Source organism: Litoribrevibacter euphylliae, from assembly GCF_042646085.1.
GTDB classification, from domain to species: Bacteria; Pseudomonadota; Gammaproteobacteria; order Pseudomonadales; family Litoribrevibacteraceae; genus Litoribrevibacter; species Litoribrevibacter euphylliae.
Genome location: NZ_JBHRSZ010000006.1, coordinates 1 through 115,343, shown reverse-complemented (window position 1 = coordinate 115,343; position 115,343 = coordinate 1). Strand labels below are relative to the sequence as shown.

Below are 115,343 nucleotides of genomic sequence, written 5' to 3'. Positions count from 1 at the left end.
AGCCGCTGTTGCCGCAGGATTGATCGCAGCACCCGCAGCCACCGATAATGGTACCAACTGCAGTACCTTGACGGATAATTTTTCCGGCGTCTTCACCAAGTTCATTTGGGACGATACCGAGGAAGCCTGGATTGGTGGCACCTGGAACCACAGCTACTTCTTAGAAGATACCAATAACGATGGTATTGGGGACACAGTTATAGGTGAGGATCTCAATGGTGACGGAGAAATCACGCAATTCGAGACCGGCGTCTATGAAAATATGATCTGTGACTGGGACGAGATCAATCAAATGGAAGTGTGTGAAGATCTAGATAACGTGGCCAATGACACCACAGATAAATATGAAACAGTTCCTGCTGGCTTCGAAGAAACCGGTACCGGTGAATACTGCTTACATACATTCACTATGACCGCAGGCCAGCTCAGTTTCTCTTTCTCTGACTTATTGTCATCCACCGATGTCACGGTTCAAAACTAACCTTTGACGGCATTTCAGAGGCACCCTCTTCGGGTGCCTCTGAACAACGCTCGATAGCAACATCCTCAGAACAGCTTGTTCAAGTTAGTGAAACACTCAGCTCACACCAAAACAAAGCCAGTGAACTATGGTTAAAGATACCCCCTACAAGTTCAGATAACGGATGGTATGCAATTGAAGAATACGGACTTTCTATTCATGATCCTCGGTTTCTCCAAGCATCTTGGCATATTCAGGCAAGCAAATTTACACAACCAAGTCCCCAGTCGTGATTGCAACGTCTTACTGATGCTGACCATGATGTTATTGTTCACCTCGATGAACACAAACGCATCATCCGAACCTTCAATCGTTGCGCTTTTCAACGAAGATCCAACTCAAGTGGTGATCATTGTTGAAGATCACAGAATCTCTCCTATTCAAATATTGAAGGTCAAAGATCACACCCACAACACAACTAACTCTACCGTCTCAGATCAATCAGCGGTATGGCAAGGAACACTAGTTGCACCTAAAGGTGTCTCTGTCGAAAAATTACTGCTTGCGGCACGGCAGCACCCCACCATTATGAGTGCGGAGCGAAACTACCCAGCTAAACTCAACTTAACGCCTAATGATGCCGTCTTTACTGATTCTTCTGCGAACACATCACATCATCAACAGATTAACAGCGAAGAAGCCTGGGACATTCGCACCGATTGCCGCTCTGTGGTGGTAGCGATTGTGGATACCGGTGCCGATCAAGACCACCCGGATCTGGCCAATAATCTCTGGGTCAACCCCAATGAAATTGCCGGTAACGGCATTGATGATGATAACAACGGTTATATTGACGATATCAATGGGGCGTGTGTTCGCACCGATTGTGCAGCTGGGGAAATTGAAGATAACTTTGGTCATGGCAGTCATGTGGCCGGTTTATTAGCGGCCGAAGGCAACAATCAGATTGGCGTTACCGGCGTGTGTTGGGACGCCAAACTCATGATAATTAAAAGTCTAGGCGATACCGGGTCGGGCTCCACCAGCGATGTCGCTGCTGGCATTAATTACGCTGTCAACAATGGTGCAGACATCATCAATACGTCATTGACCATCAGCAATTACAGCAGCGCTTTGGAATCAGCGACAGAACAAGCTGAACAGAACGGCATTCTGATGATAGCCGCGGCTGGTAACTTTGAATCGGATAACGATCAAACACCCGTCTATCCGGCTAACTTCCGTACCTCTCACGACAACCTGATGTCTATCGCAAATGTGGATTTGACCGATTCGCTGTATCGAAAAAGTAACTACGGTCTAAGTACCGTCGATGTGGGCGCGCCCGGTGTTAATCTCTTTAGCACCTGGAAAGATGCACAATATGCCAGCTCAACCGGCACCTCGATGGCAGCCCCGATTGTTTCTGGCATTGCGGCGCTATTAATGTCCGAAGGCACTAATCAGAATGACCTCGAAACCAAAGCGCGGCTGCTCAGTTCAGCCCGGTTAGCAGAAGCCCTAGAGTGGCAAGTAATCACCCCAGGGGTGGTGAATGCGTATGATGCGTTATCGGCGATCAACAGTACGCCACTGACTTTGTTCCGGGCACAACCCAACTCGGGGAGTTATCAGCTGCATGGCTATGATTTATCGAACGTCGATTTGGTTCGTTATACCGAAGTGCTGACAGGCGGTCAGGCTTCGACCGACATTACCTCCTTTGAAGCGCAAGACGCCAGCCACATTCAACTGTCGCTGCCTGCCACCAGTAAGTCAGGATTATTTACACTCTTTCGTGGCTCGGAACAATCCAATCAGATCTTTATTAAACGCACCATTGCTGCACCGACCGATGTTTCTTTCGAGCGTTCCGGTGAGTCCATTACCCTATCCTGGAACACGCCACAAAATGCCGATGTCATCAGCATTGAACGCGGTGTTCCCGGTCAGGTGTTCCAAGAAATCGCCACCGTCGCAGCACCGAACAGCGTCTATCAAGACAGCATAGGAACAGAGCAACGTTATTATTATCGCTTGCGGGGGAGCTATGACTACATAGATCCATCGACGAATGCAGAGGCCACTGAATACTCAACTTACAGCAGTACCTTGATTACCTCACCTGACGATGACAGTAGTTTCTGGTTAACCGAAGGGCTGCCCAATATTGGCGTCAACAGTGTAGTGTCGTTGCAACTGACCGCCACCTCCAGCGGCGTGTATTCCTTGGCCGATGGAAGCCTACCCACTGGCTTGTCTCTTTCCTCATCTGGCTTGCTCAGCGGCACCGCATCCGCTCAAGGAAATTATGACTTTGTAATAAACTTCCAGCCCTCTGGCAGCAATCAAATAGACAGCCGAACCTTCTCCATGACTGTCACCAGTGCATCTGCGGGAAGCATGCAGTTAACCGACCAGCAGAGTCTAACACTGACCGTCAGCTCGTCCTCCGGCACGTTAAGCGCAATTCAAGCGTTGGATAAAAGTAACTTCGAAACGCTCGATAACGTGTCAGTCCAGTTAGTGCAACAGATATTGATTTCCAACCTGCCAATCACCGCAGCAGAAACCAGTGAAATCACCATTTCATTAGCCAACGGGTCAGACGGTCAACTGGACGACATCTATATCGCCGACACGAATAATCAATGGCAAAACTCAGCGCAAACCAGTAATACACAAGTGTCTTCCAGCACAGCCAGTGTGTTGATTGAAGATGGCAGTGAGTTTGATCTGGATAATCAAGTAAACGGTGAAATCGTTGCTCGTATCGCTTCTACCTCAACCAATAACTCAACTGAATCAAGCAGCAGTAGTGACAGTCGCTGTTTCATCGCCTCGGCTGTCTACAGCTCAGAACATCAGGATTTACAGACCCTACGCTACTTCCGAGATCATGTATTAACCGTGCTGCCGGGCGGCGACCATTTAATCTCAGCTTATTATCACTACTCTCCTCAGTTAGTGGCTTGGATGAAACACCACCCTCGCACTCTAGAGACAACACGTTCCTTACTGGAACTTACCGCCATGGCCATCCGTAACCCGCTCACCTTATTGAGTGTGCTGTTTGCGGCGCTTTTAGGGGTTATTCTTGCCCTAAAGGTCAGGAAATTGAAATTCTCGCTCTAGCGTATCGCTTAAATCTGTTAAAGTGCGTTCAAACCTCTGAACCGTTCTTGTCGTAAGGTACGCACTTTTGTTTGAACTCTTGTCTGATTTGGCAGCGTCTCTGCCCCCTTGGTATTTCTGCCTGCTTTTGTTGATTGCTGCGTTCAGCGCCGGCTTTGTCGATGCCATTGCTGGCGGTGGCGGCCTGATCACTATTCCTGCGCTGCTGATGTCCGGGCTGCCCCCTCACTTGGCCTTGGGAACCAACAAACTCAGTGCCACCTTTGGTTCATTTACCGCCACTGTGGTGTTTATCCGCAAAGGCATATTCAACCCCAAAGATTGGTGGCTATTAACCTTAGCCACGCTCATAGGCGCTATCATCGGCACCTTCTGTGCAACCTTGATCAGCATGGACATTCTCAACCAAGTATTGCCTGCGCTGATCATCTGTGTGGCTTTGTACATGCTGTTTCAGAATTACAGCAATTTAGACCAGGACAGAAGCCCCCACCCGAGACCACCCTGGGCACAGTTCACCCAAGGCAGTAGCATTGGCTTTTATGACGGCATCGCCGGACCAGGCACAGGATCATTTTGGGTAGTATCTAACTTGATGATGTACAAGCAATCACTGGTACAATCGTCAGGCATTGCCAGGGCAATGAACTTTGTCAGTAACATTACGTCCCTGATTACCTTTGCCATCTTAGGTCAGGTAAATTGGCTGATCGGATTGTTAATGGGCCTGTTGTTACTTGTCGGCGCATGGCTTGGTGCCCATCTTGCGATTTCGAAAGGCGCGCAGTTTATTAAGCCCATTTTTATGACAGTTGTGATCGCGATTTCTGTTAAATTATTGACGATGTAGAAGTCAATTTTATTCACTCTCTGGAAGTATAAGGGCTAGCGCCTGTTTTCCACATATTCTGTGGATAACTTTGTGGATTATGTTATCAAAATGCCCTCAAAGCGTCATAAATCATACGAACACCCCAGATTGGTTATTTTTTAACCAATGAAATAAAGTGTATATCTTTCATATAGTTATGAAAGTCAATAGGATATTTTAGACATTTTCCATTCTTTTTTGGACTTAACCGCTGTTAGAAACAATCACTTCGGTTATTTGTGCATATTTTACACATCGAAGAGTATCACAGCCCCACATTTGTGCATTGAAACACAGAGTTTATTTCGCACCCTCACACCAAAATTTCTCTGCTATACGTTGGTGCATTCCCTGTTCGGAGGTTCCTCAAATACTAACCAGAGTGTTAAACTTTATTCATACACATCCGTTCTAAGGAACCTATCCATAACACCCTCTTAAAAGAGCGTGTTATTTTTCGAATTTCGTTATTAAGTCTCAAGGCTATTACTATGAGTTTCTCCGCCTTCGGCAAAAAGTTTACAAGCGAGTCCGGCATCCTGAATCTAATGGAAGATTTAGGTAATGCCCTTGCGAACCCTGATGCAAAAGACATCATCATGATGGGCGGTGGCAACCCGGCCCACATTCCTGAAATTGAAGACATCGTTCGCCAACGCTTGGTGGATATTTCAAACGATACTCATGAACTTCAGCAATTGATTGGTGTATATGACACCCCACAAGGCGAGAAAGCATTTCGCCAGGCCTTGGCTGAACTATTAAGCAAAGAATTTGGCTGGCCACTGAGTGAAAACAACATTGCCCTTACCAATGGCAGCCAATCCGCCTTCTTCATGCTGTTTAACTTGTTGGCCGGTGAATACGACAACGGCGAACACAAGCACGTGCTCTTCCCGATGGCACCAGAGTACATAGGCTATGCCGACGCAGGCTTAAGCAAAGGCTATTTCAAAGCCTGCAAACCGGAGATCGAATTGATCGGCGAACGACAGTTTAAATATCGCGTCGACTTTGATGCGCTGTCAGTGACCGACAACACCGCAGCCATTTGTGTCTCGCGCCCCACTAACCCAACAGGCAATGTGGTGACGGATGAAGAAGTAGAGCGCCTAGATGCACTGGCGAAAGCACACAACATTCCTCTGATCATTGATGGCGCCTATGGAACACCGTTCCCAGACATCATTTTCAGCGACGCGACCCCGTTCTGGAATGACAATGTGATTCTTTGTCTGAGCCTGTCCAAGTTTGGACTACCCGCAGCCCGTACCGGAATCGTGATTGCCAAGCCGGAAATCATTGACGCCATCAGCAACGTTAATGCGATTTTAAGCCTTGCCACCAACAGTATTGGCGCTCGCTTAGCCTTGCCTTTGATCAGCTCTGGCGACATTTTGAAATTGAGCCGAGAGGTGGTTAAGCCCTTTTATCAGGAACGCTGTAATTTAGCGATTCAACAGTTAGAGCAAGGTCTCTCAGGGCTGCCTGTAAGAGTACATAAGCCTGAAGGCGCTATGTTCTTGTGGCTGTGGTGTAAAGACTTACCGATCAGTTCACAAACCTTGTATGAGCGTTTAAAAGAAAAAGGCTTAATCGTAGTGCCAGGACATTACTTCTTCCCAGGCATGGAAGATGAAGACTGGGCTCACAAAGACGAATGCTTACGAATTAACTATTCACAATCCCCAGAGCACGTTAAAGAAGGCTTGCGTTTAATCTGTGATGAGCTTAATTCGATCTATAACTGATCACTCATCCTATCAACCTCCCAATGAGCTATGATGCTTTTCGGGAGGTCTTCTTATACTTCAACATCCCCTCAATCGTTACTACGATCAGCGCCAACCAAATCAGCCCGAAAGTATAATAACGCTGATCTGGCACCTCTTCCCCGAACCACACAATCGCCAACACAAACACCATCGATGGCGCGATGTATTGCGCAAACCCGGCGGCAGTTAAACTCACGCCCGGCAAACCAGACACATAAAGCAGCAATGGAATAACCGTCACAATGCCCGCCAACATCAATGGAAGCATGAACTCAGAGGCATGACTAAAGAACACAAAGTCCATTTGAGTGCTGCCATAGACCATCACCACCAACGCAACCGGCAACATCCAGGTGGTTTCGGCTGCCAAAGCGGCCGTAGGATCGATTGACAATTTCTTACGAGCCAGACCGTAGAGAGCAAAACTGATGGCCAAAGAACAGGCAATCCAGGAAAGTTCACCCACCGTCCACAACTCAGCAAGAACGCCCGCCATCGCCATAGTCACTGCCGCCCATTGCACTTTCGACAGTTTTTCCCCTAAAAACAAACCGCCCAAAGCAATGCTCACTAACGGGTTAATGTAATAGCCGAGACTGGCCTCCACCGTTTGATTGGTCAGCACCGCATACACAAAGATCAACCAATTTCCCGTGATCAAGACACTGGTAACAAATAAACGTCGACGAACTGCTCCGTCTTTCCATAAACTGATGAAGGTTGACCATAACCCTGAAAACCACAGCAAACACCAAAGCACGATAGACGACCAGATAACCCGATGCACCACCACTTCAATCGCAGGTACTTCACCCAACCACTTAAAGTACAAGGGCGTTATCCCCCAGGTTAAGAAAGCCATAAGAACCAAGGACAGATGAAAAAGACTGGATTTAGAGGTTGGCATATCGAGGCACTCTTTGCGTCTACAGAGTTGGATGAATACGATAATAGTTTTTTTAAACAACAAAAAAGGCCTTCCCGAAACCAGGAAGGCCTTCTTCAATTCTAGTTGTTGGCGAATTAATTCAAAAGTAACTTTTTGAAAGTTAAATTAATCAAAAACCAACATCTGACAAACCAAAATGTACGGATTATACGAAACGCGCGCGCAACTGGTTAAGCTTAGATACAAGAGGCTTAGCCGCTGGCACATATTTACCCGCAAGATTTTCTGCTTTCTTGCCCGCTTGATCCACTTGGTCAGTGACAAGAGAAGTTAGGTTTTGAATCCCTTCAGGCTTCGTCAGATTCAATTGCTTGATTGTCTCTACACCGCTTTCAACACGTACACGCGCGGTGTTAATACGCACTTGAAGGCTTTCTTTCTCACCGTTATAACGCTGCATAGAATCAAAAACGCCCGCCATTAGGTTATGACGATTAACTTTGTCAGTTACGCCATATACGGACAAATAAAAACCAATGTTATCAACCTGGTTCAAAGCAGTATCTGCAAGTACCTTAGTATTCATTTTCATAACTTCTTCTCGCTTTATGATTCGCTATTGATGGGCACGTTATGGAAAATTTCTAGAACACACAACCTAATTATTACTCCACCGATCAGTAACACCCTATGACTATCTCAGGAACGCCCCCAATAGCAGAAACGTATGTCTAAGCCGCGTTTTCGATACGCCTTAAAACGCGCAATCACTTCGCTTGAAAGACTCAATTCAGCAGACAATGTTGAAGTTAAATTAGCCGCCGTAGAGGTCGAGTCATCAATACGATGTTCGCAGAAGCCATGCTGGCAATAAAAGTCGGTCAGATTAGACCACGGAAAACAATAGAGCCGAGACTCGGTTATTCCGTCTTGTTTCGCCAACACCGACATTTGCTCAGCCAACCCCGTCAACAAGCGATGCCCTAAGCCTTGCTGACGATGAGCCTGGGCCACCAGCATATTTCTTAATAACCAGCTGCCATCTGGCAACTTGGTAAATTTCACCGCCGCTCGTATTTGGTGACGCTCGGTATTTTCAAAAACGGTATCGTCCAAACCCGTTTCTTCCAAACCCTTCCCTTCCAATACATAGCAGAGATCTGACTTATGAATTTTGATCTTCTCACGATTGCTTTTGTAAAATGACACCAATCGTTGCCGATCTAAAAAACTGACAGAGACGACTTGATAGGTATGTTCAATCATGACTCAATGACTCTCCACAGCTCTTTATATGCACTTCTTTTATGCTCTACTAACGAGTTATCAACAACCCTACGAGCCAGACGTTGATTTACCATGTCCAATTATTGCCCTACCTGTCTTAGACCCAAGTCCCGCTGTTTATGCTCGTTCGTCCGAAACGTTCAACATAGAACGCCGGTTTTTATACTGCAACACAGCAAGGAACGATTACACCCAAAAGGAACAGCAAAACTGGCGCAGCTTTGTTTGTCTAACTGCACTCTAATTTCAGGCAAAGCCTTCGACAAGACAGTGCGAGAGATCACCTCAAAATATCGACCGCTACTTTTATGGCCATCCGATCCCAGCCTACAGGCTTCAGAAAATATGGCCTCTGACGAAAATGATGTATCCGAACGTAAACCCATCGCGTTAATCGCCATTGACGGCACCTGGAAAAAAGCGAATAAGATTTACCTATCACACCCTCAATTACAGAGCCTGCCGAAACTTAATATTGAAGGACGGGAAAATCAATATCGGCATCGAAAATCACCTTCCGATCAGCATTTATCAACGCTTGAAGCCATCTATCATGGGTTGAATAAGTTGGAAGGGCATACAGAATCAGACGTTCAACAAGAAGCATTATTTACTGAACTGCTGGACGCTCAACAGACGATGATCGAACACTGGTTCGATGGCTTCGAACCACCAAACCAGCAATAACCTTAAGCTCTACATTCAAAACTTTAAGAACGAAGAACCCTCAGACATAAGAGATTATGAGAAGAGGTCAAACATCCAGTTTGGTTTCTTCGACACTCTTCTGAGCCAACCACTTCTTCATGGTCTTTTCTAAATGATCTTGCGTCACAGGCTTTCGAAGGAAATCATTCATCCCGGCATCAAAACACTTGGCTTTATCTTCGTTCATCACATGAGCCGTCATTGCAATGATTGGAGCCGAGGTGATGCGGCCATTTTTCTCTAATGCCCGAATGCGTCTGGTGGCTTCAAAACCATCCATCACCGGCATCTGACAATCCATAAAGACTAAGTCGTAATGACAAGTGGTCACCATATTCAACGCTTGTTCACCATGGTCGGCAACATCAACCAAGAATCCCATTTTCTGCAGTCTGGCCACCGCCACACGTTGATTTACTTTATTGTCTTCAACCACCAACACCTGCATACCATGACCAAAGGACGGCCCAAGACGGCCATTGTTTAGCAAATCTCTCGGCAACAGCTGACTCAAATCTTGAATCGGTTTGAAATTCTCATCAATCTTGCCCGCTGCAATCCCGGTAACCTGTACCTTCATGGGCTTCTGCATCACCAGATATTGAGCCAATTCTTTTTGCCGTATTGGCTTACCGATAAACTGAGGCGACATTCCTTTTAACCATCCAGGTAAGCCATAACGCGTACTGGCACATCCCATCAATGCCCAGCTTAATTCTGTTCGGCCACCTGCTGTGCGCCACAACCGAAAATCATCATTCGTGGTAATGTCCACATCCACCAGCAGAATGACATCGTTGTGCTCTCGCTCCAGCAAGGCCTCCGCTTCTTGCCATTTAGACACCGCAATGACATCACAACTCAAGGCTTTGGCACGGTGACGCAGGTTGTCTCGGCTGATCACATTCGGATCAACCACTAACAAAATACCATCGAAATTGGGCTTGATTTGGTAGATACGCTCAGGGTTCTTTTCCAGAGGCACTTCGAACCAGAAGGTACTGCCACGCCCATCTTCTGACTCAACACCAATGATGCCATCCATATGACGTAAAATCTGACGACACAAAGCCAACCCCAAACCAGCACCGCTGTAGCTGCGGGTGTTGGACTGATCGACCTGATAGAAAGCGTCGAAAACTTGATTTTGCTTATTACCAGGAATCCCGATGCCGGTGTCTTCAACTTCAAAACGGATACGGTAACTTTCCGGGTCTTCACCGACAATGCGCGAGCGGATAATAATGTGCCCTTTCGGGGTATACTTGATGGCATTTCCGATCAGGTTGGTAAAGACCTGCTTAAGCCGGTTCGGGTCACCTTTTAACGCATAATGAATGCCGTAATCATGCCAGTACACCAGATCAACGTTCTTAGCGAGCGACTCTTCACCGTAGATCTGAAGCACTTCTTCGACCAACTCTTCGATCTCAAAGACATCGACATCCAGGCCTATATTGCTGGTTTCTAACTTGGCGTAATCGAGAATATCATCCAAGAGCAACAATAACGTATTTGCTGAATTATCAGCCGTCACCACATAGTTTTGCTGTTCATCGTCCAGCTCTGTCCCTTTCAGCAAACACAACATCCCCATGACGCCATTCATCGGGGTTCTTAATTCGTGACTCATATTGGCCAAAAACGCCGCTTTGGTTTTCTCTCGAACCTCCGCCGCAATGCGTTCTTGTTCGGATTGCGCTAAAGCAAAGCTGGTTTGTTTGAGATCCTGAATGCTTTGCTCCAGACATTCATTGGACATCTTAAGAGCACTGGCTTGTTCTTGAATCTGATGTCGACTGGTACGCAGGTCACGCATGGATTTACCGGCAACAAAGGCGGTGTAACCGGTATAAAAGGTCACGCCGATAATGCACAACACCATAATCACTAATGAAGACTCGGCCTGGAAGTACATTCCATTCACCAGCACCGTCAGTAGCGCACCGGCAAGAATACTGGGCACCGAGGTCAACACCATACGCACACCTGCACCGGTCAGGGTGTTTACCGTCGTCACCATGCAAAGTGCAAACACTACCCAGGGCTGAAAATGCACCATGGCCATAAAGTGGCCAAAGATGAAGAAATCGAAGATCATCACCCGTTGTTCGGCACGTAAAATGTCTTTCGACTTACGACAAATGAAGTACCACAGCGGGGTATGAATCAGTACCGAATATCCCCAAATCAACCAAGCCCAGAGAGGCTGCTGCAATTCATAGTAAAGGAACGCAACACCCGTGCCGGTACACATCGCCATCCCCAATAAACGGGTCAGGGCATGCCGCTTTAACGATTTAAGGCCCTTTTTTCTGGAGACAGCGAAAGGATTTCTTTCCATAGGGGCGCTGTTCTTAGATGTGCGTTCCATCGAAGAACCTTCTAATGTCGCACGTTCAGATGATTGCATAGCCAATAGCTGCCTGTATGTAATGTGTTACGCCACTAAAAGAATTTACTAACTAACTGCTTAGAATAGCTGACAGCTAGCTCTACTGTTTCAAAAGACATATAACTTCCGGTATAGAAGGTATTTTTCTTACCTTGTAACTGCTCCAACTTGAAGTAGAACTGCCCTTTACCAATGTCTTCCGAACTTACATGAGGAAAATAACGCCATTTCTGCATGTGAATATGCTCACCGACTTTTGCAGGGTAATGACGATATAAGGTTTTGATGGATTGGCTTGCCTGCTTGATGATGTCGTCATCCGACAGATCGTTCTTCTGGACACTGTAAGCGACCGCGCCATTGGCCGACGCCCAAGGCCGCATGATCTCTTTTGGGTCGCCTACTTTCTCTTCGTTAATCGCACCAATGACTTCATTTGGCATACCGGACACTTCAAAGAGATTCACAACATAAGGACTGTATTTAAATTTGTTGATCAGCGTCTTTTCGGTACCGTCAAAATCCATAACCTCAGCCAAACGATCCGGTGGACACGCAATGATTATAGCATCGTAGAGTCTGCTCTCTTGTTTGTTATGCTTTGCTGTCGCGCCATGACATAGCATCTCAACCTTAATCTGCTCACCTCGGGTAATCGATAAAATATCGGTCTTCAAACTGACATTCAGAGAGGTTGCAACGGACTGCCATAAAGATTCAAAACCATGCACAAAGCGCTTAGGCATGCCTTTTCCAATGCCCGCACCGTACAACAGCAAGGTCGTAAAGTTCCAAAAGTTCAGATATTTGAGGACATATAAGGCAGGAATTTCCGAAAAACGACCATAGCCCATATCAGTGACCGTGATACGGAACAAGCCTTGTAAGCCTAACATCTTGTTATCTACCAACCATTTCTGAAATGGTTGTGCCAACTCATCGTAGGCTTTGGAAGGCTTATCCGCCGCTAACCCTGCTTTTGACAGAGCATTTCGATATCGAAACAATTTCCAATAATAACGAAGCACCGAAGTAAACAAGGTCAAAAAGGTGAAATCTTTTAGCATCGCCTCTTTAATCGACATCACTTGCTTTCGACGCATCGAAAAAGCATGTCTCGGCGGCTGACGTTCCAACGCTACCCCAAACGTCTTCGCCAGTTTTAAGACATTGCGATAACCCGGCGTAACCGTAAAAGCGCCCATTTCATAGGGCTTACCTTCGTGTTTAAGCGTTTTACATTTGCCACCAACGCGATCGGATGACTCAATCACATCCACATATTGATAGCCTTTCTGTTTGAGATACCACGCCGCCGACAAGCCTGCAGCGCCCGCCCCAACAACTAATACGCGTCTGAGTTTCGACATAGTGTCATCCTTGAACTTCGGTCTGGGGGTTAAAGTGCTGTTCAACCAGCTGCTTACTGTAATTAAAAATTGGCTCGACTAACTCCAGCGCCATAATGGCACCTACGTAATAGCTGTTTAACTTTCCTTGTTGGAGTTCCAACTGCTGGTAATAACCATCAATAAAGTCTGCCGCTTCCACGTGAGGGAAAAAGGTCGTCCACAATTGCTGATCAACCATGGATTTGAACTCTCCGCCCATACGTTTCACATCCGCGCGAATATTGGCTTCCACCACGCGGGAAGAAATCGCCGGTGTGTCACTGCTTTTCAGTGACTTGTCTTTATCTTCGCCATCACCGACAGTGAAAAAGAGATTAATGTCGGAGTTTTTCCAAAACTTAACGATACCCCATGGATGACCAAGGGCAGGCAACGGCTTGGCCGGAGGCAGTTGAATTTCATCGGTGGTAATGTCCAACATACCTTCCACATCGCACGCTGAAACATAATAGTTGCGGTATTTAATCCGCTGAAGCAGGTCTTTTTCCTGCTGAGAAGCATCAGAAATAATCGGCAGCACTTTATCCAGAGGACACGCAAATACAATGCGGTCGAACTCATGCAAAGTGCCATCGGCCAGCCCTATCACCACATTCGGTGTGCGTTTAATCGATACAATGTGTGTATCCAATCGAACATCCAACTGCTCACTGCGCGTGATGGCTTCTAGAAAGCCTTGATAGCCATCAAGGAAATGTCTGGGCCATTCTTTAGACAAGCCTGCGCCAACGCGCGCTAACAACAAGAAATTTTTGGCGTCCATGTATTTCAAGACATAAGGCGTCGGTACATCGTCTAGAGCACCATAGCCAAAAATTGTCACCGGAATTAGAAACAACTGGCGAAGAATCGACATACCATTGATGTCCAGCCACTTGCCAAAGGGGTGACACAATTCAGGGCAGGCTTCTAACGCGGTAAATCCCGGTTGATCGATTTGCTTACGATATTTGAAGGCAAGGTAAAGATATTTGGCGGAAGCCGCACCAAATTTCAGGAATGACTTGCCCATCAAGGTGGTTCTTAAAGTATTGAGAAAGTTTCCGGTGGTGAGATCGAAGGACTTACGCTGAGGTGCAGGTTGCGTTTTAAGATCCAGCTCTTTGGCGATACGAAGCACTTCATGATAGTAAGGCGTGATGTAATTCGCCCCTAGATCAAACTCATGGTTTCCGTGCTTAACGGTCAGACACTTACCACCAATCCGGTCGCTCTTTTCAAAAAGCGTGATGTGGGAGTAGCCCGCTTGCTTGAGATAGTAAGCTGTCGCAACTCCCGAAGCTCCTGCCCCTATGACCGCAACTTTCAACGTCCTTGGCATATTACGCATCCTTGCTAAATGTACTCTCAGAATCAAATCATCTGATTTAGGGAATCTCTGAACAAGTATTCCAAGAGCAAGAGTTTACAATATCTTCAAAACATTAACCTAGTGGTCGACCAGAAATTTGTTGTGCCATTGTAATCGCATAGCGATCCGTCATGCCCGCGATGAAGTCGATCACTCGCATATAGCACTCGTACAAACTCCAGTCTTTCTGAGGGGCACGATATTCCATCAAGTCAATCACACGTTGATTCTTGTAGTTCAGCCCTTCGCCCTGATGAAATTGATGAACCGCACTGCAGAAAGCGGACAACAACTCTTCCAAAACCGAATAGGCACCGACTTCCAATAAGGTTTTGTTGCGACTGTTAAAGATACGTTCTCGCGCCATGTTCTTTGCGGTGAGCACACACTTGCGGGCACGTTCAGGAAGGTGCTCGACCAAATCCCCTTGCAGGCGACCATTTAAAATGTCGTCTTGCTTCTCCATAAAGGTACGGGCCGTGGCGGTGACCAGATGATCAATGGCTTTACCACGTAACATCGACAGCTTACGACGACCCGTACCAGTATCGTTAATGCGCCAATAGGTCTCAGGAATATCACCTTGAAGCAATTCAAACATAATGGCTTCCACTTCGTCATACGGCAGGATATTCATTTCCAAACCGTCTTCAAGATCCAGCAAGGCGTAACAAATATCATCTGCAGCCTCCATTAGATACACCAATGGATGACGGCACCAGGTCTTATCACTGAGTTGCAATAAACCGAGCTTTTCAGCAATGGTTTCCATGATCGCCAGTTCCGACTGATTGCAACCGTATTTGCCTTTATTGGCAGGGTTTGACGTCAGAGACAGCGACGTCCAGGGATACTTAAGATACGCCCCTAAAGTGGCGTAGGTTAAACGCATGCCTCCATCAAACAGGTGATATTCCAGCTGGGTAAGAATCCGCAACCCTTGAGCGTTGCCTTCGAAATTAAGCAAATCATTCTTTTCTGCCGCAGTGAGCCCTTCCAACATGCCTTTGTCATTGGCTTCATGGAAGAAATGACGAATTGCATCTTCGCCACTGTGGCCAAACGGTGGATTACCAATGTCATGAGCCAAACACGCCGCCTGAACGATTACACCAATGTCTTCGGGGCTAACCCAATCCGGCGTGACATCACTCAGGTACTCTCCCACACGCGTCCCCAGGCTTCGCCCGACACACCCCACTTCTAAGCTGTGAGTAAGTCGCGTGTGAACATGATCGTTTTCATCCACCGGATGTACTTGTGTCTTTTTACCCAAACGACGAAAAGCACCGGAAAACACAACCCGATCATGGTCTTTGTGGAAAGGCGTTCTGGCCAACTCGGCTTCGGTTGGTGCGGCCTTTCCTAAACGTTCCCTGGTTAACAACTTATCCCATGTCATGGGCATGGTGTCACTCCTTACTGCGATATCGCTGACACTGACTCTTTGAGGGCACCTATAATCGCACAATTTATAATCAACGACTATGCCCCGAAGACACGATCCAATACCGACTCAGAAAACCATCGTTTAGGCCCTTTAAAGGGCGTCTTAATAAAAGACGCGACCCGATTTTTGTACACCTCGCTCAACACTTCCGCCGCAGTTAACGTACCCGACATCGCTGCGCCTACCACACCTGAAGTCATGGCATCCTGCCCCGTCAGAAACAAACCGCTAATTGCTGTCTTGGGTTTTAAACCTTTCTGTTGATAACGTTGCGGGGTATGCGCCAAACCATAGATTTCACCCTGAGGGTACTTCATAAAATGCTGAGTCGATAATGGCGTAGACAATTCGTAATAGCTCACTTTATCTTTCAATTGCGGATAACGTTGGTACAAGACCGTGAGTAAGCGCTGACTCCAGATCTCTTTTTTCTCTTCATAGGTCTCAGCACGTTTACCCCAATTTGAGCCAGACCAGGCTTCAAACTCACTGGCAGGCACCACGGCAACCACTTCCATCACCGACCGATCCGGAAAACGAGATGACCATGAGGTATCTCTTGCCGCAGAACTTGAGATATAAACAAAAGGGAACTCGGCATTGGTATCCGCTTCGAATGCAGCCAAATCCTGGTCGTACTCAGTGGAATGATGCACCCAAGTGTTGCCTGTCATAATACCTAGTTCATCAATCGCACATTCAAAGCCAACGTACAGACACACATGACATGCCGACGCTTTAACGCTTTCAGGATTCACGCCTTGGTGTAATACCGGCCGAACTGACTGATTCAATAAAGACTGGGTATTCATCCAACCACAGCCACTGATTACCGAGGCCGATTCGATGTAAGTACCATCCTTCATCAAGACGCCTGTCACTCTTGGTGATTGTGATCGGCGTCTGTTATCACTTTCACAAACAATCTCGGCAACCTCGGCGTAGGTCAACACCGCCCCACCAGCGGCTTCAATGGTGGGCAAGAAAGTTCGCGCGATTTCGGAGGAACCCCCTCTCGGATACCAGCCGCCATAAATATAGTGAGATGCAATCAAACAATGTAACAAAAAGGATGATTGTCCTGGCGGTAAGCCTAAGTCGCCCCACTGCGCTGACCACACAGCTTTTAACGTGGCATTATCCGTTAGCTGATCAAACACTTCAGCAGTGCCTTTAAGATAGTAGGAAGGAACCAATCGACCAGCTAACTTGCCAATCTTGGAAAACCCAGGGACGAATTCCGATCTTGATCCAAAAAACAGCGGTACCCAACGTTCGACACCGAATAAATACTGACAGTACTTATTGATTGCCGATTCTTCGTCAGGAAAACGTTCCTTTAAGAAAGCTTTATAAGCACGTCGACCAATGGGTGGGCAATAACGTTCACCATCGATGATGAACTCATCGTAGACATCACCAAGGCTGTCCCACTCTAAACGGCCTTCTGACAACCAATCAAACAGCATTCCTGGCGGCGTTAACGGATTACCCACTTGCCCAACATAATGAACACCCACATCCCATTCGTAGCCTTCACGTTCATAGCTGTGGGTAAAACCGCCTGCCGTATAGTGTTGCTCCAACACCAATACTCTTCGACCCGCTTTTGCCAACGCCGCAGCACAACTCAAACCACCAATACCTGAACCGATAACGATGTGGTCGAATGGCGTTTTCGCCTGCAATTCCTTAATACGATTAGGGCGATATCTTTGCCCTATTTTTGAGACTTTTAAATCCGAACTGTGGGACTGTGTTTGCTCCATCACTTACCATCCTTAGTACTCATTGTGTTTGGACTTTTGGCTTAATTCTCTTTTCTTAAACCCTATAACCTTGATGAAACCTGTACATCCTTTTCAGGTCATCTTGATTTTATTTCTTATCTATGTGCCCAAGCTCTTTCTCAGGCCAAGCATAGTCACGTACTCTCTGCTTGATCAGTTTAGCATCGGGGAAGCCACCGTCTCGCTTTCTTTCCCAGATCAAATCCTGATCTATCTCTATGCTATAAACACCACCGGTTCCTGGAACCAGCCGAACTTCTGCCAGATCATCAGCAAATGTGGATAACAGTTCTTGAGCCATCCAAGCGGCTCTCAATAACCACTGACATTGGCAACAGTAGGTAATGCTAACAATTGGTTTCATTTCAGCCATTCGATTCTTCCAAATTCAGTTTTATAGTAGAACTAGACAACAAACCCTTAAAATCTTTACATCGTAAAGAACGCGTTTTATGGTTGTCCTACATAAACAGTTCAATTCAACTATCTTATGATAGGATTTCTGCTCTATTTATTTCAGAGTTGTCTGAAGCACAAAAGGGCATTCGATGGGCTGAACAACACATAACTATAACAACTCACGGAAATTACCATGTCAGACGTACAAAACACCATTGCATTCAAACAAATTTTACCCAAAGTTCCAGGTCTTATTGCTAACCTAAACAACCTAGTTAAAGGGCTTGTGCTAGCAAACAATACCAACCCCGATAAAAACCATGGTTTAGCCTGGTGTATTGAACGCGCGGTAAAACGTAATCCAGATGGCATTGCGATCAAAAGTGATCAAGGCAATCTCAGCTACCGCGAACTCAACCAGCGCGCAAATCAGATTGCACACTTTTTGTCATCACAAGGTTACAACATCGGTGACACTATTGCTCTGATGATGGACAACCGCGCCGAGTTATTAATCACCATTGCCGCACTAGCAAAAATTGGTGTTGCAGCCGCCATGGTCAACACCGCACAAACACATAAAGTCCTTACTCATAGCATCAGCATCGTAAAACCTAAAGGCGTTATTGTCGGTTCCGAATTCCATCAATCCATCGACGACGTAAAAGACGCCCTACCTATCGAACAAGATCAATATTTCTTTGTTCCTGACGGTGATGTCAAGGAAGTGTCTGGTTATCGCCACTTAGTTAACGAATCCTCTGATCAACCGAAACATAATCCTGACACATCCAAAAAAGTAAGACGCGACGACCCGCTGTTTTATATCTACACCTCAGGCACCACAGGATTACCGAAAGCAGCGATTTTCAAAAACGGCCGCTGGATGAAAGCCTTCGGTACGTTTGGCTTCATCATCTCCCGTTTGAATAAAGACGACACGCTGTACTCGACACTACCGCTGTATCACGCCACCGGCTTAGTCATTTTATGGGGTTCTGCGCTGGCAGGCAGTTCAGCTTTTGCTATTCGCCGTAAGTTCAGCGCCAGTCAATTCTGGTCTGATTGCCGAAAATACGACGCCACGGCCATCGGTTATGTGGGCGAGCTTTGTCGTTACCTGATTAACGCGCCGACCTCTCCTGACGATAAGCATCATAAAGTCACCAAAATGGTCGGTAACGGTTTGCGTCCTGGGATTTGGAAGGACTTCAAACAACGCTTCAACATCGAACATGTTTATGAGCTTTATGCGTCCAGTGAAGGGAACGTAGGCTTTTCCAACATCTTTAACTTCGACTGCACCGTTGGCTTTTCACCAGTTCCCTACGCCATCGTTAAATACGACAAAGAAGCCGACCAACCGATTCGAGATCAAAACGGCTATCTTCAGTCGGTGAAGAAAGGGGAAGTTGGATTATTAATCGGTGAAATCTGCCCGAAGGCACCGTTTGATGGCTATAACGATCCTGAAAAAACCAAATCCTGTATTCTTGAAAATGTGTTCAAGAAAGGCGATCGCTATTTCAACACCGGTGATCTCATGCGCAACATGGGTTACCGTCATGCACAATTTGTTGATCGTGTTGGAGATACTTTCCGCTGGAAAGGCGAAAACGTCTCCACCACCGAAGTAGAACACATTGTCAACGAACACCCGGATGTGTCAGAAAGTGTTTGCTATGGCGTTGAAATTCAGGACACCAATGGCCGAGCAGGCATGATTGCGGTTACACCTCATAACGACATCAGCTTTGACCCGAACAAACTGATCCCACATCTGAATGAAGAGTTACCAAGTTATGCCGTTCCAATCTTTATTAGAGAGCAACAGCAACTTCAAACCACAGGCACGTTTAAGTATCAAAAGCACACCTTAAAAGACGAAGCCTTTAATCCTGAAAAAGTAAACGACAAGCTTTGGGTGTTATTGCCAGGAGAAAAAGCCTATACGCAAGTTGATCCAACGCTCTATTCGAAAATACAAACCGGAGAATTTAGATTCTAAAATGATGAAACGAGAATTTACTTTTCTAAAAGAAGCCATCAATCGATATCAACAGACAAGCAACCGCATGTTGCAACAGAGCCAGCATCGCCTTCCTGAACATATTGAACAGGTCGCTTCGCTGTTAGAAAAGCAACCCTATACTGGCTGCCAACAAGCAGCCAATGGGGCTCGTAACCTTAAACAAACAACCCAGGAAATCGTGGAAACACTTTTCCTGACCAATGACTTGTTGTGTGATAAAGCACTAGAGTTGGTGAGTAAGGTTGAACGATCAGAAGGTTGACCTTCAATTGATTCGATATTCAATTATTTATTCAACAATCTCTTAATCGATAAAAATAAAAAGGCAGCCAATTAACGGCTGCCTTTTTACTACGAGACAGAAGAATTTACGTTCTTGGTCGGATCACTAAACGCGTCCCAGAGAAATCAATATTTTTCAGAGTGATGTCACCAAAACTTTGAGATTTAGGTGCGCCGGCAACTCGTAGATTTTCATAGCGTACCTCACCGATTGAAGTCGGTACGGCCAGCTCGATAGATCCATCAGCGTGAATTTTAGCGGTTGGAGCACCATCGTATTCCACGCCCTCAATAAAGGTATCAGCTTCCATCATAGCTAGCATCGGCATAGCAATCTTGGCCACTGTTTCCATGGTCTGATAGCCATCAGCATCTTCAGGGTTATCTATCAAGCCTAAAAGATCTTCCCGTAAGCCCTGAGCACTCACGCCATCCATTTCCATTTCGTTCAATGGCTGCAAACCACCCATTCCTGGTTGATTCTGTAGTTCCTGTGCCGGTGGCTCGTCATTTTCGATACGGGCAGCATCCGCTTTTACGACTTGGAAAGGCATCATCATGGCAGTCGCTAGCGTGGCAGCAAAACGGATACTACTCTGACGTCTCAGTGCTTTGGAGATCTGACGATCCGTCAAAACCCCCAGGGAAACTAACGCTTCACCCAGCCTGACACCCGAAACCTTTTGGTGGTCAACCGCTTGAGCAAGTTGTTGTTCTGTGACTAAGCCTTTATTAATTAAGAGGTTACCCAGCCTTGATCTAAACTGAGCTTGAGCAATACGGCTCATAGTAGTTATCTCCGAAATTTTATTATTAAAATTATTAATCCAACCTGTTACTGACTCTCTAGGGAACAGGTATTTTTATAAAGCAGGTTTGTTTAAAGATAGTCAGCGAAAGACAAAAATGCCCGTCAAATAAACACTTTTAAAGAGCCAGCGTTTAAATTGACGGGCATTTCATGCAGCAGTCATCTTTTAACAATCTTTAAATCAACTAGGCACTAACCTACTTTCTAAAAACTGGCCCAAATGTCTGAACCTGCGATATCCACTCGCTCCTGGCTTTCTTTGGCCGTGATAGCAGAAATGAATAACCGCTTTACAGATCCAGTAATTAAGCCTGCTTTGTCCATCAGGAACGGCAGATCTTCTCCTGAACGACGAACTAATGCTTTATCACCATTTGTGATAGAGCGATTCTGTGGCAGCAACACAGAATCCGGCACCCCCACCAACGGCATTCCCGTAATATATACCGCTGGTGAAAGAACAGCTTGAGTATATTGATCACGCAACAGAGTTTTAAACGCTGCTGGCGCAAGCAATTCAACACCCACTTGCAACCCATCCGCAGACGGTCGTGACCAACGAATAACACAGACTTTCCAATCTGCCTTATTGTGCTCACGCACACCTAATACATCACCAATTTTTGGATAACCGGCCACACGAGGATCGACTTCAAGGCAAAAGCCGCCTGCACTGACATCTATTACTTCTACACAAGCAACGTCTGAGGTATCTGATGCGACGTCGGCCATTACCTCTTCGTATGAAGAAAAACGTAACAGGTCACCTTCCGAGCTCACCGACTCTTGCTGGATTTGAGCATCACGAGAGTCCTCTTCATTAGAGCACCATGCATCATCCATTGACGGCAAACAGGAAAATACTTGATCAAAACCGATACAAATTTGGTATTCAGCTTTCATGCGAATGCGAGGAAAGACACGCTCGGTTAATTGCTTAACCTGACCTGTAGTCGGTGCGTTTGTTGGTGTTGCTAGTGACAATTCATCGTAGGCACGCGATGAATTCAGAGCCTGGGGTTGTTCCTTAATGCTAGGCTGGTTCATGACCATCCTCCGACAGGTTTCTACCTGTTCCAATTATTGTTTTTATAGTTATTACAAATGGAACTATAACAACAAAATTTACCCTTTGCTAAATTTTGATCAAAACTAATTGCTCATTTTGTGAGCTGGTTCCGTCAAAAACATGAGTTTCTCATCATATAAATTTATTCATTTTTATGACAAAAAATCGTTGACTCTCTGAAAAGGCATCGCTATTATTTCGCTCCGTTGCCGGCATAGCTCAGTTGGTAGAGCAACTGACTTGTAATCAGTAGGTCCCGAGTTCGACTCTTGGTGCCGGCACCAGAATGCTAAAAAGCCCAGTCATCGACTGGGCTTTTTTATGCCTGTTATTACCGCCTACTGCTTAGGCGGAACCGATGTACTCATCAGTAACCTCGGATCAACTCGCTGATCGAACCAATTCATACGCCAATCCAAATGCGCGCCTGTCGCTCGGCCTGTGGCGCCAACTTCACCTATTTTATCGCCCTGCTTAAGCACCTGCCCAACTTTGACATCCAACTTACTCATGTGTAAAAAGCTTGAGTTAATGCCATGACCATGATCGACAACTGCTGTACCGCCCGAGAAAAATAAATCGTTCTCCGCCAACACTACGACACCAGAAGCCGGAGCTGTCACTGGCGTACCTTTAGGCGCCGCAATGTCCAAGCCGAAATGAGGTCGCCCCGGTTTACCATTGTAATAACGCTGGCTGCCATAGACACCGCTGATTAGCCCCTTCGCTGGCCAAATATACGACTCCATGTAGTGGCTCATATCTCCTGATTGAGCCCTTGCCTTTTTAACCTTGGCCGCTTCGGCACGAATACGCTTTAGATGTTCAGGGTCTGGGGTAACGGTTCTTTGAGGCACGCCTTCCACTTTCTGAATCTTGTATTCCCGTTTCTTCACCTGATAGCTTTGCGAAACCTTAGATCCATCTTTCATATGGAAGATCAGCTCTATTTGTTTATCAAAGTCACGTCCCAACCCCAACCCAAAACTACGTTGATCATTTATAATTAATGTGCGTTTTTTAGTTTCAACTGACACCACCTCAGCAGACGTCAGTGTCCCGATCAATAACGCACCTTGTTGAAAGTCCCCTTTCCATGAAACAAGTATTGGCGATTCCTCTTTAGCGTGTACCCACGAGCTAAAAAATAGCGCACAAACAACTACCACTTTTAATAAGCTAGACATTGATCATCCTGGTTTATAGAGCTGAATTTAGGTGACACTATAATTTTTTTTATTTTTTTCAATCAAGGGGTTTACAACGTTTTTTTTCTTCGTATAATGAGCGCCACTTGTTAAGGCAACAGCCAAAAACAAGCTACCTGAGCGGAAGTGGTGAAATTGGTAGACACGCTGGATTTAGGTTCCAGTGCTTCACGGCGTGAGAGTTCGAGTCTCTCCTTCCGCACCATTACAGGGGTATAGCCAAGCGGTAAGGCAACGGGTTTTGATCCCGTCATGCGTTGGTTCGAATCCAGCTACCCCTGCCATCCTATTTTTCAAGATACATCCTTCAAAAACACCCCTCATCAACATCACGTTTTGTTAGTTGTTACTTACTAAATAAGTTGCGCTTAATACTGCTTATTCAGTCCATTTATTCATTCCAAAAAAAAGCCGAACATTACGTCCGACCTTCTTTTATCACTCTATTACAAAATAATCTGTTAAGCCCCCATCACCTGGCGCTTACGATAATCCACCAAGTCCGCCAAGAACATTTGCTCTTTTTCTGACAGCTCACCACTTCCCATCAACTCAGCGTACAAAGATTTAATCGAATACTTATTCAGAGAGTTCACCGCATTTTCATTTAATACCGCCATTAAACGATCACGCCCCAAATAAAACGCCATCGCCACAATAAAACGACGCTTGGAACCTTTACGGACACCGCCGAATTCGTTCAACAACCACATGTAATAGCGAACACCAAGATCCATATTATCTCTAGGATCTAATAGATAAGAGAACGCTTCGTCTTCTAATAATAAGTCCGGCTGAACCGCCATCACACTGTCCAACGACAACCCAAACACACCGAAGCGCTCACCATCAGCCGCCACCATGTTATTACGAGTTGCCGCAAAAGAAATAGCCTGCATCACCTGCTGATCATTCTTCGAAGATAATCCCGACCCTTTAAACTCATTAACCAACCATGAAGGCAACGATCGGAAGCGCTGCGGTAAAGGGATAATGAAATCAGTAGATAAGCCACCCAGCTGCACAGAAGGCATACTAGAAGCGACGGCAGGATAGCGAACATAGGCTTTAGATAATAAACTGGCCTTAACTTTCGCAATGGCGCGTTCACTAGGACGAGACTTTTCAAACAGCGCCCCCATTAACAAACTATCGCCTTTTGGTGCCTTACCCTCAAACAACTTGGCAAAAGACGGGTCTTCTGAAAAAGCCTGCATCACGGTCTTTCGAAGAATATCATCTAACTGCTCTTCTGCATGTGTACGCAAAGCAGTGTGCAACCCCATACCACTAACATCCAAACCCTCTAACTTTTTATGCTGGATAGAGAGCTCAATACGAGATTTTTTATAATCAAGTTGACGACGAATCAACCAATCCGGGGAGTAGCTCACCCAATGAGTACTGTCAGTAGTTAAAACCTCAGGCCATACCTTGGCAATCTTAGATCGATAAAGGCCTCTCGCTTTATCAAACTTGGTTTTAACCTCGACTTTTTGTTCCTGCAAATCCTCAATAGAAATAGACGCTGTTGCAGACTTAGTTTTACCGCGAGTGGATACCACTTTTTCTTCTGCAACGACGCTTTCAGCGACCACGCCCAAAGAAAACAGTGCTAATACCACAGAAATAAATAATTTTTTCATTAGCTACGTTCTTGAATAAGGTAAATCGACTTCGTCCCGACCCGAACCGTCCTTGATCTTAGTATAAACCGATTCCTCAGCTCTCGCAGGTTGAACACCTTACCTTTAACCAAACAAGACAAGACTGACACAAAGTATCAAGCAGCCACCAGTTTTACAGCTCAACTTCCCAAGTTTCAAGTCAAGACTCCGACAATTTTACCCTGGCATTAACACTTTATTACATCAAAAACCGATAAGCGCACCTCCAAAAGTTGGTAAATCAGAGAGTCGCTGTCTAGATTGAAAACACCTTGTAATAAAAGCCCCTAAACCTGAGTTATCCGAGTCATACACACCCTTATGAAGATAGTAGCGTACCTAAACGATCCCTACTCGGTTGAGAGAGCACTCCATCATCTCACTGAGATGCTGACATGCCATCCCTCAGAATTAAAAACGCACATATCAAAACAAGGTATATTACCGCTCAAATTTGGAGAGCTTGATGGATGCGGAAACTTCATGGAATTAAAACTCCCAAAAGCATTTAAACAGAAGTTCTCCAGAGCAAAATCCCTCACCTCCGAACTGTTATTTTTTGAAATACTGTCACAACAGAATAACTTTGATGAAGCCCTAGAAAAACTTTGTACTGCCATTATTGATTTCAATCGAAGCCACCACCCGCTATGGTCTGATCGCAGTACTTTTTTGGGCATCAATATTCTGATTCCACTCTCATTAAAGAGTGATAAGTACATACCCTCACTTATTCATTTATTAAACAGCATTCATCTAGATCGAGAAATGGCACTCTCAAGCGACCTAGATCGCCTTTTTAATCATCACCCCTGGACACCATACACCATTGAACTACTCACTGCCCGAGCGACCATTCTCAAAGGAAAGCACGGCACCAAGCAAGTGAAACAACAACTCCAAACACGCAGCCTTCAAGACTTCTTAGAAACAGAAACAAACCAAAACTTGTTATTAGAGAAGCTCACTGAATACGCTTTACTTCACTACTCGGAACTGGGTGGCGAGTTCAATCCAGAAGAAGTCATCACCCATGCACTAAAGCCCTTCAAAGGCATTTCCGAAGTCTTTAGCTATAAAAGCAAATTTCTTAGACAGAGCTTCATTGAACACTTCCCCAATTACCTCCCCTGCCACTCACATTTATTTAATGATCACCACCCTAGGTAATTACACTGTCGAGGATTCTTAGGTGGTCTTTTCTAATTTATTTCTGCATGCTTGCGTCATTATCTTTTTCAAATGCCTATCGACATGGACTGAATTGAGAGCGACCGCATGAAATTGTTTGAGCTAATCCCCCAGAAATTGTCCGACCTTCTTCCCCCAAAACTAAATCAAGACATTCCGCCACCGATTGATCAACTAGCAGAGCAGTTAATTGAAACCGGAAAAATCGCTGGCTACGCTGGTGTTGGCCTGGCTATAAAGACACGCGACTATGCGATTAACACCCTGAATGAATTGATTGAGATTGGCGAACAGGCACTTGGCGAACCTTCCTCACAGATTGCCTCTGAAGAAGCTACCGAAACAGCATCAGAAACACCAACCGAACCAGCTCAACCGAGCCTGGAAGAACTTTTCACCAAAGCTTCTGAAGACATTAAGACGCTTAATGGCCGTCCGGACAATTCGACACTCGGTGAACTTTACGCACTTTACAAACAAGCCACAATTGGTGACGTTTCAGGAAAACGCCCTGGCCTGACCAAAGTAGCGGAACGTTATAAGTTTGATGCCTGGACCAAAAAACAAGGCATGGATAGAGACATTGCCAAACAGGCCTATATCGACAAAGTAGAGTCTCTGCTTGCCAGCTAAGAACCTGTGTCATATTTTTAGACGGCAACCAAAAAGGCGCTTAACTGAATTACAGTGAAGCGCCTTTTTTATAACAGCATTTAGCGATTAAGAGTTATCAATTCCCACCGCACCTTTGGCCTTATCAAGCACTTCATCCCAGATGCTTTTGGTCAGTACTACGGACAACTCCGAACGCCCTTCTGTCGGATCGGACTCCACCGAAGTCACGGTTGTTTTCTCTAGAGCCACTTCCAAATCATTCAGCGCTATCCCAATGGCATCCGTCATGATCTGCATGTCCGGCATCACTTCTGGAGTAGAAGTAACAGCAATATCAATGACGCCATTATAACTGAGCGCCACAATAACCAGCCCCAAGCCATCAAAGAGCGGAGCCGAATTACTCTGGGACTCCAGTTTGGCTGCGCCTAAATACAAAGGGCGCTGAGGGCCAGGAACATTAGTAATCGATAAGTTATAGATTGGCGAATGGCGATCGGCCAAATGCAGACCTGAATACAAACGACTCGCCAACGCCAAGGTAGTGGTTGGAATAATTTCGGTCAGACTGTCTGCGCTGATCGCATGGTTATACACCTTCGAACTCGAGACGCTTTTATGAATTGCTAACAAACACTCAACCGGATCTTCAATGTGTGTCCCCAAGCGAACCAAGGTCGCTGACATCTGATTGCCGAATGACGCATGAATCGTCCGAGACCGAACCGATAACGGAGAAAAGGCAATCAAAGACTTGCGTGGTAAGTTGCGTTTAAAGTTCAGATAGTGCCGTAACGCGCCCGAGCATATGGTCAAAATGACATCATTCACGGTTGCACCATCGACTTTATCCCGTACCGCTTTGATTCGAGACATATCCAAAGCCTTGTGACCAAACACCCGACGACATGAAATGGAGCCATTGAAAGACGTATGTGGTGCACTAAACCAACCAGGTTGATCAGCTGCACTTTCAACCAAACGACGCCTTAAAATCGAACTGGTTAGACTGGACAGAAACTCACGCGCAATCTGCCCCAACTGTGACATCTGAGTTGCTTTCTTCTTGTACGCTTTTAATAACAACTCAGTTTCGGTCGGTAACTCTTCAGGTTTCCATTCCCGAGCAATCTCTGAGCGAGTAGCATTTGGTTCGACATCCAACAACGCACTGATCATCTCCTCACCGGAGATACTATCAATTGCACAATGATGTAATTTAAAGATCACTGCAAAACGATGAGGACCAAATTCATCTTCATCAAAACCATCAACAAAGATTGCTTCCCAAAGCGGCTTGTCACGCTCTAGCGGCTTCTCGAATTCAGCCGCCGCCATATTGATTAATTTCTTACGATTCGATGGTTTTCCCAGTGGCACATGCAACAAATGATTATCAACATGAAAATCAGGATCATCCACCCAATACGGATTATCCAGTTTTAATGGCACTTCAACGATGCGTTGCCTAAAAAATCGAGCTATGTGTAATCGAGAAAGAATGTGTTCACGAAACTGAGCAAAGGTATAGTCTTGCCCAGCCTCACCGTTATCAAAAACATACAATCCCCCCACATGCATAGGAGTATGCTCAGTCTCGAGAAAATAAAATGAAGCATCTAGAGATGAAAGCTGCTGCATAGAAACCATCCATGAAAAAAGTAACAGCACGAGTATTGGACAATTCTATCAGAGAATTATTTCAACCACCTTTAAATAAGCGACAAATATTCAGCCCCGGTAAAGTGAAAGAAACCAATTGTGCTCAAAATAACATTTCGAAACATTTGGTTACATTCTCACAAAATTTCACTTGAATATCTATCTTAATGCCAGTAGCTTAGATGCATTAGAGATGGAAATAAGCCCTTCAGGCCTTTGCCAAAGCAGTCGAAGTACACCCCCTCCAAATTACATTGGTGTATTCCTCTCGCTTATTTTCCAGTTGTTCTCAATCACCGCAGTAATGGTATGTCAGGATGATGCGAAAACTCATAAAGAGCCTTGTGGTCTCTAAGGATCTTGAGACACACATCGATAAAATGCCCAAAGAAGTTGGCTCACTCGGCTATGATGCTTGGGGCTTTAACAGCGATATCAACAAAATTGGCGTCGCCCTATTTAAACAGCTATACGATCACTACTTCAGAGTAGAAGCCGACGGCCTTGAAAACATTCCCAAAGACGGTCCTTGCTTAATTATCGCCAATCACAGTGGACAGCTCCCTTTAGATGGCACGTTGATTGGTATTGCGATGGAGATGAACCCTCACTCGCCTCGGGCTCCAAGAGCGATGATTGAACGCTTCTTTCCTACCGTCCCTTTCCTCGGAAATTTATTGAATTCTGTCGGCGCTGTTATTGGTGATCCTTTGAACTGCGCCAAAATGTTGGAACGTGGCGAAGCCGTTATTGTATTCCCAGAAGGCATTCGCGGCTCAGGAAAGCTGTATAACAAGCGTTATCAATTACAGCGTTTCGGCAACGGTTTTATGCATCTGGCAATGAAGTACAACGCCCCCATTATTCCCGTTGGTGTTGTTGGCTGTGAAGAAACCATTCCAGCTATCGCAAATGTCAAACCACTCGCAAAACTGTTGCATGTCCCTTACGTTCCCATTGCTCTTCCTTTTATCTTCCCTGCAAAAGTACATCTCAACTTCGGAAAACCGATGCACTTCAACCACAACCCAGACAGTGGCCGGGAAATTACAGAGCAAGAAGTCACTAAACAGGTGGAACAAGTCAAATCAGCCATTCGAGGCTTAATTAACAAAGGCTTGGCGGAAAGAAAACGGATCTTCTAACCATGACAACCAAAAGCAAAAAAGAATTAGACGTGCCTAAAACCACCGCAACCATTGATCAAACCAAACAGATACTGATCACAGGTGCAGGTGGCGCCTTAGCCCAACATGTGATCTCTATTCTAAAACGCGACTATCGCATCGTTGCGGTGGACTTTCGCAGACGCGTAGAACTGGGCGAAGACATCCCAAGTTATAAAGTAGACTTTAACAAGCGCGGTTTCGAAGACATTTTCAGAACGTACGAGTTTGATGGCGTACTTCATCTAGGCCGAATGGGTCTGCATGAAGCCAACCGCACTCGTCGTTACAACATGAACGTACTAGGTACCCAGAAACTCTTTAACCTCTGCCTCAAATACAACGTTCATCAGGTGTTAGTGCTCTCAACTCATCACGTGTACGGTGCAGATGCATATAACCCTGCGTTGCTCGACGAAACTTTCCCATTGAAAGCCTCAGAACTAACACAAGATTTGGTAGATTCGGTAGAGCTGGAAAACCTTTCAACCATTTACAAATGGAAGCACCCAGATCTTCACATCACCATCCTTCGTCCGTGTAATATTGTCGGCCCCGGCGTTCGTAATACCATCTCGATGTTACTGTCACAAAAATACGCTCCTATCCTGTTTGGCTTCTCACCACTGATGCAATATATTCATGTAGAAGACATGGCCGAAGCCATTGCGACGGCCTTTAGCCAAAATAAACCAGGGATATATAACGTCGCCCCAGACGATTGGGTTTCCTACCAAGATTCTTTGGTGGAGTGTGGATGTAATCGCTTACCCATCCTATCTATACCACCGTCACTACCTAAAGTGGTGGCAAAACTCATGAACACTCGTTCATTCCCTGAGTATTTGGTGAACTATTTCAAATACCCGGTGATTATTGATGGATCATTATTCCGCGAAACCTTTAAATGGAAGCCTGGACGCAGTCTGGAAGAGATCTTCTCTTACTACCGAGAAGTTAAATAACAGAACAAGTAGAACACTATAATGGCCTCAACTTGAGGCCATTTTTATAACTCAAGAAAACACACACAAGACTTAATGTCGAAAATGAATAACGACACCCACCGCCTGATCTAATGTAAGATCCATCTCTTTCATCAGATAATCCACTTCTAATTGTTCAGATCGAGTTAACTCCAAATGCAGCTGAGGATGATAAGGCTCTTTCATTTTCAGTTTTTCCAGTACAGAGGTTCCCTTCTCCCGGCGATCACGTCGGCGTTGACGTTCTTGTTCTTTGATCAGCTGCACAAAGGAAGAAGCAAAAATACCGGCTGGCATCGCGGCAACCCCAACACCACACACGATGACCACTGAACCAAAAATCTTACCACCCAACGTAATCGGCGTGACGTCACCATACCCCACCGTCGTCAGAGTCACTAACGCCCACCACATAGCCGCAGGAATACTGCCGAAGACCTCAGGCTGTGCCTTGTGTTCGAACAAATAGGCTCCGGCGGCAGCAACAAAGGTCAGTGCCATAATAATGAATAACGCCGCCAACAAGATCTGTTTATTTTCTTGATACACCCGAAGCAGAATCGTCAGCGACGTAGAATAGCGAGTCAACTTAAGCAGCCTCGCCATAGCAAACAGCTTAAGGATTCTAAGATCAGAAAATTCAGAACTGGGTAAGACAAAAATCAACGCAAAGGGCAGAAACGAGAATAAATCCACCAGCCCCATCGGAGATAAGATATATTCCCGACGCTTGCGCCAAACAGAGTTACATTTTTTTTCATGAGGCGTGTCAGCCGCAACCCAAACACGTAATAGATACTCGATGGCAAAAAACACCACCAACACCTGACTCGACAACCAATACCATGCTCGCATTCGAAAGCCGTATTCAGGTATCGAGCCTATGATGACTTCAAGAATATTGAGGACAATGATGGTTGCTATGAAGATAGAGATAGCAACCGATGGTTTATTATCTACGCTCGGTGCGTTTAGATAAGTAAACCATCGCTGCCTTGGTGTTTGTGCTTTTGAGATTGAGCTTCCTGCCACCACACTCGTCCTAGCGAACCAGTTCAACTTCCAAGGTTAGCTCATCAACTACCGCAATGACTCGAACCTGAGCACCTTCAGCAGCATCCGGGCCATTAACACGCCAAATGGAATCATCCAATTTAACTCGCCCCTGACCATTTTGAATCGGCTGAGTAACCGTCGCAGTTCGACCCACGAATTGTGAAGATCGCTGATTAAGTAATGGCGCCTCAGTTTTCACCGGTCGTTTCACCCAATGCCGATACCATAGCCCAGTAAACACCACTGAACAGACAGCAAACACGAGTAATTGTGCTTCCCAGCTAATATCGAACAACACCATCAAGGCACTCACAATCAGTGCAGACAGTCCAACCCACAATAAGTAGCCGTTAAAAGCAACGGCCTCGACGATAAGTAGCACCAGCGCTAAACCACACCAGTGCCATAAGGTTAATTGCTCAAATACCTCAACCATAGAGCTTATTTCTTCTCTTCAAACGTGGACTTAACCAATTCCGAAATACCACCCAGAGAACCCACCACATTTGAAGCCTCAATCGGCATCATGATCAACTTACTATTATCGCTGGTTGCCAAGTTTTGCAATGCCTCAACGTATTTCTGAGCCACAAAATAGTTAATCGCCTGAACATCTCCTTTGGCAATAGCCTGAGACACCATGTGTGTTGCTTTTGCTTCCGCTTCTGCTTCACGCTCACGCGCCTCTGCTTCCAAGAATGCAGCCTGACGGTCACCTTCCGCCTTAAGAATTTCCGCCTGTTTCAGACCTTCTGCCTCAAGAATTTCGGCTTGTCGCTTACCTTCCGCTTCCAGTACCAAGGCACGCTTTTCACGCTCAGCTTTCATCTGAGCGGCCATGGCATCCACAAGATCGGTTGGCGGGCTGATGTCTTTAATTTCGATACGAGTTACTTTAATACCCCACGGATTAGTCGCATCGTCCACCGTGTTTAATAGGCGCTCATTAATCTGATCACGCTGAGACAACATCTGATCCAATTCCAACGACCCCAATACAGTACGGATATTGGTCATGGTTAGATTACGAATCGCATGTTCCAACTGATTCACTTCATAAGACGCCTTAGCTGAATTCACCACCTGGAAGAAGCAAATCGCATCAATTCGCACCATAGCGTTATCGGCACTGATTACCTCTTGAGGCGGGATATCCAAGACTCGCTCCATCATAATCACTTTATGACCAATAGAGTCGATGAACGGCACGATGATATTTAAACCAGGCTTTAAAGAATTAGTGTACTTACCAAAACGTTCGACGGTATATTCATGCCCCTGCGGCACAAATTTAACACCGCGTGATATCACCACAATGGCCAATACCACTAAAAGTACGAGGGTAATCAGGGTTGATTCCATGTTGTCCTTCCTTGCTTAACATTTAATGTGACCTTAGAGTTAATAATCTCTAAGAAAATTCCCAAAGAGTGAATTATAGAGCGGCTTTAAGAATAATTACCATGGAGTTTCAATGAAAAAACTGATTTCTGCATTTTGTCTCTTACTTTTATTCCCCGTATCAAGCCTTGCAGAAGAGGCGAATGATCAGAACTCAGACAAGCAATACGGCCTTATTTTAGGTGGTTTTTCCTATCACTGGAGCGAAGAACCTAAAGACAAGGATGGCAACCGCAAGGACTTCAATGAAGTACATAACACCCTAGGTGCCTTGGTTCGCTTTTACGAAGAGGATGACATTGAAATTGATTGGGCCGCGACCATTTTTACGGATTCTTACGACGAATCAGCGTGGGCCGTTCGAAGAACCTGGGGCAAAGCCTACCACTTCGAACACGTTAAAGTTGTACCGAAGTTAGCAGGTATGATCACCAAAAAGAGAACATCATACAAAGATGACGAATCCAAGATCTTTCCAGCCATCGCGCCAATGATGTACGTAGGTAATGAACACGTCGGTGCTGAGTTCTTACTCTTCCCGTGGTTTGACGGCTTTGGTTACGTTGAATTTGAAGTGCTTTTCTAAAGCAAGGCTCTCCTCTAAAGCAACTTTGAATTAGCAATTTCAATTACTAATTCAAAGGCGCTACTCGCATCACTTCTTCGATAGTGGTTATGCCTCGTGCCACCTTCTGCGCACCACTGATACGAAGCGAACGCATCCCCTCTTTATACGCCTGTGAACGGAGCTGTGCGATATCGGTTTGCTCATTTACAAACTCTTTAACGCTTTCCGTCATCGGCATCACTTCATAAATACCTTCACGGCCTAAGTATCCGGTGTTGCGACATTCCAAACAACCTACCGGTCCAAAGGTTTCTGTTGGCACGCCGGCACGCCACGGACGCGTCAGTCTATCCCAGGCACCTTCATCGACGGCATGAGATTCTTTACAGTGCGGACACAAACGACGCACCAAACGCTGCGCCATGACGCCCAACACAGTGGCCTTAATCAAGTATGGAGGAATACCCAATTCCTGCAAACGGGAAATTGCCGTCGGTGCATCGTTGGTATGTAAAGTTGAAAGCACCAAGTGGCCCGTTAACGCCGCTTCAATAGCAATTTCTGCAGTTTCTAGATCTCGAATCTCACCTACCATGATAATGTCCGGATCTTGACGAAGTAACGAGCGCACACCACTAGCAAACGTTAAATCGATATTGTGTTGAACCTGCATTTGGTTAAACGCAGGCTCCACCATTTCAATCGGATCTTCAATGGTACAAACATTCACTTCTGGCGTTGCTAGTGCCTTTAAGGTCGAATACAAGGTCGTGGTTTTACCGGAACCGGTTGGCCCCGTCACAAAAACAATACCGCTGTTCTCTGTGGTCATTTGATTCCAGCGTTTGAAGTCATCCTGAATCAAGCCCAACTCACTAAACGGCTTTAGCAACACATCAGGATCAAAAATCCGCATTACCAGTTTTTCACCAAATGCGGTTGGCATGGTCGACAAACGTAATTCAACCTCATTGCCTTCGGTGCTCTTGGTCTTTAAACGTCCGTCTTGCGGTTTGCGCTTTTCCGCCACATTCATTCGACCAAGAATCTTTATTCGACTAAGCACTGCAGTCGCAACTTGTACCGGAAACTGATACACCGCATGCAATACACCATCAATCCGAAACCTCAATACGCCCTGATCTCTTCGCGGCTCAAGGTGAATATCACTGGCCCGCTGATCAAAAGCATATTGCAGCAACCAATCCACAATGTTCACAATGTGCTTATCATTGGCATCGTGACTGCCTTTGCGCCCAAGCTCCAGCAGCTGCTCCATGTTGGTAACTTTGCTTTCGCCTTGGCTCTTATGATCAGTCGCTGCACCGCTTACGGATCGTGCCAAATTGTAGAACTCAACGGTAAAACGACGAATATCTTCAGGGCTCACCACCGCTCGTCGAATCTCTTTCCTCAGGACATGACGCAAACCCGCTTCCCAGTCATCAATAAAGGGCTCACTCGAACCGATAACAACTTCCGTAGGGCTGACTTCTAACGCAAGGATTTGATGCTGCTGAGCAAACTCGTAAGACATCACCGCTGTAATAGACGTCACATCCACTTTTAAAGGGTCGATATGAAAATAACGTTGGCCAGAGACTTGGGCTAGCACTTCGGAGATAGTCGGAGCGTCCAATGAGCGTTCCGGCATCTTGTGATCCGCCAAACGTAACGAAGCTAATTGCTCAATGGGATTGTTATTTTTCTTTGTATCGACATTAGTAAACACATCTTTGGCATCTTCCTCCGAAAGTCGCCCTTGAGATTGCAGCATTTCTACAAGGTCTCGCAAAAGAAGCTTTCTGCCTAAGAGTTTATTAATGTCCACACCATATCCTTACTTGCTATTTTTGTTATTTCTAACGTGTATTCTTGCTAACGAGTGTTGTTTTATTAGTTGCGATATTTACTCACGACTTACACATGCCTTACCCAATTTTATTGCGCATGCAGCCAAGCATATCGCGCTAAGCGTAACAACCATTGACCTTTCAATAGAGGGTTTAGTGTACTGACATCGCCAAACAATAACCAAGGGTTAACATCCATTTCCTTCAATACACCGGCATTAACCAAACCTTCTAATACCTTTGGCAGTTGATCTGATACCGGCTGTGTTGAAGAAAACATCAGCTGCTGAATCACCCACTCTAATTTCTCTGAGCCGTTGGATTTTTCAGTTAATTGAAGCAACTTCACTTGCCAAACGCCGGGATGATAAAGCTCAAAGCCCCGCTGAGCTTTGGTAACATCAGAGACCAGCAGTGGAATGGACTTACTCAAAGCTTCCGCTAAATCAAACACACAATCAGGCGATCCGTCGAGTAACTCCAATTCTATTTCTGTCAACGGGGTTGTCTGACCATTGGAGACGACCTTCCCACGATCCAGCACAACCTCAATACGTGAGCCTTTGGACGACGTCCACATCCAGACCGAACGCGTAAAGTTTGTCTCAAACACAGGCACTAATCGATTCACATCGAGATCGCATGGCCAAACATCCTGTGGGAAAAGGTCGGGCTGAAGGCTTGGTGAGCTAGAGAGATCGCTAGACGAACATTCACCTATTTTATGCTCCCACTCGCCCCGTTGATGCAAGCCGCCAACCGAGGTGCCTTTGGTTTTTAAGGTTTGTAAATACTCATTCCCAGACTTTCGTATTCGGAGCGCTGTTCTCGCGTTAAGTAGAAGTAGCTCCGGCGTATCAAAGTAAATATTCTCTAAGACTTTATCGGATCGACGCTCACAGGCGGGATGTGAATGAAACCAATCAAGATTAAGAAACTGAGTGACGGTTTCTTCACTCAGCTCTAATTTTAATTCTAACTCGTGTGACATTAACTTCAGGACTTCCTAAATACAGCAGGCTTATTGCAATGAACAGCTCAAAAGCTAACTCAGTAAATTGATTACTTTTGCCTCAGTAATCGGCTTAGCAAGGTATTCTATGGACAACGCTTTAACTTTTTCTTTTACATTTTCTTCACCATGGGCCGTGATTAACACGATACGGCTCTCAGGGTTAATTTTTAATAATTCAGGCACTGTCTCCAAGCCATTTTTTCCAGGCATTTCCTCATCCAACGTAATCAAATCCGGCTTATGCTGTTCGACCATTTTTATGGCCTCCAAGCCATCTTTGGCCTCATATACATCAAGACTACCACTGATAGCCTCTATCATCGTCTTTAACATCACACGAGAGATCTCGCTGTCGTCGACTACCAAAATAGTCTTCCCGTAATAGGGTGACTGAGATTTACTACCGAGGGGGAAACGACTTATGCTCATAGTTGCTTGTGTCCTAAATTAAGCGGGTGGGAAGTTAAACTCCATCATCTCACTCTAGTATAGATAACAGAGAACCCCACAGAAAAACACCTAAATGGCTTAAAGGAACCATTGCTTTAAGAAGCTATTACTTTAAGGAACAGAGGAACAATAATAAAGTTAAACTCATACTTAAAAATGAGACCTGACTCGCGTGGTAACATTTCATTACTTGAATAGAAAATGCCGCCTTTAGAGACTGTGTTCAAGGTCTGAAACTCAATGGTTCCGAGACCATCTCTTTTAGCTATACTTTAGACAGCTTAAACTACACAACAAAATTTCAATCATAAGTTCCTTAAACTAAGGCGAACCACCTAATGCTATTACTTGGTGAACACCCAGACCACATCGAAAAGATGGCCGCTCGATTGAAAGAGCTCAGTAAATACCTGGTTTCTGGATTAATCAACGACTTAACGCCGCGACAACTCAATCACATTGAAGATCTCTATCAAGATTGTGATACCAATACACTCTTTTACCTTCAGTCAGGTACCATTCAAGTTGAAAGTAACGATCGAGTCGTTTTTTATTACGAAGAAGGCGATCTGGTTGGCCTGCAAAACACCTTAGATATTCCGTCTCCCAAGCTATGTAGCCCTGACCCAGCCACCGTAATTGCTATCGATAAGCAAGTATTTGCGGATCACGTTGCCAACAAACCCCATTGGGCACAATATCTATTAATACTCTCAACCTTCTTTAAAGACGCCTACTCACGATTGGCTCAGATTCACTCCATACCACAAACGGGTTTTCTCACATTTAAACAAGGCGATGTGATCATCCATGAAGGAGATGAATCTGCCGAAGTTTATACCATGCTCTCCGGCCATGCCGATGTCATGATCAAAGACAAAAAAGTGGGAGAGATATACAGCGAAGAAATATTCGGCGCTATGGCTGCGTTTACCAACTCACCACGCAGTGCCAGTGTCGTGGCCTCTGAAGAATGCCAAGTATTGGCCGTTCCCAAGGATCAATTTGTAAACCTGATCCAGTATCACCCAAAAACCTGTGTCAGCCTAATAGAAAGCATGGCTCGCAAGATCAAATCTATGAATGAAATGATCTCCTCTTAGTACGAAGAAATAACTAATTTCAAAAAAAACAAATGATAATCATTATTATTTAGTTGACATAGAGATGAGAATGATTATTATTAGAGGCAGAAATCAACGAACAACACACTCATTGGTTTCTATCTCCTCATCAAGCTAATCACGGTTTGCCCCTTCCATTGGAAGGGGCTTTTTTTACTAAGCCCTCACCAATAGAAAAAACCATTAAACCCCACTTTAGCAATCACCTAAGCATATAAAGACTTGATTGATTATACCGTTTCTTTTCTAATGCCCAGCTTCTCAGCCCATATAAAGCTGACCTCCATAATTCATACCAAGATAAATAAGTTACACCCTGTTTCAACAATCCCTTTAGGAAAATATTAATGATCAAGTTAAAGCTCTATTTTTCATTCATCCTACTTATGATGGCGTCATCCCTAACTCTCGGCGCAGCTATTTCTAATGAATCGCTAGATAAAGTCATGAAGATGTCAGGATTAACCCAGCAAATTGCAGAAACGCCAGCAGCCATCATCGGCGGACTAGCTCAAGCGCGCGCGCAAGGGACACCGGTATCAGACGACGTGTTTACTGCTCTTTCAGATACTGTAAACAACACATTTCATCCAACAAAAATTGAAGACGCAGTCAAACAAAGTTTGAAATCAGCGCTAACGGAAGAAGATGCGAAGAAACTCTTCTCCTGGTACGACACAGCTCTTGGTAAGAAAATTACGGATGCGGAAGTAAAAGCAACATCACCAGAAGCAATGCAATCCATGATGCAACAAGCCCAACAGTTAATGAGCAACCAAGAAAGAGTTCAAATTGCGCTGGAAATGCTTAATCAAATGAAAGTTTTGGATAAAACCTTAGCTTCTCAAGAAGCAACTGCCGTTGCCGTATATGCAGCAATGTCGAGCGCTTTAGCTCCAGATCAACCTGTCAACACTGAAGCTTATCGTCAACAATTCTCAAGCCAGCTTTCAGCAATGAAACCACAACTTGAACAGATGATTGTTTTAGGTTTAGTTTATACCTACCAAGACTTCTCTGTAGCTGATATTAAAAAATACATCGAATTCAACAAAACACCTGCTGCATCAAAACTCAACCAAACCTCGATTAACGGTATGAACACCGCAATTTCAAGCGCGGCTAATAGTTTTAATTAATCATTAAAACCGATACCAAGCCACTTTCAGTTGCTGGCTTGGTTCGGTTTTCTCAATTATCAACTTTGACTAACACTCATCCCAAATCCGATCCCGAAGCTTCAACTTTTTGTTCTTGAGTTCCTTCGCATCTTTTAAGCTGTAGCCCTTTTTCAGCTTGGTTCTTAACGAAGCCAACTCGATACGCCAGTCATTGCATTGTTTCGCCTCATCCAAAAACGAAACCTTTGGCTTGTCTTTAGCTTTTGGAGGGGGAGCCTTCCAATCCACTGACGCAGCATCTACGGCAAGCATATAATTCATCACACCCAAAGTTACGACTTTGGCATTGGGATGGACACTGTAGGGCTGATTGGTAAAGTGAGTGATACCTCGTTCATCTTCCCATGTGTAGATTTGAGCAGGTAAAGAGGCAGGTATTAAAAGGCAGAAGCACAGCATCCATTGCTGATAACATTTCATTTCGACAAGTCCTTTTATCTTGAGATTCGTCCTTTGTTATACTTGCGCCCTTCTTTCGACATCCATTCGTAATAAGTATGAAATATCTCTGTAAACTGTCAGAACTTGAAAACAATCAAAGTAAAGGCTTTGAGTTAGACGACGAGACATCGGTTTTTCTGGTGAAAAAGTCGGATCATGTCTATGGCTATAAGAATTACTGTCCACATCTGGGCGTGAACTTAGAATGGCAACCAGACCAATTTCTGGACAGCACAGAGACTTTGATTCAATGCGCCATGCACGGTGCTCTCTTTAGCATCGAAAGCGGGTTATGTATCAGTGGCCCATGCAACGGGCAGAAGCTTCAGGAGATCGCCATCCACATTGAAGAAGATGGCATTTATTTGGATGACTAAGATTTTACAGATGAACAATGATGTTTTATCTGAGCATCAAGACACTTCGAGAGGCAATCCTTTGACAATCTCGGCACTGTCTTCTGTGAATTCCACCTGATAAGCCAACACTTTTACACCGGCTTTTATTGCTTCACGCAATAAACGACCATATTCCGGGTCAATATGATCTGCAGGAGCAGCCCGTTCAATGCCCGTATGTTGGACGCAAAACACCAGCGCCGCATGTACACCCGATTGAACCAATTCGGTCAGCTCTTTGAGGTGTTTTTGTCCTCGCTCGGTGACCGCATCCGGGAAACAGCCTAATCCATCACTTTCCAGTAAGGTCATGCTTTTCACTTCGACATAGCAAAATTCACCGGCGTCATTTTGACCTCGAAGGTCAATACGACTGTTCCCGACCTTCACTTCGGATTTCCAATGAGAGAAATCTGTTAGCTCTGAAATCACCTTATTCTCAACCGCTTCTTTAATGAGCTTATTGGCCAAGTGAGTGTTGATGCCTATTTTATGCCCTGACGCCACTTGTACGATTTCAGAGGTCCCTGGTAATTTGCGTTTTGGATTATCCGATAGCGAATACCAAACGAGATCACCTTCCGCGCCACAGTTTTTCATTGAACCCGTGTTCGGACAATGAATGGTTAGAACACCCTCTTCCGTCTCAACATCCAAAAAGAAGCGTTTATAACGTTTTAACCAGCGACCGGATTGTAACTTACTAGAATATTTCATTGAGCTATACTTACCTATTAGCCTGAAATTGGAGCAACTCAGAGAAGTGACTCCTAAGTGTTTTAAAGACCCTGAAATCAAGCCGTAACCGCTTGATCTGCTTCGAAGCACGAAGAGTATGGCATAAAAGAAATTTATCTGGTAATGTCTCCCAGCTTGGACGGGGAAGCAGTATTCCCAGGCCAGATAACAATATAAGTCAGGATGGGTAGTTAAAGAGGCACCTATATGCCAGAGAACCAAGAGAAGCTGCTATCAACCTTCACTCCTTATGAAATGAAGAAGGATGAAGAGTACATGAATGAAGCTCAGCGTGAGCACTTCACTCAAATCCTTAACAACTGGAAACAGCAGTTGATGGAAGAAGTTGATCGCACTGTGCACCACATGCAGAATGAAGCAGAGAATTACGCAGACCCAAGTGATCGAGCTACTCAGGAAGAAGAGTTCAGCTTAGAGCTTCGCACTCGTGACCGTGAGCGTAAGCTGATCAAGAAAATCGAGAAGACTCTTGAGCTGATCGAGAAAGACGATTACGGCTACTGTGATGCATGCGGTATTGAGATTGGTATTCGCCGTCTTGAAGCTCGTCCTACAGCGACCTTGTGTATCGACTGTAAAACCCTTGCGGAACTAAAAGAAAAGACAACCGGCCTTTAATTCGCCCTGTCATTTTTGCATTAGTTATCCGTACAGAGTGGTCTGAACTCATTCACTGCTTTCGGACCACTTCTAACTCCTATTTTTTTCAGCACCGTCAATTCATGTACTTCTGATCTTATGTACATCGGTCGTTTTGCACCCTCACCCACTGGCCCGCTTCATATGGGTTCCCTGCTTGCCGCAGTCATTAGTTATTTCGATGCAAAAGCGCATGATGGGCAATGGCTCGTTCGGATTGAGGACATTGACCCACCGAGAGAACAACCAGGTGCAGCGCACGCAATTCTCAACACATTAGAAGCCCATCACCTTTATTGGGATGGTGACGTGCTCTATCAAAGTCAGCAACATGAAGCTTACCAAACGGCCATAGATCAACTTCTATCTCAGGGCGATATCTATCCGTGCCAATGCTCTCGAAAACAACTGACGCAATTTAACGAGCAACATCTCCACACATTGCCACACCCCGACCAATGCATTCAGCCCTTAGATCCGAAAGCACCTTATGCATTGAGAGCCAAACCTGCAGACTTTTCGTATCAAGACTTATATCAAGGAATTCAGCAGGGGCAGGATGGCCACTTTGTGGTAAAACGTCGGGATCAACTCTTTGCCTATCAACTGGCTGTAGTCGTTGATGACCATGAGCAACATATTAGTCATGTAATCCGCGGCCATGACTTATTGGATTCCACCCCCAAGCAGTTAATTTTATATCAAGCTTTAGGCTACCAACCGCCCGTATTCGGACACTTCCCGGTCATCGTCGGAGATAATGGCCAAAAACTCAGCAAACAGAACTTTGCTCCTGCCATCGACGACACACATGCGTTGGCGAATCTCAAACAAGTCTTCCATTATCTTGCGATCCCCATTCCAGAGACGAGTGATCTAGATGAATTCCTAAAATTTGGCTGTGAACAATGGAAAGCAAAGCGCCCTGATTGCATCAAAGCTCAAACCATTCAGCAAAACCACTAAGCATCACTCAAAGAAAGAAGCCGATACATCTGCAACAACCTCAAGAAATAGAAGAGAATTTTTCATTGTTTTGAGGATTTATCCCCAAGCCAATGATAGGCTTAGCCTTTGTTGGTATTTAAGAATAAAAACGGTTTTGGATAACCTCGAATGTACGTCTATCGATTGTTGTTTTTGATGGTATTAGGCATTTACGTCTTCTCGCCTATTATCATGAACTGGTGGTTAGAGCCAGACGGGGCATGGTATCGCCCTTATATCATTTGGTTCTTTGTCATCCTGCTCTCTTTCTGGCTAAGCCGACAGCGAGGTGAAGATGACTTTTGACCTCACGTCGATCAGCTTTATTGCTATTGGTTATCTGATTGTTCTTTTTGGTATCGCCTTTATCACCGATAAAGGCTGGTTTCCAAGAAAACTGATTTCTCATCCTCTGACCTATGTTCTCTCGTTAGGGATTTACACCAGCTCCTGGGCCTTTTACGGCAGCGTCGGGCTTGCCTACGAATACGGCTTTGGCTTTCTCGCCTTTTATCTCGGTATTGCCGGAGCCTTCATGTTGGCTCCTGTGCTATTACAGCCCATTTTAAAACTGACTAAATCCTACCAACTGAGTTCTCTGGCCGATTTATTCGCGTTCCGATATCGCAGTTCCTGGGCGGGGATTCTGACCACAGGCTTTATGACCATTGGCGTACTGCCGCTGCTCGTTCTGCAAATTAAAACGGTGGTCGATACCGTTCTTATTATGACCAACAACGAGCAACCGGCTCAGATTGTTGGCATCAGCTTCTGTTTACTAATGATTGTGTTCGCAGTCATTTTCGGCACCCGACACACCTCAACCCGAAATCAACACGAAGGGTTTGTGGTCGCCATTGCCTTCGAATCCATCATTAAAATGATCGCCATCTTAGCCGTTGGTTTCTATGGTATTTTTTATGTCTTTGATGGCCCAAGTGATATGGAAGATTGGTTGGCCTCCAACAAAGACTTACTCAGCACCATGCACACCACACTGAACGAAGGACCGTGGCACGCGTTACTGTTAATGTTCTTCGCCAGCGCCATCGTAATGCCGCACATGTTCTATATGACCTTCACTGAGAACATGAACCGCCGAGCGCTGAACACCGCCAGCTGGGGCATGCCAGTCTTACTGCTCATCATGAGTTTGCCGATTCCGATTATTCTGTGGGCCGGTTTAAAGCTTGGCCTTCGGTATTCCCCGAGCTACTTTACGCTGACGGTGGGACTGCATCAAGGCAATGAATGGTTAACCATCCTGACCTTTATTGGTGGTTTGGCCGCCGCCAGTGGCTTAATTATTGTGGTGACGCTAGCACTCTCCGCCATGTGTTTGAATCACCTCATTCTGCCATCCCTACCGATTCGTGAAGGCATCAACATATACAAGAATGTGCTGTGGATTCGTCGGATATTAATCATTGCCATTGTGACGGCCTCATATTTCTTATATCTGGGGGTAGGAACCGATCAAAACCTCAGCGATCTCGGGTTAGCCGCCTTTGTCGCCACCCTGCAATTCCTGCCCGGCGTGATGGGCTTATTATTCTGGCCAACCGGCAATCGACAAGGCTTCCTCTCTGGCTTAGTCGGTGGCATTGTGGTTTGGATCATAGGTATCTTAGTACCACTGATTTCAGGCCATTCTGTGCTCGACTTCTACGACTTCACGTACAATTTCGCCGGTCAGCAATCGGGCTATTTGATTGCCCTTGGTGCCACCGTTGTGAATGTCACCTTGTTTATTATCGTCAGCGTAGTGACTGAAACCAACGAAGACGAACAAGCCACAGCGCAAGCCTGTGCCGTGGACACACTGACAACGCCACAACGTCGCCAGCTGGATATTTTAAGTGCAGAAGAGTTTCGTGAACGCTTAGCCAAACCCCTTGGCAGCAAGACCGCTACTCGGGAAGTCGACCGAGCCCTACTGGATCTGCAACTGCCACTGCACGAAGATCGCCCTTACGCATTACGTCGATTACGAGATCAGTTAGAAGCCAACTTATCCGGCTTAATGGGGCCTGTATTAGCGAAGAGTATTCTCGACAGAAACATTCCATACAAAGAAACCCCAGTGGGGGGCGCGTTAGATGATATTCACTTCATCGAGAGTCGCATCGAGAACTACAACCAGCAAATGACCGGTTTGGCTGCTGAGCTAGATAGCCTGCGTCGCTACCACAGGATGACACTTCAAAACCTTCCTATGGGAGTCTGCTCCATCGGTGGTGACGGTGAAATCCTAATGTGGAACCGCGCCATTGCTGAACTGACCGAAGTCGACGAACGAGACATTGTTGGTGCACACATCAGTACCGTTCCTGACCCATGGGGCGATGTGCTTCAGACCTTCACCGAAGATGAATCAACTCATCACCACAAGAAAACGGTGGAATTTGGCGGCCGCAACCATTGGTTCAACCTCCATAAAGCGGTGATTTTCCGTGATCGGCAAATCGACTCACCGTACACCGGCAGTATTGTGATTCTGATTGAAGATCTGACCGAAACTCAATTGCTGGAAGAAGAACTTATTCACAGCGAACGACTGGCTTCCATCGGTCGTTTTGCAGCGGGGGTTGCTCATGAAATTGGCAACCCAATTACCGGCATTAACTGTCTCGCTCAAGACATTAAGTACGAGTCAGACAACCCGGAATTGAAAGATATGGCCGAACAAATCATCGAGCAAACCAAACGCGTCTCGAACATCGTTCAAACTCTGGTAAGTTTTGCTCATGCAGGAACGCACAAATCAGATCGCACCTTAACCCCGGTGCATATCAACCAGTGCATTAATGAAGCTATCAACCTGCTGACGTTAAGCCAAAAGAATCAGCGCTATGTCGAATTCATTAACCATTGCGATCCTGAATTGGAAGTAATTGGCGATGCTCAACGACTGGTGCAAGTGTTCGTTAACCTCGTAGGCAACGCACGCGATGCCTCGCCTGACGGAACCAGTGTGGTAGTACGATCAATCGCAGGGGAACAATCCTGTACCATCGAAGTTATCGACGAAGGGCACGGCATTCCAGAAGATAAACTGGATCAGATTTTCGACCCCTTCTTTACCACCAAAGAACCCGGAGATGGCACCGGACTAGGGTTGGCAATGGTCTACAGCATCATCGAAGAACACCATGGCAACATCCAGGTCGATAGCCCTGCAAACCCAGAGACTGGAAAAGGATCACGGTTTGCGATTACTATACCACGCCATAATAATGATAATGACGATGATCCAGAACGACCTGAAGCATCTGAATAGCATGAGTACCACGGTTTTTTCGGCGTTAATAACGCGGCTTTAAGGGACATCCATGAAACGAATTTTGATTGTAGAAGATGAAGGTATTATTCGCTCGGCATTGAAGCGATTACTTGAGCGTAACGGTTACCAAGTGGATGACGCAGGCTCTGTTCAGGAAGCGACAGATTCCTATGACCTATCCGATTACAGCTTAATCATCAGTGACCTTCGTCTTCCTGGTGCTCCTGGTACCGACTTAATCAAACAATCACCTGGCGTGCCCGTACTGATTATGACCAGCTACGCCAGCCTGCGCTCTGCAGTAGATTCGATGAAGATGGGTGCCGTTGATTACATCGCCAAGCCTTTCGATCATGAAGAAATGCTTAAATCGGTTGCCGATATTCTGAATCGTCCACACGTATCTCAAAAAGCCAGCCCGACACCTCAAGCAAACTCAAACAATTCTCCGACTCAAATTATTGGCTCCTGCGCACCGATGCAGACGTTCTTTAAACGTCTGCAAAAAGTATCGCCAACGGACACAACGGTATTAATTCTTGGAGAATCTGGTACCGGTAAAGAGTTGGCCGCTCGTTCCATTCATGAACACAGTAAACGAGCCAACGCTCCGATGATTTCAGTAAACTGCGCGGCCATTCCTGAAACTCTGATTGAATCCGAACTGTTTGGTCACGAAAAAGGCGCGTTTACCGGTGCAACAGCAGCGCGCAACGGTTTGGTTGAAGCCGCGGACGGTGGCACCCTATTCCTTGATGAGATTGGTGAACTGCCGTTAGAAGCGCAAGCTCGCTTGCTTCGGGTTTTACAAGAAGGGGAAATTCGTCGCGTCGGTTCTGTGCAGTCTAAAAAAGTCGATGTTCGACTGATTGCAGCAACTCACAGAGATCTCAAACGCATGGTCAGTGAAGGCCAGTTCCGTGAGGATCTGTATTACCGCTTGAACGTTGTATCCCTGAAACTTCCGCCGCTTCGTGAACGTGAAGGCGATGTTATTGAATTGGCAAAAGAGCTTTTGAAACTGCATTGCGAAAAAGTGGGCTGCGAGGAAGTTCAGTTATCCGCCGATGCCATTGACGCCATAAGCCAATACAACTGGCCAGGTAACGTGCGTGAGCTTCAGAACGCCATTGAACGTTCTGTCATCATGTGTGAAGACGACATCATCACCGCAGAAATCCTGTCTTTAGAGCTGGATGCCCAACCAATAGAAAGCGGCATACAAGCGGCTTCTAGCGCGGCCCCTGTCACTCAAGAGACAAGTGATTCACAAGAAGGTCTGTCTTTAGAAGATTATTTCCAGAAGTTTGTTCTCGAGAATCAAGATCGAATGAGCGAAACCGAGTTGGCTAAAGCTCTAGGCATCAGCCGTAAAAGCCTTTGGGAACGCAGACAACGCTTGGGCATTCCAAGACGCAAAAAGTCCTAAGTCATTTATTACCGTTTATTCTTTCAGTGCCCCTTCTTTGTAAGGGGCATTTTATTTCGCTCTCATCTGTTCCTACACCCATTCCTACATCACCTTAGCCTAGAGCTAGCACCTCAAACCGCTAGATACATGACAGCTTTGGGTACACATAACCATGGGCACACGCAGCCATGGGCACACGCAGCCATGGACACACGCAGCCATGAGCGCATGAAAAACAAATATTACTCACGTTACCGTCGTTTGTTACCCAACCAAAGTGTTACCTTACTTAACACCCAAAAGTAATTTTTCGTAACACACCTCAGAAACTCTCCGTTCCATTTTCCTGCACAAAACAACTAAGACATTGTTTTTAAATGATTTTCACAATCTGGCACTGCACATGCGTTGTTATAAGTACTTTCAAACACCAACAATAAAAATAAAAACAGGTGTGATTTAGCCCCAACAATAAAAATAACAACCGGGGCAGGAAAGCTTCTATAAACGCTCTCAAGCGACCTCTAATGAGGACACGTTATAGAGTTGTGGTGGGCAGGAAGCCCTTTGATTTGTTACAAATCCCACAATAGTTTGGAGATACAGGCACCAAAAAGAATAATAACTGCCTGTCTGCTTTATCATTTTCTTTGTGTTACATTTCTTGCTCATGTACACTCCAATCACATTCCAAAGCTTGCAACTTCACGCAACTACTCCATTAACGCTACTAAAAGAAGTTACCTGTCATTATGGTGTTTAAGGGCATCAAGAAACGCGTCAAACATTTTCTGAATCGTAACACTGACACCGCATTCAATAATGCTGAGCCAGTGATTGTCAGCAGAGATAAACACCCTGTCTCTCGAAAACAGATCAGCAACAATGCTCTTAAAGTTCTTTATCGCCTGGAAAGTGCAGGTTTCGAAGCCTATCTGGTAGGCGGATGCATTCGCGACATTTTACTCAATCATAATCCGAAAGATTTTGATATCGCGACCAATGCGCATCCCGAGCAAGTTCATAAACTGTTTCGCAACTCTCGCTTAATTGGCCGCCGCTTTCGTTTAGTACACGTTCACTTCGGGCGCGAAATTATCGAAGTAGCCACCTTCCGAGCAAATCATCCGGAAGACACCAAACCCGTTGCACAAATCAAAGGTCAGCATAAATCAGCTACCAGCAATACTGGTATGCTATTGCGAGATAACGTCTACGGTACAGTTGAAGAAGATGCGGCACGTCGCGACTTTACTGCCAATGCGCTGTATTACTCGATTTCCGACTTTTCAATTCATGATTATGGGCAAGGCCTAAAAGACATCGAAAATCGTACGCTTCGCATGATTGGCGAACCTAGCGTCCGTTATCAGGAAGATCCTGTGCGCATGTTAAGAGCCGTGCGTTTCGCGGCGAAACTGGACTTCGACATTGAAGAAGCCACACAAGCGCCGATTCCAGAGATGGGCAAGTTACTGCTTAATATTCCATCCGCCCGTTTATTCGACGAAGCATTGAAGCTATTTCAATCAGGCCACGCCGAACAGTCGTTCCGCCTACTAAGAGAACACCAGTTGTTCCGCTTTATCTTTCCTGAAGCAGATGAACTGCTCAATGAAGACGAACCTGGATTTATTGAACGCTTAATTCTTTGTACTTGCCAAAACACCGACAAGCGCATTGCAGAAGATAAGCCAGTTACTCCAATCTTTTTGTTTGCAGCCTTCTTATGGCCGAAAGTCCAGCAACACTGGGAAGAACAGAAAGCCTTCATGCCGCCAGTACCGGCCTTGACGAAAGCCGCTCAATTGGTACTAGATCAGCAAGTCAAAGTCACTGCAATTCCAAAACGCTTCTCGACCGCTATCAAAGAGATCTGGGATTTACAGCTGCGCCTGCAACGACGTAACGGTAAAAAAGCCTTCCAGTTACTGGACCACCCTAGATTCAGAGCCGCCTATGACTTTATCCTGCTAAGAGAACAAGCAGGTGAAAATCTGGACGGTTTAGGTGTTTGGTGGACAGATTTCCAAAACAGCGATGACAATGCCAAGCAGAAAATGGCGAGCAAAGCGGGTCACCCACGCCGAGGAAAGCGTCCATCCGGCAAACCATCCAACAATCGCTATAAAAACCGCTCACGTTCACGTAAGCCAAAAGACTCAGCACCAAAGAGTTCCGACTAAGCACAGAAGTTTAGTCATAAGTATTTGATCTAATTGCAGTAAAGGATTCTGGAATGACTAACATTGCCTATATCGGTATGGGGAGCAATCTAGAATCCCCATTAGAGCAACTGAAATCCGCAAGCCAAGCCCTGCACAATCACCCAGATATTCAAGAGATTCATTTTTCTCACGTTTACAACACCACTCCGGTAGGCCCACAAGACCAACCAGACTATGTAAACGCAGTGGCGAAGCTAACCACTTCTTTATCTGCCATCGAATTACTGGACTTACTGCAAGCAGTGGAACAAGAACACGGGCGTGTTCGCACTATTCGCTGGGGCGCCAGAACGCTGGATTTGGATATATTGCTATTCAATCAGGAAGTTATTAATACTGAACGCCTGATCGTGCCGCACTGCCAGATGAAAGTACGTAACTTTGTCCTTATTCCATTAAGTGACTTATCACCCAATCTAGTACTCCCCGACGGCAGCTCTCTTTCTGAATTACTGGCCGAATGTCCGGACAATGCCATCCACAAAATACCCCACGTATTTCTGCCGTAATCTCTGTACCAGCGAAATCTGACGACGCTTTAACCCAAATCAGAAGAGCAACATAAATACACAAAAAGCCGTTTTTAGCACTTAACTATCTTTTTCTGTGTGATAACATGCGCACTTCTTAAACAGCTGGGTCAAAAACCATGGCAGTAACAGTCAATACTCTTAAAGAGATAAAACAAGCCGGTGACAAATTCACGTGCTTAACCTCTTACGATGCTACCTTTGCTCAATTGGTGAGCAGTGCCGGAGTTGAAGTCATTCTTATTGGCGACTCATTAGGCATGGTACTCCAAGGTAATGACAGTACCTTACCCGTTACCGTTGAAGATATGGCATACCACACTCAATGCGTTGCTAACGGCAACCAAGGCGCCCTGTTAATGGCTGATATGCCATTCATGTCCTACGCGACACCAGAGCAAGCTATGGAAACAGCAGCCGTCTTGATGCAGTCCGGCGCCCACATGGTAAAACTGGAAGGTGGCGACTGGCTGGTTGAAACTACTCGATTACTGAGTGAACGCGGTATCCCAACCTGTTTGCATTTAGGCTTAACACCACAAACCGTAAACAAGATGGGCGGTTATAAAGTGCAAGGCCGTCAGGATCAACAAGCGGATAAAATGGTTACCGACGCAGTTGCATTGGCAGAAGCCGGTGCCGACATTATTCTACTTGAATGTGTTCCTTGCGATTTAGCCGAGAAGATTACACAAGCCGTTGATATTCCTGTCATCGGCATTGGCGCAGGCAATAAAACCGATGGCCAAGTATTGGTTATCCATGACATGTTAGGCGCAACCACAGGCCATAGACCTAAGTTTGTTAAAAACTTCCTGGAAGGTAATAACAGTATTCAGGCGGCGATTGAAAACTACATCCAGGATGTAAAATCGGGCGCCTTCCCTTCGGAAGAACATACCTTTAAATAACCAATTCGATAAAAAACACACAAGGCAGCCTCTCGCTGCCTTGTGATTATTTTGGATTCTGCTTTTAGCTGAACCGTCCTAAGCTTAGCCACCAAAGAATTAGAATCCCTCGATTGATTAACTAAGAAACTCCATTATGAAAATCATTCACAGTATTCAAGAACTTCGTAAAGAACTTCACATGCGTCGCTTTGATAAAGAGCGCATTAGTTTTGTACCGACCATGGGTAATCTTCACGAAGGTCATATTAGCCTAATTCATAAAGCCGCTGAAAAAGGCGATTGTGTTGTTGCCAGTATCTTTGTTAATCCTTTGCAATTTGGCGCTAACGAAGACTTAGAGTCTTACCCTCGAACGCCAGAAGAAGACGAAGCACAATTACTTGCCACAGGCAGTGTCGATTACTTATTCCGCCCGCGTGTGGAAGAGATCTACCCTGTTGGTCAGGAAAACCACACCGTAGTTGAAGTTCCGAACATCTCCGATGTCTATTGTGGCGCCAGCCGTCCTGGCCACTTCCGAGGCGTAGCTACGATCGTTTGTAAACTACTTAACATCGTACAACCGGACTTTGCGATTTTTGGCCGTAAGGACTATCAACAATTGATGGTCATTGAAAAAATGGTTGAAGATCTATGCCTTCCAGTCAAGGTGATTGGCGCGGACACCGCCCGAGCTCAAGATGGCTTAGCACTTAGCTCAAGAAATGGATATCTGACTCAAGAAGAACGTGACACGGCACCAGCATTGTACAAGGCCTTGGTTGAAGCCAGAGAAGCCATCATTGCCAGCCAAGCAGATTTCAAAGGCATTCAATCCCGAGCTAATCATGCACTTGAACAGGCAGGCTTCAAACCGGATTACTTTGACATCTGTAATGCAAAAACCCTAGAGCCTGCACTGAGATCCGATCAAGAGTTAGTCATCTTAGCTGCTGCTTATCTTGGTAAAGCCCGCTTGATCGACAATATGGTCGTGTCTTTGAGCACAGACCAAGACTCCAAATCCTAAGTAACACATGTAAGTAATATCTGAATAAGCTTAGGAATAACTCGACATTCTTGCCCGAAGCCGACAATCAAACTCACACCTTAGTAATATGAATGAGCATTGATTGATCACTCAAACGCTTTCGGGCATACTTCGCGCTCGCTATTCAGGCTCCGTGCGAGTGTACGCACATAAACGACTTGATGTTATCAAGTAGCGATCGCTTCCAAGGCATTTGAAAGTGATCATTGATATCCAGTAGAGGGGATTTATCCATGCAATCCATAATGCTGAAAGCAAAACTGCATCAGGCACGAGTTACTCATGCCGTATTGGAATATGAAGGATCGTGCGCGATTGACGCGAACTTACTTGATATGACTGGTCTAAGAGAATACGAGCAAATTCAGATTTATAACTTGGATAATGGTGAGCGTTTCACCACTTACATTATCCGAGGTGAAGCAGGCTCAGGCATTATCTCTATGAATGGTGCCGCAGCACATAAAGCGTCTCCAGGCGATCGCGTCATCATTTGTGCTTACGGCAACTATTCTGATGCAGAGTTAGCCAACCATAAGCCTAAAATGGTGTACTTGATGGAAGGCAACGAAGTTAGCCACAGCGCTAATGCTATTCCGGTACAAGTCGCGTAATAACGACTGACAGTACATTTCTAAAAGAAGGCCTAGGGGGACTTATTCAGAGATTCCCTAGGCCTTCTTTTTGCATCTCCCTTCCCCATCGAATAAAGTAAGTCTATCTCTCCATTTGCAGTTAGTGTCGTTCAAACAGGATCGAACCCGCTATTGATTTCAAGGATAATTGTCATGTCAGAACTTCCTTATACGTCACATTACCCAAACAGCCTGCCTATTTGGGATAAGTTAAAGGATCACCAAACCAAGCTGAAACAAATTCATTTAAGAGATGAGTTTGCGAAAGACCCTGACAGAGCCAAACGCTTCTTTAAACAAGCGGCGGGAATTTACCTCGACTACTCAAAAAACCTCATCACCGACGAAACCATTGAACTACTATCCGAACTGGCTAACGAAGCGGGCTTACCGGAAGCAATCACCGCCATGTTCAATGGCGAAAAGATTAATAATTCAGAAGAACGACCAGCACTGCATGTAGCCCTACGAAATCAATCTTCCACGGCGTTTGAAGTGGATGGTGAAAATGTCATGCCGGAAGTCAAAGCCGCTTTAAACCAAATGGAGCGCTTTGTTTGGTCCATTCACAGTGCGCAATGGCGAGGCTACACCAATAAACGTTTCACCGATGTTGTGCATCTTGGCATTGGCGGTTCGTATCTGGGCCCTAAAGTGGTTTCTGCAGCCCTCAAACCCTACTGGAAAGCGGGTATTAACCTTCACTACGTAGCCAATATCGACGGCACGCATATCACCGAAGAACTTAAGCATCTATCACCTGAAACGACGCTTTTTATCATTGCTTCTAAATCCTTTGGCACCCAAGAAACCATCATGAACGCCAAGTCCGCTAAGGCTTGGTTTTTACGCAATGGGGGCGAGGAAGAAGACGTACATAAACACTTTGTAGCGATTACCGCCAACACGCAAAAAGCCTATAACTTCGGTATTCGTGAAGAGAATATTTTCCCGATGTGGGATTGGGTGGGCGGTCGTTATTCACTTTGGTCAACCATCGGTCTTCCGATTGCACTGACCATCGGCATTGAAAACTTTAAGAACTTGCTGGCCGGCGCTCATGAAATGGATGAACATTTCCGTACAGCGCCCATCACAGAGAACATTCCAGCCATTTTAGGCTTACTCGGCGTTTGGTATTCCAACTTTTTTAATGCCGACTCACACGCCATCTTGCCTTACGACCATTACCTAAGAGCCCTTCCTGCTCACATTCAGCAACTGGATATGGAAAGTAACGGCAAGACTGTAACCCACAAAGGCGAACCAGTTGAGTGGTCAACCGGCCCAATCATCTGGGGCGGCGCCGGTGCGAACGGGCAACACGCCTACCACCAGCTGCTTCATCAGGGAACCCATTTCTTACCGGCGGACTTTATCATGCCGCTAAGAACACATAACCACATTGGCGATCATCATGCGCTCTTGCTTTCAAATTGCCTCAGCCAAAGCCAGGCATTAATGCAGGGCAAAACGCTGGACGAAGCCAAAGCCGAACTAAAGGCTCAAGGCAGAACGGATGAACAAATCGAAGAATTGGCGCCACACAAAGTTATTCCGGGCAACAGACCATCAAACACCATGCTCTTTGAGAAAGCGACGCCAAAAACCATCGGTGCCTTGATTGCGATGTATGAACATAAAGTGTTTGTCCAAGGGGTGATTTGGAGCATCAACTCCTTCGATCAGTGGGGTGTAGAACTAGGAAAAGAGCTCGGCGAACACATCTACGAGATCATCACCGGCGCGAAGGAAACCAATGGTCAGGATAGCTCGACCAAGAACCTGATCGACCTATTTAAGCAAATTAACAACCGCATATAGCACCAATCCAGTCATAAACACACCTTCTCAGGGTGCAGTCTTGCTCCCTGAGAGCACTCCTGCTACTCTCCGCGCACTTTCCACTTCATCACTTAACTCAACAAGAGAGATCAAGATGTCAAAAGTATGCGTTATCGGTGCAGGTACGATGGGAGCAGGCATTGCTCAAGCGTTTGCAAGTAAAGGCTTCCAGGTCGTTTTACGTGATATTCAACAAGAGTTCATTGACCGTGGGCTTGCAGGCATTCAAAAGAACCTAGCGCGCTTAGTGGCCAAGGAAAAGTTATCCCAAGATCAGTCTGATGCTATTTTCTCTAATCTAACCGGCAGTACAGACATCCAAGACGCAGCCGATTGCGATCTTATTGTCGAAGCGGCTGTGGAAAACATGAACATTAAAAAACAGATCTTCGCCGAACTTGACGCGATCTGCAGCGAAAAGACTATTTTTGCAACCAATACTTCATCACTGTCCATCACCGAAGTCGCTGCGGCCACTAATCGCCCGGACAAAGTTATCGGGATGCACTTCTTCAATCCAGCACCGATTATGAAACTGGTTGAAATCATTCGAGGCATTACCACTTCTGACGACACTTTTAACAAAGTAAAAGCCATTACCGAAGACATTGCTAAGACACCGGTAGAAGTGGCTGAAGCCCCAGGTTTCGTGGTAAACCGCATTCTAATTCCTATGATCAACGAAGGCATTGCGATTCTTGCCGAAGGTGTTGCGTCCGCTGAGGACATCGATGCCGCGATGAAGTTGGGCGCCAACCACCCGATGGGGCCATTAGCTCTGGCCGATCTGATTGGTTTGGATGTTTGCTTAGCTATCATGGAAGTTCTACAAGATGAATTTGGCGACAGTAAGTATCGACCACACCCACTGTTGAGAAAATACGTTCGTGGCGGCTGGTTGGGCCGTAAGACTGGTAAAGGGTTTTACGACTACAGCTAGTCGTGCGTCTACCCTGTAACTAACCTGTAACGAAAAAGACCAGCATTTATGCTGGTCTTTTTCGTTCTGATTCATTATTCCCCAATACGCCATCCTGAAGTAATCGGATAACGACGATCCTTACCAAAGCCACGTTGAGTAATTCGAATGCCGATAGGTGCCTGACGGCGCTTGTATTCATTGAGATCAACCAAACGCGCAACACGATATACGTCTTCTTTAGTGAAGCCTTTCGCAACAATGTCGTCAGCGCTCACGTCTTCTTCCACATACAATCTCAGGATTTCATCCAACACATCGTATGGTGGCAACGAATCTTCGTCTTTTTGATCCGGCGCTAACTCTGCAGAAGGCGGACGCGTAATAACACGATCAGGTATCACTTCAGAAACCGTATTACGATAACGGCTTAGTTCATACACCAATGTCTTCGGCACATCTTTCAAGACGTCGAAGCCCCCCGCCATATCGCCATACAAGGTGGAATATCCCACCGCCATTTCAGATTTATTGCCGGTGGTTAGAACTAAATAGCCCTTCTTATTTGAAATCGCCATTAGCAAAACACCACGACAACGAGCCTGCAAATTCTCTTCCGTGGTATCTCGTTGCGTGCCTTCAAATTCGTCTTCCAACATCGACATAAAGGCATTAAACGACGACTCAATTGGAATCACCTTATAACGAACACCTAATGCGTTGGCTTCTTCTTCCGCATCCTGCAAGCTCATTTGAGAGGTGTATTTATAGGGCATCATCACCGCTTCGACACGCTCAGGCCCCAAGGCATCCACGGCTACTGCCAACGTCAAAGCCGAATCAATCCCACCCGACAGGCCAAGTACCACACCTTTAAAACGGTTCTTATTGACATAGTCACGCACGCCCGTCACTAGGGCTTGATAAACAGACTCGTGATGAGTCAGTTGATCAACCACTTGGCCTGAGATCTGAACTGTGTCGTGCTCTGCGTCCAAGGTTAAAGGAATCAAGCTTTCCTGATATTGAGGGGCCAACACTACGCGATTGCCATCGGCATCCACAGCCATCGACGCGCCATCAAAAATCAGCTCATCCTGACCACCCACCTGATTCACATAGAGCAGGCTTATTTGATGCTTACGACAGTGCTCTTCAATCAATTCATGGCGTTCTTCCAGTTTGTTCATGTGGAAAGGCGAAGCGTTTAGATTGAGAATGCACTGCGCACCGGCATCCACGGCATCCGCCACCGGGCCGTCGTGCCAGACATCTTCACAAATGGTGATGCCAAAGCTGATGCCTTCAATATCAAGAATGGTTGCTTTTTTGTGGCCTTCAGAAAAATACCGTTTCTCATCAAACACCTGAAAATTAGGCAACTTCTGCTTGTGATATCGAGCCAATTCCGCCCCTGCGAACAGTACCACTGCGGAGTTATAAAGCTTACTGGCTTCAGTCAGAGGCAAACCTAATACCACATAGATGTCTTTGGGAAGCTCTTGTTTAAGGCGCTCCAAAGCACTATTGATTCGTTTTTCAAGGCTCGGACGCAACAATAAATCTTCGGGGGGATACCCTGTCAGAACAAGTTCAGGAAACAACACCAGCTCGGCGTTATATTCCGATCGGGCATGTTCAACGTTATCCAACACCAGCTGTGTATTTCCCTCAATATCACCCACCAGAGGGTTAACTTGTGCCATTACTACGGATAATCTTGCCATGAACATTCCTTAGGTTAAGTTTTTGTGCTGGTGCGTATTGTCTTAAATCTTATACCATTTATCAAAGTACAAAGTGTGCTGTGTATGATAATCTCGTTTAATACTTGCAAATGAACACGCTGGTATAAAAACCCCAAGCACAAAGGATGTTGAAACTTCATGCCACAAGGTCTTTGGCTCCCGAATCGTCGCCTGATTGAAGTCTATAACTATTACCGACTACTGCTGTCTCTCAGCTTAGCATTGGCAATGAGTGCGGTATTAGGAACTCAAGCAGAGATACTTCAAACCTTCAAACTCTATCAGACCGTCAGTTACAGCTACTTATTTGTCGCTTTGATTTTGACCGCTGTTTTGATGGTATTACGGCAAGTTCGTATCGGCCACATCATCATCACCATCTCTATAGATATCGCCTTCTTAACTGTACTTATGTACGCCGCTGGCGGTATTCACAGCGGCCTCGGCAACCTCATTATCATTGCAGTCGCCTGTGGCAACATCATCACTACCGGCCGCTTCGGCGCCTTACTGGCAGCCATTGCAACCATAGGCACGCTCTACATGGAGTTTTACCTTCAGCTGGAACACAACACAGCATCCAGTGGCTATGTCCGAGCAGGCTTACAAGGGTTAATGTATTTCGGCACATCGATTTTAATACAAAACATCACCAAGCGAATCGATGAAGGCGAACTGCTTGCCAAAGAACAAGCACGCGAAATCATCAACCTCGAACACCTCAATAAGATGATTATCCAGCGCATGCGCACCGGTATTATTGTGTGTTCAGAAAACGGACGAGTGCACTTAGTCAACGAGGCAGCTAAGGCTTTGATGCCGGTGGACAACACCCAAGAAGCCCCTCATACCGACTTCAAATCTCTGCCACCGCTTATTCGACAATATCTTTCAGACTGGAAGTCAGGCTTACAGCATCAATTCGCCACCTTCTCATCCATTGGCGGCCATGCCGAAGTACGATGCAGCTTCGCCCGACTCACAGCCACATCGGATGAGATTCTCATCTTTCTCGAAGATGCTTCAAAACTCAAACGCGAAGCACAACAACTCAAGCTGGCATCGCTGGGTCGCCTCACCGCCAGTATTGCACATGAAATTCGCAATCCTCTCGGCGCAATCAGTCATGCTTCACAACTTCTGCAAGAATCCCATAACCTGGACACAGCAGATAGCAAGCTGGCTAGTATCATCCAAAATCATTGCCTGCGAGTTAATCGAATCATTGAAAACGTCTTGCAATTGTCCAGACAAAAAGTGGCGAGTACAGATCGAATTGAACTCTCTCTCTGGCTGCCCAATCTGGTTGAAACCATTACTCAAAGCAATATGGAAAGTGACATTACTCTGGATTTAAAAGAAGAGATTACAGCGCAATTTGTGGATAGCCAGCTTGAGCAAGTTGTCACTAATTTGATTACAAATGGGTTAAGATACAGCAAATACAACACAGGCAAGGCAACAGTGGAGCTGCGAACAGACATCGACGACAAAACCGGGTTGCCATACCTTGATGTCATTGATAATGGGCAAGGCATCTCAGAATCTGAACCGGACAAAGTGTTCGAACCTTTTTACACGACCGATTCAGCCGGAACAGGCCTAGGGCTGTTTATCTCCAAAGAACTGTGCGAGCTCAATCAAGCCAACCTAGACTACAGTAAGCACCCTGAGAAAGGCAGCCAGTTTAGAATCACTTTCGCGCACCCAGACAAGATTATTTAGTATGAACCAGCATGTTTTAATTATTGATGACGAACCCGATATTCGTGAACTTTTGGACATCACACTTATGCGCATGGGTGCAGATGCCAAGCTTGCCGAAAATATTACCCAAGCTAAGCACTTTCTGGAAACGCAGAAATTTGATTTGTGCTTAACCGATATGAATCTTCCTGATGGCAATGGCATTGATTTAGTGGCGCACATTCAAAAGAACTACCCAGATACGCCAGTGGCAGTCATCACGGCCTATGGCAGCATGGAAACCGCCATTACAGCCTTAAAAGCCGGGGCCTTTGACTTTGTGTCTAAACCCATTGATTTGCAACATCTGCGAGACTTGGTTCAGTCTGCGTTCAAATTACCGACACCAGAATCTACTTTAAAAGGGCCGGAAAGCGCCAATCAACAGCCCTCATCCAATACAGCATCCAAGATTCTTGGGGAATCCAAAGCCGTTCAATTATTGCGCAAGCAAGTCGCTAAACTGGCACGCAGTCAAGCACCGGTCTATATTCACGGCGAATCAGGCAGTGGTAAAGAGCTTGCTGCACGACTAATCCATGATTTAGGCCCTCGCGCTGAAGGCCCGTTTATCGCAGTAAACTGTGGCGCGATTCCCAGTGAATTGATGGAAAGTGAGTTCTTCGGCCACAAAAAAGGGGCATTTACCGGAGCAACAGAAAACAAGGAAGGTTTTTTCCAGGCGGCTAGTGGTGGCACTCTCTTTCTTGATGAAGTCGCCGACCTACCATTAGCAATGCAAGTTAAGTTACTGCGTGCTCTGCAAGAAAAATCCGTACGCCCTGTTGGTGAACAAAAAGAAGTATCCATTGATGTACGCATTCTAAGCGCCACTCACAAAGATTTAAGTCTGGAAGTCGATGAAGGACGATTCCGCCAAGACCTCTTCTATAGAATCAATGTCATTACTCTTAATGTGCCCTCGTTACGAGAGCGTCCAGAGGACATCGAATTATTAGCTTCTTACATGCTGGACAAGATCGCTTCTGAATGGCAAATGGAGCAGATAGCACTTGAACCGTCAGCCATGTCAGCATTATTGGACTATCCCTTCCCTGGCAACATTCGAGAGCTTCAGAATATTCTCGAACGCGCCTACACCCTGTGTGAAGACGATGTAATATGCGTTGATGATCTACAACTTCCAACTATAAAAGCGTCTACAACTCGAGAAGATACAGAAGTGGATATTGCTGAGATTGAATCCCTGGATCACTATCTAGAGAACATAGAGAAGAAAGCCATTCAACAGGCACTGGAAGAGACGCGCTGGAATAAAACGGCGGCGGCAAAACGTTTAGGCATTACCTTCCGAGCGCTTCGTTATAAGCTTAAAAAGCTCAATATGGAATAAGCTCAGGAGATTCTACTAGACGTTAGTTCACACACGTTACGCATTTACATTCTGTTTCAAAAACATACGCTTATTAATATGAAAACAGGAACCAGTACTCATTAAAATAATGGCCCCGAACCATAATTAAAATAAGAACAAACAGAGTATTGGGTTGTAATGAAAAGAACGTTTAGTGGTTTCTCTCTAATTGAGCTAACAGTAGTCATTGCCATCATGGCCATTACCGCCTATCTGGCCATGCCATCCTTTTACCAATGGAAACATAAGCACAACGTTGAAACCGCCGTCTCTACCTTAATGGACGCTATTAACTTTACTCGCTATACCGCCATAGAAACCAACAGCACAATCACCCTTTGCCCGACTAAAGATCACCAAACTTGCTCCAATGATTGGCAAGGAGCATTGATGATTTTCAAAGATTTCGACAAGAATCGTCAACTGGATACGGATGAAGAGTTGATTCGTTTAGAAACGTTAAACCTGCAGGGTTACATTAAGTCTGAATCCTGGTTTGGCAGCCATCGCTATCTACAAATGACTCCAGGTGGGCTCACCAACAATCAAAATGGCCGCTATACCATCTGCCCAAAGAACGGCGATTCTCACTTGGCACGCCAAATCATCATTAATCGCAGAGGCAAAGCGCGATTAGCTAAAGATTGGAATCAAGACGGCGTTGTTGACGGTAGCCAAGGACATCCGGTCAGCTGCACCAATAAAGCAGCATAGAGACTGGAAGCCTACTTTTTTACCATGGTAAACAATGATCGTTGCCGGTAGTACGACACCCAGCCCCATAATTAGACAAGGTTAATATTCCATCTTCTTTAGCCAATGAAGATACTGGAGAGGCTTGCAACAAAAACTCAGCCTCGCCATCAAACTGTGCAATATTAATCAGATAATGCTGACTACCGGATTCGGGAACACGCACCAGGCATAACCCCGATAACTTCTCTCCCTCATATTGAGCCAATAAACTCGCCAAGCTCCCAGACTTAATTTTTTGCTCAACAATATCCGCCGCACAAGCCATTAAAGATTGTTGCGCTAATGACCGATGTTCAGACTGAATAAACGTTTGATAACTAGGAATGGCTACAAGCAATAGAATGCTGATAATACAGACCACAACCAGCAACTCAATTAAGGTAAACCCTCGCTTCGCTAGATGCTTGTCCACAACAGTTTTCGCTCCACCTGAATCTCACTACTCTCTGAAACCACTGTCTTACTCACCTGGTAAACCAGGCTTTGTTGAGAGCTAACACCACGTTCATCTCTAATCTCAAATACAGTAATGTCTTTCCCTTCTGCACCTAGAGCCACACCAAATGAAGCATGTTCTACATCCGTAACCTTACGGCCATACACCTTCCAATTACTTACTTCAGAGGACAAAGATTCACATAGCTGCATCTCAAACGACGCGACCAGACAGCCACCACTTTCTCCTAACTGCCCTTGCAGAAATTCCACGATACTGCGCTCTAAGCTTCGCAACTCTCTCGATTCCTGAAAATATTCATCGTAATAAGACACAAGATTTAATTGAGCATAACCGTGCTTTGCCAAAGCAAGAGAAGAGGACGATATAATAAGTAACAAGAAGAGCACCCAAATCAATGCCATTCCTGATTGAGCATTATGTATTGGGTAATAGCACCAGCGTAGTGAAGTCCGTTTTAATCTGTTCACTTGAAGCCTCCTGCTTCCAATATTTAAGGTGTTGTGGATTTAACTTTGTAGGACGATAGGTAGCAAGGAACACCCTTAAAGCAACTGGCCGCATTACTGCCTCATCAAACTCATCTTCAGAAACATAGGCATCTGGAATGCCATCAAACTCTCCTAGAATAAAGCGTTCATTAATGTAGCTTCCCTGATCAACTGCGACTTCATACTGGATATACTCAATTCCTTCCGTAAGCCAGTCTCCTCTTCCTGACGACATACACTTGAGTTCCTTTCCACCGTAGTCGTAGTCATCAACCAAAAACGTATCCTCGACAACATTTCCTTTAGCTCGGTTTCCCAAGCAATTTAGAGATACACCCAAAGTAGGTAAGTCAGCTTGATATTGAACTGACACACCACTTTCTTGAAACTTAAGAACAGCCTCCGATGTATCTAACCCAGCACCTGCTTTGGCTAAGGATTTATTCAGATAGGCCAAACTAAAACGCCCAACTTCTTGGCTTTCAATGAGTAACTGTTGTGCTTTGTATAGCCGTGATATAGATAAAAACCACTCAGAACAACTTAAGGACAACAACGTCGCTAACAGCAACACAACCATCATCTCAACCAAAGAAAATCCCATATACTTCATCACTGAACCTCAAAGAATCTGCCGATCTATACAGGTAAGTACTTGATCACACCGCTCAAAACTCTCTCCAAGCCATGCAACAGACATACATAAATTACTGTTACAGCGATGAATTCGAGCCTTTCCTGATGGAAACAACATTTGAAGGTTTTGAGATAAGTGAGTCAGATCAAGCTGAACAAGATCACTAGGAGAACAGGGATTACAGTTAATTTCCTGAACAAGCGATAAGTCGCTTACAAGGTAAAAACTACGCTGCTTATAGTTTAGCGAGACACGACGCGAAGCTTCTTCAATAAGAGCTAACGCTTGGCCAGTATAATAAGCCCGCTCTATCTGCTGCTGAGCTACTAATTGCAATCTCGCAGATCCCAATAAGGTTATTGAGATCAACAACAGCGAAATCATAAGCTCAATGAGAGTAAATCCGCCCTTTCGTAACATCGATCACATCCTTGTGATTAGTTAATCCGTTAGGGCGAATATATAAAGACCGATACCTGAAGTATCTAAGAAAGAATTAGGAAATTATGACATTTCAATGAAAATCAGGATTATTTCTCACACGAATCAGGCGCGACTGAACCATCTAGAGGCGCATAATTAAAGTCACCGTTTAAGCCTATAGTAATAGTTCCACAAACATCATCTTCTTGCATCCCTACAGGAACAGCTCTCAACATGAAACTGTCTCGATCTGCAGCTAAGATAGTAACTGTATAATTATTGGTGACATACTCATCTAACTCCATAAGTAAGTCAGAATCAGGCGTGCCAGTATCACCACCACCTTGAGCGGCACCAGCATACGTATTGTTCGAGGCTCTGAACTGCTCCATCTCAATAGTTAACTCCACTAATTGCCCCATGGCATCCGCTCTGTTTCCAGTACGAATAAACTCCTGATAGGAAGGAAATGCAACAACCCCAAGAATCCCAATGATTACCACACCAATCATTAGCTCAACCAAAGAAAACCCTTGATTACTTTTACTACTCTTCATCTTTCACCAATGCCTTATATTGCGATTCAGATAACTGATGGATTGACTTTAACTGTATTCCTTGGGCTGTTATCCCATCATCGAAGATCAAGCCTACCCATTTAGCTTTCTTCGTTCCATAACAAGCAATATCTTTATTACCTCTCACATCGAAGCAGGAGACAAAGCTTGAAAGAGTATAAACTGAATCAGAAACAACTATCTTATCAGCCATAAATGAGTCAATGACCCCTATTTCATCATAGCCCTGGTGGACATCGTTATCGGGAGGAGGGAGAGTTTGAGCTTGAGCCCCCCAAGATATCCCCCCTATGAAAAGGGAAACAAAGAGGATACGAATAAAGTTACTCATTTTAAGTCCTCCCAAGAAATACGTTTAGGCGTATCACCATATAAATTTAGAAGTTCGAACTCAGGCTGTTCAAAAGTAGATTGCCCCAAACCTTTACTACCCAACTTTGTTAACCCTGCAGGTGGACTATCTAATTCATACCCAGCCAGATCCTGATCATCGGAATCAATTACCCCATCCTGATTAAAATCTAAAATTGGTGTTTCAGGATTAAGCCCGAAGATCAAAGAAATAACCATCGTAAAACCACTCGCCCCAAAAGAACAAGGATCAGACTCAGGAACCAATGTATTAAAAACAACATGGTCAGTTACTGTTAGAGGATCATGTACTACACGTTCTCCACTTGTAGGTAAAGCAATGTACCACCCCATTTTTTCTTGAATTCCCGAAGCAGAAACATCATAACCATAGGTAAATGTCTCTTCGTCCTCATTTTCAGGCTGAATGCTCCTTACAATTAACGTTTCACCTCCAACATTAACTGTATCCTCTACAATAATCCGCTTAGCGAACAATTCCGAATCATCTGATACTGACAATTCATATTTACTGTTAGCATGCATAACGGCATAAACATGCTCAGTATCCGTAGTATCATGATCCCCACTAGCAATAAATTGTCCAGAACCAAAGAATAGTAGCTGATTCGGCCATGTATTTGCGGCTATAGATTGTGGATTTTCAACCACAACCAAGCTTGTTGTAATAGGGCGACGGTTCTCAGTAATAAAAATAGGCTCAATTGAACTTCCACCGAAACCAAGCATTACACCATCAGCATAGGTCACTTGGCTATCAAACACCCACTCAGATGGATTCTCAGAGTATGCATTTATTGCCCAGACATTTCCCTTTACATCACCAGCGTAAATGAAATCAACAGTACCATCCTCATCAATATCCCTTAATGTAACACTAGACATACCATTACAAGCATCTTCACATTTACCTGATGTCAAACTGCCATAACCAGTGTCAAAGGTTTTTACAAGGTTACCAGTCTCTATGTCGAGCAAAAAGATTTTAGCTTTACCATCCTTAGTATTGTGATAGCCATTAGCTACTACAACCACCCAGCTACCATCATTCATTCTTGCAACTTTCGCTTCTGGATAGGTAAGGCCTAAATCATCCAGCTCAACTTCCCACAAAACAGAAGACGCTGCACTGCTTTCACCCACACTTTTAGGATTTGTTACATCTAAGGCAAAGATAGTTTTACCTCCAGCCCCTAGACTACCCAACAACAGAGTTTTCCATGAACCATCGATATAGGCATCCGAAATACTAGCTGTACCATCCACATAATATCTGTGGTTATAGTCCTGATCGACTAGATAATGCAGGCCTTTATCCGTGTCGGTTGAAGTAATGCCGTAAGGCACATAAGCAAAAACTTCTTTACCAGTATTAGCATCAATCGCGTGCAACATACCGTCGTTTGCGCCGACATATATCATTGGATCACGATTACTAACAGAACGCTGATAAGTGATATACCCAGCTTCGATAAAGGAAGGCCAGTTTGCAATTGGACCCGCTACATACACCGGGGTTGAATTAATAATGTCACCCAACGCGGTAGATCTATCTCTGAAGGAACCAGCACTGGCACCTTCGTTAGAACGATCACCTCTTAAATAATCTACCGCATCAGTAATAAAGCTCGACTCAGTCGTATAATAAGCATTGTACTCTGAGTCATAAATCGTTTTTAAATCGTTATAGTGCTCAGTAGGAAGGTTTGCCACATTAAATGGCACGCCTTTTCCTGAAGCCTTATTGTAAGTCAAAACTTCACGGCTCGAATGTGCAATGTCATCCAACTCTGAAGAAGCTTTCCATATCTCAGCACCGGCTTCCAAATCAGACGTAAGCTCTTGGGCTATAAGCTCCCCTCCCCAGGACCCGGAAGTAAACTGCGCATAGTAAAACTTACTATCTGTTCGATAACTAGATGAGTTAAAAGCGAGAGCAGATGCAGTACCAGTCCTACTTTCAATCTCATCAATTGATGCTTCCAAAGAATCAATCAAGCTCTGCGGATTCTTAGCATTAAGATATAAGCCTCGTCCATTCCATGCTGCATGACGAACATCATCAATGGTTGAATCAGTATTACTACTTGGGGTTGGCCAATCAAAACTCTGATCTGGGTATTTCGGCATACCATCTTCATCAGTTTCACGGCCAGAAGTTGTATCGTTTGGCTCAATTTGACCATTCACACCAAATGCCACAGTAAAAGTGACCATGTGCTGAGCAGAATTCTCATCAACACCATCAATGACCGGAACTTCATTATCTAACGAGGTCTTAAGATCTGTGGCGTAATATTTCATAGCTACATCGGCAAGAGTGCTTGAAGCACTATCTTTATCAGAAGCTCTGATTAATGAACTTGCAGAAGTACCATCTACATTACCAACACTTGGAGAGCTCCCATTCCAATACCCATCGGTCATTAAAATCGTATAATTTTGCTGGCAAGACCCTCCTTCATCTTCCGATTGAATTGGACTGCTTGATCCTGAGTAATACTCACCTGCACTTTTTAATGCGTTTCTTAACGGAGTACCACCACTTGCAGGAACATCAAAAACCTCATTCAATAAAGCAGACTTATTAGAGTCCACAGTCATGTCATTAACTGCATAATATTGTCCGCTATTAATAGCAGCCAAGCCCATACGCGCATCAGAGTTTTGAACCACTTCTGAAATTGCTTTCTTCGCAACTCGAGTACGCTCACGATAATAGGTATACCAATTACGGTAGTTTTTCTTTTCAGCATCACTTAAATTATTGTAAAGCACCCGATCAGCATAACGTGTAGAGCACTCACCTTCCTCAAACACACCATCACCATCGTCATTCCACGGGATATAACCATCGCCACTTCGATTAGCCGTAGAATCTGAATAAGTTGCCCATGGTGTATAAGTTTGAGTTGGATCGTAAGCTGTGGCGTTATAGCCCGAACAAGATTCTAGGATCTCTTCGCTGTAATACCCTTGGTCATCAATCAAATCTGTTGATGCATAAAATGCGTCAGTATCATAGATTGTATAATCAAAGTCCCAAACGCTAGTTGCCTTACTCGGAGTAAAATCAATATCATCTCGGTCACGATAAAGACGCTCCGTATCAGTCGTTATTTGATAAAAATGATTTGATGGGCAATTTGGTACCTGTGAATTAGTTACGCTCTGCCATTGCCCATTATAGTAGGTATAACACACAGGATAAGTAACACTATACTGACCATCAGGATAGATTTCCTTAGCCTCCGTAGTTTTAGTCACCCCCCATCCCATGGAGCCAGAATCATCCACCATAAAGTAAATATTCGGTTGTACACTGAACCCCAGAAACAAAGGCCGATCCTTAATTTCACCTGGAGCAGCATAACTGGCATTAGCCATCACCATAAGGCCTGAGACCCATACCGGAAGTAATGCTTTTTTCAATGTCATATTCATGATCAATCTTCCCAGTATTTAAAGTTCTAACGTATAGTGAGTTCGAACAACAGAGGAAGCTAACCCCTGCAACCCCCAAGCAATCGCAGAAATACGAAACACATATCTCGACTCATCTCCCTTTGCCTCACGTCCTAAGTATTCAATAATAGCCCTGGGCTGACGCTCCATAAATGTTGGACTATCCGGATCACTGTCATACTCTACTTCTATATATGAAAGCTCTTTCCAGTATTCCTCATCACCATAGCTTTCAAGCCAATCTTGGGAAACACGGTAATCAAAATCTGCTGGCACCATAACTAAATCTACATTCTGAGGAATATCTAAAGCCAATGAATAACGTCCATTTGTGCCATTAAAAGTATCAGGTATCTGCTCTGCCAAAGTAATTTCATTCTCTAACATTTGTTCTACTTGACGCACAGTAAATTCGGCCGCCTCAAATGAGTACTGCTTCATTTGAGCGTTATAATTTCCTTGAAGCGAAAGAGCGACATTTCTGGTTGAAGAAATCCCCCATAACGTCATTATCATCATAAGAGCCAAACAGACTAATAGAACGTTGCCAGATTGGCGCTTTTTGAATGGCAATGGCAGATTTCTCATAACTTGCTTTTTCATATTACAACGCCTTATTACGTAGCTTGACAATGTTATAGAGTGATTGCGAATGCAGACTACCAGAAAGCTCAACAGTTACACGTACCATCACAGGAACATCATCATTGCTAGTTAAACTGTCCTGATAGAAATCAACAACACCATCTTCATCATCATCAATCCCATACTCGACTTGAAAGTCTTCTACCAAACGAATCATTTCATTTGAAATACTTGGCGCCTCATCATTCACTAAACGATATAAAGATTTTGTTGCCCCACCATCGACTTCAGAATCATCAACCATATAAGTGACCTGCTGATATTTCCCCAACATAGCTGCGCCACCATCATCGGCACGAAAAGTAAAGCTAACATTACGACCATGAAAATCTTCATTCTCGTGACCGTTATAGGACACCCCTGTTTGAAAATTCAAAGTGGTTGCCAAATTATTATACGCAACACCAGGAATATAAAAATTAGTAGAGGTAGTATCATACGAGACTGGCGTATTGGTTAGGATAAAAGGCATCGCCTCACCGCAATCATAAGCAGCAAGCCAGTCTCCTTCGTTGATCACAGGATTGCCATCCTCATCAAAAACATTTTTTGCTTCGACATCCAGAGAGTTGGTTCCAAACAACCTAATGTTTGTTTTCAATACACGAATATCCAGATCTTGAACATAGAAAATATTAAGAGTATCGGGGGTTCCTCCTGCCCCATCTTCTCCCCATACTCCATTGCCCAGTTCCTGAGTATCGGAGATAATGCTTCCTATTCGAGATTGATATTCTGTATCCCCCCCATCTATCTGAGCGGTTTGAACACATCCCATATAACCTGCTTGAATCAAATCACTTTTAACAAATCTTAGTGCAACTCGAGTAGACTCCATCAACTCTAATGCTTTTGCATTCTGATCAAAGGTTTCACCTATTCGAGAAAACAATCGTGTCACAGCCAGTAGCAAGGTAGCCGCGATCAACATTGCAATCATAATTTCTATTAATGTAAAACCTTTGCGACGGGATATATTCAACATAATGACCTCACCTTAAGGACGAACAATAGCTCTCAAACATGCAAGATCTACCTTGGGGTTACCACTGCAATTCGTTCCCAAGGTTGCCATTTCACCAGAAGCTTGTTGGGCCATCTGGCGATCATCCCACATTATCGTTATTTCATAGTACGTGGTTGAAACTGAATCACCATCCACATCCAAATTCTTTGTTTGTTGCACAATCGTTCCCTTACCTTGTGGCAGATTCTCTCCAATCATCCTTTCCCAAGATGCCAACATATGATCAGTCATCTGCTGTCGACTACATCCAGAACCACAATCGTCAACAAAATTATTTTGATAGTTACTTCCACTAGCAAAGTCTGCAACAAAGTCGTTATAAGCAGCATCAACACCAGTATCCTGTGATGGATTTGTGGACCACTGAGACCGTAAAGCATTAGCAATATAATTCATTGCTTCTGTAGCCTGAGTTTTATTCATTGCGCTATTCGTTTTATTCATCGTTGTGCTCTGTAGCGCCCCCATACCTAATAAAGACGCCATTAGTATGATTGCCGCCACTAAGACTTCGATCATTGTAAAACCAGACTGAATTCTTTTCATAACCACCTCTAGTTACACACTGCATGCGATGAAATAATGGGATTACCCGCAGGGTTAACGGACAACCGACGCATCTTATTGCCATTAGCTTGGCCATAACAAAACTCTATATCGCCACTAACATCAGCTATACCTTCACCATCAAAAATTAACCCTGTGAGCGTCCCTTGCGAATCCAGTTTTTTGTAATCACCCCGATACCTTAGAATCTCATCATTATTGCTAACAATTCCATCTCCATTAATATCGTCAAAAACAATCCAACCATTCGCCCACTCAGTTGGGGAAGTACCACATTGATTATCAACATTCGTTTTCATTGCACACACGGTCACAGATGATCGGCGTTTCAAAGCTTCACTTTTAGCATAAATAACAGCAGCCAAGGTCTCATTCGTCTGAGTTTTTAAACGTTGCCCCTGGAGCATATCGTTAAAGGTTGGAAACGCGACAAGCATCAACACTCCCGCTATTCCTAGTACAAATACCAATTCAACTAGGCTAAAACCTGTCTGCCTGCATGATAGAAATTTCATTAATGTGCTATCCCCAATTCCATAAAAGGCGGTTTTCGATATTGAAAGTATAAGTAAAGAAAGACCAGCCAGAGAGCCATTACAGACCAACGGGTAGTTTCTACGGAATAAATGGTAACAACTTGAATCTAGGAGAAATAATTATGTGAATAGAATCACAGAACAAAGGGGAAGTATTCAGATATCAAAGAAGGGATGTTACCGAGATTTAAACCTCGGTAACAGGGATTCGAAGCTCTTTAGGCATGGAGAAAACAACGTTTTCAGGCTTGCCTTCAAGTTCTTCCGGTGCATCTGCACCAAGTGCTTTAAGGCGCTCAACCACCCCACGAACAAGTACTTCAGGGGCAGAGGCACCCGCAGTAATACCTATGCTTTGAACACCGTCCAACCAGGATTTTTCGATCTGGTCGGCATCATCAATCAAATACGCAGAACAGCCGATTCGCTCAGACAGTTCACGCAAGCGATTGGAGTTAGAGCTGTTTGGCGAGCCAACTACCAAAACTAAGTCACAATCCGACGCAAGTTCTTTCACTGCATCCTGACGGTTTTGAGTGGCGTAACAAATGTCGTCTTTACGCGGCCCTTCAATCTTTGGAAAGGTTTCACGTAAGGCTTCGATTACTTTGGCGGTATCATCCATCGATAGGGTTGTTTGAGTGACATACGCTAATTTATCTGGATTCTTGACCTGAAGCTGATATGCATCCTGTTCATTTTCAACCAGATATATATCACCACCATAACTGTGATCGTACTGTCCCATGGTGCCTTCCACTTCTGGATGACCCGCATGGCCAATAAGTACACATTCACGACCTTCACGACTGAACTTGGTCACTTCCATATGAACTTTTGTCACCAAAGGACAGGTCGCATCGAAGACTTTCAAACCCCGACGTTTCGCTTCATCCTGAACGGCTTTTGAGACACCATGAGCACTGAAGATCACCAAGTTATCATCAGGCACTTCATCCAATTCATCGACAAAAATAGCACCGCGACTTTTCAAGCCATTAACCACAAATCGGTTGTGGACCACTTCGTGACGAACGTAAATTGGTGCCCCGAACACATCCAAGGCACGATTTACAATTTCAATGGCTCGATCAACACCAGCACAGAAGCCACGAGGATTTGCCAATTTAATTTTCATCACTGTACCTTTGCACCAAAACAATCATTAATTAGCCGCAGTCGCTTGCTCTTGAACAGGCTGAACATTAACAATCTTTACTTTAAATTCTAATGTTTCGCCAGCCAAAGGGTGGTTAAAATCCACAATTACTTCGTTTTCCAATACGGATTTAACCACACCCGGCAACTCAGCTTTATTGGCATCCGCAAACGACAACATTAAGCCAGGCTCAAGGTTCATATCTTCAGCAAACTGATCTCGCTTAAAGGACTGAACATTGTTCGGATTTGGCTGCCCAAACGCTTTTTCAGGCAGTAGTGTAAAGGTTTGCTCATCACCCGCAGTCAGCCCAACCATCACTTCCTCAAAGCCAGGTAATAAATTACCGTCGCCCATTACAAAGGTAGCAGGTTGAGTTTCAAAGTTTGAATCAACAACAGCGCCATCCGATAGCATGATTGCAAAATGTAGAGTGACTTCCATGCCCTCAGCGATTTTTGTAGCACTAGTACTCATTCAGATCTCCGCGCCATAAATAAAGAATCTATCACTAAAATAGCGGCCCCAATTGAAATAGCGGTATCCGCTAGATTAAAGGCAGGGAAATGATAGACATCGTAATACACATGAATAAAGTCGATCACATAGCCATACACCATGCGATCGTATAGATTTCCTAACGCGCCGCCCAGCACCAACGCGATGGCAACCTTCTCCCACTGAGACACCTGCTTGCCAAATAACAACCAGCCTATTAAGCCGGTTGATACGACAAAAGCAATGCCTGCAAAGAACCAACGTTGCCAACCACCTTGATCAGACAGAAAGCTAAAGGCAGCTCCGTAGTTATGAAGCAAAGTCCAATTAAACATTGGCATTACTTCTACAGATTGCCCATAAACCAGCACAGTGGAAGCCACTTGTTTACTAATATAATCCAAGGCGATAACGGTCACGGCCAGGATCAACCAAATTGCGCGTTTTTGTTGAAATTCTAAAGCCATATAAACACTCCGCCAGATCGCTTATGCGAACTGACGCTGCTCTCCCTGACCTTCAACGTTTTCAACACAGCGGCCACACAAAGTTGGATGCTGATCATTCGCGCCTACATCATCGGTATGATGCCAGCAACGCTCACATTTCTCTTTCTCTGTACTGGTAACCTCAATCGCCAAACCGTCGATATCAGAAGGTTGACCACCATTACCTTGAACCACAGTTGCCGCCGATGTAATAAGAACAAAACGCAACTCATCTTCTAAACGGTCAAGTACCGCTTTGACTTCGTCATTGCAATACAAGGTTACCTCCGCCGTCAGACTGCCTTTAATGACTTTATCATTACGAGCCTGTTCTAGCGCCTTGTTCACTTCGGTCTTAATCGACATTACTTGACGCCAAAAGGCATCATCCAACTCTTGTTTCGGAAGCTCAGGGAAGGCATCAAACCACTCTGTCAAAAACACAGATTCTTCAGTCGCACCCGGAGTAAATTCCAACATTTCTTCGGCTGTAAACGATAAGATTGGAGCGATCCAACGTGTCATTGCTTGAAGCACATAATAAAGTGCTGTCTGACAACTACGACGTGCATGACTGTCTGCTTTGGTGGTGTACTGGCGATCTTTAATAACATCCAGATAAAAACCACCCAACTCGATAACACAGAAGTTATGAACCTTCTGATAAATGCTCAACATCGCATAGTCATCATACGCCGCGATCACTTCTTTCTGCAGCTTCTCAGTTTCAGCGATAGCCCAGGCGTCCAATGGAAGGATGTCAGCAGGAGCCAACATATCCGTTTCAGGATTAAAGCCTTTCAAGTTCGCCAACAAGAAACGCGCGGTATTACGAATACGACGGTAAGAGTCTGCTGTACGCTTCAAGATCTCATCTGATACCGTCATTTCACCGGCATAGTCAGTAGAAGCCACCCATAAGCGGAGAATGTCGGCACCCAACTGATCTACTTTCTCTTGAGGTGCAATCACATTCCCCAGAGATTTCGACATCTTGCGACCATCTTGGTCGACCGTAAAGCCGTGAGTCAGAACCGTTTTATAAGGTGCTGCCTCTCGAATCGCGACGCTGGTTAACAGCGACGACTGGAACCAACCTCGATGCTGATCTGAACCTTCCAGATATAAATCCGCCGGAGACACCAATTGATCGTTCTGATCCAATACGGAGTAATGCGTCACACCGGAATCAAACCAAACATCCAAAGTATCAGTTACTTTGTCATAGCTCTCCGCGTCATCGCCCAATAATTCAGAGGCGTCCAACTCAAACCAGGCATCAATGCCTTTTTCTTCAACCTTAAGAGCTACTTGCTCAATCAGGTTTGCCGAATCAGGATGAAGCTCACCCGTTGCTTTGTGTACAAACAGTGCAATCGGCACACCCCAGGTACGTTGACGAGAAATGCACCAGTCAGGACGATCTGTCATCATCGAATCAATACGCGCTTTACCCCAACCTGGACGCCATTCAACGGACTCATTGACCTCTTTCATGGCATTTTCAAGCAGACCATTTTCAGTCATGCTGATGAACCACTGAGGCGTCGCACGGAAAATAATCGGCGACTTATGACGCCAGCAATGTGGATAACTGTGTGTTAGGTTTTGCTTCTTCAGCAAGGCACCTTTTTCATTCAAAATCCCCAGTACACGGAAGTTGCCTTTATCCGCCACCGACAGCCCACTCAATTCGAACGCTTCCAACGCTGGGGTTGAAATATAGTCACCATCGCTGTTCACCAACATTTGCTTGGAGTCTATGTTGAAACCTTTACAAACATTATGGTCATCTGCACCATGGAAAGGCGCTGTATGAACGGAGCCAGTACCTGAATCAGCCGTTACATGATCACCTGTAATTACATGAACAAGCTTAGGCGCATTTTTGTCACTCTCTGACGGCATAAACGGATGCTGAATCAACAGTTGTTGATCTTCAGCTTCACCAACTACCCAACCAAAGTCTTTACCTTTTGCCGTAGCAACTACTTGAGCTTGCTCTGCTTCGATACCATAACGACCCAAAGCATCCTCAACCAACGCGGAAGCCAAGACGATTAGTTCGTTAGCTTCTTTCAAATGCACTAATGAGTATTCTAATTCAGGATGCACTGAAACCGCTTCGTTCGCCGGTAGCGTCCAAGGAGTGGTTGTCCAAATAACAATGCTGGCAGTTAAGCCATTTAGATCCGCATCAACACCCTCTACCGGAGTAAAGCGCTTGATCAATTCAGCACTGTCTGCAAACGCAAACTTCACATCAATAGATACAGACTTTTTATCCTGATATTCCACTTCTGCTTCAGCCAAAGCAGAACCACAATCCATACACCAGTTAACGGGCTTAAAGCCTTTAGTGACGTGCTTGTTGTCTACAATCTTGCCCAATGAACGGATGATGTCAGCTTCAGTTTTGAAGTTCATGGTGAGATATGGATTATCCCAATCCCCCAAAATCATCAACCGTTTGAAATCCTTACGCTGACCATCTACCTGAGTCATCGCATATTTGCGACATTCAGTACGGAATGTCGCCGGATCAACCGCCACACCTGCTTTACCGATCAAACCTTCCACTTTATGTTCGATGGGTAAACCATGACAGTCCCAGCCAGGCACATAAGGCGCATCAAAGCCACTTAAGGTTCGCGCCTTAACAATGATGTCTTTTAGAATTTTATTAACCGCATGACCAATATGAATATCACCGTTTGCATACGGAGGACCGTCATGCAAAATGAATTTCTCGCGACCCGCTTTTGCTTCGCGAATTTTCTGATACAGTCCATTTTCTTCCCAGCGTTTTAGCCGCTCTGGCTCACGTTTAGCCAGGTTGCCACGCATCGGAAATTCTGTATCCGGCAAGTTCAATGTGGATTTGTAATCAGCCATACTATTTTTCCAAAACCTGTTGGGTCTTCATCTAATTTTTATACTTGCTGCAAGTTGTATAAACCGCAGTCAAATCTATTCATAACTAATCAGCAAAGCGTAAATGATAACGAGCCATTATTAATGGTGTATCAATCTAACTCAAAATACGCTTTGGCAACTTGTATATCTTGTTCGATGGCCGCTTTAAGTGCATCAATGCCATCAAACTTCTTTTCATCCCGGATTTTCTTTTTAAACTCGATCGTTAGACGCTTACCGTAGAGATCCTGTGACGCTAAGTTAGACAGCACATGCACCTCCAACGACGGCGCAATACCATTCACGGTCGGTTTAATTCCAAGATTAGCCACCGAAGGCATACGCACATCACCCAACTTGGCCTCAACTGCAAACACACCGCTAAAGGGGGCTTTTATGTTAGAAAGCTGGATATTGGCTGTCGGAACGCCTAGTTGACGGCCCAGTTTTCGACCGTGTACCACTTTACCAGAGATACTATATCGCCAGCCTAACAAATCAGATGCCAAATCAAAATCAGCACGATCAAGCGCTTCCCGAATATAGGTACTGCTCACTCGCTCATTGTTATGACAATGCGTTTCCATACTGGCCAACTCAAACCCATAACGAAGAGCTGCGCTTTTCAAAAACGCATAATCACCAGAACGATCACAACCAAATCGAAAGTCATCGCCGACAACTAAGTGTTTTACATCCAAGCCATCAACAATCAAGTCTTTCACAAACTGCTCTGCAGTCAGCGATCGTAAACGCTCGTTAAAGCTCAAGCAGACAACTTGATCCACGCCTTCGGCTTTTAGACGCTCAACTTTGTCTCTAAAACGAGTAATACGGCCAGGTGCAGAGTTGAGTTCAGACTGACGATCAAAATATTCCCGAGGCTGAGGTTCAAAAATGATCACAGTGACAGGAAGCCCTAGAACTTGAGCCTTCTGTTTTAGCGCCTGCAACAACGACTGATGTCCCCTATGGACACCATCAAAGTTGCCAATCGTTGCAACACACCCTCGATGCTCTGAACGAAGATTATGTATTCCACGAACTACGCGCATTCAACCCAGCCTTAAAAACAAAAGCGGGCATTATAGTACAGCAAATAGCCGCTGCACAGGGATAAACCAAGGCGTTTCAGCATGTCGTCCACTTTTTATTTAAAACACCACTAACTCAGATTATTTAAAACACCACCGACTCAAAAAATAGACAACTGCCACACAAATCAGGATGTCGACTTAAAGTGTCTTGGCCTGAAACCAAACAAGAACAACATTACGAAGTAACTGACCGCACCAACAACCACCAACGAAGCCAGCCACAACACACGAGTCAATACATCTCCCACCAACCACACCTGCGATTCTGGCGCCAACATAAGCAAGCAACCCACCATCACAACACACGAAACAACTAATTTTATCAAATACGACACAAGTCCTGGCTGCCACTGGAAAACAGATTCCTTACGCAGCGCCAAATACAACCAAATCGCATTCATCCAGGAAGATAAGGCCGTTGCCAACGCCAAGCCAACATGATCCAAGTGCCACACCAACATTAGGTTAAGCACCATATTGGCAACCATTGCTCGAATCGCTATTTTCACTGGAGTTTTCGTATCCTGGCGAGAAAAGAAACCTGGCGCCAACACCTTAATCAACATAAATGCCAGCAAGCCCAGAGCGTAAGCACGCAAGCTGGCACTGATCATAGGAATATCCGATTCTTTCAACGCACCATGAAAGAACAGAGTCGAAATTAATGGCTCTGCCAGGACAATCAAAGCCAACATCGCAGGTGCACCAATCAGCAACACCATACGTACCGCCCAATCCAGAGTTTGCGCAAACGCTTTGCCATCATCATTTGTATGTTTTCTGGATAACGATGGCAAAATGACGGTCGCAATTGCAATGCCAAACACCCCTAACGGAAGCTCAGTTAATCGATCCGAGTAATACAACCACGCGACACTGCCGGTTTGTAAAAAAGACGCCAATACCGTATCCAGCAACAAATTAATCTGGCTCACCGACACCCCAAACAATGCAGGAATCATCAAGGTGACTATCTGTTTTACACCTTCGTGATTTTTACGATATTTCGGAGAAGGGAACAGCCCAAGCCCACCCAAGAAAGGCAACTGAAACAGAAGTTGTACTATCCCCGCTATTAACACACCGTAAGCCAAGGCCATAACCGGAGTTTCAAGATACGGAGCCATTAAAACAGCAGATGCAATCAACGATAGATTCAACAACACAGGCGTAAAGGCAGGCACCGCAAAGCGACCGTAGCTATTAAGAATGCCACCTGCAAAGGCGGTTAACGAAACCAACATCAAATAAGGAAAGGTAAAACGTAACATTTCAACAGTGAGCTGATACTTATAGTCATCCCCCACAAATCCCGGCGCAAACAACATCGCCAGCAAAGGCGTCGCCAAGACCCCGACAAACGTCACCAACAACAAAACACCGCCTAAAATACCTGCCACGTGATTCACTAAATCCTGAACCAGCTCATGACTTTTCTTTTGTTGATATTCCGTTAAAACCGGAACAAAGGCTTGAGAAAACGCTCCTTCAGCAAACAACCTGCGAAAGAAGTTCGGTATTTTAAAGGCTACAAAAAAAGCATCTGCGCCTGCTGATGCTCCAAAGAATATTGCAACCACAACGTCTCGTACCAACCCTAGGACACGAGACAACATTGTCATAACCGCAACCACGGCGCTCGACTTTAAAAGCCCAGGTCGCGAGACCTTTACATCGCCTTTTTTTGCTTCCGAAGCACCCGAATTTGGGTTTTCCTTTCCAGACAAACTATGCCTTCCATTTACTAAGTAGTATTTAAAGATTTCACCAAGGGAGGCAAGTATACAGCATCCATCCGGTCTTTAAATTTATAGTTGACACTCCGCACGAATAGAGGCATAGTTGCGCGTCTAAAAATTTCAGTTAAAAAATTCTCAGGAGTCAGACAAGTGGCTAACTCTCCACAAGCTAAAAAACGTGCTCGCCAAGCAGAAAAGAGCCGCCAACACAATGCAAGCCTACGCTCTATGGTACGCACGTACATTAAGAAAGTGAGAGCGCAAATCGAAGCTGGCGACCATGCTGCAGCAACTACTGCATACCAAGCTGCTCAACCAATCATCGACAAGATGGTTACAAAAAATATTTTTGCTAAGAGCAAAGCAGCTCGCCTTAAGAGTCGTTTAAGCGCTCAGATTAAAGCACTTAACAGCTAATCCGCAGTTAAGCTGCTAAGCGAAACCGGCCACAAGCCGGTTTTTTTATGCCTAAAATTCACATAAAAGCCCACAAAAAAAAGGGCGCCCAAAAAGACACCCTTCATCCACATTTATTCAGCCCAAACACACGCCAAATAGAAAGATCTACATCAACACCAAGTTATCCCGATGAATTAACTCTTCCTCACCCAAATACCCCAACACTTCCTCAAAACGCTCGGATGACTTACCTAAGATTTTAATCACTTCATCCACATCGTAATTCACCAACCCATGCGCCACCACATGACCCGACTCATCTCGACAAACAACCACTTCACCGCGATTAAAAACACCCGACACCTGACGAACACCCACCGACAACAAGCTACGATTTTGCTCAGTCAATGCACGCACAGCCCCAGCATCCAACACCAATTCACCTTTTGCACGCAAGTGCCCGGCCAACCACTGCTTTCTGGCATCCAGAGTTTGCGCATCCGGCTTAAACCAAGTCCCAACATCCTGACCAGAAGACACCTTCAGCAACACATCATCCAAGCGACCAGAAGCCACAACAGTATGCGCCCCGGAACGAGCCGCTAAACGCGCCGCCCGAACTTTCGTCGCCATACCACCACGCCCTAAAACACCCGCTCCGCCAGACGCCATTTCATCCAACGCCTCATTACTGGCCTGAGTTTCCGAGATCAAAGTCGCATCAGGGTTGGAACGAGGATCTGCCGTAAACAAACCTTGCTGATCGGTTAAAATTACCAACAAATCCGCCTCAACCAAGTTTGCCACTAACGCACCCAAGGTATCGTTATCACCAAACTTAATCTCGTCCGTAACAACGGTATCGTTTTCATTCACCACCGGCACAACGCCCAGACGAATCAACTCTTTCAATGTACTTCGAGCATTAAGATAACGCTGACGATCGGAGAGATCATCATGCGTTAAAAGAATTTGAGCCGTATGCAGCTGATGACGCTTGAAGTTTTCTTCATACACCTGCACCAAGCCCATCTGTCCGACCGCAGCCGCCGCCTGTAGTTGATGCATGTTTTTAGGTCGAGCATCCAACCCTAGACGCTTCATTCCTTCCGCCACAGAACCGGAAGACACTAAAACAACCTCAATTCCCGAACGAACCAACGCCGATATTTGATCAACCCAACCTGCAATAGCCGCCCGATCAAGACCCTCACCATCATTGGTCAGCAGAGCACTGCCAATCTTAACAACCCAACGATCAGATCGCCCTAAAGACTCACGACTTTCAAACTTCATTGCCATTATTTACGCGCCGACTTTCAAATCTTCATTCAAAGACAACAAACAACCATAATAAACGAACGTCACAGACTCTCTTAACGAACGTACTCTACTTCGACATCGTAATCGTCATCATCCCAATCGTCATCGTCGCCATCATCAAGACCACTTTCCTTCGCCGCCTTACGAGCCGAACGTCGAGCCTCGCGAAGCGCTTCAATTTTCTGACGCCCTTCTTCAGCCATCGCTTCCTGAATAGCAAACTCTTGCTCAGCAACCTCAGGATCAGAAGCAATTTGCTCTTTCAACTCATCAATAAACGTCATGATATCGAAGCATAACTGCTTAGTCCCCTCACCATTGATCGCAGTGATCGGGTACACAGGACCTTCCCAACCCAACCTCTCGACAATAGCGCTACACAAAGTATCACGCTCTTCTTCCGGCACCATATCCAGCTTATTCAATACCAACCAACGATCACGAGATGCCAACGTCGGACTAAACTTTTCAAGCTCATTAATGATTGCCTGAGCAGATTCTGCCGGATCAGACTCATCAAACGGCGCCACATCCACAATATGCAGCATCAAACGCGTACGAATCAGATGCTTCAAGAAACGAATCCCTAAACCAGCACCCTCAGCAGCACCTTCAATCAACCCTGGAATATCCGCAATTACGAAACTCTTATGAGGCTGCGGACTCACCACCCCCAAATTAGGCACCAAGGTCGTAAACGGATAATTTGCCACCTTTGGCTTGGCCTTGGAAACAGCACGAATAAAAGTAGATTTACCCGCATTCGGCAGCCCCAACAAACCTACATCAGCCAGAACTTTAAGCTCTAACTTAAGATTACGTGACTCACCAGGCTTACCCGGTGTCGTTTGACGAGGCGCACGATTAACCGACGACTTAAAACGCGTATTACCCAAACCATGGAAACCACCTTTGGCCACCATAATTCGCTCACCCGCTTCACGCAAATCACCCAAGGTTTCATCGGTATCCATGTCGATAATAGTGGTTCCAATAGGCACCCTAAGAACGATATCCTCACCATCCTTACCACGACAGTTTCGACCCTGCCCTCCCTGACCATTATCAGCGCGATACTTCGGCTGATAGCGATAATCAATCAAGGTATTTAGATTGTAATCTGCTTCAATAAAAACTGAGCCGCCATCACCGCCGTCACCGCCGTCCGGCCCCCCACGAGGAACATACTTCTCTCGGCGAAAGCTTAAGCAACCGTTACCACCGTTACCCGCCTCAACATAAACCTGAGCTTCATCTACAAACTTCACCAAGCACCCCCTTGGGTTAGACGCTTCATCGCAACCCTATTCAGCAAAACAATCAATCTCAACCACCGATTGATACAAACAATATATAATAAAAAAGCCCCGCAAGCGGGGCTTTTTTTTACCAACACGACCCTAAGGCCCTGTCAGCTGAAATTACGCAGGAACTACAGAAACGTATTGACGATTCTTAGGACCACGAATTTCAAATTTCACTTCACCATTTGCTGTTGCAAACAACGTGTGATCTTTACCAAGACCTACGTTTGTACCAGCATGGAATTTAGTGCCGCGCTGACGAACAAGAATGTTACCAGCTAAAACTTTTTGGCCGCCGAAGCGCTTAACGCCTAAGCGTTTGGATTCCGAATCGCGACCGTTTCTAGTACTACCACCAGCTTTTTTGTGAGCCATGTGACGTTACTCCTAATTAGTTAACTTGAAATCGACTAACCTGAAAAACAGGTCGATTACGCGTTAATACCAGTGATTTTCACCTCAGTGTACCACTGACGGTGCCCCATACGCTTCATGTGATGCTTACGACGCTTGAACTTGATGATGCTTACTTTCTTATGACGACCATGTGCAACCACTTCCGCAGTTACTTTAGCGCCTTTAAGCTCTGGCTCACCAATTTTAACGTCTTGGCCATCAGAAACTAGCAATACGCGATCGAAATCGATAGCTGCGCCAGTTTCAACTTCAAGCTTTTCTAGCTTGATGCTTTCACCAACTTGAACACGGTGCTGCTTACCACCGCTTACAAAAACTGCATGCATTGAAATACACTCCAAAAATATCTCGTCGAATATTGAAGCTTCTTACATACCTGTTTCTATGGAGTTCACTCTGAAACCCCTATTACAGGGAGCTTAAACCTGCGGACGAGTTCGCAGGGGCGCTTATTCTATGAGCAATGCCCTATTAATTCAAGCACAAATCCCCCTCCAACACCCTGGATTTCAGCATTTCCCATATTCAGCACAACCTCATGCTTCCATTTTTTGCCAAATGCATGACTTAAACCGTTGAAAAGCCGTAGATTAGAGACATTTCTTAAAAAAAGACGTTATACTAGGCCGCTTTTAATGTTCGAATAATAATCAGGTTGCGCAAGAGCCAAGCTCAATGGAAAAGACCAACATATACTCTTCAGTACAAGCCGATTTTGAAGCGGTTAACCAATTCATTCTTAACCAGCTCCATTCTGATGTTCCGCTCGTTGTTAAAATTGGTCATCACATCATTGAATCCGGCGGGAAACGCATGCGTCCGCTATTAGCACTGCTCTCTGCAAATGCTCTGAACTACCAAGGCGACAATCACATTAAACTGGCCACCGTGATTGAATTTTTGCACACAGCAACACTACTTCATGACGATGTCGTTGATGCGTCTGACATGCGCCGAGGCAAAACAACCGCTAACGCGAAGTGGGGCAATGAGCCAAGTGTATTAGTAGGCGATTTCTTATATTCCCGCGCCTTCCAGATTTTAGTAGAAACCAAAAATCTCGATGTCATGGCAATCCTTTCCAACGCAACCTGCGTGATTGCAGAAGGGGAAGTTCTTCAGTTAATGAATGTTAAGAACCCTAACGTGACGGAAGAACAATACATGAACGTCATTTATGGAAAAACCGCTAAGCTGTTTGAAGCCAGTACCGAGTGTGGCGCCCTACTCTCCACAGACGACAAGACTCTGATTAAAGCCTCTGCCGATTATGGTCTAAATTTAGGATTAGGCTTCCAAATTATGGATGACATTCTAGATTACGAAGGCGATGCCGACACTATGGGTAAAAACGTCGGTGATGACTTAGCGGAAGGCAAACCAACACTACCTCTGATTCAAGCCATGAAAGCAGGCACTGAAACAGAAACACAGTTGATCAAACAAGCCATTCGTAAAGGTGGATTAGAAGACATTACCCAAATCCAGCAAATCGTTCATGAGTCAGGTGCTCTTGCCTACTGCAAGCAAAAAGCCAATGAGCTGGCAGATAAAGCCTATGCAGCGTTAGCCTTACTACCACAGAATGATCACACCAAAGCCATGGAGGCCGTACTTGCTCTTGCAGTGAATCGCAAGAGTTAGCCCTCAACGCACAAATAAGAGATAGAGTACGTATGATGCAAACCGAACATCGCCTGCTTTATCTCTTAACCTTACTGGCCTACAGCATTCTCTATGCACCTCAGCCTATCCTCCCTGCACTGGCAGAAGAATTTAACAGCAGCGCTAACCAGGCCGCACTCCTAACAACAGCCGTCATGTTACCGCTCGCCATAGCCCCTTTAAGTTATGGCTATCTGCTTGAAAAAATTTCCGCCAAAACAGGCCTCATCCTTTCCTGTGGCGTGATGGCAGTATGCCACCTCGCATTTGCCAATATCACCGCCATTGAACAAGCCATTATCATTCGAGCCATCGAAGGCATGACCCTGCCGGTAATGCTCACATCCATCATGACGCTACTGACACGCACTACGCCTAGTGAAAAGCTTCAAACTACACTATCCATCTATATCGCCCTAACGATTGTCGGAGGACTCGGCGGTAGAACGCTCAGCATGCTATTGACAGAGTATCTCGATTGGCGGCTGACGTTTTATTTGCTGGCCGGCTTCAGCTTACTCTTACTCCCTATGATGAAAGGGCTACCAGATCACAAGCCGCCACATCAAAACCCGATCCACTTAAAAGAACTGTTTAGCTGCATCAAGCACCCAAGCAATCGCTATCTCTATCCTTTTATCATGATTCAGTTCTTTACCATGGTGGCCATCCTGAACTTTATTCCATTCAGAATTATGGAAGCCTTTGATACCGATAGCTATTGGCCCATTCTCCTAGTGTACAGTTTCTATATAGTGGCGATCGGAACCGCTCTCGCCACCATCAAGATGAGACGAAAGATCAAAGACCTTCAAGTGAAAGGCGGGATATTCTGGCTAGTACTGACAGCGCTCGGACTATGGAGTTTTAGCTTTGACCACCTAGCTATGTACTGCCTTGGCTTCACTCTGGTTTCAGGCGCGATCTTCGCAAATCACTCCATCTGCAGTACCGAAGTCAACCATAACGAGAATAAATACTCCGCCCTAGCCAATGGCACCTACCTAACCTTCTACTATACTGGCGGCGCACTGGGATCAATCTTACCTGGGCTGTGGATTATTCAATGGGGATGGAACAATACCCTTTATGTGCTTATCACTGGATGCATTATTTCTACGATGACACTGCTGCTTTATTTCAAGAGCAAAGCCTCTCTATACGAAAGAGGCTAGAGACTGGCAGAAAAGATCATTCCTGATCTTTGCTATAACACAAAGCAATGGACACAGAATCAGAAAATCTCAACGCATGCGGTTTATCCACTTCGACTTCCGCATAAGTGACACGTACATCAGCACTGACAAGATCAAGTAACTCTGCCGTTAATCGCTCAAGCAACTCAAACCGGTTCTCTTCTACATGCTTAATAATGGCTTTGGTAATAGGACGGTAATTCAATGCATCCTCAATTTCAGTGGAATGCATTGCACGTTTAGCTAAATAGTGAATTTCGACATTCACCACTACATCCTGTTTATTTTTAATTTCTTCATCCTTAATACCAATAAAGGTTCTCAAACGAAGATTTTTGATACGTATTTTAGCGAGTTGACTGACCGACATTGATACACCCATTTTCATTCAGAGCATCAATATCATCACAGCCAGTCTCTAGAAATCAAGCCAAATACAAAAGAGAAATTACAAATAAGAAATTAACTAGGCAAAGGCTTCTAATGCCTGATCAAGATAAGGAATCAAACGCTGCGCGGTTTGGAGACGGAGAATTTTAGGCAACACACGCTCTTGCACACCTTTAACACTGTCACGCAAAACAGAAGGCTTTGAGCTAATCACCTCATAATCATAATGATCATCCTGCAAACTGACTTTTTGTAGCTCGGTCAACTCCGCCCCTAACAGTCGAATTAAAGCAAAGACCTCATCCTTCACCACAATTTCATTTGCTTCCCAGTAAACATCCTCAAGAACTACAACAAATTCATCAAATAAATTTGTCGCTTGAGCGATTGTGAGCTTTGACATTATTACCTCCAAAAAATCTGCACAAACAACAACTGCGCAGGAACATAAACCATACCTTCAAGAGTAGCATCTACCCAAGTTTCTGCCCGCTAATCTCATGATAATTCACACAAACAAACGCATTCAGTTCAAAGAATATACAACCCTATAAATTATTTAATTTTTTTCAAAAAAATTATTGACAGATTTTCCTGACTAGATATTATAGGCGACCTCAGCGGAGGGGTGGCAGAGTGGTCGAATGCACCGGTCTTGAAAACCGGCGTCGGTTAATAGCCGACCGAGAGTTCGAATCTCTCCTCCTCCGCCATTGTTCCTCGATAGCTCAGTTGGTAGAGCAGTAGACTGTTAATCTATTGGTCGCTGGTTCGAGTCCAGCTCGAGGAGCCATCACTTTTTTCTTAAAGTGATGATGTGGTGGGCGTAGCTCAGTTGGTAGAGCCCCGGATTGTGATTCCGGTCGTCGTGGGTTCAAATCCCATCGTCCACCCCATTTTCTTTCTTAACTCTATGACTTTTCTAAAGTTTCTTCCGAGTTAAGCATCCTTACTTCTCTCTTTTTGTTACACCATTTGTTACACCAAACGTCACACCATGACATTTCAGGTGAGCTAAATGTGTATCCAAGTACCCTATACACTTCTTAGAAACAGAACCTTTAGTTACAACCGTAAAATCAATTCATCCATTCTTCGCGTTTCGCTTGGAACCAAAGAAGAAGCTACTGCTTTACACCTAGTCACGCATATCAACCAGCTTGTCGATCAACTACTGTCTAACAGAACACCTTTCGACCAGATACGCATAGCTGTCAAAGAATGGTTGAACACCAAGCCCACCACCAGTCAGACAAACAGCCCTGCCAAACCTGAGAACTCAATTGTCATTCAGGGGACAACCCCAACAATTACCCCCGAAGCAGAACCATTAGACGCACCAAAGACCAGCAAGAAACTATCTGAACTGAGAGACCTCTTTGAAGAAGAAAGACGCAGAGAGAAGAAACAACTTAACAGCAAGACCCACGACTACTACCGAAACTCAATTAACACCTTCATTGAACTGGTCAGTGACATTCATATTGAAGATTTAAACAAAGAGACTGTACGCCTATTCAAAGCAGGTCTTTCCGAATACCCCGCCTCCAGAAACCTTCATAACAACAAGAATAAATCACTGAAGGAACTGAGACGCAGAGGACTACCCTTACTATCACAACAATCCATCAACCAACACTACCAGCGAATCTCCAGCTTTATGCACTGGTGCGTCAATCACGATTACCTAAGCAAGAATCCCTTACCTGCCTTAGCGCCACCCAAGATTAAAAACAACAAGAGAGCACCATTTACACGAAACGATATTCAGAACATCTTTAGCCAACCTGTATTTACAGAACACAACCACCTGAAAGACAGACCTACAGATTATTGGCTACCGATCTTGGGGCTTTACACTGGCGCACGACTTAACGAATTAGCCCAATTGAAGAAAGAGCACATCATCAAGGTCGATGGCGTAGACGTTATTTCCCTGAAAGAAGACGGAATGAAACTCAAGAACGAAGAATCAGCCAGATACATTCCGATTCATAACGAACTGATTCAACTAGGTTTCTTAAGGTTTGTCAGTACATCCGCTTCAGGACATCTATTCAAAGATTTAAGTGAAACCGTAGCAGCCAAAGAACGGGGAGAATACGGAGCAGCTTACAACAAACGCTTCACACGTCTGAAACAGGCGCTTGGTTTCGACCAGAATAAATCTTACCACTCATTCAGACATACAATGGCTGATGAACTGAAAGAAGCCAAAGTCCCTCTTGAGCACATTCAAGCTATCCTTGGCCACACGCCGGAGACAATCACCCAGCGTGTTTACATGACCGAATACCCTGCGATGGAACTGAAGGTGCAACTTGATCAAGTAAGTTTTACAAATGAACTAAAAGATCTAGCATTCGGCTAAAACTAGAACAGCACAAATCAAAAAGCCCCTTCACAAAAGCCAATTGAATTAACCACCAAATCCAGACACTGCATAACCATTACAAAAATAATTCCTATGCAAGGAAAGAAAAACAAAATAACAATCAACACATGCATAACTAGCAGTGCTGTTGATAATTTGTACAAAACCGGTATAATCTGCGCACTTTTTTATTTTTCGCCTAAAATTACAAAATTATTAGGCATAAAGTAGTTAAATTTTTATAAGTTGAGAACTTTATTGCTTGCTAACAGAGCTAAAGTAATGAGATAAATAGTATCAACTAACCCTTAGTAAAGCTTCATGGAACAGAGCTGTACACATAAACAGTTAGTAAAACTAATCCACCCTCTTGTAGGAAGAGATAAGATCATGAGTCAACTTAAAGCATCAAAACGGTCAGAACGGATATCTAAAGCTCGTTTACTTGTGGCTCGCTTTTCTCGTGGCAATGTAAACCTGCAACGTGGAGCTTACGTTACAGAGCAACAACTACAAGAGCGAAAAAAGAGCGTTCTTGCTCACAGCTTTACTTAAAATTTAGCTATCTCAGAAAGGAATCTGTTGTTAATGACCGAAAAGGTAACATGCACCTCCGATGCAGATGGGTCACTTCATCCTGTAACAGAACTTTCTCAACTCTCATTACCACCTCAAAATTTAGTTAACCAAGTTAATTTAGAGCTACTTGAACAAGCTTTAGAGTCATTTGTAGACGCCGAAGAGCACATCAAACATGCTGAGCTAAACACTTCTGAAGTTGTTATCCCCTCTATTAATGAATTGCGTTACTTTGGCTATCATATTACAAAAGCACTTAAAACTAACGATGAAGCCACTCAAGCAGAAGAGCTAAAAAAAGCAATCAAACACTGCAAACGCGCAAGCTATGATGCTGTCGAACTAGGAATTATTTCCGCGCTTGAAAATATTCAAAGCTTTCAGGAGAGTTTTAGAGGAAAAATTTCGATCAGCTCAACTATCAGTGATTACGCTGGCAAGATGCAACAAGTAGAAGACGTCAAGAAAGCTATTAGCTCTACACCTAAAGATGATAGAGATGACTACTACAAATACTGCCAAGAAAACCTGAAAGAAATTCAAGATATTTATAACTATATCTCCCAGTATGAAGATGATTTAACTCTCGCCCTAGAAGAATCTTTGACTAATAAAGATCGACTAAATAAAGCTGAAGAACGTGCAGAAAAAGCCGAAGAACGTGCAGAAAAATCAGAACAAAGGTTAAATAGAAACTTTAAAATATCACTTTTCGGGGCCTTTGTTTCAGTAATTTCTGTAACCCTTTTAGCCTACAAGCTGTTTATAGCACCTCCCCAAACAAAGTCCTCTGTCTCTAAAGAAGACCTACAAGTAAGCCAATTAAAACACCCACCCCCCACCTCCAACCTAAACACTCACACCCCAGAAAACAAATAACGAGTTTCACCAGAAAAATCTGAGCGCTCTTTATCTAATAGACTAAAGGCTAGTTTCCCCCACGGGGGTATCAACCATAAGATACTGAAAGTTAAGGCCTTTTTATCTCCTCTTGTCCCACGACTTACTACTGCGAGAGACATCTAGAGCCTATCAATAGGTCACTCCAATGGTCTGACTCTAGGTTGAACGCCTCGAACTCTCGCTCTCTTTGCGTGTCTCTGTCTCTCACCCTATTTTTGAGTCAATCTACTGGTATCAACAAACGAACGTTAAATGACACCACGCAAGACCATCTGTTTTAGCATCATAAAAATAGCTATTGACACTTTATGATACCTACTGATTTAATGATACCACTAGATGACACCCAAAGAAGGACGTAGGGAATGAATCGAACGTATCTATACGCACGAGTTAGCACAGGTGAGCAAACCACAGATAATCAATTCGCAGATATTCTAAGTGTGCCCGAATGGTCAGATGTACCAAAACAGCGCCAAGTATCTGAGGTCATTAGTGGCGGTATGGCTGCTATGAAGAGACCAGCGTTTAAGAACTTAGTTGAGAACAAATTAGAAGCTGGTGACACCTTGGTCGTCTCCAAGATTGATCGCCTTGGGCGTGACTCCATAGACGTTCAGAGCACGATTCTGGGCTTAGCTGAGCGTGGTATAAAAGTCGTTAGTCTTGACCTACCAACCAGCGATTTAACCAGCTCAGAAGGCAAGCTGATGCTTCAAATGTTCGCGGCGTTTGCAGAGTTTGAGAAGGCGCGAATCATTGAGCGCACACAGTCAGGTCTTCGCAACGCCAAGGCCAAAGGTGTGAAGCTGGGGCGGCCTGAAGCAACCAATACCACACTAAAGGTGCTTGAACAGAAGAGTAAGGGAATGACCCAGAGTCAGACCGCCAAGCAATTATCAATCTCGCTGGCAACTGTTAAACGACATTGGAATAAGAAGCAGGAAGAAACCGAACCAGCCTAGCGCCTTCGTCTGGATTTTCATTCCCGAAACTGGTCTTAAGGCGCTCGCTACGTCCCGCATGATGTGGGCGCTGGGGAAGACCGGAGCTTTTCCCTTCCCTAAGACTGAAAAAGCCTGAAGATCAGCATCACATTACCGATCAAGAAATATAACCTGCTAGGTCAATCAGTTGTTTATAATCACTCCACAACAGCATTTGAATATTTGAACCTTGAGAGTCTAACTGAGAACAGATTGACCTGTATTGATCTTCAATAGTGATATCAAGGTTGCTTTTTGAGCTATTTGTTATAAAAGCCTGTCTTACAACCTCATAGTGAACAAGGCCTTCTATCTCTTCTTGAAATTCTCCTTTTCTCTTATGGGTTTTGACCATGTTAAAGCTTAATTGATAAATACACCTAAGATCTTTTGGCAAGGAAGGTTGGACAGAATGATTACCATACTTATGCTCAGATGGAGAGTCATCTTTTCCAGCCTTGCTTGAACGTTGCGTATAAGACGTTAAACCCAAATGGCTTTCACAAACAGCCGCAACCAATACAATTAAATTTACCGCTATTATTTTTCCTTGATTGCGTTGACTTAGAACTTGAAGACAGGCTTTAACTTTCTGAATCACCTGATCTATATCTCGTATTTTCAGATTGAATAATTGGGTGCACCATAGAAAAGGTAATTCAAATAGAGACAAACCACTCATTTTGAATACTGCTTTAATTGGATACAGCATTATTTGACGACTATCATCCAACTTCTCTAGATTGTGTATTTTTAAATAATGACCAATATCGGGCTCTGGTAAAGTAGCAACCCTGTCAAAGAATCGCTTCAAATATCTTTTCGAATCAAACGTCTCGCCATAAAGCACCTTAATTGAACTTTCCAGTTGCTCAGTATCACTTGCAATCACAAACACCAAGTTTTCCGTCGCAAAGAAATGCTTAACAACTTCCAGCAATTCCACAGAGTAGTTTGGACGACAACGATCTAATTCATCAATCAAAACAACTACCGGTACTTTTAAACCCCTGACGCTGGCAAGTGTTTCAGCTAATTGACTCAAACTCTCACGAATTGTCCTTATTGCCTGAATTTGTTCTTGATGATCAGTCAAAAGCTTCTGAAGTTCTGTAGAGTCGCTAGTGTCTGCCCCAACGATCATTGCATCCGTTAACATGGATGAATCTATTGGCAGACCATATGATTTAAGTAATCCAGAGGCAACTCCGGTACTAAGAATTGCAGAAGTCTTAAGGAATTTTGAAAAACCATCTTTCAGCTTATCCCTACCATCAAGCTTCCCTATATCCTCATTAAAAAGCTCAAGTTGACTAACCAGTTCACTTGCAACAACCTTAAGTGGAGCCTCAGAAAAATCACTCTCCCACGCATCAATGTATACACAAGGGTACTTCCTAGTGATCAGCTCAACATACAAGCGCTTTAAAAATTCGGTTTTACCTGTCCCCCAAGGACTGTCGATGTTCAAAACAAAACCGTCTTTTTCACTCACCAGATAATCAGCAAGAAAGCGCCCGAAATCACCTCTGTTTAACAAGCAGTTTTCAAAGCTGACAGAATCATTACCTTCAAACCATTCCTTGTATTTGGAATTATCCTTTAATGAATACGTCACAAGTTTGTCCTTCCCTGATAGTAAATCACGCAAAATTTAGACTGTTATAAACTCAGCACCCACTGTAAAAAATACTTAAAGGTTCGGCAACCTCTTCAATTCAGATAACTAAATAGGCAGAGAGACGAAAAACTGAATAAAAAGCACCCAACCCTCTTAAAAGATCGACGTAAGATCACCGCAAAAACCTTCCGAAACACCCTCTCTGGAAGCCGCGTATTTACTGGCCTGCGATTTTTGTCCCCCCTATGACTGACTTTTTGAATTACAGGTGTAAGGCTGACTTCAAATCCTGTACAAAAACCAACCATCACACAATCCACATTTTAACCAACCGCTTCTTACAGACCATCAGCATCAGTTCAATCTGAAGACTTTCTCGTGCCTGTTCGTAGCTCACAACCAAAAGGACATACTCATGACCAACCTAAACGAAACTCCATGCACAACTATCACGATTTATACCGATGGTGCGTGTAAAGGAAATCCTGGCATTGGCGGCTGGGGAGCACTGATCTCTAACGATAAGAAGAAACTAGAGATTGCAGGCTTCTCGCTCATGACCACCAATAACGAGATGGAGCTTATGGCCGTTCTTAGATCATTGGAACGGATAAAAGGAGTAAGCAAAGACATCCATCTCTATTCAGACAGCAAATACGTCATTCAAGGCATTACAGAATGGTTGCCTAACTGGAAGGCCAAAGGTTGGCGCAACGCTAGTAAGAAGCCAATCGCTAACGCTGAACTCTGGAGAGAAATAGACCAGCTTAATCAGAAACACAATATCTCTTGGTTCTGGGTAGAAGGTCATTCAGGAGTAGAAGGTAATGAGAAGGCAGACGCTCTTGCTAATGAAGCAATTACGTTCAAGACCTCCATTAAGAGAGCAACCCAATTGGAAGCGACCTAACGTCAACTTAGAGCTCAGACTGAATTAGGATACAAGGATAAGCCGTTATTCTAGGTCTAACACTGTCCGTCTAACGATACGCTCAACCTCAAGTCCAACAGTCAGTTCTGACTCAAAGTTCTTACTACTCCTCTGTTATCTATCCAAGAAAAGAAGCGATAAGAGCAGTAACCCAACGTTTAACCTTAAGTGTACAGATAGGTCTTACCTATCCCTCTACTTATAAGGTGAACCCTCCACAAGCCCCGTATTCCTTGGGGTCTCTAGAGGCTTTTGAGTTTTTTAAAGAGAAAACGCTCAAGAGATAAATTCATCCAATTAACCAACCGCAATTAACTATCATGCAACAAACACAATTCCGCACTATTGACGCACTCATGGGTCAAGGCAAAACCACGCTTATTATTAACGAACTCAAAGCTGTTCCAAGTAACAGCAACCAACGATACATATTTATCACCCCCTACAATGATGAGGTCGAACGCATTACAAAGGCAGCTCCACACCTCAAGTTTGTAACACCCAGTGATGAAACACATTCGACTAAATTGAATAGCTTTCACGATCTGGTAGCCGCAGGTCATAACATTGTGTCTACTCATGAGCTGTTTAAGCGCTGGTCTGACGAAACGCTCATGCTGCTAAGTGACTTCGGCTATCACCTAATCATTGATGAGGTTGTCGATTGCGTCAGACAGTACGGTACATCTAAAGATGATAAGCCCGATTCCGTCATGCTATGCCGAGACACAGGGACAATTCAGGAGGATGATAAGAACTACCTAAGATGGAAGTCTGCAAAGAGTTACAGCAGCTATAACAGTATAAAAAGAGATTGCGATCAAGGCAGGCTCATTCTACTCCCAGATAAGAAGGATGGTCTGTTCTTCTGGGAATTCCCAATTGTATTACTGAAGGCGTTCCACTCGGTCACTATCCTCACTTACATGTTCGATGCTTCTTATATGGCAGCTTATCTACGAAGTCATAACGTTGAACCTGAACGGCTGACGCTAGATCAAAACGGAAAGCTAGTACCTTGGTCAGAAGAACATGAAAGAGTAGCAATTGAACCTTTGGCTAGGCTGATCAATATCATAGAGGACGACAAACTAAATGCTCTTGGTGATGAACCTAACGCCTTAAGTTCTAGCTGGTTCTCAAAGACGGCATCCAGTAAGGACAAAAGGCAGCTCGGGAAGAATGTCAGAAACTTCTTTGAACACAGGTCTAGATCAACCTCGAAAGATGAGCGCATGTGGTCATGTGTGGAAGCAGTAAAAGACTCTATTTCACCACCCCATAATGCGAAGACGTTTGTATCTTGCAACCTGAGAGCAACGAATAAGCATAAAGGTTGTAACTCAGTCGCCTACCTTCGGAATATATTCCCAACACCTACTATGGCCAGATACTTCAAAGAACGAAGCGAGGTCTCTATCGACTCACAACGTTACGCGCTTGCAGAATTTCTTCAGTGGTTATTCCGTTCAGCTATTCGTGATGGGAAACCTGTGGATGTATACCTCCCGTCTAAACGAATGAGGAACATTGTGAAGAGTTGGATGAATGACGAGAGGGCTAAGATAGCAGTCTAACGAAAGACACAGGCAGAACCTTGGATTAATACCTTTGGCTGTCTGTGTCTCTTACCCTGTTTTTATCAGATTATTTGTCAACTTTAATATAAGCTTTAAGACCTTTGGGATTGAAATAGGTGTTCAGTCTCTCTGTTGTATGCAAAAGCCACTGATCAAAATTACCCATTGAAAAAGGGGCTAAAGTGTAAGCACTAATACCACCGTTAATAGTGTCGATAATTATCTCGCCATTTGGCTTATCGAATATCCACCCATTACCTTTAACCTGTTGAATTGTTGACCCTGACAGCCTTGGTAAGCAAGGGTCAGAACTAACAAACTCCTCCAAATGACCAATGAAGCGACTGTGTTTGGTCAGCGCTTTTCCGTCAGTTCTTTCTAATCGTATCTCAAATCCAACCTTTTTAACGCTTTCTGTGTTAACGCAAACCGAACGGGAAACAGGCATATCTTTTCTAGATTTATTAACATCGAATACTCGACCATAATCGCTTTCAATGGTAACTCTTCTTTCTTCCTTAACCTTCGTAAGAGGGTTTATTGTGTACTTATAAAGCGGCAGACCGTCAGTTTTATAGACTCTATATACTAATTGTCTCTTTTGGCTGCCATAGGGTTCATCACTAATCCAAACACCGTTCCTAAAGTCTGTTTTTATTGTCTGCTTTCCATTGCGATCAGTGTATGTACACTCACCAACTACAAATAAACAATGGTTATATTGATCTGAGATATAGCTAGAGTTCTTTTGTAGAATACTGACCTGGGCATGGCGGTATCTTTTAATATCACCAAATCGATTTCTTCCATAGACATCCACGCTAGAAAAATAAAAGTCATCTCCTTCTACTCTTTCAAGACGATGTGCGAAATGGATTTTTTCTTTTCCTATTTTATCAACATCAAGCATTCTGTATTGATAGCCAGCGTCAAGATCAGGCTTAATCGTCGAACGATTCTCAGGAGTTAGGATTTGCCCTTTATGCGCAGCAACGACCTGTTTCACACCACTAGGAATGACTGCACTCTCCACATCGAATGAGTGACCACCCATTGAGGAGCAGCCAGAAATAAAAAGAGCAAACGAAGTGAAAAATGAAAAAACTAAGACTTTGAAATAATCGAATCGAAAGAGGTTACCTAACATCTAAAGGCTCCACCGGAATCAGTACATTTAAGCGGCATGTATCATACTAGATTGAAACACCAGAACAAAAAATCAATACAGAATTAGTACTACGTATCTATTCCATAAAGCACACACGCAGAATAAACCAGCCGTTTTCTATACGGTCTCCCACAAGTGATACACCAGAGAAAGAAAAGAACACCAAGAGAAACCACCAGCACCTTACAAACAGTGGTCTTGACGTCACACCAAACGTCATATAGTTTGTTACACCAAGACGCTGATTTAGGTGTTTTTGAGCGTTTTACTGAGCCGTAACAAGGCGTGATACAAATTGACTAGAAGTACTGTGGATACTGGGCGTAGCTCAGTTGGTAGAGCCCCGGATTGTGATTCCGGTCGTCGTGGGTTCAAATCCCATCGTCCACCCCATTTCTTTTCTTACCTCTTGATTTGTCTAGAATTCCCCCAAGCTAAGTATATTTATACTTTATTAGACTACCCACTTTTCAGAAAATCATTCTGGCAAAAATATCTCAGCAGCGAAAAAGCTTCAGCCACTTGAGCACTTTCTCAAGCGCTCAGTGATTCAATTAGATGCTTACATCAAATCGTGAATTGTGAAATCGCATGATCCAGATCTTTCGCCTGTTGCGCAACACGGGATGCTGACATGGAGTTCTTCGCGACAGAGTCTGTATTTTCTGTCGTTACCGCTTTAATAGCGTTGACATTACGTGCAATTTCTTCAGACACCAAGCTTTGTTCTTCCACCGCTGCTGCAATTTGAGTACTGTTGTCCAAAATTTGCTGCATATTACTCATGATCGACTGAATCCTTGTGAGCGCCAGCTCTGATTTTTCCACACTTTCATCGCCTTTTTTCTTACACGAGCTAATGTTAGTAACCACACGCTGCGTCTGATTCTGAACCGACGAAATAATGGACGAAATTTCTTCTGTGGAGCTTTGAGTTCTTCCCGCTAAAGTTCTGACTTCATCAGCCACAACAGCAAACCCCCTTCCCTGTTCGCCTGCCCTTGCAGCCTCAATCGCAGCGTTCAACGCCAGCAAGTTGGTTTGTTCTGCAATGTCTTTAATTACTTTAAGAACAGAACTAATTTTTTCAGACAGAGAGGATAGGCTGATTACCTCTTGATTCGCGGTGTCCAAATCACTGGATAAATATGAAATAGTTTCTTTCGTGGAAGATATGTCCGTCAGCCCGGTCTCTGCCATCTGATATCCCGACTGAGTATTTTCAGCTGCCATTTCTGAGGTGCTAGCTACATCTTTAATGGTTTCTCCCATCTCAGTAATGGCCGTTGCGACAGAGTCGGTTTCAATTTTTTGTTTGGTCAGTGCATCCTCTGTAGAGCTGCTACTTTGCTGCAACTCTTTCGATGCTTCACTTAACTCACTTACCGTACCTTGAACGTTCTCGACCAAATCTCGAATACTGCTTAACAATTCATTAAAGCTCTTCGCGACTAGCGCCAACTCATCATTCCCTTTTGCGTTCGCAGTTAGTGATAAGTTACGTGTTTCAGCAACTCTTGCCATAATATCGCTAAGCCCACCAATGCGAACCTGAATATCCCTGACAATCCGGTAAGAGAGCGCCATTAACAGCACGATAACAATAGCAATTGACGAAATAATCCGAGATTCAAGCACATCAATCCCATGGCTAATCTCTTCATCGAGTATATGCTCTGTTTTCAAAAATAATTCCTGAATGACAGTGAACAAATGTCGCATTTCTTTTTTCAATTCAGCATCGTGCGCTTTGTCGCTTCCATAGCCATCTACCAGTGACTCAAAATCTTTGCGAAACAATGTAATCTCGCCCTTTAATCTGGCCAATTCAGGAATCTCAATCTCTAACGCTTCCAAATCCTCGTTCAACTTTAATGAAAGCTTTTGAAACAGCTTATACTCTTTTGAAAACTCACTGAGCTTCGACTTATCTTTAGAAACGAGGAACTCCATTTCTATTCGGTTCAAATTCAATAACGACACTTCCAGACTTTTGACATCTATGTAAGTTTTTTCCAAATCGAGTAATTTGAGGTTCGAAATTTCTGTAATGGAAACCACCACAATCAACGCAAGGATAGACAATCCGGTTAGACCAAATAGCTTATGTTTAATTTTCATACTGCTCTCTTCACTGCCCTATTAAGACTACACTGCATGCTCTGCATTTTCGTAATATCCATTGAGTATAGACAGACTTCAATAAAAGTAGATTGGCCCAAAGCAAGGTAAACAAGGCCGACTCACGAGAGCTTAAAATGAAACTGAACATGAACGGAGATTTAGCAGGCTTTGAAACTCGTTCAAACCGACCGATGAATTCAGGTAAGACACAAATACAAGCAGCTTAAAAGGCGTAAGCCACCTATGAGTTTACAAGGTACGATATAGAGCGTTCCTCAGAGTGACCATTAGATTCCAATTTCGTAAACCTTGTCGCCAATTACAGAAAAAAGTCCATGCTTGGCTTAGTAGTTATTTACGGAATCGTTGTTACTTTCAGGCCAGTATCGTCCTGAAGAAGGAAGTGCTGCCTTGGGGAGGGCACCACTGAGACTATGCTCGTCATCAGTGTGTGAGAGCCCTCATTTTCAGGCACGCAATATGAAATACATCAGACGTATTCTACCCACACAACTTATCAAGCAAGACTTTATACTCGCCCTCAATGGCCACAGCTCGACCCAAAGCATTATCAAACAGCACATAAGTACCGTCCGTGTCCGCAATTAATTCACCTGTTTCAGCCAACGCAATTTCCTGGTGAATGACAAAGCTTTTATTACCTACACGAGTAATTTCTGTTGAGATCGCCAACTCTTCATGAATAACGGCAGCGCGACGATAGTTAATATTGATGTTCACCACCACCATTGCCAGCGCCTCGCCTGTGATTGCTTCAATCACCGCTTGCTCTTCAAAGAAACGCCAGCGAGCTTCTTCCAAAAACTCCAAGTAACGTGCGTTATTCACATGTCCGTAAACATCTAAGTGGTAACCACGAACACATAAGTTGGTAACATGACGCATAAAAAAGCCCCTTCACTTTCCACTCTAAGAAACGAAGGGGCTTACTATATAGGAAAGCGATTTTCAGCGTGAGCAAAATTTCACGTTAATCAACGGTCACCATCCAGTCTTCAAACAGCTCACGCTCTTGTTCTGAGGCCTCACGCCACCAGTAGCGTAAGTTCTGTAATGGAGAATAGAGTCCCGCCGCCTGATGCTTCCTATCCTCCAAGCCGTGTACTACCACTTCTGATTCCCCCGTCACACCGGCCTCAACATTGCTGATTAGCTGATTCATCGGCACATTCGACACTACACCATAGCGCGCAGGCTTAGACACGACCTTTTCACCTGTTGATTGTTTTACCAATTCAACCTTAAAATTTTTAGCAAAGGTTTTTGCGGCGTTTAAGGTATCAAACTTAGGCACCGAGATGGTGTAAACCTCACCGGCCTTCATCACCTGGCTTACCATGACAACATCTGAAGTTACGTTCTCATGGGAGTCCGAATCCAACTCCCAAATGGTATCGTATTCCAATACCAACTCATTCAGCCCAGGCAATAACTTTACTTGATAGGTTTTACCACGCACCAAAGGTAAGGCACGCTTGCGATTATTTACAGCAACAACATCAACCTCTTCAGGCAATACCACAGTTACTAGCTGATCATCAGCCTTCTTGTCCCCTTTGTAATAATGAAGAGGACCACCCGTTGTCACACACCCGGACAACACCAACGCACTCACACTAAGTAAAAATAAACGAATCATTCTTTACCTTCTCACCTGTCTGTTAGCCATTCGACTCAATCGTCAAAAATTCTGATGAGGGATACTATTAAACTTTTATGACCATCAGATGACACACCCTCCTCCCTAGCGAGTCAGTTGTGATACCATCCCGCCCCTGAAAACAGCAGCATATAAAAGGCAGAAACAATGAGCTTAGAGAATATTCGTATCGTGATGGATCAAACCTATCACCCGGGTAATATCGGTGCGGCCGCACGCGCCATGAAAAACATGGGTCTAAGCAATTTATATCTGATCAATCCAAGGTGCTTTCCTGATGAAGAAGCGACGTCTCGCGCCGCTGGAGCACTGGATATACTGGAAAGCGCCACTGTCGTTTCAAGTTTGGACGAAGCAATTTCCGACTGCTCTTTAGTCATTGGCACCAGTGCTCGCTCCAGAAGTTTTCCAAGGCCTGTGCTCAGTGCAAAAGAAACAGCCGCACAACTGGTCACCGAAGGCAGACAAGGCCCGGTAGCCTTACTCTTTGGACGTGAGCGTATGGGATTAGAAAGCAAGCAACTCGAACGCTGCCATTTTCACACCGAAATCCCAGCCAATCCGGACTATCCGATTCTCAACGTATCATCTGCCATTCAAATCCTGTGCTATGAAATTTGGCAATATGAAAACGGCGAACAACTCCGTGTAAAAGAAGCCTCAGAAGAAAATATTCTGTATCCAACACTGAAAGAAACCGAACTATTCCACCAGCATCTGGAAGAAACCTTACGAGATACCGGCTTTTTGAACGACATTCATCAAGGGGAAGCGATGAATCGTTTGATTCGTCTAGCCAACCGAGTTCGACCAGAACAAAAAGAATTGCGTATGCTGCGCGGCATTCTTAATTCGATCCAGGAAGTCGCAGGTAAGAAATAACAGCAGATATAACGAACAGGAAAAAGATAAGAGTAGAGATAGGGCTGTTAGCTACAGCCCTTTAGAAAGCGCAATGTCCAGCTCGCGATTCAAGGCATCATAACCATCTTGTTCAACCACCATGGTTTTGGCCATCTTATCGTGCCAGCCTTGCTTCTTTTTATCCCAAGCTACCCACAGAATCCCCAATCCCAGAGGCAACACGGCGACAAAATACCCTAGATAACGAATAATCCACTGGCTCAAGGTCGGTTTGCCACCCGTACGCGCATCAACAATTTCCATATCCAACAACATCTTGCCTGGCGTCGCGGAACACCATGACCAGAAAGCCACAACCGCAATCACAGGAAAGATATAATCCATAAAGTCATCAAAGATACCTTGTTCGGCAATACTTGCATCCACAAAGAACATGCGTCCATAGACCCACAAGAACGCAGAAAAACTAATCAACGATAAGATAAAGGTATCAACCAAGCTGGCCAGCGCTCGTCGCCAGAAGCCCACCGGTTCAAGATCGGTAATTGAATTTTGTTGACTATCCATAACAACTCCTACGGCCATTCCTTGATACTAAGGGTCTACTCTTGCGCAATGTCCAGCGACGGACAGTAAAAAGCATTCGCTTTCATAACCACACGAGAGACCAAGCCCTTTCTTGGTTGATTGCTGTATTGACGATGATCTGCCACGTAAACGTAGTTGGCTCCAATCTCATCCGCCTGATCAATTAAATCCTGTGTCGCCTCACGATTCAGCGCCAACGGTTCATCGCCAATGGATTCAATGCTCGCAATCGACGTAGCCACTAAATTACCTTTCGGCGCACACCCTTCTGGCGGCTCTTTCTTGTTGATCACCACCCCTTTGAACTCAAGCTCAGGGGCAGACATCATGACACACCCTGAAAGCAAGACAGATACAATCATTGCGACCAACCACTTCCCTGTTCCAGCGTGCATAGCGTGTCTCCTACATTTCCATCAATTCAACAATAATGGTTTTAATGATGAAGCCAAAAATACCCAACCCAAGTACCGTAAAAATGATAATAGTCCCGAATTTGCCTGCATTGGATTTTTTTGCCAAATCCCACATGATAAAAAACATAAAACCAATCAGCGCCGAAACACCAATGATCGTTGCGTAATGTTCTATTTGCTCAGCACTCATGGCCTTTCACTCCAGATTATCAGAGATAAAAAATATCGCGACATCATACCAAAGAGAATACAAAAGGCCATGACATTACCCGTGTCTCTGAGTTACACCTTTTTAATCTATCGCCTTAACGGGCAATGCTTTGGTAGCCCTGATAACGCCGTTGAATCTGACGCACATATTCGACGGGTTCACGTCCTCTAACATACCCAAACCGTGCATTTCGGTAATACTTCCGTTTGGACAACAACAGCATCGCTTTCTCAACACTGCCAAACCACTGATCCGGGTTCCAGCCTTTCTTTCTGGCTAAACGTCGGGCATCTTGAACATGACCATAACCTGCGTTGTACCCAGCCAAAGCGAACAACACTCGCTCCGCCGGCACTAACTGTTTAGGAAAACGATCCCGAACCCAATCCAGGTAGAAAACGCCAGCTCGAATATTCGCTTCAGGGTTATATAAATCATGAATACCTAATTCTTTGCCCGTCCTCGGCAACACCTGCATTAATCCCTTGGCCCCAACATGAGAACGCGCCTTAGGATTAAAGCGACTCTCTTGATACATTTGCGACACAATCATACGCCAATCAAAACGCTTATCTTTGGCTAGAGGACGAACGATGGAATCATAAGGCGACAACTGCCCGGAGATTTCTAGCGGATCTCGCCCGAGAAATTTCCCCCGCTCAGTGTCAAAGTACTTCTGCCAAGTAACATTAAAAAATAGCCCGCGATAGTGCTTTTTAATGTATTGATTCAGTTTAGCCAACAGTTCTTTATTATCTTTGCGCACCGCCCAGCCATGCCCTACATCAGCAGTAACCGACAAGTAGACCTGCAGATCCGGCCGATCCAGTAATTCTCTCGCCGCTAGGTGGTTATCCACAACCGTAAAGTCCACAATGCCGTCTGTCACCAAGCCCATTAAATCGGCCTCATCATTAATTTCGAGGTCATCCGGTGACACCAGTTGAAAATCAATACCCTGCTGCTTTAACGCCAACAAACCTTCACGATAAGAGGAGTTCGCCTCAACCATGACAGTGAAACCAGAGAGCTCTTCCAATGAAGTCAATTCGAGGCCTGAGCGCCCGATTAACACTTCATCAACCACATTATAAGGACGCGTGAATTCAACCCCCCGCGCTCGACGAGACGCCAACCGCGCCTGTGAAGACGCTATAAGGTCGCCTTTCCCCTGCAACAACAAATCGATCATGTCCTGACCATCGGCAACAATCACATCCAGATAAAGATCATGCCTATCCGCAAACTTCTTGATCAGATCGTACTCATAACCCATCAACTCACCCCGCCACATGAAGTAGGAATCGGAGCTGTTGCGAGTAATCATTCTTAATGTTCGACGTTCGACGATTTCAGACCAATCTCCAGTGTAATCCGACTGAACCTCGGCCAACTGATACTCATGAAGAAACTGGTTTAAGGCACTGAGCAAATTGGGAGATTCAGGATGAACCGCCCAGGCAATGTCTCTGGGATTACCAAGCGAGCCTAACACAGACAAATCAAGCCCAGTTAGCAACCACTCACCAACGTTTGAATCTACAACGGTTGCGGTGTAGCGCCCCGACAGCACATCATCCACCAGCGCTTGTGGACTGGCGTTTTTAGCTTTCTCAACGACATTCCAGCCGGGCTTAGCCACCTTATCTAAGGTTACTTTGAACGCCGACCCTTGCGGTACCACAATATTCGCTAACGCCAAATCGTGAACTTCCTTTAGTTCAGGATCAGGACGGACAACCAACCATTCCTCAATGTGTTCCACAGGAACGGTAAACAACAGCTGTTGACTGCGTTCTTTTGTGACCGTCATATTAGCCACTACCAGATCGCCCTCACCCGATAACAACTTCTCACTGAGCTGCGCAAAGCGGTCGACATAGATCCATTCAATCGTAAGATCGTGCTTGATCGCAAATTCCGTAATCATGGCGCGATAACGATTCGCCGGTGTTCCTTCGCGCGGCAAATAATCCAGCTGATCCCAATCGGGAGATAACACCCGAATCACGCCGGATTTATAGATATCAGACAAATCGCGCGGTTCACTCTTGGCTGTCGACGTTTTGGCAGAAGAAGCGTGATCGGTCGGTTCTTTGGTACACGCCACCAAAAACAGACTGAACAGCAAAATAGAAAGGTAAGAGAAAAGTGGCATATAGCACCTAAAGTCGTCCATTGAGTTTAGATGCTATGAATATAACCTAAATAAACGGCAAGCGCCGAGAAGTATATACAGAAGGCTGAGAATTCAGTCTTACGGATTTGAAGGACTACTTGGCGCACCGGGAATCGGGAAACTTGCAACGCTGCCGCCTTTGGCTTCCGATACCTTCCCCTTGCCTTCTTTCTCCACTTCATCGATTCGAATAATCGACTGCATCGGAATGTAACTGCGCTTAACCCCGGCAAACTCGCCTTTCAATTTTTCTTCGCTCGGATCGACCAACAGCTGAGAGCGTTCACCAAACAACAGCTCTTCAACTTCAAGAAACCCCCAAAGGTCACTTTGAAACAGCTTTCGCGCATAGATTTCAAATACTTGATCCTGATTGACGAAGATAACTTTGTAGACTGGGTTATTTTGCATGCTTGAGCCGCTATTCACTTCTAATGATTACCAAAACAAAGAACTATCAATGACGCAAAACCTCACCGATATCAAAGGGCGGCGAGTGTAGCATATTTTCAGACAGGATACTGACTGAATCACTAGGATTTATCAGTATCCTCAAGTACAATGTCGCGCCTGAATTTGCTGTGCGTTTTTTAATCACAGAAAGGCGCTCACCACTACTTTACGTTTCTGACTGAATTTCTTAGCAATAGGTAAATTTCATGGCCACTAAAAAGCTGTTTATTAAGACCCACGGATGCCAAATGAACGAGTACGACTCGTCACGGATGGCGGATCTCCTGGGCGAGAGCCACGAAATGGAACTGACCGACAATGAAAACGAAGCGGATGTGCTACTGCTAAACACCTGCTCGATTCGTGAAAAAGCTCAAGAAAAAGTCTTCCATCAGTTGGGTCGCTGGAAGAAATACAAGTCAGACAATCCAGATTTGATCATCGGTGTCGGCGGCTGTGTTGCCAGCCAAGAAGGTCACGCCATTCAAGAACGTGCGCCGTTTGTTGATATGATCTTCGGTCCACAGACACTGCATCGCTTGCCGGAAATGATCGAATCCACCAAAGACGGTGATGTGGGTATTGTAGACATCAGCTTCCCTGAAATTGAAAAATTTGATCACCTACCTGAACCGAAAGTAGAAGGTTGCACGGCGTTTGTTTCCATTATGGAAGGCTGTTCAAAGTACTGTACTTTCTGCGTGGTGCCTTACACTCGTGGTGAAGAAGTAAGCCGCCCGTTCGATGACGTCATTGCTGAAATTGCCAGCCTTGCAGATCAAGGTGTGCGTGAAGTTAACCTGCTAGGTCAGAATGTAAATGCCTACCAAGGTGAAATGCACGACGGCCGTATTGCGGATTTGGCGGAACTGATTACTTTCGTTGCGGCTATTGAAGGCATTGATCGCATTCGTTACACCACGTCACATCCGGTTGAGTTCAGCGAAAGCCTGATTAACGTGTACGCGGAAGTACCTGAATTAGTGAGTCATTTACACTTGCCAGTCCAAAGTGGTTCCGACCACATTTTGATGCAAATGAAGCGTGGCCACACCGCTCTGGAATATAAGTCCAAGATTCGTAAGCTGCGAAAGATTCGTCCGGACATCAGCTTGTCGTCCGACTTCATTATTGGCTTCCCGGGTGAATCTCAGTTCGACTTCGAACAAACCATGAAACTGATTGAAGAAGTGGGCTTCGACCACTCTTTCAGCTTCATCTATAGTGCCCGTCCAGGTACGCCGGCTTCAGACTTACCGGATGAAACATCTGAAGAAGAAAAGAAAAAGCGTCTGAAGATTCTTCAGGATCGTATTCTTCAAAACGCGCATCAGATCAGCCGTCGTATGGTTGGCACCACTCAAACCATCTTGGTAACGGATCTTTCCAAGAAAGACCCTGGTCAACTTCAAGGGCGCACCGAGAACAACCGCGTTGTGAACTTCCGTTCCGACGACCACAGCCTAATTGGGAAATTTGTGGATGTGAACATCTATGAAGCGCTGCCAAACTCACTACGCGGTGAGCTGATTCAACCGTGCAATCCTCGCTAGCCCGGTCTCTGGTTAACGACGTCAATATCGGTTACACCCTCACTGAACTTGGGTAAAGACTCCTCTTTACCCAAGCAGCACACGCCCAAGACACAAATTGAATCAAATTCTCCTAGTCATCCAAAATAGATAGCTTCTATAATTATCTATAACGCATCTTATTAATATTGATTCGAAATACTCCTAGAGGAGCCACTTTGAGCACGCAAACACGCAATCTTTCTCTTGAACCCGATAATGCCCATCATCTAGCCAACCTCTGCGGTGAGTTTGATCGCCACATTAAGCAAATCGAAAAACGCATGAGCGTTTCCATTCGAAACCGAGGCAATCAGTTTCAGGTTGCAGGCCCGGAGAAACCGGTTCATGCGGTATGTGAAATTCTCAACCATTTATATCGAGAAGCCCAAAGTGGTACGGACATTACCCCTGACCTGATTCATCTGTTCATTCAGGAAAGCGGTATGGACATGATTGAAAACGACAAACCTGTCCCTGCTTCAGACGTCATTAAAACACCCAAGGCTCACATTAAGCCGAGAGGTAAGAACCAAAAGCGCTATGTGGATGCGGTACGTAAACACGACATCAACTTCGGTATTGGCCCAGCAGGAACCGGTAAAACCTATCTTGCCGTTGCTTGTGCCGTAGAAGCCTTGATGAATGACGATGTCCGCCGAATTCTTTTGGTTCGACCTGCCGTTGAAGCCGGTGAAAAGTTAGGTTTCTTACCGGGTGATTTATCTCAAAAGATCGATCCATATCTTCGCCCTTTATACGATGCTCTTTATGAAATGCTGGGCTTCGAAAACGTTGAAAAACTGATTGAGAAAAACGTCATTGAAGTAGCACCTTTGGCGTATATGCGTGGCCGGACGCTGAACAACTCCTACATCATTCTGGATGAAAGTCAAAACACCACGCGCGAACAGATGAAGATGTTCCTGACGCGAATTGGCTTTGGTTCAACGGCAGTGATCACCGGTGACGTTACCCAGATCGACTTACCAAAAGGCTCAAGCTCCGGCCTGATTCACGTCATGAACGTACTTCAGGACGTTAAAGGCATTAGCTTCACTCAGTTCCTTTCCAAAGACGTCGTGCGTCACCCATTAGTTCAACGTGTGGTGGAAGCCTACGAGAAATTTGAGGTAGCTCAAGAGGCCAAAGAAAAGGCCGAAAAGGAACAGCGCAGAGCAGAACGAGAAGCGGCATTAAGAGCAAATGAGAGTACCGACTAATCATGGCTGAGCTAGACATTCAAATTGCTACCGAACAAGCCAACCTTCCCGATGCTGACGACTTCCAGTTATGGGCCGATAAAGCCCTTACTGGGCGCAAAGAAGACGCCGAACTCACCATTCGTATTGTCGACGAGGAAGAAAGCCAAACCTTGAATCATCAATATCGGGACAAGGATAAACCGACCAACGTTCTTTCTTTTCCGTTTGAAGCACCAGAAAACTTACCCGATTTCCCATTAATCGGAGATCTAGTCATCTGCGCCTCTGTCGTTGAACAAGAAGCACAAGAGCAAGGAAAGCCGTTAAAAAACCATTGGGCACACATGGTCATTCATGGCATTTTGCATCTTCTGGGCTACGACCATATTGATGATGAGGAAGCGGAAGAAATGGAATCTCTGGAAACCGATATTCTTTCTCAACTGGAAATTCCAGATCCTTATCAAGAAATATAATTAATCTAGTCTTGCCAAGGGATTCCCGATCAGGCTAGGATTCAAATTACCTTAATTCGTCACTAAAAAATAATGAACGAAGACCAACAAAACGACAGTCACAGTAGCAAGCCCTCGTGGCTTGAAAAGATTACTAAATCCTTTACTCAATCCTCCGAGCCGGAGTCGAGTCGAGACCTCAAGGAACTGCTTCGGGGGGCTCATGATCGAGGTCTCTGTGATGCTGAAGCGCTCTCCATCATGGAAGGCGCTCTTCAAGTAGGGGACATGCATGTTCGAGAGATCATGGTTCCTCGCTCCCAGATGATCTGTATTAAAGCAGCATTGCCACCTTCTGATATTTTGCCTGTGATTATTGAATCTCAGCACTCCCGCTTTCCTGTACTAGGAGAAGGCAATGACGAAGTGCTTGGGATCTTACTGGCGAAAGATTTCTTACCTTACTTGGCCAATGACAATCTCGATCGCTTTAATATTAAGGACATCTTGCGTCCGGTTAACTTTGTTCCGGAAAGCAAGCGCCTCAATACTCTACTGCGTGAATTCCGTACTGATCGTTATCACATGGCCATTGTGGTTGACGAATACGGCGGCCTTGCAGGCTTAGTAACTATTGAGGACGTGTTAGAACAGATCGTTGGTGACATTGAAGACGAAACCGACATTGAAGACGACGAAAGCAATATTCGCCCGATCGAAAACTCTGAAAGCTTCATGGTCAATGCGCTAACGGAAATCGTTGATTTCAATGAGTACTTCAACACCGACTTCAGTGATGACGAGTTTGACACCATCGGCGGCATTGTCACCAACGGTTTTGGTCACTTACCTGAGCGCGACGAGTCCATCATCATCAACGGCATGACCTTTAAGGTGTTGAATGCGGACAATCGTCAGATTCGCCTACTCGAAGTCATGATCGCAGATGAATTAGACCAAGAAGAATAATCCTTACAATTCAAGGTCTATCCACAGCAGGACGCCAGGTGATCAGTAAAGCCGTTAAAAAACTAACCTCTTCCCGAGTCAGTACAACTTTTACCAACCAATTGACTGATTCGGGAATGAATTTCGTTAAACTACTGGTCACCTTCCTTCTGGGCATACTCATTCCCTTCTCTTTTGCGCCCTTTGATTATTGGCCACTGGCCATTCTTTCTGTAGCACTATTCCAATGGCAACTTGATCAGGTTAACTCAGCTAAATCCGCCTTCAAGCTGGGCTGGAGTTATGGTTTTGGCGTGTTCTTAGCTGGAGCCTCTTGGGTATACGTTTCCATCCACGAGTACGGATACGCACCCATTCCGTTAGCTCTGATTATGACAGGCCTGTTTACTTTTTTACTGGGACTATTCTTTGCTCTTCAAGGCTATTGTTATAAACGGCTGGCGGTTTCTTCTCCTTTGCTAAATGCGTTGGTATTTGCAGCGACCTGGGTCCTATTTGAATGGATCCGAAGCTGGATGCTAACAGGCTTTCCATGGTTGTACCTCGGCTACGGACACATAAACTCTTGGCTATCTGGTTGGGCGCCTGTCTTCGGGGTGTTTGGTGTTAGCTTAGTCGCGGCCTTAACCGCCAGCGCTTTAAAGTTTGTAATCAGCCAACAAAGTTGTGGCAAGTACGCCTATTTTATTGCAGCCACCTTATTGCTTTGGCCCCTTGGATTCTTATTCGCTCAGATCAACTGGACAGAAGCGCAACGAGAAGTGTCCGTTACTCTAATGCAAGGGAATATTCCGCAGGAGAAGAAATGGCAAAAAGAATATCGCCCTGTCAGCCTTAGCACCTACCGTCAGCTCAACCGTAATGTCGACAGCGATTTAATCATCTGGCCTGAAACCGCCATCCCCTACTTCAAACACCAAGTCAGTGACTGGTTAGCGGAAACTGAACGACAGCTAAAACCACATCAGGGGTTAATAACCGGGCTTCCTTATTACGACCCTAACTCACCCGCCGAAACGCCGGTGTTACATAACAGCATCATTGGTCTTGGTTCAGCCTCCGGCCAATACCATAAACAAAAGTTAGTACCCTTTGGCGAGTATGTGCCACTACAAGATATTCTCAGAGGCTTGATTCAATTCTTTAATCTTCCTATGTCCAACTTCCGCCCTGGACCATCAGAGCAGCCCCCGTTGAAGCTCCAAGGTATGAATTTACTACCAGCCATCTGTTATGAAATTGCCTACCCTGAATTCATCGCCAGTAACATGCAATTTGAAGATCAACAGCAAGATCTCATCATTACCATCAGCAACGATGCCTGGTTTGGTGACTCGATTGGGCCAAAGCAACACCTCCAAATTGCACAGATGCGAGCTTTGGAAAACAGCCGATACGTATTGCGAGCGACCAATACAGGCTTGACTGCAGTGATTGATGAAAAGGGCATAATTACCTACTCGATGCCTGATTTTGTATCTGGCGGACTAAACGCTACAGCCACAACTCATCAAGGACTAACACCTTACAGCCAATGGCTTAACTATCCCTTATTAGTGCTTATCGTACTTATCTTGGTAGGAATTAATCTGTTTCCTATTATTTTCTCAGCTTCTAAGCCTACGAACTGAGCATCACCTATAGTCTTCAAACCCCCAGATGAGTTAGACTTAGACTCTTTTTTCTATGTCACCAACCTTACTGATCGGGAACACGATGGAAGAGCAATACAACCCTCATAAAATCGAGTCGGAAGCACAATCATTCTGGGAAAAAAACGAATGTTTCAAAGCGGTTCATGACGCCAGTAAAGAAAAATTTTACTGCCTGTCAATGTTCCCTTATCCAAGCGGTCGACTCCACATGGGCCACGTGCGTAACTACACCATCGGAGATGTAGTCTCCCGCTATCAGAGAATGCTTGGTAAGAACGTGCTGCAACCTATGGGTTGGGATGCATTTGGTTTACCTGCTGAAAACGCTGCCATCAAACACGGCGTTGCGCCAGCTAAATGGACTTACGAAAACGTCGACTACATGAAAGGCCAACTTAAGCGCCTTGGTTTTGGTTATGACTGGGATCGTGAAGTCGCTACCTGCCGACCGGAATACTACAAGTGGGAACAATGGTTCTTCACTGAGTTATATAAAAAGGGCTTAGTTTATAAAAAGACATCTGCCGTGAACTGGTGCCCGAACGACCAAACGGTACTCGCAAACGAACAGGTGATCGAAGGCTGTTGCTGGCGTTGTGATACCGTTGTGGAGAAAAAAGAAATTCCACAATGGTTCGTAAAAATTACCGATTATGCTGAAGAATTATTAAACGACCTTGATCAATTAGACGGCTGGCCGGATCAGGTTAAGGCGATGCAACGCAACTGGATTGGTCGCTCTGAAGGTGTCGAAATGACCTTCGGCGTAAAAGACAGTGATCAAACCATCGACATTTACACCACACGTCCTGACACGGTCATGGGTGTGACTTACGTTGCCGTGGCAGCACAACATCCGCTTGCTCTAGAAGCAGCAAAAGACAATCAGACCTTGGCTGCATTCATCGAAGAATGTAAAGCTCAAACCACCGCCGAAGCCGACATGGCAACGATGGAGAAAAAAGGCGTTGCAACGGGCATTACCGCAATCCACCCGATCACAGGTGAAGAAGTACCTGTATGGGCTGCAAACTTTGTGTTGATGGATTATGGTTCTGGTGCCGTGATGTCGGTACCTGGTCACGATCAGCGCGATTACGAGTTTGCCAAAGCCTATGGTTTAGAGATCAAACAAGTGATCACCGCAACCGACGGCTCAAACGTAAGCCTGGACGAAGAAGCCTATACCGAAAAAGGCACCTTAATTAATTCTGGCCAATTCGATGGTTTGGATTTCCAAAACGCCTTCGATCAAATTGCTGCATTTCTTGAGTCTCAAGGCAAAGGCAACAAAACCGTTAACTATCGTCTTCGCGACTGGGGTGTAAGCCGTCAACGTTACTGGGGATCTCCAATCCCAATGATGTATGACGAGCAAGGCAACGAAATCCCGGTACCGTTGGATCAACTGCCGGTTAAACTGCCGGAAGATGTTGAAATGGATGGCGTTCAGTCTCCAATTAAAGCTGATCCTGAGTGGGCAAAAACAGAATACAACGGTGCTCCGGCATTCCGTGAAACTGATACCTTCGATACCTTTATGGAATCGTCTTGGTATTACGCCCGCTACTGCTCTGCTACGAATAATGAGCAGATGCTGGACGAAGAAGCCAACTATTGGTTACCAGTAGATCAGTACATTGGAGGGATCGAACACGCCATTCTTCACCTATTGTATGCTCGTTTCTTCCATAAGCTGCTTCGCGATTCAGGTATGGTGGATTCAGATGAGCCATTTAAGCGTCTACTTTGCCAAGGTATGGTGAATAAAGATGGTTCAAAAATGTCCAAATCAAAGGGCAACACCGTCGATCCACAGGAGATGATTGAACAGTACGGTGCAGATACCGTTCGTCTGTTCATGATGTTTACTGCACCACCTGAGCAAACGTTGGAGTGGAATGACGCTGGCGTTGAAGGCGCACATAGATTTATTAAACGTCTCTGGAAAGCAGTACAGGGTCATGTGCAAGCAGGTGAAGCAGCTAAGCTGGATACCTCATCACTAACTAAAGAACAGCAGGATCTACGTCGTAAAACTCATGAAACCATCCAAAAGGTAACGGATGACATGGGGCGCCGTCAGACCTTCAATACTGCAATCGCTGCCGTCATGGAACTGGCGAATGCTATTGGCCGTTTCGATGTCATTAATGATCAAGATAAAGCCTGCGTTCAGGAAGCGCTAGAAGCTTCCATCCTATTACTTTCCCCAATTATCCCTCATGTTACCCATGAAATGTGGCAAGCACTTGGTCATGAATCATCAGTAATGGAAGAAGCCTGGCCTGAATTTGATGAATCAGCGCTGGTAAAATCTGTGATTGAAGTGGTCGTCCAAGTAAACGGAAAAGTTCGCGCTAAGATTGAAGTCGCACCGGATGCAACGAAAGAGGATGTAGAAGCGCTTGCATTAGCTGATGAACATGTCCTGAAGTTTACCGACGGAAAAACCATTCGCAAGGTAATTGTTGTTCCAGGTAAACTCGTTAACATCGTTGCCAACTAAAGCTTATCATCCGGAACGCACTCTCTGCGTTCCGGATGCTTTCCTTCAAGGCCACAACAACGCTATGACTCTATCTAATCATTTCAAAGTTCTTTTCGTCCTTGCCTGCACATTGCTTATTTCAAGCTGTGGCTGGCAACTACGAGGCTATCACAACGCCACGCTGAACATCACAAGCATCGCTTTGGATACAGAACAAATAAACAACCCTATGTTTATCAAAGTATTTAAAGATACCCTTGCCAGTGAATATAAAATCAGTATCAATTCTGAATCAGCAGTGAAAGCAAAAATCACCCGAGTATCAGAAAGAAGACGCGTCTCTTCTAAAGACCGAGATGGTGATACCTCTGAATTCGAACACACAATTACTTTATCAGTAACAACGGAATTGGAAGAAAAGGCTGAGCCTTTAAGCCAGAACTTTATTTCAATTGGCCGTCAAAGCTATGATGAAGACAACTTATTGTCCTCGGATATGCAAGAGCGAGCTACAAAAATGGCGGCTTACCAAGAATTAACTCGTCAATACGCCAGCTATTTGTCGAGACAACTCCTCGATACTCAGGCCAGCAAATAACCCATGGAAGTTAAAGCGCCTCAACTACCAAAACAGTTATCTAAAGGCTTACATCCCATTTATCTTATTCATGGGGATGAAACCCTAATAGTTGAGGAGGCTTTGGACAACATACGTGCTGCTGCCAAGAAAGCAGGCCACTCTGAACGTATTGTGTTTGATGTTGAAACGGGTTTCAGCTGGAGTGACTTCTCAGCAGAAGCTCAAGCATTATCGCTGTTCTCAGATAAGAAAGTTATTGAACTACGTCTACCTAACGCACGCATTACAGATAAAGGTAAAGCCATCGTTGAGTTTTGTGACTCAGCCGACGGCGACACTGTTGTTATTATTCGAGCACCTAAACTGGATAAAAACACACAGAAGCAAGCTTGGTATAAAGCCGTTGAGAAGAGTGGCATTACCACCACCATATGGCCTCTTAAAACACGAGAAGTCGAAGAGTGGTCTGCTAGCTATGCGAGAAAACAAGGTAAGTCTATTGAGTACAATGCCCTTCAGCTGTTGCTGGAAAAAACCGAAGGCAATTTACTCGCTACAAAACAGGAACTCGATAAATTAAGCCTAGCGATTGACGAGTCTCAAATTACTCTCGAGGCCCTTGTAAACTCTATTGCCGATAGCGCTCGTTATACCATCTTTGATCTCAGTGACAACTGTTTAAAAGGAGACTTACCCGCAGTCTCTTCTATCTTTAATCACTTAAAAGCAGAAGGCGCTGAACTGTTATCTTTAAGCGGCATGATCACTAAAGAAATCCGAACGCTCAATACTCTGATCAATTACAGCCAATCCAGCTCTATTGAGCTCGCTTTTCAAAAAGCTAAGGTGTGGAAAAATAAACAAGGCTTATATCGGACAGCATTACAACGACTCGATAAAACTAAGCTCGAAAATCTCCTGAAAGCAGCGCACAGTTTGGATATGTCAGTAAAAGGAATGTCTGATGAAGTACCCTGGCAACTTTTCTATGAAATATGTTTAGCGCTCGCAGGCAATCAACAATTCAGAATGCGTAAAACGGCTTAACAGCCTATTCAAACGTTCGGACTAATTTCACTTTAGAGGTGATTTCTTCAGCCCCATCTTAGTGAACTTGAAGCGACAAGCTTTTGAATAGTCTTGCAGCGTCGTATTAAACTTCCCAAACTTAAATTGTATTCCAGGAAAACATTCACCGTATACAGAGACGGAGACCTGCATTACTAACTCTTTATACTGCTGGCTTAACGTTTCATACTGCTCCTTGAGTTCTTGAGCCTCATTACGAATTCTGGCAATCACCTGCGTGAAATGATCTATCTTTTTCTGGTCGCCCTTCTGCTCATTTTTTTCGAGCTGCACAGTACAACGCGCCAAACTGTCTTGTTTCTCAAGCAACGTATTTTTAATTTCTTCCAACTCTTCTTTTAAACGAGCCACATCGGTTCCTAACTCAATATCTGCCGGCACATATGAATCCGAACCTAAGATACCTACACTAACAGATCTACGAACTTTATATTGACCACCCACCAATTTAGCTTTTCTCTTAGTTGGTCCACCAACGACAAGCTCTTCGCACTCCTTAACCAGACAGCTAAGCATTTGGTCTTTAACTGTGATTTTCCCACCCGTCTTGATCGAAACAAATTGTAGGTAACTGGCTTCAATATCTCCTTTAGCATCTACAATGGCATTGTAAGAGGACTCTTGGCCATATCCATCCTCAGACTCTACTTTGCGACCTAAAATACCCTGTTTAACAAGGATATTACCGCCTGCAATCAAAGTGGCTGATTCAACCAGATCTCGCACATGAATATCACCTGTTACCTCAACCTTCAAACCATCACGAACGGGGCCCTTAATCATGACAGTACCATCAAACTTAATATGACCAGTGGTAAGATCGACCGTTTCCAACACTAGAATGTCATCCACACGAATAACATCACGGGATCTCATTGGGACACCAGAACGCGTCGCTAAAAGCTGATTTGGATTGTCTTCGGAAACCTCAACGCCTTCGGCAACAGAAAATGGAAGATTAGGAGGTGCAATTGAAAAAATAGGTTCGCCATAAACATTAATGCCATCATCACTTTTACGCGCAGGTATCCGCTCCATTACCACATCACCGGGAGAAACTGTTTCGATATCCCCCATATCGTACATGTCAATGGTACCATCCTCTCTCTGAACCGGCTTAAGTTCCCGATCCTGAAACGGAGTTACCGCCCATTTAAACTCACAGGCAATACCTTTTTTAGCCGCCTGCCCCTTAGCAACAACAACAGTAGTTTGTGCTCCTGGGGTTAACGAATTTGCTTGAGAACAATACTCTCTGATAGCCGGAAGCTGAATTCCTTCCTTAATCCCTTGTTTTCTGAGATAAGCAAGAATCAACTTTTCATTTGGATTATTACCACCAAACGCAGCAGTGATAACTAAAGAAGCAGTAAGACGATCACCTGAAACTTCAAGGTGTAGTGTTGCACTTTTCCGGTCAGCGATCTTATAGCGCATAACCTCAGCAGAGTTAGGAGTTGCATCCTGTTTTTGTTTGAAGTCAGCTAAAACTTGAGCAATCAAGTCTTCACGATATAAGCAATCTTTGAATTTACAAGACTGGAACTCTGTTTGAATAGAAGTTTGTGAAGGACAGCTATCTGATAGAGATAACACGAGCTCAACCGACTTTTGATCTTCCGCTAACTCAAACGATAGTTGCTCAGAACTGACATCATCTTCCACTAGACTCTCCAATCTATATCTATCCATCGATTAGTAACGCAACCTAAGAAAGTACTTTAGCTTAAATCATCAAGTTATTCCTAGAATTCACCGGATAAAAGGCTCCATTTATAACTTAACGGCAAAAATCCAACTATCTTAATCCTATCAGGTTTTATTCCATTACTAATAGAAAAGTACGTCGTAAAAAACCGATAGCATAAGAAAAAATGAGAGAGTTAAATTAACAGGACGTTAGTGCAGGGAATTTTCAAGCCTCAGCCGTATTGTTCCGCTCGAAGTCTTGGTGTTGGATATTTTCCAGACATAAAAA

The 115,343-nt window shown here is 44.8% G+C and carries 104 protein-coding genes and 6 tRNA genes (1 of these 110 running past the window's edge); 53 read left to right on the top strand and 57 right to left on the bottom strand.

Translation table 11 applies throughout. From position 1 onward, the window contains the following. The 4 genes from ACFOEK_RS14480 to ACFOEK_RS14465 form a co-directional block, all read left to right on the top strand. On the top strand, window positions 1-481 hold the 3' end of the coding sequence (locus tag ACFOEK_RS14480) for a hypothetical protein (RefSeq protein WP_386722167.1). It extends 1,544 nt beyond the left edge of the window; 481 of the gene's 2,025 nt are visible here — the last part of the coding sequence; its start codon lies beyond the left edge, outside the window; its stop codon occupies window positions 479-481. A gap of 168 nt (window positions 482-649) precedes the next feature. After that, window positions 650-3,595: a S8 family serine peptidase gene (locus tag ACFOEK_RS14475; protein WP_386722165.1), complete on the top strand. Its 2,946-nt coding sequence runs from the start codon at window positions 650-652 to the stop codon at window positions 3,593-3,595. A 67-nt stretch (window positions 3,596-3,662) separates the two neighbouring features. Further along, complete coding sequence (locus ACFOEK_RS14470) at window positions 3,663-4,445, top strand: TSUP family transporter (RefSeq protein ID WP_386722163.1); 783 nt, start codon at window positions 3,663-3,665, stop codon at window positions 4,443-4,445. Between the two features lie 512 nt (window positions 4,446-4,957). Continuing rightward, window positions 4,958-6,217 carry a valine--pyruvate transaminase gene (locus tag ACFOEK_RS14465; protein ID WP_386722161.1) on the top strand — a complete coding sequence of 420 codons (1,260 nt, stop codon included), beginning with the start codon at window positions 4,958-4,960 and terminating at the stop codon, window positions 6,215-6,217. Window positions 6,218-6,245: 28 nt separating this feature from the next. Here ACFOEK_RS14465 and rarD read toward each other — a convergent pair whose 3' ends face one another. From rarD to ACFOEK_RS14450, 3 genes are all read right to left on the bottom strand, one after another. Beyond that, a complete protein-coding gene (gene rarD, locus ACFOEK_RS14460; RefSeq protein WP_386722159.1) occupies window positions 6,246-7,148 on the bottom strand; it encodes an EamA family transporter RarD in 903 nt (300 codons plus the stop codon). Between the two features lie 187 nt (window positions 7,149-7,335). Beyond that, the gene (locus ACFOEK_RS14455) at window positions 7,336-7,722 is read right to left on the bottom strand and encodes a hypothetical protein (protein ID WP_386722157.1); all 387 of its coding nucleotides are present in this window, start codon (window positions 7,720-7,722) and stop codon (window positions 7,336-7,338) included. Between the two features lie 107 nt (window positions 7,723-7,829). Continuing rightward, on the bottom strand, window positions 7,830-8,396 hold the full coding sequence (locus ACFOEK_RS14450; RefSeq protein WP_386722155.1) for a GNAT family N-acetyltransferase: 567 nt from the start codon (window positions 8,394-8,396) through the stop codon (window positions 7,830-7,832). Between the two features lie 93 nt (window positions 8,397-8,489). Between ACFOEK_RS14450 and ACFOEK_RS14445 the strand changes: the two genes are divergently transcribed. Continuing rightward, entirely contained in the window at window positions 8,490-9,104 is a 615-nt protein-coding gene (locus ACFOEK_RS14445; RefSeq protein ID WP_386722153.1) for a tRNA-uridine aminocarboxypropyltransferase, read from the top strand. A 67-nt stretch (window positions 9,105-9,171) separates the two neighbouring features. On the opposite strand, the gene ACFOEK_RS14440 is transcribed toward ACFOEK_RS14445, so the two are convergent. From ACFOEK_RS14440 to ACFOEK_RS14415, 6 genes are all read right to left on the bottom strand, one after another. Beyond that, window positions 9,172-11,538: a response regulator gene (locus tag ACFOEK_RS14440; protein WP_386722151.1), complete on the bottom strand. Its 2,367-nt coding sequence runs from the start codon at window positions 11,536-11,538 to the stop codon at window positions 9,172-9,174. A 35-nt stretch (window positions 11,539-11,573) separates the two neighbouring features. After that, the gene (locus ACFOEK_RS14435; RefSeq protein ID WP_386722149.1) at window positions 11,574-12,890 is read right to left on the bottom strand and encodes an FAD-dependent oxidoreductase; all 1,317 of its coding nucleotides are present in this window, start codon (window positions 12,888-12,890) and stop codon (window positions 11,574-11,576) included. Window positions 12,891-12,894: 4 nt separating this feature from the next. Further along, window positions 12,895-14,253, bottom strand: a complete 1,359-nt coding sequence (locus ACFOEK_RS14430) for a protoporphyrinogen/coproporphyrinogen oxidase (protein WP_386722147.1) — start codon at window positions 14,251-14,253, stop codon at window positions 12,895-12,897. 103 nt (window positions 14,254-14,356) lie between these two features. Beyond that, on the bottom strand, window positions 14,357-15,691 hold the full coding sequence (locus tag ACFOEK_RS14425; RefSeq protein ID WP_386722145.1) for a deoxyguanosinetriphosphate triphosphohydrolase: 1,335 nt from the start codon (window positions 15,689-15,691) through the stop codon (window positions 14,357-14,359). Between the two features lie 77 nt (window positions 15,692-15,768). Then, entirely contained in the window at window positions 15,769-17,502 is a 1,734-nt protein-coding gene (locus ACFOEK_RS14420; protein ID WP_386722355.1) for a phytoene desaturase family protein, read from the bottom strand. Between the two features lie 109 nt (window positions 17,503-17,611). Next, window positions 17,612-17,896 carry a SelT/SelW/SelH family protein gene (locus tag ACFOEK_RS14415; RefSeq protein ID WP_386722143.1) on the bottom strand — a complete coding sequence of 95 codons (285 nt, stop codon included), beginning with the start codon at window positions 17,894-17,896 and terminating at the stop codon, window positions 17,612-17,614. A gap of 219 nt (window positions 17,897-18,115) precedes the next feature. Between ACFOEK_RS14415 and ACFOEK_RS14410 the strand changes: the two genes are divergently transcribed. After that, a complete protein-coding gene (locus tag ACFOEK_RS14410; RefSeq protein ID WP_386722141.1) occupies window positions 18,116-19,930 on the top strand; it encodes a long-chain-acyl-CoA synthetase in 1,815 nt (604 codons plus the stop codon). A gap of 1 nt (window position 19,931) precedes the next feature. Next, the gene (locus ACFOEK_RS14405; RefSeq protein WP_386722139.1) at window positions 19,932-20,216 is read left to right on the top strand and encodes a hypothetical protein; all 285 of its coding nucleotides are present in this window, start codon (window positions 19,932-19,934) and stop codon (window positions 20,214-20,216) included. Window positions 20,217-20,322: 106 nt separating this feature from the next. Here ACFOEK_RS14405 and ACFOEK_RS14400 read toward each other — a convergent pair whose 3' ends face one another. Continuing rightward, window positions 20,323-21,024 (bottom strand): hypothetical protein, encoded by a 702-nt coding sequence (locus ACFOEK_RS14400; RefSeq protein WP_386722137.1) that lies wholly within the window; start codon window positions 21,022-21,024, stop codon window positions 20,323-20,325. Window positions 21,025-21,251: 227 nt separating this feature from the next. Further along, entirely contained in the window at window positions 21,252-22,094 is an 843-nt protein-coding gene (locus ACFOEK_RS14395) for a hypothetical protein (protein WP_386722135.1), read from the bottom strand. Window positions 22,095-22,324: 230 nt separating this feature from the next. On the opposite strand from ACFOEK_RS14395, the gene ACFOEK_RS14390 reads away from it, so the two are divergent. Further along, a tRNA-Thr gene (locus ACFOEK_RS14390) sits at window positions 22,325-22,400 on the top strand. A 54-nt stretch (window positions 22,401-22,454) separates the two neighbouring features. Here the strand turns inward: ACFOEK_RS14390 and ACFOEK_RS14385 are convergent. After that, window positions 22,455-23,303 carry a M23 family metallopeptidase gene (locus ACFOEK_RS14385; protein ID WP_386722133.1) on the bottom strand — a complete coding sequence of 283 codons (849 nt, stop codon included), beginning with the start codon at window positions 23,301-23,303 and terminating at the stop codon, window positions 22,455-22,457. 141 nt (window positions 23,304-23,444) lie between these two features. On the opposite strand from ACFOEK_RS14385, the gene ACFOEK_RS14380 reads away from it, so the two are divergent. Both ACFOEK_RS14380 and ACFOEK_RS14375 read left to right on the top strand, forming a co-directional pair. After that, a tRNA-Leu gene (locus ACFOEK_RS14380) sits at window positions 23,445-23,529 on the top strand. A 4-nt stretch (window positions 23,530-23,533) separates the two neighbouring features. After that, window positions 23,534-23,608 (top strand) — tRNA-Gln (locus tag ACFOEK_RS14375). Between the two features lie 177 nt (window positions 23,609-23,785). Here ACFOEK_RS14375 and ACFOEK_RS14370 read toward each other — a convergent pair. Then, window positions 23,786-24,970 (bottom strand): hypothetical protein, encoded by a 1,185-nt coding sequence (locus ACFOEK_RS14370; protein WP_386722131.1) that lies wholly within the window; start codon window positions 24,968-24,970, stop codon window positions 23,786-23,788. Between the two features lie 504 nt (window positions 24,971-25,474). On the opposite strand from ACFOEK_RS14370, the gene ACFOEK_RS14365 reads away from it, so the two are divergent. Further along, entirely contained in the window at window positions 25,475-26,161 is a 687-nt protein-coding gene (locus ACFOEK_RS14365) for a hypothetical protein (RefSeq protein ID WP_386722129.1), read from the top strand. Between the two features lie 108 nt (window positions 26,162-26,269). Then, window positions 26,270-26,815, top strand: coding sequence for an acyl-CoA-binding protein (locus tag ACFOEK_RS14360; protein ID WP_386722127.1), 546 nt, complete (start codon window positions 26,270-26,272; stop codon window positions 26,813-26,815). Window positions 26,816-26,902: 87 nt separating this feature from the next. Here ACFOEK_RS14360 and ACFOEK_RS14355 read toward each other — a convergent pair whose 3' ends face one another. Further along, the gene (locus tag ACFOEK_RS14355) at window positions 26,903-28,438 is read right to left on the bottom strand and encodes a WS/DGAT/MGAT family O-acyltransferase (protein ID WP_386722125.1); all 1,536 of its coding nucleotides are present in this window, start codon (window positions 28,436-28,438) and stop codon (window positions 26,903-26,905) included. A 338-nt stretch (window positions 28,439-28,776) separates the two neighbouring features. Between ACFOEK_RS14355 and ACFOEK_RS14350 the strand changes: the two genes are divergently transcribed. Both ACFOEK_RS14350 and ACFOEK_RS14345 read left to right on the top strand, forming a co-directional pair. Further along, the gene (locus tag ACFOEK_RS14350; RefSeq protein ID WP_386722123.1) at window positions 28,777-29,604 is read left to right on the top strand and encodes a lysophospholipid acyltransferase family protein; all 828 of its coding nucleotides are present in this window, start codon (window positions 28,777-28,779) and stop codon (window positions 29,602-29,604) included. A 2-nt stretch (window positions 29,605-29,606) separates the two neighbouring features. Continuing rightward, window positions 29,607-30,590 (top strand): SDR family oxidoreductase, encoded by a 984-nt coding sequence (locus ACFOEK_RS14345; protein WP_386722121.1) that lies wholly within the window; start codon window positions 29,607-29,609, stop codon window positions 30,588-30,590. A gap of 72 nt (window positions 30,591-30,662) precedes the next feature. On the opposite strand, the gene ACFOEK_RS14340 is transcribed toward ACFOEK_RS14345, so the two are convergent. The 3 genes from ACFOEK_RS14340 to ACFOEK_RS14330 are packed head-to-tail and all read right to left on the bottom strand — an operon-like array spanning window position 30,663 to window position 33,029. After that, on the bottom strand, window positions 30,663-31,643 hold the full coding sequence (locus tag ACFOEK_RS14340) for an ion transporter (RefSeq protein WP_386722120.1): 981 nt from the start codon (window positions 31,641-31,643) through the stop codon (window positions 30,663-30,665). Between the two features lie 10 nt (window positions 31,644-31,653). After that, window positions 31,654-32,103 (bottom strand): NfeD family protein, encoded by a 450-nt coding sequence (locus ACFOEK_RS14335; protein ID WP_386722118.1) that lies wholly within the window; start codon window positions 32,101-32,103, stop codon window positions 31,654-31,656. A gap of 5 nt (window positions 32,104-32,108) precedes the next feature. Next, complete coding sequence (locus ACFOEK_RS14330) at window positions 32,109-33,029, bottom strand: SPFH domain-containing protein (RefSeq protein ID WP_386722116.1); 921 nt, start codon at window positions 33,027-33,029, stop codon at window positions 32,109-32,111. A 112-nt stretch (window positions 33,030-33,141) separates the two neighbouring features. On the opposite strand from ACFOEK_RS14330, the gene ACFOEK_RS14325 reads away from it, so the two are divergent. Continuing rightward, on the top strand, window positions 33,142-33,654 hold the full coding sequence (locus ACFOEK_RS14325; protein ID WP_386722114.1) for a hypothetical protein: 513 nt from the start codon (window positions 33,142-33,144) through the stop codon (window positions 33,652-33,654). 46 nt (window positions 33,655-33,700) lie between these two features. On the opposite strand, the gene ACFOEK_RS14320 is transcribed toward ACFOEK_RS14325, so the two are convergent. The 3 genes from ACFOEK_RS14320 to ACFOEK_RS14310 all read right to left on the bottom strand — a co-directional run bounded on the left by ACFOEK_RS14320 (window position 33,701) and on the right by ACFOEK_RS14310 (window position 36,933). After that, window positions 33,701-35,413: a GspE/PulE family protein gene (locus ACFOEK_RS14320; protein WP_386722354.1), complete on the bottom strand. Its 1,713-nt coding sequence runs from the start codon at window positions 35,411-35,413 to the stop codon at window positions 33,701-33,703. A 164-nt stretch (window positions 35,414-35,577) separates the two neighbouring features. Further along, window positions 35,578-36,480, bottom strand: coding sequence for a CYTH domain-containing protein (locus ACFOEK_RS14315; protein ID WP_386722112.1), 903 nt, complete (start codon window positions 36,478-36,480; stop codon window positions 35,578-35,580). A 54-nt stretch (window positions 36,481-36,534) separates the two neighbouring features. Further along, window positions 36,535-36,933: a response regulator transcription factor gene (locus ACFOEK_RS14310; protein WP_386722110.1), complete on the bottom strand. Its 399-nt coding sequence runs from the start codon at window positions 36,931-36,933 to the stop codon at window positions 36,535-36,537. Between the two features lie 359 nt (window positions 36,934-37,292). Here ACFOEK_RS14310 and ACFOEK_RS14305 point away from each other — a divergent pair, with 359 nt between their 5' ends. Both ACFOEK_RS14305 and ACFOEK_RS14300 read left to right on the top strand, forming a co-directional pair. After that, window positions 37,293-38,057 carry a cyclic nucleotide-binding domain-containing protein gene (locus ACFOEK_RS14305; RefSeq protein ID WP_386722108.1) on the top strand — a complete coding sequence of 255 codons (765 nt, stop codon included), beginning with the start codon at window positions 37,293-37,295 and terminating at the stop codon, window positions 38,055-38,057. A gap of 368 nt (window positions 38,058-38,425) precedes the next feature. Continuing rightward, window positions 38,426-39,217: a DUF2059 domain-containing protein gene (locus ACFOEK_RS14300; protein ID WP_386722106.1), complete on the top strand. Its 792-nt coding sequence runs from the start codon at window positions 38,426-38,428 to the stop codon at window positions 39,215-39,217. Window positions 39,218-39,286: 69 nt separating this feature from the next. Here the strand turns inward: ACFOEK_RS14300 and ACFOEK_RS14295 are convergent, their stop codons facing one another. After that, entirely contained in the window at window positions 39,287-39,679 is a 393-nt protein-coding gene (locus tag ACFOEK_RS14295) for a DUF4124 domain-containing protein (RefSeq protein ID WP_386722104.1), read from the bottom strand. 77 nt (window positions 39,680-39,756) lie between these two features. Between ACFOEK_RS14295 and ACFOEK_RS14290 the strand changes: the two genes are divergently transcribed. Continuing rightward, window positions 39,757-40,077, top strand: coding sequence for a Rieske (2Fe-2S) protein (locus ACFOEK_RS14290; RefSeq protein WP_386722102.1), 321 nt, complete (start codon window positions 39,757-39,759; stop codon window positions 40,075-40,077). A 36-nt stretch (window positions 40,078-40,113) separates the two neighbouring features. Here the strand turns inward: ACFOEK_RS14290 and sfsA are convergent, their stop codons facing one another. Then, window positions 40,114-40,815 carry a DNA/RNA nuclease SfsA gene (sfsA, locus tag ACFOEK_RS14285; protein ID WP_386722100.1) on the bottom strand — a complete coding sequence of 234 codons (702 nt, stop codon included), beginning with the start codon at window positions 40,813-40,815 and terminating at the stop codon, window positions 40,114-40,116. 228 nt (window positions 40,816-41,043) lie between these two features. Between sfsA and dksA the strand changes: the two genes are divergently transcribed. The 11 genes from dksA (at window position 41,044) to ACFOEK_RS14230 (ending at window position 55,299) form a co-directional block, all read left to right on the top strand. Beyond that, the gene (dksA, locus tag ACFOEK_RS14280) at window positions 41,044-41,475 is read left to right on the top strand and encodes an RNA polymerase-binding protein DksA (RefSeq protein WP_386722098.1); all 432 of its coding nucleotides are present in this window, start codon (window positions 41,044-41,046) and stop codon (window positions 41,473-41,475) included. A gap of 120 nt (window positions 41,476-41,595) precedes the next feature. Beyond that, a complete protein-coding gene (gene gluQRS / locus ACFOEK_RS14275) occupies window positions 41,596-42,462 on the top strand; it encodes a tRNA glutamyl-Q(34) synthetase GluQRS (protein WP_386722096.1) in 867 nt (288 codons plus the stop codon). A 316-nt stretch (window positions 42,463-42,778) separates the two neighbouring features. After that, window positions 42,779-45,763: an ATP-binding protein gene (locus ACFOEK_RS14270; RefSeq protein WP_386722094.1), complete on the top strand. Its 2,985-nt coding sequence runs from the start codon at window positions 42,779-42,781 to the stop codon at window positions 45,761-45,763. Between the two features lie 52 nt (window positions 45,764-45,815). Further along, window positions 45,816-47,195, top strand: coding sequence for a sigma-54-dependent transcriptional regulator (locus ACFOEK_RS14265; protein WP_386722092.1), 1,380 nt, complete (start codon window positions 45,816-45,818; stop codon window positions 47,193-47,195). A gap of 737 nt (window positions 47,196-47,932) precedes the next feature. Next, entirely contained in the window at window positions 47,933-49,363 is a 1,431-nt protein-coding gene (gene pcnB / locus ACFOEK_RS14260; protein WP_449280226.1) for a polynucleotide adenylyltransferase PcnB, read from the top strand. Window positions 49,364-49,416: 53 nt separating this feature from the next. After that, the gene (gene folK / locus ACFOEK_RS14255; RefSeq protein ID WP_386722088.1) at window positions 49,417-49,914 is read left to right on the top strand and encodes a 2-amino-4-hydroxy-6-hydroxymethyldihydropteridine diphosphokinase; all 498 of its coding nucleotides are present in this window, start codon (window positions 49,417-49,419) and stop codon (window positions 49,912-49,914) included. A 140-nt stretch (window positions 49,915-50,054) separates the two neighbouring features. Next, entirely contained in the window at window positions 50,055-50,846 is a 792-nt protein-coding gene (gene panB / locus ACFOEK_RS14250) for a 3-methyl-2-oxobutanoate hydroxymethyltransferase (protein WP_386722086.1), read from the top strand. A gap of 136 nt (window positions 50,847-50,982) precedes the next feature. After that, entirely contained in the window at window positions 50,983-51,858 is an 876-nt protein-coding gene (gene panC, locus ACFOEK_RS14245; protein ID WP_386722084.1) for a pantoate--beta-alanine ligase, read from the top strand. Between the two features lie 254 nt (window positions 51,859-52,112). Beyond that, window positions 52,113-52,493: an aspartate 1-decarboxylase gene (panD, locus tag ACFOEK_RS14240; protein WP_386722082.1), complete on the top strand. Its 381-nt coding sequence runs from the start codon at window positions 52,113-52,115 to the stop codon at window positions 52,491-52,493. Between the two features lie 174 nt (window positions 52,494-52,667). Further along, window positions 52,668-54,338: a glucose-6-phosphate isomerase gene (pgi, locus tag ACFOEK_RS14235; protein ID WP_386722080.1), complete on the top strand. Its 1,671-nt coding sequence runs from the start codon at window positions 52,668-52,670 to the stop codon at window positions 54,336-54,338. A 115-nt stretch (window positions 54,339-54,453) separates the two neighbouring features. Continuing rightward, window positions 54,454-55,299: a 3-hydroxybutyryl-CoA dehydrogenase gene (locus ACFOEK_RS14230; protein ID WP_449280224.1), complete on the top strand. Its 846-nt coding sequence runs from the start codon at window positions 54,454-54,456 to the stop codon at window positions 55,297-55,299. A gap of 74 nt (window positions 55,300-55,373) precedes the next feature. Here the strand turns inward: ACFOEK_RS14230 and ACFOEK_RS14225 are convergent, their stop codons facing one another. Further along, window positions 55,374-57,005, bottom strand: a complete 1,632-nt coding sequence (locus ACFOEK_RS14225) for an NAD+ synthase (protein ID WP_386722078.1) — start codon at window positions 57,003-57,005, stop codon at window positions 55,374-55,376. 159 nt (window positions 57,006-57,164) lie between these two features. On the opposite strand from ACFOEK_RS14225, the gene ACFOEK_RS14220 reads away from it, so the two are divergent. The 3 genes from ACFOEK_RS14220 (at window position 57,165) to ACFOEK_RS14210 (ending at window position 60,861) form a co-directional block, all read left to right on the top strand. After that, window positions 57,165-58,751, top strand: coding sequence for a sensor histidine kinase (locus tag ACFOEK_RS14220; protein ID WP_386722076.1), 1,587 nt, complete (start codon window positions 57,165-57,167; stop codon window positions 58,749-58,751). 1 nt (window position 58,752) lies between these two features. Next, complete coding sequence (locus tag ACFOEK_RS14215) at window positions 58,753-60,126, top strand: sigma-54-dependent transcriptional regulator (RefSeq protein ID WP_386722074.1); 1,374 nt, start codon at window positions 58,753-58,755, stop codon at window positions 60,124-60,126. Between the two features lie 159 nt (window positions 60,127-60,285). Continuing rightward, a complete protein-coding gene (locus ACFOEK_RS14210; RefSeq protein ID WP_386722072.1) occupies window positions 60,286-60,861 on the top strand; it encodes a GspH/FimT family pseudopilin in 576 nt (191 codons plus the stop codon). A gap of 19 nt (window positions 60,862-60,880) precedes the next feature. On the opposite strand, the gene ACFOEK_RS14205 is transcribed toward ACFOEK_RS14210, so the two are convergent. The 17 genes from ACFOEK_RS14205 to murJ form a co-directional block, all read right to left on the bottom strand. Next, window positions 60,881-61,315 (bottom strand): type IV pilin protein, encoded by a 435-nt coding sequence (locus tag ACFOEK_RS14205; RefSeq protein WP_386722070.1) that lies wholly within the window; start codon window positions 61,313-61,315, stop codon window positions 60,881-60,883. Further along, on the bottom strand, window positions 61,300-61,740 hold the full coding sequence (locus ACFOEK_RS14200; RefSeq protein ID WP_386722068.1) for a hypothetical protein: 441 nt from the start codon (window positions 61,738-61,740) through the stop codon (window positions 61,300-61,302). Before ACFOEK_RS14200 ends, ACFOEK_RS14205 begins: the two co-directional genes overlap by 16 nt. 37 nt (window positions 61,741-61,777) lie before the next feature. Beyond that, window positions 61,778-62,464 (bottom strand): hypothetical protein, encoded by a 687-nt coding sequence (locus ACFOEK_RS14195; protein WP_386722066.1) that lies wholly within the window; start codon window positions 62,462-62,464, stop codon window positions 61,778-61,780. A gap of 9 nt (window positions 62,465-62,473) precedes the next feature. Next, the gene (locus ACFOEK_RS14190) at window positions 62,474-62,908 is read right to left on the bottom strand and encodes a prepilin-type N-terminal cleavage/methylation domain-containing protein (protein WP_386722064.1); all 435 of its coding nucleotides are present in this window, start codon (window positions 62,906-62,908) and stop codon (window positions 62,474-62,476) included. Window positions 62,909-63,018: 110 nt separating this feature from the next. Next, window positions 63,019-63,468 (bottom strand): type IV pilin protein, encoded by a 450-nt coding sequence (locus tag ACFOEK_RS14185; protein ID WP_386722062.1) that lies wholly within the window; start codon window positions 63,466-63,468, stop codon window positions 63,019-63,021. Next, window positions 63,458-63,820 carry a hypothetical protein gene (locus tag ACFOEK_RS14180; RefSeq protein WP_386722060.1) on the bottom strand — a complete coding sequence of 121 codons (363 nt, stop codon included), beginning with the start codon at window positions 63,818-63,820 and terminating at the stop codon, window positions 63,458-63,460. The genes ACFOEK_RS14185 and ACFOEK_RS14180 overlap by 11 nt, the downstream gene beginning before the upstream one ends. Then, window positions 63,817-67,305, bottom strand: coding sequence for a pilus assembly protein (locus ACFOEK_RS14175; RefSeq protein ID WP_386722058.1), 3,489 nt, complete (start codon window positions 67,303-67,305; stop codon window positions 63,817-63,819). Before ACFOEK_RS14175 ends, ACFOEK_RS14180 begins: the two co-directional genes overlap by 4 nt. Window positions 67,306-67,323: 18 nt before the next feature. Beyond that, window positions 67,324-67,929, bottom strand: a complete 606-nt coding sequence (locus tag ACFOEK_RS14170) for a pilus assembly PilX family protein (RefSeq protein WP_386722056.1) — start codon at window positions 67,927-67,929, stop codon at window positions 67,324-67,326. Window position 67,930: 1 nt separating this feature from the next. Next, window positions 67,931-68,956 carry a prepilin-type N-terminal cleavage/methylation domain-containing protein gene (locus tag ACFOEK_RS14165; RefSeq protein WP_386722054.1) on the bottom strand — a complete coding sequence of 342 codons (1,026 nt, stop codon included), beginning with the start codon at window positions 68,954-68,956 and terminating at the stop codon, window positions 67,931-67,933. A 12-nt stretch (window positions 68,957-68,968) separates the two neighbouring features. Beyond that, the gene (gene pilV, locus ACFOEK_RS14160) at window positions 68,969-69,544 is read right to left on the bottom strand and encodes a type IV pilus modification protein PilV (protein WP_386722052.1); all 576 of its coding nucleotides are present in this window, start codon (window positions 69,542-69,544) and stop codon (window positions 68,969-68,971) included. Window positions 69,545-69,552: 8 nt separating this feature from the next. Next, complete coding sequence (locus ACFOEK_RS14155) at window positions 69,553-70,080, bottom strand: GspH/FimT family pseudopilin (protein ID WP_386722050.1); 528 nt, start codon at window positions 70,078-70,080, stop codon at window positions 69,553-69,555. Window positions 70,081-70,288: 208 nt separating this feature from the next. After that, the gene (gene ispH, locus ACFOEK_RS14150) at window positions 70,289-71,239 is read right to left on the bottom strand and encodes a 4-hydroxy-3-methylbut-2-enyl diphosphate reductase (protein ID WP_386722048.1); all 951 of its coding nucleotides are present in this window, start codon (window positions 71,237-71,239) and stop codon (window positions 70,289-70,291) included. Window positions 71,240-71,266: 27 nt separating this feature from the next. Further along, complete coding sequence (gene fkpB, locus ACFOEK_RS14145; protein WP_386722046.1) at window positions 71,267-71,737, bottom strand: FKBP-type peptidyl-prolyl cis-trans isomerase; 471 nt, start codon at window positions 71,735-71,737, stop codon at window positions 71,267-71,269. Further along, entirely contained in the window at window positions 71,734-72,225 is a 492-nt protein-coding gene (gene lspA / locus ACFOEK_RS14140) for a signal peptidase II (RefSeq protein ID WP_386722044.1), read from the bottom strand. The genes fkpB and lspA overlap by 4 nt, the downstream gene beginning before the upstream one ends. A gap of 21 nt (window positions 72,226-72,246) precedes the next feature. Further along, complete coding sequence (gene ileS / locus ACFOEK_RS14135; protein WP_386722042.1) at window positions 72,247-75,141, bottom strand: isoleucine--tRNA ligase; 2,895 nt, start codon at window positions 75,139-75,141, stop codon at window positions 72,247-72,249. Between the two features lie 131 nt (window positions 75,142-75,272). Further along, on the bottom strand, window positions 75,273-76,217 hold the full coding sequence (ribF, locus tag ACFOEK_RS14130) for a bifunctional riboflavin kinase/FAD synthetase (protein WP_386722040.1): 945 nt from the start codon (window positions 76,215-76,217) through the stop codon (window positions 75,273-75,275). 167 nt (window positions 76,218-76,384) lie between these two features. Beyond that, on the bottom strand, window positions 76,385-77,986 hold the full coding sequence (gene murJ / locus ACFOEK_RS14125; protein WP_386722038.1) for a murein biosynthesis integral membrane protein MurJ: 1,602 nt from the start codon (window positions 77,984-77,986) through the stop codon (window positions 76,385-76,387). 162 nt (window positions 77,987-78,148) lie between these two features. Here murJ and rpsT point away from each other — a divergent pair, with 162 nt between their 5' ends. Next, window positions 78,149-78,415: a 30S ribosomal protein S20 gene (gene rpsT / locus ACFOEK_RS14120; RefSeq protein ID WP_386722036.1), complete on the top strand. Its 267-nt coding sequence runs from the start codon at window positions 78,149-78,151 to the stop codon at window positions 78,413-78,415. 147 nt (window positions 78,416-78,562) lie between these two features. On the opposite strand, the gene proB is transcribed toward rpsT, so the two are convergent. The 4 genes from proB to rplU form a co-directional block, all read right to left on the bottom strand. Next, complete coding sequence (proB, locus tag ACFOEK_RS14115; RefSeq protein ID WP_386722034.1) at window positions 78,563-79,699, bottom strand: glutamate 5-kinase; 1,137 nt, start codon at window positions 79,697-79,699, stop codon at window positions 78,563-78,565. Between the two features lie 74 nt (window positions 79,700-79,773). Beyond that, window positions 79,774-80,988, bottom strand: coding sequence for an Obg family GTPase CgtA (gene cgtA / locus ACFOEK_RS14110; RefSeq protein ID WP_386722032.1), 1,215 nt, complete (start codon window positions 80,986-80,988; stop codon window positions 79,774-79,776). A gap of 153 nt (window positions 80,989-81,141) precedes the next feature. Then, window positions 81,142-81,399, bottom strand: coding sequence for a 50S ribosomal protein L27 (gene rpmA, locus ACFOEK_RS14105; protein ID WP_386722030.1), 258 nt, complete (start codon window positions 81,397-81,399; stop codon window positions 81,142-81,144). Window positions 81,400-81,455: 56 nt separating this feature from the next. Continuing rightward, window positions 81,456-81,767, bottom strand: a complete 312-nt coding sequence (gene rplU / locus ACFOEK_RS14100) for a 50S ribosomal protein L21 (RefSeq protein WP_386722028.1) — start codon at window positions 81,765-81,767, stop codon at window positions 81,456-81,458. 349 nt (window positions 81,768-82,116) lie between these two features. Here rplU and ACFOEK_RS14095 point away from each other — a divergent pair, with 349 nt between their 5' ends. Beyond that, window positions 82,117-83,085, top strand: a complete 969-nt coding sequence (locus tag ACFOEK_RS14095) for a polyprenyl synthetase family protein (RefSeq protein WP_386722026.1) — start codon at window positions 82,117-82,119, stop codon at window positions 83,083-83,085. Window positions 83,086-83,117: 32 nt separating this feature from the next. Further along, on the top strand, window positions 83,118-84,281 hold the full coding sequence (locus ACFOEK_RS14090) for an MFS transporter (RefSeq protein WP_386722024.1): 1,164 nt from the start codon (window positions 83,118-83,120) through the stop codon (window positions 84,279-84,281). A gap of 16 nt (window positions 84,282-84,297) precedes the next feature. On the opposite strand, the gene folX is transcribed toward ACFOEK_RS14090, so the two are convergent. Both folX and ACFOEK_RS14080 read right to left on the bottom strand, forming a co-directional pair. Continuing rightward, a complete protein-coding gene (gene folX / locus ACFOEK_RS14085; RefSeq protein ID WP_386722022.1) occupies window positions 84,298-84,672 on the bottom strand; it encodes a dihydroneopterin triphosphate 2'-epimerase in 375 nt (124 codons plus the stop codon). Window positions 84,673-84,768: 96 nt separating this feature from the next. Next, entirely contained in the window at window positions 84,769-85,095 is a 327-nt protein-coding gene (locus tag ACFOEK_RS14080) for a hypothetical protein (RefSeq protein ID WP_386722020.1), read from the bottom strand. Window positions 85,096-85,314: 219 nt separating this feature from the next. Here ACFOEK_RS14080 and ACFOEK_RS14075 point away from each other — a divergent pair. The 7 genes from ACFOEK_RS14075 (at window position 85,315) to ACFOEK_RS14045 (ending at window position 89,513) form a co-directional block, all read left to right on the top strand. Beyond that, a tRNA-Ser gene (locus ACFOEK_RS14075) sits at window positions 85,315-85,405 on the top strand. A 4-nt stretch (window positions 85,406-85,409) separates the two neighbouring features. Further along, window positions 85,410-85,485, top strand: a tRNA-Asn gene (locus tag ACFOEK_RS14070). A gap of 27 nt (window positions 85,486-85,512) precedes the next feature. Next, window positions 85,513-85,588, top strand: a tRNA-His gene (locus ACFOEK_RS14065). A 122-nt stretch (window positions 85,589-85,710) separates the two neighbouring features. Beyond that, window positions 85,711-87,063 carry a site-specific integrase gene (locus ACFOEK_RS14060; protein ID WP_386722018.1) on the top strand — a complete coding sequence of 451 codons (1,353 nt, stop codon included), beginning with the start codon at window positions 85,711-85,713 and terminating at the stop codon, window positions 87,061-87,063. Window positions 87,064-87,456: 393 nt separating this feature from the next. After that, a complete protein-coding gene (locus tag ACFOEK_RS14055; RefSeq protein WP_386722016.1) occupies window positions 87,457-87,621 on the top strand; it encodes a hypothetical protein in 165 nt (54 codons plus the stop codon). A gap of 33 nt (window positions 87,622-87,654) precedes the next feature. Continuing rightward, complete coding sequence (locus ACFOEK_RS14050) at window positions 87,655-88,524, top strand: hypothetical protein (RefSeq protein WP_386722014.1); 870 nt, start codon at window positions 87,655-87,657, stop codon at window positions 88,522-88,524. Window positions 88,525-88,913: 389 nt separating this feature from the next. Beyond that, complete coding sequence (locus ACFOEK_RS14045; protein WP_386722012.1) at window positions 88,914-89,513, top strand: recombinase family protein; 600 nt, start codon at window positions 88,914-88,916, stop codon at window positions 89,511-89,513. Window positions 89,514-89,652: 139 nt separating this feature from the next. Here the strand turns inward: ACFOEK_RS14045 and ACFOEK_RS14040 are convergent, their stop codons facing one another. Beyond that, complete coding sequence (locus tag ACFOEK_RS14040) at window positions 89,653-91,152, bottom strand: KAP family P-loop NTPase fold protein (protein WP_386722010.1); 1,500 nt, start codon at window positions 91,150-91,152, stop codon at window positions 89,653-89,655. A gap of 418 nt (window positions 91,153-91,570) precedes the next feature. Here ACFOEK_RS14040 and rnhA point away from each other — a divergent pair, with 418 nt between their 5' ends. Then, a complete protein-coding gene (rnhA, locus tag ACFOEK_RS14035) occupies window positions 91,571-92,065 on the top strand; it encodes a ribonuclease HI (RefSeq protein WP_386722008.1) in 495 nt (164 codons plus the stop codon). Window positions 92,066-92,406: 341 nt separating this feature from the next. After that, window positions 92,407-93,663, top strand: coding sequence for a hypothetical protein (locus ACFOEK_RS14030; protein ID WP_386722006.1), 1,257 nt, complete (start codon window positions 92,407-92,409; stop codon window positions 93,661-93,663). A gap of 70 nt (window positions 93,664-93,733) precedes the next feature. Here the strand turns inward: ACFOEK_RS14030 and ACFOEK_RS14025 are convergent, their stop codons facing one another. From ACFOEK_RS14025 to ACFOEK_RS14010, 4 genes are all read right to left on the bottom strand, one after another. Then, complete coding sequence (locus ACFOEK_RS14025; protein ID WP_386722004.1) at window positions 93,734-94,813, bottom strand: hypothetical protein; 1,080 nt, start codon at window positions 94,811-94,813, stop codon at window positions 93,734-93,736. A 588-nt stretch (window positions 94,814-95,401) separates the two neighbouring features. Next, window positions 95,402-96,955 carry a methyl-accepting chemotaxis protein gene (locus ACFOEK_RS14020; protein WP_386722002.1) on the bottom strand — a complete coding sequence of 518 codons (1,554 nt, stop codon included), beginning with the start codon at window positions 96,953-96,955 and terminating at the stop codon, window positions 95,402-95,404. 504 nt (window positions 96,956-97,459) lie between these two features. Continuing rightward, window positions 97,460-97,864 (bottom strand): acyl-CoA thioesterase, encoded by a 405-nt coding sequence (locus ACFOEK_RS14015; RefSeq protein WP_386722000.1) that lies wholly within the window; start codon window positions 97,862-97,864, stop codon window positions 97,460-97,462. Window positions 97,865-97,949: 85 nt separating this feature from the next. Beyond that, on the bottom strand, window positions 97,950-98,618 hold the full coding sequence (locus tag ACFOEK_RS14010) for a DUF2057 family protein (RefSeq protein ID WP_386721998.1): 669 nt from the start codon (window positions 98,616-98,618) through the stop codon (window positions 97,950-97,952). 168 nt (window positions 98,619-98,786) lie between these two features. Between ACFOEK_RS14010 and trmJ the strand changes: the two genes are divergently transcribed. Continuing rightward, window positions 98,787-99,521, top strand: a complete 735-nt coding sequence (gene trmJ / locus ACFOEK_RS14005; protein WP_386721996.1) for a tRNA (cytosine(32)/uridine(32)-2'-O)-methyltransferase TrmJ — start codon at window positions 98,787-98,789, stop codon at window positions 99,519-99,521. A 51-nt stretch (window positions 99,522-99,572) separates the two neighbouring features. Here the strand turns inward: trmJ and ACFOEK_RS14000 are convergent, their stop codons facing one another. The 5 genes from ACFOEK_RS14000 to ACFOEK_RS13980 all read right to left on the bottom strand — a co-directional run bounded on the left by ACFOEK_RS14000 (window position 99,573) and on the right by ACFOEK_RS13980 (window position 103,308). Continuing rightward, window positions 99,573-100,070 (bottom strand): RDD family protein, encoded by a 498-nt coding sequence (locus ACFOEK_RS14000; protein ID WP_386721995.1) that lies wholly within the window; start codon window positions 100,068-100,070, stop codon window positions 99,573-99,575. Between the two features lie 35 nt (window positions 100,071-100,105). Beyond that, window positions 100,106-100,486, bottom strand: a complete 381-nt coding sequence (locus ACFOEK_RS13995; protein ID WP_386721993.1) for a DUF4156 domain-containing protein — start codon at window positions 100,484-100,486, stop codon at window positions 100,106-100,108. A 10-nt stretch (window positions 100,487-100,496) separates the two neighbouring features. Further along, entirely contained in the window at window positions 100,497-100,697 is a 201-nt protein-coding gene (locus ACFOEK_RS13990) for a DUF2788 domain-containing protein (RefSeq protein WP_386721991.1), read from the bottom strand. 115 nt (window positions 100,698-100,812) lie between these two features. Continuing rightward, entirely contained in the window at window positions 100,813-102,876 is a 2,064-nt protein-coding gene (locus tag ACFOEK_RS13985; RefSeq protein ID WP_386721989.1) for an MltF family protein, read from the bottom strand. 99 nt (window positions 102,877-102,975) lie between these two features. Next, entirely contained in the window at window positions 102,976-103,308 is a 333-nt protein-coding gene (locus ACFOEK_RS13980) for a DUF1820 family protein (RefSeq protein ID WP_386721987.1), read from the bottom strand. A 248-nt stretch (window positions 103,309-103,556) separates the two neighbouring features. On the opposite strand from ACFOEK_RS13980, the gene miaB reads away from it, so the two are divergent. The 8 genes from miaB (at window position 103,557) to holA (ending at window position 113,323) form a co-directional block, all read left to right on the top strand. After that, entirely contained in the window at window positions 103,557-104,903 is a 1,347-nt protein-coding gene (gene miaB, locus ACFOEK_RS13975; protein ID WP_386721985.1) for a tRNA (N6-isopentenyl adenosine(37)-C2)-methylthiotransferase MiaB, read from the top strand. A gap of 167 nt (window positions 104,904-105,070) precedes the next feature. Beyond that, window positions 105,071-106,144, top strand: coding sequence for a PhoH family protein (locus ACFOEK_RS13970; RefSeq protein ID WP_386721983.1), 1,074 nt, complete (start codon window positions 105,071-105,073; stop codon window positions 106,142-106,144). A gap of 2 nt (window positions 106,145-106,146) precedes the next feature. Next, on the top strand, window positions 106,147-106,602 hold the full coding sequence (ybeY, locus tag ACFOEK_RS13965) for an rRNA maturation RNase YbeY (protein WP_386721981.1): 456 nt from the start codon (window positions 106,147-106,149) through the stop codon (window positions 106,600-106,602). Window positions 106,603-106,674: 72 nt separating this feature from the next. Then, on the top strand, window positions 106,675-107,550 hold the full coding sequence (locus ACFOEK_RS13960) for an HlyC/CorC family transporter (RefSeq protein ID WP_386721979.1): 876 nt from the start codon (window positions 106,675-106,677) through the stop codon (window positions 107,548-107,550). A gap of 38 nt (window positions 107,551-107,588) precedes the next feature. Next, a complete protein-coding gene (gene lnt, locus ACFOEK_RS13955; RefSeq protein WP_386721978.1) occupies window positions 107,589-109,181 on the top strand; it encodes an apolipoprotein N-acyltransferase in 1,593 nt (530 codons plus the stop codon). 85 nt (window positions 109,182-109,266) lie between these two features. Then, window positions 109,267-111,714: a leucine--tRNA ligase gene (leuS, locus tag ACFOEK_RS13950; RefSeq protein WP_386722352.1), complete on the top strand. Its 2,448-nt coding sequence runs from the start codon at window positions 109,267-109,269 to the stop codon at window positions 111,712-111,714. Window positions 111,715-111,778: 64 nt separating this feature from the next. Next, on the top strand, window positions 111,779-112,294 hold the full coding sequence (locus tag ACFOEK_RS13945; RefSeq protein WP_386721976.1) for an LPS-assembly lipoprotein LptE: 516 nt from the start codon (window positions 111,779-111,781) through the stop codon (window positions 112,292-112,294). A gap of 3 nt (window positions 112,295-112,297) precedes the next feature. After that, on the top strand, window positions 112,298-113,323 hold the full coding sequence (gene holA, locus ACFOEK_RS13940) for a DNA polymerase III subunit delta (protein WP_386721974.1): 1,026 nt from the start codon (window positions 112,298-112,300) through the stop codon (window positions 113,321-113,323). Window positions 113,324-113,350: 27 nt separating this feature from the next. On the opposite strand, the gene ACFOEK_RS13935 is transcribed toward holA, so the two are convergent. Beyond that, the gene (locus tag ACFOEK_RS13935; RefSeq protein ID WP_386721972.1) at window positions 113,351-115,030 is read right to left on the bottom strand and encodes a DUF342 domain-containing protein; all 1,680 of its coding nucleotides are present in this window, start codon (window positions 115,028-115,030) and stop codon (window positions 113,351-113,353) included. Between the last annotated feature and the right edge of the window lie 313 nt (window positions 115,031-115,343).

Excerpts from the sequence above, each read along its gene's own strand:
- ACFOEK_RS14170 (WP_386722056.1), bottom strand. The coding sequence starts at position 67,929 with ATGAAAAAGCAAGTTATGAGAAATCTGCCATTGCCATTCAAAAAGCGC.
- ACFOEK_RS14215 (WP_386722074.1), top strand. The coding sequence starts at position 58,753 with ATGAACCAGCATGTTTTAATTATTGATGACGAACCCGATATTCGTGAA.
- ACFOEK_RS14195 (WP_386722066.1), bottom strand. The coding sequence starts at position 62,464 with ATGAAGTATATGGGATTTTCTTTGGTTGAGATGATGGTTGTGTTGCTG.
- ACFOEK_RS14055 (WP_386722016.1), top strand. The coding sequence starts at position 87,457 with ATGAGTCAACTTAAAGCATCAAAACGGTCAGAACGGATATCTAAAGCT.
- proB (WP_386722034.1), bottom strand. The coding sequence starts at position 79,699 with ATGGCAATGAAGTTTGAAAGTCGTGAGTCTTTAGGGCGATCTGATCGT.
- ACFOEK_RS14420 (WP_386722355.1), bottom strand. The coding sequence starts at position 17,502 with ATGGAGCAAACACAGTCCCACAGTTCGGATTTAAAAGTCTCAAAAATA.
- ACFOEK_RS13960 (WP_386721979.1), top strand. The coding sequence starts at position 106,675 with ATGAACGAAGACCAACAAAACGACAGTCACAGTAGCAAGCCCTCGTGG.
- ACFOEK_RS14045 (WP_386722012.1), top strand. The coding sequence starts at position 88,914 with ATGAATCGAACGTATCTATACGCACGAGTTAGCACAGGTGAGCAAACC.
- ACFOEK_RS14010 (WP_386721998.1), bottom strand. The coding sequence starts at position 98,618 with ATGATTCGTTTATTTTTACTTAGTGTGAGTGCGTTGGTGTTGTCCGGG.
- folX (WP_386722022.1), bottom strand. The coding sequence starts at position 84,672 with ATGTCGGTCAGTCAACTCGCTAAAATACGTATCAAAAATCTTCGTTTG.
- ACFOEK_RS14355 (WP_386722125.1), bottom strand. The coding sequence starts at position 28,438 with ATGCAGCAGCTTTCATCTCTAGATGCTTCATTTTATTTTCTCGAGACT.
- ACFOEK_RS14345 (WP_386722121.1), top strand. The coding sequence starts at position 29,607 with ATGACAACCAAAAGCAAAAAAGAATTAGACGTGCCTAAAACCACCGCA.
- ACFOEK_RS14435 (WP_386722149.1), bottom strand. The coding sequence starts at position 12,890 with ATGTCGAAACTCAGACGCGTATTAGTTGTTGGGGCGGGCGCTGCAGGC.
- ACFOEK_RS14265 (WP_386722092.1), top strand. The coding sequence starts at position 45,816 with ATGAAACGAATTTTGATTGTAGAAGATGAAGGTATTATTCGCTCGGCA.
- ACFOEK_RS14000 (WP_386721995.1), bottom strand. The coding sequence starts at position 100,070 with ATGGATAGTCAACAAAATTCAATTACCGATCTTGAACCGGTGGGCTTC.
- ACFOEK_RS14030 (WP_386722006.1), top strand. The coding sequence starts at position 92,407 with ATGCAACAAACACAATTCCGCACTATTGACGCACTCATGGGTCAAGGC.
- ACFOEK_RS14095 (WP_386722026.1), top strand. The coding sequence starts at position 82,117 with ATGGAAAAGACCAACATATACTCTTCAGTACAAGCCGATTTTGAAGCG.
- gluQRS (WP_386722096.1), top strand. The coding sequence starts at position 41,596 with ATGTACATCGGTCGTTTTGCACCCTCACCCACTGGCCCGCTTCATATG.
- ACFOEK_RS14325 (WP_386722114.1), top strand. The coding sequence starts at position 33,142 with ATGAAAAAACTGATTTCTGCATTTTGTCTCTTACTTTTATTCCCCGTA.
- panB (WP_386722086.1), top strand. The coding sequence starts at position 50,055 with ATGGCAGTAACAGTCAATACTCTTAAAGAGATAAAACAAGCCGGTGAC.
- ACFOEK_RS14190 (WP_386722064.1), bottom strand. The coding sequence starts at position 62,908 with ATGTTACGAAAGGGCGGATTTACTCTCATTGAGCTTATGATTTCGCTG.
- ACFOEK_RS14080 (WP_386722020.1), bottom strand. The coding sequence starts at position 85,095 with ATGTCAAAGCTCACAATCGCTCAAGCGACAAATTTATTTGATGAATTT.
- ACFOEK_RS14270 (WP_386722094.1), top strand. The coding sequence starts at position 42,779 with ATGACTTTTGACCTCACGTCGATCAGCTTTATTGCTATTGGTTATCTG.
- ACFOEK_RS14305 (WP_386722108.1), top strand. The coding sequence starts at position 37,293 with ATGCTATTACTTGGTGAACACCCAGACCACATCGAAAAGATGGCCGCT.
- ACFOEK_RS13945 (WP_386721976.1), top strand. The coding sequence starts at position 111,779 with ATGACTCTATCTAATCATTTCAAAGTTCTTTTCGTCCTTGCCTGCACA.
- ACFOEK_RS14465 (WP_386722161.1), top strand. The coding sequence starts at position 4,958 with ATGAGTTTCTCCGCCTTCGGCAAAAAGTTTACAAGCGAGTCCGGCATC.
- ACFOEK_RS14155 (WP_386722050.1), bottom strand. The coding sequence starts at position 70,080 with ATGAAATTTCTATCATGCAGGCAGACAGGTTTTAGCCTAGTTGAATTG.
- ACFOEK_RS14090 (WP_386722024.1), top strand. The coding sequence starts at position 83,118 with ATGATGCAAACCGAACATCGCCTGCTTTATCTCTTAACCTTACTGGCC.
- ACFOEK_RS13985 (WP_386721989.1), bottom strand. The coding sequence starts at position 102,876 with ATGCCACTTTTCTCTTACCTTTCTATTTTGCTGTTCAGTCTGTTTTTG.
- ACFOEK_RS14180 (WP_386722060.1), bottom strand. The coding sequence starts at position 63,820 with ATGAGTAACTTTATTCGTATCCTCTTTGTTTCCCTTTTCATAGGGGGG.
- ACFOEK_RS14475 (WP_386722165.1), top strand. The coding sequence starts at position 650 with ATGCAATTGAAGAATACGGACTTTCTATTCATGATCCTCGGTTTCTCC.
- ACFOEK_RS14440 (WP_386722151.1), bottom strand. The coding sequence starts at position 11,538 with ATGCAATCATCTGAACGTGCGACATTAGAAGGTTCTTCGATGGAACGC.
- ACFOEK_RS14020 (WP_386722002.1), bottom strand. The coding sequence starts at position 96,955 with ATGAAAATTAAACATAAGCTATTTGGTCTAACCGGATTGTCTATCCTT.
- ACFOEK_RS14185 (WP_386722062.1), bottom strand. The coding sequence starts at position 63,468 with ATGAAGAGTAGTAAAAGTAATCAAGGGTTTTCTTTGGTTGAGCTAATG.
- ACFOEK_RS14385 (WP_386722133.1), bottom strand. The coding sequence starts at position 23,303 with ATGTCTAGCTTATTAAAAGTGGTAGTTGTTTGTGCGCTATTTTTTAGC.
- ACFOEK_RS14415 (WP_386722143.1), bottom strand. The coding sequence starts at position 17,896 with ATGGCTGAAATGAAACCAATTGTTAGCATTACCTACTGTTGCCAATGT.
- ACFOEK_RS14050 (WP_386722014.1), top strand. The coding sequence starts at position 87,655 with ATGACCGAAAAGGTAACATGCACCTCCGATGCAGATGGGTCACTTCAT.
- ACFOEK_RS14370 (WP_386722131.1), bottom strand. The coding sequence starts at position 24,970 with ATGAAAAAATTATTTATTTCTGTGGTATTAGCACTGTTTTCTTTGGGC.
- ACFOEK_RS14230 (WP_449280224.1), top strand. The coding sequence starts at position 54,454 with ATGTCAAAAGTATGCGTTATCGGTGCAGGTACGATGGGAGCAGGCATT.
- ACFOEK_RS14175 (WP_386722058.1), bottom strand. The coding sequence starts at position 67,305 with ATGAATATGACATTGAAAAAAGCATTACTTCCGGTATGGGTCTCAGGC.
- rnhA (WP_386722008.1), top strand. The coding sequence starts at position 91,571 with ATGACCAACCTAAACGAAACTCCATGCACAACTATCACGATTTATACC.
- ACFOEK_RS14315 (WP_386722112.1), bottom strand. The coding sequence starts at position 36,480 with ATGTCACACGAGTTAGAATTAAAATTAGAGCTGAGTGAAGAAACCGTC.
- ACFOEK_RS14430 (WP_386722147.1), bottom strand. The coding sequence starts at position 14,253 with ATGCCAAGGACGTTGAAAGTTGCGGTCATAGGGGCAGGAGCTTCGGGA.
- trmJ (WP_386721996.1), top strand. The coding sequence starts at position 98,787 with ATGAGCTTAGAGAATATTCGTATCGTGATGGATCAAACCTATCACCCG.
- ACFOEK_RS14330 (WP_386722116.1), bottom strand. The coding sequence starts at position 33,029 with ATGGAATCAACCCTGATTACCCTCGTACTTTTAGTGGTATTGGCCATT.
- panD (WP_386722082.1), top strand. The coding sequence starts at position 52,113 with ATGCAATCCATAATGCTGAAAGCAAAACTGCATCAGGCACGAGTTACT.
- miaB (WP_386721985.1), top strand. The coding sequence starts at position 103,557 with ATGGCCACTAAAAAGCTGTTTATTAAGACCCACGGATGCCAAATGAAC.
- pgi (WP_386722080.1), top strand. The coding sequence starts at position 52,668 with ATGTCAGAACTTCCTTATACGTCACATTACCCAAACAGCCTGCCTATT.
- ACFOEK_RS14165 (WP_386722054.1), bottom strand. The coding sequence starts at position 68,956 with ATGTTGAATATATCCCGTCGCAAAGGTTTTACATTAATAGAAATTATG.
- ACFOEK_RS14405 (WP_386722139.1), top strand. The coding sequence starts at position 19,932 with ATGATGAAACGAGAATTTACTTTTCTAAAAGAAGCCATCAATCGATAT.
- panC (WP_386722084.1), top strand. The coding sequence starts at position 50,983 with ATGAAAATCATTCACAGTATTCAAGAACTTCGTAAAGAACTTCACATG.
- ACFOEK_RS14365 (WP_386722129.1), top strand. The coding sequence starts at position 25,475 with ATGGAATTAAAACTCCCAAAAGCATTTAAACAGAAGTTCTCCAGAGCA.
- ACFOEK_RS14295 (WP_386722104.1), bottom strand. The coding sequence starts at position 39,679 with ATGAAATGTTATCAGCAATGGATGCTGTGCTTCTGCCTTTTAATACCT.
- ACFOEK_RS14060 (WP_386722018.1), top strand. The coding sequence starts at position 85,711 with ATGTGTATCCAAGTACCCTATACACTTCTTAGAAACAGAACCTTTAGT.
- ACFOEK_RS14220 (WP_386722076.1), top strand. The coding sequence starts at position 57,165 with ATGCCACAAGGTCTTTGGCTCCCGAATCGTCGCCTGATTGAAGTCTAT.
- folK (WP_386722088.1), top strand. The coding sequence starts at position 49,417 with ATGACTAACATTGCCTATATCGGTATGGGGAGCAATCTAGAATCCCCA.
- rplU (WP_386722028.1), bottom strand. The coding sequence starts at position 81,767 with ATGCATGCAGTTTTTGTAAGCGGTGGTAAGCAGCACCGTGTTCAAGTT.
- ACFOEK_RS14015 (WP_386722000.1), bottom strand. The coding sequence starts at position 97,864 with ATGCGTCATGTTACCAACTTATGTGTTCGTGGTTACCACTTAGATGTT.
- ACFOEK_RS14360 (WP_386722127.1), top strand. The coding sequence starts at position 26,270 with ATGAAATTGTTTGAGCTAATCCCCCAGAAATTGTCCGACCTTCTTCCC.
- rarD (WP_386722159.1), bottom strand. The coding sequence starts at position 7,148 with ATGCCAACCTCTAAATCCAGTCTTTTTCATCTGTCCTTGGTTCTTATG.
- ACFOEK_RS14310 (WP_386722110.1), bottom strand. The coding sequence starts at position 36,933 with ATGAGCATAAGTCGTTTCCCCCTCGGTAGTAAATCTCAGTCACCCTAT.
- pilV (WP_386722052.1), bottom strand. The coding sequence starts at position 69,544 with ATGAAAAGAATTCAGTCTGGTTTTACAATGATCGAAGTCTTAGTGGCG.
- ACFOEK_RS13990 (WP_386721991.1), bottom strand. The coding sequence starts at position 100,697 with ATGAGTGCTGAGCAAATAGAACATTACGCAACGATCATTGGTGTTTCG.
- dksA (WP_386722098.1), top strand. The coding sequence starts at position 41,044 with ATGCCAGAGAACCAAGAGAAGCTGCTATCAACCTTCACTCCTTATGAA.
- ACFOEK_RS14445 (WP_386722153.1), top strand. The coding sequence starts at position 8,490 with ATGTCCAATTATTGCCCTACCTGTCTTAGACCCAAGTCCCGCTGTTTA.
- ACFOEK_RS14395 (WP_386722135.1), bottom strand. The coding sequence starts at position 22,094 with ATGAACCAGCCTAGCATTAAGGAACAACCCCAGGCTCTGAATTCATCG.
- ispH (WP_386722048.1), bottom strand. The coding sequence starts at position 71,239 with ATGAAAATTAAATTGGCAAATCCTCGTGGCTTCTGTGCTGGTGTTGAT.
- ACFOEK_RS14425 (WP_386722145.1), bottom strand. The coding sequence starts at position 15,691 with ATGCCCATGACATGGGATAAGTTGTTAACCAGGGAACGTTTAGGAAAG.
- ACFOEK_RS14350 (WP_386722123.1), top strand. The coding sequence starts at position 28,777 with ATGATGCGAAAACTCATAAAGAGCCTTGTGGTCTCTAAGGATCTTGAG.
- ybeY (WP_386721981.1), top strand. The coding sequence starts at position 106,147 with ATGGCTGAGCTAGACATTCAAATTGCTACCGAACAAGCCAACCTTCCC.
- ACFOEK_RS14300 (WP_386722106.1), top strand. The coding sequence starts at position 38,426 with ATGATCAAGTTAAAGCTCTATTTTTCATTCATCCTACTTATGATGGCG.
- rpmA (WP_386722030.1), bottom strand. The coding sequence starts at position 81,399 with ATGGCTCACAAAAAAGCTGGTGGTAGTACTAGAAACGGTCGCGATTCG.
- ACFOEK_RS14400 (WP_386722137.1), bottom strand. The coding sequence starts at position 21,024 with ATGAGCCGTATTGCTCAAGCTCAGTTTAGATCAAGGCTGGGTAACCTC.
- sfsA (WP_386722100.1), bottom strand. The coding sequence starts at position 40,815 with ATGAAATATTCTAGTAAGTTACAATCCGGTCGCTGGTTAAAACGTTAT.
- holA (WP_386721974.1), top strand. The coding sequence starts at position 112,298 with ATGGAAGTTAAAGCGCCTCAACTACCAAAACAGTTATCTAAAGGCTTA.
- ACFOEK_RS13980 (WP_386721987.1), bottom strand. The coding sequence starts at position 103,308 with ATGCAAAATAACCCAGTCTACAAAGTTATCTTCGTCAATCAGGATCAA.
- ACFOEK_RS14450 (WP_386722155.1), bottom strand. The coding sequence starts at position 8,396 with ATGATTGAACATACCTATCAAGTCGTCTCTGTCAGTTTTTTAGATCGG.
- ACFOEK_RS14335 (WP_386722118.1), bottom strand. The coding sequence starts at position 32,103 with ATGGTTGAGGTATTTGAGCAATTAACCTTATGGCACTGGTGTGGTTTA.
- fkpB (WP_386722046.1), bottom strand. The coding sequence starts at position 71,737 with ATGAGTACTAGTGCTACAAAAATCGCTGAGGGCATGGAAGTCACTCTA.
- ACFOEK_RS14210 (WP_386722072.1), top strand. The coding sequence starts at position 60,286 with ATGAAAAGAACGTTTAGTGGTTTCTCTCTAATTGAGCTAACAGTAGTC.
- ribF (WP_386722040.1), bottom strand. The coding sequence starts at position 76,217 with ATGCGCGTAGTTCGTGGAATACATAATCTTCGTTCAGAGCATCGAGGG.
- ACFOEK_RS14320 (WP_386722354.1), bottom strand. The coding sequence starts at position 35,413 with ATGCTGCAATCTCAAGGGCGACTTTCGGAGGAAGATGCCAAAGATGTG.
- ACFOEK_RS14290 (WP_386722102.1), top strand. The coding sequence starts at position 39,757 with ATGAAATATCTCTGTAAACTGTCAGAACTTGAAAACAATCAAAGTAAA.
- ACFOEK_RS14225 (WP_386722078.1), bottom strand. The coding sequence starts at position 57,005 with ATGGCAAGATTATCCGTAGTAATGGCACAAGTTAACCCTCTGGTGGGT.
- leuS (WP_386722352.1), top strand. The coding sequence starts at position 109,267 with ATGGAAGAGCAATACAACCCTCATAAAATCGAGTCGGAAGCACAATCA.
- ileS (WP_386722042.1), bottom strand. The coding sequence starts at position 75,141 with ATGGCTGATTACAAATCCACATTGAACTTGCCGGATACAGAATTTCCG.
- ACFOEK_RS13995 (WP_386721993.1), bottom strand. The coding sequence starts at position 100,486 with ATGCACGCTGGAACAGGGAAGTGGTTGGTCGCAATGATTGTATCTGTC.
- ACFOEK_RS14455 (WP_386722157.1), bottom strand. The coding sequence starts at position 7,722 with ATGAAAATGAATACTAAGGTACTTGCAGATACTGCTTTGAACCAGGTT.
- ACFOEK_RS14025 (WP_386722004.1), bottom strand. The coding sequence starts at position 94,813 with ATGTTAGGTAACCTCTTTCGATTCGATTATTTCAAAGTCTTAGTTTTT.
- ACFOEK_RS14410 (WP_386722141.1), top strand. The coding sequence starts at position 18,116 with ATGTCAGACGTACAAAACACCATTGCATTCAAACAAATTTTACCCAAA.
- lspA (WP_386722044.1), bottom strand. The coding sequence starts at position 72,225 with ATGGCTTTAGAATTTCAACAAAAACGCGCAATTTGGTTGATCCTGGCC.